We start from the raw sequence: 115,343 nt of genomic DNA, 5'->3' as shown, positions 1-115,343 counted from the left end.
GGGCGAGCTGCGCGCGAGGTCAATAAAGGGCTCGCGCTGGACGATCGGGGCATAATCCTGGCGCGGCCCGTCGGGGTGAATCGAGTAGCCTGGAATGCCACCCTGGCGCATGTCCGCTATATGGGCCGCTTTACGCGCCGCCGGCACCCATTCGATCACACCAACGCTATGAACGCCGGAAAAGTTCGCGTCAAGATTGAGCGCGCTTACATAGCGCCGGAACCGGTCGCGATCAATGGTTCCGTTCGCGGCGAACAGGCTCTGCACGCCTCGCAACATCAGTTCGTAGGTTCCCATGCGCTGCTCGACGCGGCTCACCGCGTCACCCATGGTGTAATCGAACTGGGTGCGAAGCTCTTTGCGAGTCGCCTGCCGTTCGTGATTCCAGACTATCCAGGTCACGCAGAGCGACGCGGATAAAACCAGTAACGGCAGCAGGACGGAGCGTAACCGGATCACGGTGACGCCTTGAAGTTGACCATGGAATCGGCCAGATCCGGTCTGAAGTACTTTTCGAAGATGCGGCGCACGGTTCCGTCAGCGCGCATTTCATCGACCAGTGCCCGCCATTTCTCCCGTTCGGTAGCCGAAAGCGCCTTCTTCGACATGATCAGACCGTGCGGCACCGAAGGATCGTTGAACTCAACGATCGTCGTCACGTCGCGGATTCTTTTCTCCTCGAGCGCGGGGTAGTCGAAGGGCTCGATAATCATGCCCTGGATTTGCCGAAGAATAAGCGCCTGATAGAGAGGCTCGAGCCCACCCGCCAGGCTTACGCGGTTTTCCGAGGTCAGCCTGTCGACCAGTTCGTTGGCCGATGCGCTGTAGCGAAAACTGCGGATTACGCCGAGCTGCGCGTGCTCATTGTGGTCGAAGTCGGCGACGTTATGGATGCCGGCGTCCTTGCGCACGAGCAGATAGTATTTATTGCTGAAGTACCACGCAAACGAGGCATATTGATTGCGTTCGTCGTTCGCAATGCCAGAAAGACTGAAGTCGAGTGCGCCCGACTCGATCAGTTTCCAGATACGTGCGCGCGACATGAGGCTGACCTTTATCTGACAACCGCTACGCCGGATCAGCTCGTCTGCAAAGTCTTTGTCGATACCGCTGTCGGTATCGAGCGAATAGAGCAGGCCGTGGTCGTGCAATCCAAGCGTAAACGGCCGGGAACAATCCGGGCCGCCCGCAAAGGCATTGCTTACGAAACACGCTGCCAACAACACCCCGCCAAGCCAGTTTCGAATCACAACGCCTCCGTAGCGCAATGACGCCCGGTTGAATGCTCATCCGCGATCACAATCCGACGGTATGTTCAGTCAGGCTTTTTATTAGCCCCTGACTTTTATCACACATTGCGGGATATTTTTCTGACTCAATGCGTTGCCGATGTGCGCGAGCACACAGGATATTCTTTCGCAATCTCTCTGTATGCAAGAGCGACAATATTTTGTCGCTCCTGGGGGCCCTGACGACTTCTTGCCGTCAGCCGATATCCGCTAAACGCGAAGTCGGGCGCCACTCCAATCAGACTCGCGAGCGAGTGCGACGAATGCCGCCAGATAATCGAGTGCCTCATCCGCATCGCGGGTGCCGAGATAGATCTGCTTGGCGATCCCTTTCTTTCCAAGCTTGAGCGGCACGAGCGGCATCGAGTCCGCGTATTCCTCTGCCAGCCATCGCGGCAGAGCGGCGACACCACGCCCGCTCGCCACCATCTGGAGCATGATGTCGGTCGTTTCGATCACCTTGTGGCGTCGCGGCACGACGTTGGCCGGCGTCAGGAACTGATTGTAGATATCCAGCCGATCGGTTTCGACGGGATAGGTGATCAGCACCTCGCTTGCCAGTTGTTCGGGCGTGACGTACGCCGCATCCGCCAGCGGATGTTCTTCGCTAACCACCAGAACCTGCTCGTAGTCGAATACCGGCTCAAAGCGCAATCCAGGCCGCTTCAACGGGTCCGGGGTGACGAGCACGTCAATGTCGTATCCGAACAGCGCACCGATTCCGCCAAACTGAAATCTTTGTTTGACGTCGACGTCCACGTCGGGCCAGCGCGTCAAATAAGGCGACACGACTTTGAGCAGCCACTGATAGCACGGGTGGCATTCCATGCCGATACGCAGCGTGCCTCTTTGGCCCTGCGCGTACTGCTTCATCCGGTCTTCCGCGTGTTCCATCTGCGGCAGCACTCGGTTCGCCAGCGCGAGCAGATACTGGCCGGCCTGGGTCAGCCGCAAGTTGCGGCCTTCGCGATCCCATACCGGGGTGCCAAGCTGTTGCTCCATTTTCTTGACGGTATGGCTCAGCGCCGACTGCGTCAGGCACAGGACATTGGCGGCGGCCGTCAGCGAGCCCTGACGGTCCACTTCCCGAATGATCGCCAGATGGCTTCGCTCCAGCATCGCGGACCCATGAAGAAAGTTAATCGAACAATGAAATAATGCCATTATATTTCATGAACTGTTCCCCCTATGATCGACCCGTTCATCCATTCAGGATCAGGAGCGGTTCATCATCATGGCGACAACACATAACCTGGGCTTCCCCCGTATCGGCGCAAAGCGCGAACTCAAATTTGCCCAGGAAGGCTACTGGAAGGGTCAATCGTCACGCGACGAATTGCAGGCGCTGGGCGCGCAACTGCGTCACCGCCATTGGGAAAACCAGGCAGGACTCGATCAGGTGCCGGTCGGCGACTTCTCGTTCTACGACCAGGTCCTCGACATGAGCTTCACGCTGGGCAACGTTCCGGAGCGTGTCCGCGGCTTCGAGGGCGATCCGCTGGACAACTATTTCCGCGTCGCGCGCGGCCGCTCCGCCCATGATTCAGCGTGCTCCTGCGGCGTGCAGGCGGGCGAGATGACCAAATGGTTCGATACGAACTATCACTACATCGTGCCGGAGTTCAGTGCGGCGACGGAATTCTCGCTGGATGCGTCGCGTCTCATCGATCAGCTCGCGCAAGCGCGCGCGCTCGGCATCAAGGCGAAACCGGTCGTGATCGGCCCGGTCACGTATCTGTGGCTCGGCAAAGCGAAGGACGATTCAGACAAGCTCGCGCTACTGCCGCGCCTGTTGCCGGTCTATGCGGCCTTGATCGAGCAGTTGGCAGCACAAGGCGTGGAGTGGATCCAGATCGACGAGCCGGCGCTTGTCACGGAACTGGATGCGAACTGGCAGCAGGCCTTCGTCGCGGCCTACGCGGCGTTGAAGACTGACAAGGTCAAACTGCTGCTCGCCACTTACTTCGGGCAACTACAGGACAATCTCGCGCTTGCCTGCAATTTGCCGGTTCAGGGTTTGCACATCGACGCGATCAATGCACGAGCGGAAGTCGAGCAAGCCGTTGCGCTTCTGTCGGCCGACAAGGTGTTGTCGCTCGGCGTGATCAATGGGCGCAACATCTGGAAAACCGACCTGAACGCCGTGCTCGAATGGCTTGAGCCGATTCATCGCGCGTTGCATTCGCGGCTCTGGATCGCGCCGACGTGCTCGTTGCTGCACGTACCCGTCGACCTGACCAGCGAACAGAAACTCGATCAGGAAACAAAAACGTGGCTCGCCTTCGCGCTGCAAAAGCTCGACGAACTGAAGACGCTCGCTCAGGCGTTGAATGGCGGCCGGGAATCCGTGCAAGCCGCGCTCGCCGCCAATCGAACTGCTATTGAGAGCCGCAGCCAGTCCCCCCGCGTGCACAATCCGTCGGTCAAGGCCGCGCTCGCAAAGATCGACGCGGCGCTGGGCCGTCGCGACAGCGCGTATCCGCAACGCGCGGCGAAGCAGTCCGCCTTGTTGAAGCTGCCGCCCTACCCGACCACCACCATCGGCTCGTTCCCGCAGACCGCCGAAATCCGCCAGGCACGCAGCCAGTTCAAGAGCGGCGAACTGGACGAAGCCAGCTACACGACGGTGATGCAGCGCGAAATCGCCCGCAGCGTGCATGAACAGGAAGCGTTGGGACTCGACGTACTCGTGCACGGCGAAGCGGAACGTAACGACATGGTCGAGTATTTCGGCGAGCAACTCGACGGTTACGCGTTCAGCCAATTCGGCTGGGTGCAGTCCTACGGTTCCCGTTGTGTCAAACCGCCCATTCTGTTCGGCGATATCAGCCGCCCGAAAGCCATGACCGTCGAGTGGATCAAGTACGCGCAATCGCAGACGGCCAAGCCGATGAAAGGCATGCTGACCGGCCCCGTCACGATCCTGAACTGGTCGTTCGTGCGTGATGACCAGCCGCGCTCGGTGTCGTGCTACCAGTTGGCACTCGCCATCCGCGAAGAAGTACTGGATCTGGAGAAAGCCGGCGTACGCGTGATTCAGATCGATGAAGCCGCGCTGCGTGAGGGTCTGCCGCTGCGTAAGTCACAGTGGAACGACTATCTGCAGTGGGCTGTGGAGTCTTTCCGCATCACGGCCAACGGTGTTCAGGACGAGACGCAGATTCACACGCATATGTGCTATTCGGAGTTCAACGACATCATCGCGTCGATCGCCGATATGGACGCGGACGTGATCACCATCGAGACGTCGCGCTCGGATATGGAGTTGCTCGACGCGTTCGACAACTTCAACTATCCGAACGAAATCGGACCGGGCGTGTACGACATCCACTCGCCGAACATTCCTGACCAGGAGCACATCGTGCAACTGATGAAGAAGGCGGCCGAACGTATTCCGGCAGAGCGCCTGTGGGTCAATCCGGATTGCGGCCTGAAAACGCGTGCATGGGAAGAGGTAATTCCCGCGCTGAAGAATATGGTCGCGGCGGCGCAAACGCTGCGCGCAACGGCGTAATACGTCAGGACTGGATTAGCACTGTTTATGGCACGCACTCACATCTCTGGTTTTCCGCGCATCGGCGCACAGCGCGAATTCAAGTTCGCACAGGAATCGTTCTGGCGCGGCGAATCCGGCGATGCCGATCTGAAGGGCATCGCGAAGGAATTGCGCAGCCGGCATTGGGAATTGCAGCGTGCGGCGAAGCTCGACTTCGTCGCGGTTGGTGACTTCGCTTACTACGATCAGATGCTGAACCTGAGCGCGCTGCTCGGCGCGTTGCCGGAGCGCTTCGGATTCGAGCCGGCGACGCTTTCGCTGACGCAGTACTACGAACTCGCGCGGGGCAACGCAGCACAGCCGGCCATGGACATGACCAAGTGGTTCGACACCAACTACCACTACCTGGTGCCGGAGCTCGGACCCGCTACGACCTTCAATGGCGGCGTCGACTGGTTCTTTGATGAAATCGACGAGGCGCTCGCGTTGAATCTGCGGGTCAAACCCGTGTTGATCGGGCCGATCACCTACTTGTGGCTGTCCAGGAGTCCGGTTCCCGGCTTTGACCGTTTGTCGCTTTTGCCGAAGCTGGTGATCCGCTACCTGCGCATTCTCGACACACTCAAGGCGCGCGGTATCGAATGGGTTCAGCTCGACGAGCCGGCCTTGTGTCTCGACCTCGACGCGGAATGGCTCGGGGCACTCTCGGCAGCGTACGACGTGTTGGGCGTCTCGGGCGTCAAGGTGTTGCTGGGGACCTATTTCGACACGGCGGCCGATCACGCTGCGATGGTTTCGCAACTTCCCGTGCACGGCGTCCATCTCGATCTGATCAGGGCACCGCAACAGCTCGACGTATGGCAAACCGCTCTGCCCGCCGACAAGGTGCTGTCGGCGGGCGTGGTCGACGGCCGGAACATCTGGCGCGCGGATCTGGGTGAAATTTCCGGCTCGCTCGATGCGCTGCACGCGCAACGCGGTGAGCACCTCTGGATCGCACCGTCATGCTCGCTCATTCATGTGCCGGTTACGCTCGCCGACGAAACGAAACTCGGCGCCGAACTCAAGTCATGGCTCGCCTTCGCGACCGAGAAACTCGATGAACTGAGCACGATCGCACTCGCGCTGCGCGACCCGGTTGCCGCTGAACCGGCGCTCGCCGCCGCGGATGCCGCGCTCGACGCACGACGTGCCTCGGGCGCGGTCATGAACGTGCTCGTTCAGAGAAAGGTGGCGAGCATCACCGATGCGATGGCCGGCCGCAAGAGCCCATTTGCCGTCCGCAGCCGCGTGCAGCGGCACTCACTGAAACTGCCCCTGCTGCCGACCACCACGATCGGTTCGTTTCCGCAAACGCCGGCAATCCGGCAGGCTCGCGCGGCATACAAGCGGGGCGAGATGCGGGCACTCGACTACCTTGAACGGATGCGAGCCGAAACGGCAAGCGTGGTTCGCAAGCAGGAAGAACTCGGACTCGATGTGCTCGTGCATGGTGAAGTGGAGCGCAACGACATGGTCGAATTCTTTGCCGATAAGCTCTGGGGCTTCGCGTTCACGGAAAACGGCTGGGTCCAGAACTACGGCTCGCAGTGCGTCAAACCGCCGATCATCTACGGTGACGTCTACCGCCCCGAACCCATGATGGTGGACGCCGCCTGCCATGCGCAATCGCTGACCGACCGTCTGGTGAAAGGTGTACTGACCGGACCGGTGACCATGCTTGAGTGGTCGTTTGTTCGCAATGACCAGCCCCGCGCCACCACTGCGCAGCAGTTGGCGCTCGTGATTCGCGACGAGGTGATCGACCTGGAAAAAGCCGGCATCCGGATCATCCAGATCGACGAACCGGCCTTCCGCGAAGGCTTGCCGCTACGCCAGGAAGACTGGCCGGCGTATCTGGAATGGGCGACGCGCGCGTTCAGGATTGCCGCGGGCGGCGTGTCCGACGCCACGCAGATTCATACGCACATGTGCTATTCCGAGTTCAACGACATCCTTCCTGCGATCGCCGATCTGGATGCGGATGTCATCACGATAGAAACCTCCCGCTCCTCCATGGAACTGCTCGACGGTTTTGTCGAGTTCGCCTATCCAAACGGTATTGGACCGGGTGTGTATGACACCCATTCGCCGCGCGTGCCGAGTGCCGATGCGATGCAGCAGCTGCTCGAGCGGGCGTGCAAAGTGGTGCCGGTCGAACGGCTCTGGGTCAACCCCGACTGCGGGCTGAAAACACGCGGCTGGCCCGAGACGGAAGCCGCGTTGAGCAATATGGTTCAGGCCGCGAAGACGTTGCGGCGGAAGCTCACTGAAAGCATCCGGTAATTTATTCGGTACATTTCACGAATTCCGACCGGCGTGGCGCATCCACCCGACTACCCGTTCGGGTGGTGTGCGTCCGCTGCCGTCCTGTCATTCTGAATGCACTCGCCCGCACCTTGCTGGCGAAGCATCGCGCCTCTATGTGCGCGAAGCACGAGCGAATTGCATTCCAACTGGCAGGAGAAATGGCATGGAAACGTCAACATCCAGCGGAAATCCATTGCAGGACCTTTCCGACAATCTGGCGGACATCGTCGAGCGCGTGGGACAGCGCGTCGTCGCGGTGCACGGTCGGCATCACCTTCCTTCAACTGGCGTAATCTGGCGGCATGGCGTTGTCGTCACGGCGGCGCACACGCTCCGACGCCAGGACGGAATCAATGTCACGCTGGCCGATGGCCGGACCGTCGCCGCGGTTCTCGCGGGGCAGGACACGGGCACCGACCTCGCCGTGCTCAAACTGGACGGTCTGGACCTCGACCCGGTCGAGTCCGGCGATGCCCGCTCGCTCAAGTCAGGCCATCTGGTGCTCGCGGTCGCCCGGGCTGACGGACTCGGCGCCAGCGCGGATTTCGGCGTGGTCGGGGCCGTCGGCGGTCCTTGGCGCACATGGCGGGGCGGGCAGCTGGATGCGTTCGTGCGGCTCGACGGCGGCCTGCGCGCGGGTTTCTCGGGCGCGGCCCTCACGGATATGCGCGGACAGGTCATGGGTATCTGCACATCGGCGCTTGCACGTGGCGCCGGCATCCTGATTCCCACGGCGACCGTGGCGCGCATCACCGACGAACTGCTGGCCAAAGGACACGTCTCGCGCGGCTACCTCGGCGTTGGCACGCAGACAGTGAATCTGTCGGAAGCATGGATGAAGAAAATGACCCTGTCGTCCGATCGCGGCTTGCTGATCGTTTCGCTCGCGGCGAACGGTCCTGCAGAAAAGGCAGGTGTGCTCATCGGCGACGTGCTGGTCGAACTGGATGGCGAGCCGTGCAAGGACATCGACGACCTGCACGCCGCGCTCAGTGCCGAGCGCATCGGACAGCCGTTGAAAATCGGGCTGATTCGCGGCGGGGAGCGTCACGAATGTACCGTTATCCTCGGCGAACGCCCGCAACGGAATTCGTGCCGGTGAGGTTAAGGCAAGCAGTCAAGCGTCGGGTGGACAGATGGCACAGATGAGCCCGGTCCGGGTCGCCGTTATCGCCGATGCGCCGCGGGTGCGCGCGTACCTGCAAGCGCTTGTCGAAGCGACTCCTGCATTCGAGTTCGTGGGCAGTGCAGCCGACGGTGAAACGCTCGCCGACCGCTTTGCCGGTTCGTTGCCGGACGTGATCGTAATCGACGTGGAGCCGGAGGCGAGCGACGCGTTCAGGCCCGGACTCGACGCAGATCACACGCCGCCGGCGCTCGTCCTGTTGACCGACGAGGCGGACAGCGACTGGATCAATGAGGCGTTGCCAGGCACCGTCATGGCGATCCTGTCGCGAGACGCGAGGCCAGGCGAAATCGTCGCCGCGATCGAAGCTTCGGCCGCGGGTCTTTGCGTGCTGCCGCCGGAGATCCTCGCGCGGCTGCTAACCGGGCGCAAGCCGCCTCGCCCTATGACGTCCGCAGTGCGCGTCGAAGCGCTGACCCCGCGCGAAATCGAAGTGCTGGCCATGCTCGCCGAAGGGCTCGGCAACAAGGAGATCGCGCGCCAACTCGCCATCTCGGACAACACCGTGAAATTCCACCTCTCGTCCATTTTCGGCAAGCTGGGCGCAACCAGCCGCACCGAAGCGGTGATGCTGGGCATGCGGCACGGATTCATCATGGTGTAGCGGTTGTAGCAGTTGCAGCGGGTCGGCGCAACGTCGATGCCGCAGGTCGAAAGTTGTTCTGAAAGGTAGGGCCGGTAGCATACGAGGCGATCTCAGGAATCCTCCTTTCACGTTTCTGTCATCAATACGCCGCGCGTCTGCGGAAATATCCCTAGACCGTGCGTCCGCGGAAACACTCAACTTAGATTCCCTATGTCCTCCACTGCTCTCAGCACGGCCTCTCCCGCAAAACAAGCTGCGCCCGGCCTTGTGCTCGGCGCCATCGGGGTTGTGTTCGGCGATATCGGAACCAGCCCGCTCTATACGCTGCGCGAATGCCTGAAGGCGGCAGGCGGTATCACGCAAATCAATGTGTTCGGCATTGTGTCGCTGATTCTTTGGTCGATCATCATTGTCGTCACGCTGAAGTACGTCAGTTTCGTGATGCGTGCGGACAACGAGGGCGAGGGCGGCATTCTGGCGCTCACCGCACTTGCGTCCGGCGTCGCACCCGTGCGATTGCGTGGCGTTCTATTGACGCTCGGGGTATTCGGCGCGGCCATGTTCTACGGCGATTCGATGATCACACCGGCCATTTCGGTGATATCCGCAGTGGAAGGCGTGACACTCGTGGACCCGCATCTGACCGAATGGATTGTCCCCATCTCGCTCGTCATTCTCACCGGCCTCTTCAAACTTCAGAAACGCGGCACGGGTGCGGTCGGGCAGGTTTTCGGGCCGGTAATGATCGTCTGGTTCGTGACCCTGGCGGCGCTCGGCATATCCCATATCGTCACGCATACCGCCATTGTGCAGGCCGTGTCGCCGCTCTACGCCGTCAAATTCGTCGCACACGCGCCGGCCACCGCGTTCGTCGTGCTGGGCTCGGTCTTTCTGGCGCTGACCGGCGGCGAGGCCCTCTACGCCGACATGGGCCACTTCGGCAAAAAGCCGATCCGGTTCGCGTGGCTGCTTCTCGTGCTACCCAGCCTGGTGCTGAACTATTTCGGTCAGGCGGCGCTGGTTCTGGAAAAGCCTTCGGCGATTGCCCAACCGTTTTTTCAGTCCGCGCCTGACTGGGCACTCATACCGCTAGTTGTACTCGCCACGTCCGCCACCATCATCGCGTCGCAGGCCGTCATCTCGGGCGCCTTTTCGATGACCAAGCAGGCCGTGCAACTCGGCTTTCTGCCGCGCATTCCGGTCGTGCACACGTCGACGCACGAGATGGGACAGGTGTATGTCCCGTTCATCAATGTCACCCTTTACGCGGCCGTCGTTTTTCTCGTGGTGTTCTTCAAGTCCTCTGACAATCTGGCGGCGGCTTACGGTATCGCAGTGGCATCGACCATGCTGCTGACCACCTTGCTGATGTACTTCATCACCCACTGCCTGTGGCACTGGAAACCGCTTGCAACCGCGCTTGTCATCGGGCCCCTCGCGCTGGTCGACGCGGTGTTCGTATCAAGCAACGTTAGCAAGGTACTTGAAGGCGGCTGGTTTCCGCTGCTCGCCGGGGGCGTGCTATTTACCGTGATGACAACCTGGCATAAGGGACGTGAAACGCTTGTCGACAGAATGAAAACCGACAATATGCCACTGGTGGCGTTGATTCACTCCCTGTGCGACGGCGAGCATTCGCCGCCGCGCGTGAACGGCACGGCAGTTTTTCCGGGCGGGGTGGTGGACATGGCGCCATCAGCGTTTCTGCATAACCTGAAGCACAACGGCGTCATGCATCAGACCAACATCTTCCTTGCCGGTACGACGGACAACGTGCCGCACGTTCCCGACGAGCGCAAAGCGGTTGTCGTCGACCTCGGGCACGGATGCTACTCCGTCACCGTTCGCCACGGCTTCATGGAGATTCCGAACGTTCCCGCCATACTCGAACTGGCGCAGAAACAGATGCCGAACTGGACATACGAACCGGCGGATACGTCGTTCTTCCTCGCGCGCGACACCGTCATGGCGACCGGGGAAAGCAAATCGATGCCGCTCTGGCGCGAAAAGCTGTTCGCGTTTCTTGCAAGAAACGGGGCGCAGGCGGCCGAGTATTACAGTCTGCCCGCTAACCGCGTGGTGGAAATGGGCGGCCAGATCAACATCTGAGCGCCGGGAATCACGCCCGCTTCAGGAAACGACCCCGAAACCGGCGCCGGCAATGCCCGCGGCACAGACGACCACGGCAATCCCGGCGACGATCCACAAATAAGGTCCGCGAGGCCATGCCGCTGCGCTAATGCGCTGACTCGCGCACCCACCCTATCTTAAGGACTCGAAATGGATACCTACATCTTGTTAGGTTGTGGCTTTGGCGCGGCTCTGCTGATTGCAATCTGGGGACTCTGGCATCTCAGGTAACCCGCAAAACGGGCACTCGAAGAACACGCAACGATGACCAGTCCTACAGCGCCGGTCGTCGAATCATCCCGTGACCCGCATCGGGTGTGGCGCACGCACGGCGCCACCGAAAAACTTAGCAAGTCATTCCGGAACACACGGCCTTGCCTTCCTGTCAATTTTGAAAGGAAACGATGCCGGAAATTTATATTTACTCTGCTGAACGAATGATGTTGACTTCAGATTCGCCCGCCACCTAAAATTTAAGAATCTTCACAAACGGGGCTGATGCCTTGGACACCTGCAGTAGTCGACCTTCGAATGGTTTCGCTGCCTGACCGGCAGGACGTCCGCGCTCTCTTCATCCAGCCGCCGTCTTGCCTTCAGGCAGACGGTGCGCGCCGTAGTTACCCTCTCCGTGCACCTTAATTAGCGCCATACAGCCGCAGCGTTTTTGCGTCCGTATGGCATCGCGTCGCGATGCATCAACTCGCGGCTGCGTCCGTTCGCGCCTTGTCGATTTTCAATGGCGCAGCCGGACGCGTGGATAAACACGCGCTTCGCAAGCGTGCATTGCGAACATGCAGCGAGCGCGCACATACGCCCATAAGGAGCCGCCATGCCGGACAGTGACAGTTATCCCTTATGCCACTCACCTCGATCTTTGCCTGAGGAAAGCGAGTAGTCGTTCGACGATACGTGCTCCTACGTATGCCGGAGATGCGCAATTTCCTTTCAATAACCAGAATCCAGGAAAAAGCAAAATGGCCACTCCAGCGACTAACGTCTCACCGCCACGCAGCGCCGTGCTTGACTCCGCGCACATTGGCGACATTAAGGGGGCATTGGGCACCATCGCCCACCACGACACAGCGCCGCGCACCAACTGGTGGGCGCGCGTCCGAACGCTGCTCGCGATTCTCGGCCCCGGCCTTATCGTGATGGTCGGCGACAACGACGCAGGCGCCTTCGGCACCTACACCCAGGCCGGGCAGAACTATGGCACCACCTTGCTGTGGACCATGCTGCTGCTCGTGCCCGTTCTCTTCGTCAATCAGGAAATGGTGCTGCGTCTTGGCGCCGTGACCGGTGTCGGCCACGCGCGCCTCATCTTCGAACGCTTCGGTAAATTCTGGGGGGCGTTCAGCGTCGTCGACCTGTTCATATTGAACGCGCTCACCATCGTGACCGAATTCATCGGCATCACGTTCGTCTTCGACTTCTTCGGCATCTCCAAAGTTCTCGGGGTCTGCATTGCAGCGGCACTGACAATGGCTGCCGTCAGTACGGGCAATTTCAGGCGGTTCGAACGCTTCGCCGTCGTACTGTGCCTGCTGAGTCTGTTGCTGGTGCCGGTGCTGGTGTCGATTCACCCGCCGGTTGGCCAGATGACGCGCGACTTCTTCATTCCGAACTGGCCCGCCCATTCGAAGCTGAGCGACGTGATGCTGCTCGTCATCGGCATCGTCGGCACAACGGTCGCGCCGTGGCAACTGTTCTTCCAACAGAGCTACGTGGTCGACAAACGCATCACACCGCGCTTCATGAAGTATGAAAAAGCCGACCTGTGGATTGGCATTGTGTTCGTGCTGATCGGGGCAGTGGCGATGATTTCATTCTGCGCTGCGATGTATGCCGGCAAGCCTGAGTTCGGCAATTTCACCGATGCCGGTGGCGTGATTGCAGACCTGGAAAAATATGCGGGCCGCACCTCGGCTACCCTCTTCGCCGTGGCACTCCTTGACGCCTGCATCATCGGTGCAGCCGCGGTGTCGCTGTCGACCGCGTACGCCATCGGCGATGTGTTCAAGATCCGTCACTCGCTGCATCGTCCCGTGTCGGACGCCAAAGGCTTCTATCTCGTCTACTTCGGCATTGTTGCCGCCGCGGCAGCGCTGGTGCTGATTCCCGGCAGCCCGCTCGGTCTGTTGACTGAAGCTGTGCAAACGCTCGCGGGCGTATTGCTGCCCAGCGCTACGGTGTTTTTGCTGCTGCTGTGCAACGACCGCGCTGTTCTGGGTCCGTGGGTCAACTCGAAGAAGCTCAATCTGTTCACGGGCGCCGTTATCTGGGTGCTGGTGATGCTGTCCATCATCCTGACCGCCTCGGTCGTCTACCCGGACATCACGGGTGCAACGATTCTGGAAACGCTCGCGGGCGGGACCATGCTGGCCATCTTCGGCTATGCCGCCACGCTCGGAATTCGCAGACTCCGTCGCGAAGCCGCGGATGGCCAGGTGCAGCAGTATCCGAAGAACGCCCGGGATACGTGGCGCATGCCGCCGCTGGAAGACCTGCCGCCGCCGAATCTCACGCTCGCCAAGCGTGTCTGGATGGGTGTGTTGCGCGGCTATCTGCTGCTGGCCGTCGGCCTTGTTGTTCTGAAGGTCGTGCAGATGACGCTCCTGAAATAAAACCAACGCCAACGCTGCCGGGTCCATCCGTCCCGGCAGCGTGGGTGTTGTTTCCGCAGACGACCCACCGAACAACGCAAAGGCACGCAATATGCCGCCGCATTGTCTCGTCTACGGGAAATACTGCCTTGGCGAGGCGCTCCACGGCAGATAAGCGCCGAACGTCTGTGAAACGCTCAATAAGCGGCTGTCAACAGACGTCATATATCGAATGGCATTCCCCTGCGGTGCCCGCGTGCACTGCCTTTTTCCCGCCAAAATCGTCGGGAATAGTTCTGAATAAGGGAAAACCCGTATAATTGAGAACAAGAGGTCAGACAACTATAGGACACAATAGGAGTCGAGACCCTGGCCCGTGGCGCTGCCGCGCGGCGCCTGCCCTGAAAAGCCCTCTTCTCCCAGACCCGTGAACCCGACCGCGACTGCCCTGCCTTTCCGAAACGCCCTGCTAGCAATGCTCGGCATCGGCCTCGTCAACATGCTGGTCGCACTCGACCAGACCGTCGTCAGCACCGCCCTGCCTTCGATCGTCGCCGAGCTGCACGGCTTCGAGTACTACGCATGGATTGCCAGCGCGTACCTGTTGGCGTCGGTGGTGACCGTCCCCGTGTTCGGCCGTCTCGGCGACTACTTCGGCCGCAAGCGTTTCGTGATTGCCGCGGTCATCACGTTCACGGTGGCATCGGTGCTTTGCGGCGTCGCGAACGACATGCTGTTCCTCGTGATCGCGCGCGGCTTGCAAGGCGTCGGCGGCGGGATGATGGTGGGCACGGCGTTCGCGTCGATACCGGACCTTTTCCCCGATCCGCGTGCACGGGTGCGCTGGCAGGTGGTGATGGCAGCCGCGTACGGAATCGGCACCGCGGCGGGCCCGTCGCTGGGTGGCTGGATGAGCGAGCATTGGGGCTGGCGCTCCACCTTCCTGATCAACCTGCCGGTCGGCGCCGCGGCACTCTATTTCATCTGGGCGCATCTGCCCAACTTCCGGCGTCCGCACGAGGGCGAGGTGAGGATCGACTGGCTCGGCGCCGCCTTGGTCGCCGCCGTGTTGGCCGGCCTGCAGGCGCTCATTGAAGCCGTGCCCAAACACGGTCTGACGGCCGGCAACCTGGCGTTGGCGGCCTTCGTGATCGTGGGCGCCATTGCGTTGCTGGTGTGCGAGAAACGCGCCACGCATCCGATCATTCCGCTCGACCTGTTCAAGGACGCGCGACTCGTCACGCTGTTCACACTCGGCTTCCTGTCCGGCTTCGTGATGTTTTCGCTGATCTTCTTCGCGCCGCTGCTATTGCAAGGCGGATTCGGCCTGTCGCCGCAGCAAGCCGGCCTGCTTGCTACGCCGATCGCCGCTTGTATCGCGCTCGGCAGCCTGCTGAATACGCGCATCGTCATTCACATGAAGAAGCCCACGCGGATTCTGTCGATCGGTTTCGCGCCGCTGCTGTTCGCCTCGATCGCGTTGGCGTTTGCCAATCCGGAGACACCGCACGTGTGGATCGAATTGCCGATGGCGGCCATCGGCATCGGCCTGGGTTTCATTCTGAACAATCTGAATGTGTTCGGCCAGGAGATTGCCGGGCGTGAACGCTTCGGCATCACAACGGCATTGCTGCAGTCCACGCGGATGGTGGGCGGGATGCTGGGCACGAGCATTTTGGCCACCGTGGTGCAGCATCACTACCGCGACGTGGTCACGCGCACGATGAGCGTGCTCGGCGAGCCGGCCGCATCGCAATGGCAGCCGCGCTTCGTCGATCTGCGCATCCTGATCGATGAAGCGTTGCGCCTGAAACTGATTGCGGATATGAAGCCGTCGGGACTCAATACGCTGGCGTTAATCGACACGGCACGCGATGCCATGGTGCAGTCGATTCATATCGGTGTGTGGCTGACGGCGGTGGCGGCACTGGCGGCCGCGCTGCTCGTGCAGCGCATCTCGCACGTTGTGTTTCGCCGGAGTTGAGCGTGGCAGGCCAGCGGCGGCCGTGACGAACGCGAGGTGTTCGCCACGACGTGGTAGCTGCGGATTCGAGCGGGGCGCCGGATTGACCGCTTACTTTGCCACGCGCTGCGCCGCTTATTGCGCGCCGAGCTTCCTGATCAGCACGTCGAGTTGCGCCATCTCTTCTTCGGTCAGGTCGGTCAGCGGTGCACGCACCGGACCTGCGCTGTGGCCGACCAGCTTCGCACCGGCCTTCACAATACTCACCGCGTAACCTTGGCGGCGGTTACGAATCGCCAGATACGGCAAAAAGAATTCGTCGATCAGCTTGCCGACGGTCGCGTGGTCGTCCGCGGCAATTGCGCGGTAGAAGTCCATCGCGGTCTTCGGGATGAAGTTGAACACCGCTGACGAGTACACCGGCACGCCCAGCGCCTTATAAGCTGCGGCGTAGACTTCCGCGGTCGGCAGACCGCCGAGATACGAGAAACGATCGCCAAGGCGGCGGCGAATCGTCACCATCGCCTCGATTTCACCCACACCGTCCTTGAAGCCGATCAGGTTCGGGCAGCTGTCCGCGAGGCGTTCGAGCATGTCCGCATTCAGCTTTGAATTCGCGCGGTTATAGACGATCACACCGATGTTCTTCACCGCCTTGCACACCTGTTCGACGTGCGCGGCAATCCCTTCCTGCGATGCCTCGGTCAGATAGTGCGGCATCAACAGCACGCCGCTTGCGCCGAGACGTTCGGCTTCCTGCGCGTAGTCGATCGCCACGCGGGTCGGGCCGCCCGCGCCGGCAAGAATCGGCACCTTGCCTCTGCAAGTCTCGGTCGCAGTGCGAATCACGTTCGTGTAGTCGCTTTTAGTCAGCGAAAAAAATTCCCCCGTGCCACCGGCGGCAAACAGCGCGGTCGCGCCGTAAGGCGCGAGCCATTCGAGGCGCTCGGCATAGGTATCGGCGCGGAAATCGCCTTGTTCGTCGAAGTCGGTCACCGGAAAAGACAACAGGCCTTCCGAAACGATCGCTTTGAGTTCTTGAGGTGAGGTCATAGCTTGAATAGCGTAATAGCGTGAAGTGTGAGTGAGCGCGAGCGGCCGCACAGACCGCCGCTCAGATCATGAGCGGTTCAGCGCACCAGACACGGGCGCTTGTTATCGAATGTCCAGTTCGGAATCAGGTACTGCATCGCCACGCCGTCGTCGCGTGCGCCGAGGCCATGTTGCTGATAAAGCGCGTGCGCCTTCTCGATCTCGTCCATATCCAGCTCGACACCGAGGCCGGCAGCCTGAGGCACCTTGACCTTGCCGCCGACGATCTGCAGCGGCTCACGCGTCAGACGCTGACCGTCCTGCCAGATCCAGTGCGTGTCGATCGCCGTGATCTTGCCGGGTGCCGCCGCCGCGACATGCGTGAACATCGCGAGCGAAATGTCGAAGTGATTGTTCGAGTGCGAGCCCCAGGTGAGACCCCACTCGTTGCACATCTGCGCCACCCGTACCGAGCCCTGCATGGTCCAGAAGTGCGGATCGGCAAGCGGAATATCCACGGACTGCAACTGAATCGCGTGACCCATCTGGCGCCAGTCGGTGGCAATCATGTTGGTTGCCGTCGGCAAACCGGTTGCGCGGCGGAATTCGGCCATCACCTCGCGTCCCGAGTAGCCGTTTTCCGCGCCGCACGGATCTTCCGCATAAGCCAGCACGTCGTGCTGGTCGCGGCACAGGCGCACCGCTTCCGCGAGCGACCATGCGCCATTCGGGTCGAGCGTGACGCGGGCGTTGGGGAAGCGTTCAGCGAGCGCCGTGACCGCTTCGATTTCGGCGTCGCCAGGCAACACGCCGCCCTTGAGCTTGAAATCGTTGAAGCCATAGCGCGCTTGCGCGGCTTCGGCAAGCCGCACCACCGCCTCGGGCGTCATCGCTTCTTCGGTACGCACGCGCTCCCAATCGTCGCGCCCTTCCGCGCCGCCGGCATAGGGTAGATCGGTTTTGTTGCGGTCGCCGATATAGAACAGGTAGCCGAGCATTTCCACTTCGTCGCGTTGCTGGCCTTCGCCGAGCAGTGCAGCGACGGGTACGCCCAGATGCTGACCGAGCAGATCGAGCAAGGCGGCTTCGAGCGCGGTCACCGCGTGAATGGTGGTGCGCAGATCGAATGTCTGCAGACCGCGGCCACCGGCGTCACGGTCTGCGAATTGCGTACGCGCTTTGTTCAGGATAGCTTGAAGATTACCGATCGACTGACCGACCACCAGCGCACGCGCATCGTCGATGGTCTTGCGGATGCTCTCACCACCCGGCACTTCGCCGACGCCGGTATGGCCGGCACTGTCGCGCAGAATGACGATGTTGCGCGTGAAGAACGGGCCATGCGCGCCGCTCAGATTCATCAGCATGCTGTCACGGCCGGCGACGGGCACGACGCGCAGCTCGGTCACGATCGGCGTAGCGTTCGATTGGGATGAGTTTGTGGACATGAGAATGGGCCCGGTTGAGTTAGCGAGCCAGCAAGTGGGCGTCCGCGCGCTGGATAAGCGCGTTCTGGACCCGTGCCGGAGAGAAAGTGGGAAATGCGTTATTCATGGTCGACGATGTTCGCCAGTCAGTGGGCTTTGCTATGCAAAGACTCCGGCAGCGCGTCGCGGTTCACGCGGCGATTGCGTGCCAGGAAGCCGGCCGCCGCCGCGATCAACGAAGCCACGCCCAGGGCGTACAGACCGCCGGTAATCGAGCCCGTGTGCTGCTGCAGATAGCCGAACGCGGCGGGCGCAAAAAATCCGCCGAGGTTGCCCACTGAATTGATCAGCGCGATAACCGCAGCTGCAACGCGCGCATCCAGATAACCCTGCGGAATCGGCCAGAAAAGCGAAGACGCCGCTTTGAAACCGATCGCCGAGAAGCAGATTGCCACGAACGACAGCACCGGATTACCCGACGTCGAAGCGAACAGCCCACACGCCGCGATAACGAGCGCCACGGCCAGCCACGCCTGCTGAAAACGCCATTTCGCCGACAACACCGCGAAGCAGTACATCGCGACCATGGCGATAAGCCACGGGATGGCGTTGTACATGCCGACCTGAAAATCCGACAGGCCGCCCATCTTGCGGATGATCGTCGGCAGCCAGAACGTAGCCGCGTAAATGGTCAATTGAATCGCAAAGTACAGGAAGCAGAACAGCAGAATCTGCGGGTCCTTCAACAGCTTCATCGTGGGCAGATGCGCGCCGCCGTGCGCCTCGCGCTCGGCCTGCTCCGCGGCGATCGCACTTTCGAGCACAGTCCGCTCTTCAGGCGTCATCCATGAGGCATCGCTAATGCGAGACTTCAGCAGCAGCCAGCTGACACCACACAGCACGATCGAGAACGCGCCCTCAATGAGAAACATCCATTGCCAGCCGTGCAGGCCGAATCCGCGAATGGACAGCAGGCTGCCGGTGATAGGACCGGACAGCACCGACGCCAGCGCGGAGCCCGAGAGAAAAACCGCTATGGCTTTGCCCCGCTCTTTCTGCGGCAGCCATTGGGTGAAATAAAACACCACGCCCGGGAAAAAGCCGGCCTCGGCGACGCCGAGCAGGAATCGCAGCACGTAGAAGGACGTATCGTTCCAGACGAACGCCATCGCGGCCGCGACCAGCCCCCAGGTGCCCATGATGCGGGTCAGCCAGGCGCGCGCACCGTACTTCTGCATCAATACGTTCGAGGGCACTTCGAACAGCGCGTAACCAATAAAGAACAAACCGCTCCCCAGCCCGTATGCGGCGGCACCGATGCCGAGGTCCGTCTGCATGTGGGCATTGACGAAGCCGATGTTCACGCGGTCGATGTAGTTCGCGATGAACATGATCAGAAAGAGCGGCAACACGTGCCGCTTGACCTTCGAGACCGCGGACTCGAGCGGGTCGGCGGCGGTAGCGAGAGCAGATGTCAAGGGTGTCTCCAGTTTCGGCCACTCGGGCGGCCTGCCTGAGCGCACCGCGGCGCATTCGAGCAGGCCTGTGATCCTGATTCGAAACGCGTGATACGTTGTCTGACGACAGTCTACCCTCTTCCTTCAAACGATTCCAACAAGGTGTTTACCCTGTCACTCACGCCATATAGACTGGGAAGCAGTGGCCAAGGTGCCGTTTCCTCACTAGAAGCAACAAATAAAAATAAGACGTCCGACAACATAAAATAGAATATTGACTGCACTGTCGGCGACAGGTCAACGCACCGCCCCGATCAGCACCCGGCGCGCGAGAATCGAGCCGTGATTTTTCGGACAAACGCTATGATGGCTATGTCGAACCGTCGCATGACGTCACTCGCACACGCAACGTGTGTATTTCCAGCCGATTAGTCAACACGCCACAGAAATGAGCAGCCTAACTGAGAAAGTGGTGGCCACCCTTTCCGATGAAATCCGCCGCGGCACCCTGAGACCGGGAGACCGGATCCCCACAGAAGTCGCGATGATGAAGCAGCTCTCGGTGAGCCGCTCCGTGGTTCGCGAGGCGATTTCGCGCCTGCAGGCGGCTAAAGTGGTCGAGACACGGCACGGCATCGGCACGTTCGTTCTGGAGCCGGTCACGGAACAGTCGATGCAACTGCCCGCCGCCGACCTCTCCAGCATGCTGGACGTGATGGCAATCATCGAATTTCGCATCGACGTAGAGGCCGCCTCGGCCGCGCTCGCCGCGGCGCGGCGAACCGAGCAGAATCTCAAGCAGATTCGTGCGGCGCTGGAACGTTTCGAGTCCGAACTCGAGCGGGGGAGTACGGACACGCTCGCGCACGACATCGAGTTTCATCTGCAGATCGCGCGAGCGAGCGGCAACCGCTACTTCTTCGATGTGCTAAGCCAGCTCGGTCGCGCAGTGAGCCCGCGCACGCGGCTCGGCTCAGCCGAAATTGCGGAGCTCGACCACATCGAACACCTGCGCAACGTGCTGAGCGAGCATCAGATGATTTATCGGGCAATCGAACGTCAGGACGCGGACGATGCACGCGCCGCGATGCGAATGCATTTAAGCAATAGCCGCGAGCGGCTTCGGCGCGCACACGAGTTGAGCAAGGCGGGGAGCTAAGCCGGCGCCTCCACTTCCAACCCCATCAAAGCCGAACTCAACGATTTGCCGTGTGCATCGAGCGCGAGCGAGCGCGTCACGCCTCCGCCGAGCGCATGGCCGAGTACGAAGTTGAACGCGGCGATGCCAGGCAGTTCATAACGCACAACTTCGCCGCGCACCACCTCGCCCAGATGCGTCTTGACCCGCTCCGATGTCAACACCGCCCGCAGATGCTCATAGTGCTTCGCGTCATAACAGATGACGGAGATATTCAGCGTATTGCCTTTATCACCGGTCCGCGAATGAGCAAGCTCTCGTAATTTCATGTCACCCCTCCACGAGCGAGAATGTCGGCCTGGCATGCTCGCGCGGCAGCAACACCGATTGCACCGCGACGACTTCGCGCGCTGACTTGGTCACGCCACCACCGCCCGCCGGGCCGTTCGTGTAAAGCGTCTCCACCTCGTTGCCGATCTGCACTGCCTGTGCGAATGACTCGGTGCGCCCGGCGACCCGCGCTCGCACCTCATATGGCTCGGCGCAAGCGCCAGCCAGCGTGTCGCCGTGCAATGCGTTCACGCCGATCAGATCGAAGCGCAATTCACGCGTCTCGACACCGGTCAGGGCAAGCCTTTCCCGCACGATATCGAGTGCAAGGCGGGCACGCGCCAACGCGCCGGGACCCCCGTATGAAATCTGCCCTTCGCCGATATAGCCGTCGAAGTAAGCGACCGACACCTTCAACATATCAGTACGCGGCGTACCACGCCCGCCGCTCACGCGAATCCGATCCGGCGCTTCCTGCGCGACACGCACCTGCGTGAAATCGGCGACCACGTCCGGTTGTAGATAGCGCTGCGGATCGTGAATCTCGTACAGCAGTTGCTCTTTGCAGGTGGCTTCGGTCACCCGTCCGCCGGCCTGCGCGAGCTTGGTGATGACCACCGAACCGTCCGGCGCGACTTCGGCGATAGGAAAGCCGAGCCTTGCGAGATTCGGGACATCCTTGAAACCCGGATCCGCAAAATAGCCACCGGTGATTTGTCCCGCGCATTCGAGCAGGTGGCCGATCACGGTCGCCTGCCCGAGCGTCTGCCAGTCGTCCATCTGCCAGCCGAATTCGTGGATCAACGGCGCGACGAACAGCGACGGATCGGCGACACGTCCGGTCAGAACGATTTGCGCGCCGGCCGCCAGCGCCTCGACAATCGCCGCCGCGCCGAGATACGCATTCGCGGACACCAGCCGATCCGCGTACGAAGCGACGCTTTCGCCGGACTCTTCGAAGCGGAAATTGCCCTGCCGCACGACCTCGAGCACATCGTCGCCGGTGACGGCGGCAATCTTCACATCGCCGAGACCGAGCGAGCGCGCAACCTCGGCAGTCTTGCGCGCCGCCGCGAGCGGATTGGCCGCGCCCATGTTCGAAATGATCCGCACGCCGTTGCCCGACTCACGGATAGCGGCGGGGAGCACCGCCCTCATGCGCGTTTCGAGCAACGGGTCGTAGCCCAATTCAGGATCTTTGGAGCGTGCCTGCTGCGCGATCGCAATCGTGCGTTCGGCGAGGCACTCGAATACGAGGTAGTCGAGCGCGCCGTGTTCCGCCAGTTCGACCGCGGGTTCGATGCGGTCGCCGGAATACCCCGCGCCCGCGCCGATTCGCACCGTCCGACTATGTGGAGTGGCTGTCATGGTGGTCACATCCGTTCAGTAAAGCCGTGCAATTCACAGCGAAAATATCCCCAGCACGACGCAGGCAATCGTCATGACGATCGAGGCGCCGAACAGCAAGGGGAACGTGAATTTCTGATGGTCGGCGAGATCGATACCGCACAGGCCGACCACGAGGAACGTCGCCGGCGTGAGCGGGCTAACCGGAAAGCCGGTGGTCATCTGGCCGAGCAGCGCAGCCTGGCCCACATGCACGGCGGGCACGCCGAGTTGGCCGGCCACTTCGGCAATCACCGGCAGCACGCCGAAGTAAAAAGAGTCCGGATCGAACAACATGCTCAGCGGCATCGACAGCAATCCGAGCGCAACGGGAATGTGGCCCGCCATCGCGGGCGGCACGAAGCCGACTGCCGCCTGTGCCATCGCTTTCAGCATGCCACTGCCCTGCATTACACCGGTGAATACGCCGGCCGCAAGCAGAATGCCGGCCATCATCAACGCGGCACGTGCGTGAGCGTCGATCCGCTTACGCTGCATGTCGACGTTCGGATAGTTCACCATCAACGCGATACAAAGCCCGACCATGAACATGATCGCCGGCGGAATCTTCTCGCCCATTACGACCATCGTGCCGAGTACGACCAGCGTCAAGACGATGTTGAACCAGAAGTTTTTCGGCCGGCGCAAGGCTTGCTCCTCAGGCGTCAGCTCGCGTTTTGGCATCGGTACGGAAGCGCTCGCGGCAGTGAGGCCGAGCCGCTTTTCCTCGCGCCGCCCGAGCCAGAAGGCCATGCCGAAGACGAACACCAGGCCGATCAACTGCACGGGGATCAGCGGGTTGAACAAGGCCGAAATCGGCAGATGCAGCGACGCCGACGCGCGGATCATCGGCCCCGTCCACGGCAGAAAGTTGATGCCGGCGGCCATCGAAACGGCCGCGGCCAACACGCGCCTGTCCATCTTCAGACGATCATAAAGCGGCAGCATCGCGGGAATCGTGACGAGAAAGCAGACCGCGCCGGAACCGTCCAGGTGAATCAGCAGCGCCAGCAGCGTGGTGCCCATCACGATGCGCGTGGGCCGCGTGCCGACGGCCCGCAGAATACGGTCGATGATCGGATCGAGCGTGCCGGCGTCGGTGATGGTGCCGAAGTAAAGAATCGCGAACACGAACATCCCGACCACCGGCGCGAGACTCTTGAGCCCGTCGATCACGAACTTGCTTGTCTGAAAGCCGAAACCGCCGATGAGCGACGCCGCAATCGGCACGATGATGAGCGCCACCAGTGGCGACATCCGTTTCGACAGAATCGCGCCGAGCAGCACGGCGATGGTAGCCAGCCCCAGCAATGGCAGCATGTGCTTGTCTCCAGTGTTGTTTTTTACTGTGATCCAGCGTAAGTTCGAGGCAACAATAAATCAATTGAAATGAATTGATCGCAGCCATTACAAACCATTATGGATTTGAATCTTCGCGACATCCGCGCGTTCATTGCCGTCGCGCAAACGGGCAGCTTCACGCGTGCGGCGACACGCTTGCACCTTTCCCAACCGGCCTTGACGGTGCAGATTCGCCGCCTCGAGGAAACGGTGGGCATGCGGCTGTTCGATCGCAACAGCCGGAATGTCGCGCTGACGCCGACCGGCCGCGAGCTGCTGCCGCTGCTGCAGAAATCGCTGCACGATATGGAACATGTGCTGATCGACGCGCGGGCACTCGGCGAGGGAACCAGCGGCACGGTGCGGATCGCGTGCCTGCCGACATTCGCGGCCAGCGTCTTGCCCGAACTCGTGCAGGAGACGAAGAAGGCCGTGCCGCGCGTGAGCTTCCATGTGCGCGACGTGGTCGCCAGCATGGTCAACGCACTGGTACGCAGCGAAGAGGTCGATATCGGGCTGACCGGCGGAGAACTGGACGATACGGGCTTCGAGGTGCTGCACGCGGGCATCGATCGCCTCGTGGCGGTTTTTCCAAAGCGCCATGCGCTGGCACGGCGGCGGCGCATCGCGCTGGCCGACCTCGCCGCGGTGCCGCTCGTGCTGACGGCACAAGGCACGAGTGTGCGAGCCGTGGTCGATAGCGCCTTTGCAAACGCCCGCTGCGCGCCGGAGATCGCCTGCGAGCCGACCTACATGATGAGCGCCGTCGCGATGGTGCGCGCCGGGCTCGGCGTGACCATCCTGCCGGCGTCGGCTCGCGAGGTCCGAGCGGAACCTGAACTGGTGGTCCGCCCCATCGACGATCCCGCGTTCACCCGCCCTATCGCCCTCATCAAGAAGCGCGGCAGGACCCTGCCGCCCGTCACGGAAACTTTCGTTGCGGTGCTGATCGACAAGCTCGGCAAGATTTCGACGTCTGGGCAGACGTGAGATCGAGGAAAAGCCCAGACTCGCCAGTTCACACGCTGGAGTGGCACAGGGCCTGACATAGCGTGGCGCCTAATAAATCCCCATCGCCCCCTCGATACTGCGCACCATCGAAACCAGCCGCGGCCCGATATCCCCTTCCAGTTGATTTTCCTTCAGCAGATAGGAAGGCACCCCGCAGTTGAACACCAGAATCTCGCCGTCGGCCGAAGGTTTCATCGGCACGGCGACCGCATGCACTTCCCGTCGCAAGTCTCCATACGAGACACAAAACCCGCGCTCATAGAAGTGGTCGATGCTGCTCCTCACGCGCTCGCGAAACGTATTCCATTCATTCGGCGCCTTCACCGCGATCTCGTTGCAGAGCGCCTCGCGCCGCTCGGCCGGTAGCGCGGCGAGCAGCGCACGGCCCATTGCGGTTCGCACGATCGGATAGCTCAGGCCGATATCCGCCGGCAACCCCAAAGGCGTCGTGCTGCGGCTGCTTTCCAGATACACGACATTGAGCCGGTCGCGCATGCCGAGTGAGACCGAACCGCGAATCTGATCCGCCAGTTCCTTCATCGAAGGCCGCGCGATCTGCCGCACACTCAAACTCGCCAGCAACGGATAGCCCAGCGACAGCACGGCCGAGCCGAGCTGAAACTTGTTGTTCATACGATTGACGCGCAGATAGCCGAGGCGCGTGAGCGTGTAGGTGAAGCGCGAAATGGTGGCCTTCGTCATGCCGGTGCGCGCCGCCAGTTCCGCATTGCCGAGTTGCGGTTCGCGCGGCGTAAAGCAATGCAGGATGTCGAGCCCACGCGCCAAGGTGGTGGCGAACTGCCGGTCGCCGTCGAATTCGTCGGGCACGTAGCGCGCCTTCGAATCCAGATAGTCGCTTGCCAGCGCCGCCGCCTCGGAAGGCTTGTTGTTGGCTGCCATGATCGTCTCCCTTCAGATAGCCAATTTTGCGCCCGCTGTTCAGCATATTCAAACTCTGTTCTGCAGAGTCGAACAAATCGCACAGACCGGCTGTAAACCTTCGATAGTGAAGTCATAAATCGACTCACATGACGGAGACAAGCATGACCAGCAACCCCTCGCATTTCGACTCGATGCTCGCCGATGTCGCGCGTTTCGTTCGTGAAGAAGCGATTCCGCGCGAAAACGAGATCGAGAACGCGGATGCCGTGCCCGCGGATCTCGTCGCGCGCATGCGCGAACTCGGCTATTTCGGCTGGAGCATTCCACGCGATTTCGGCGGCGCGGGACTTTCGACGGAGCAACTGGTCCGCGGCGCATTCGAGCTTTCGCAAGCCTCAGTGGCGTTCCGGGCGCGGGTCGGCACCAACACCGGCATCGGCTCGGAAGCGCTCGTCGCCGACGGCACCGACGCGCAGAAGCAACGCTATCTGCCGCGTCTCGCGTCGGGCGAATTGACCGGCGCTTTCGCGTTGACCGAAGCAGAAGCCGGCTCTGACGCCACCGCGTTGCGCACCACCGCGCGACGCGACGGCGATCACTACCTCCTCGACGGCAGCAAGTGCTTCATCACCAACGCGCCGATCGCGGACCTGTTCACGGTCATGGCCCGCACGGACCCTGCCACGCCAGGCGCCGGCGGTATTTCCGCATTTCTCGTCGAACGCGGCATGCCAGGTCTCTCCACCAGCGCGCCTTACAGCAAGATGGGCCAGGCGGGCTCGCCGGTCGGTGACGTCGTGTTCAACGCGTGCCGGGTGCCTGCGGCCAATCTGATCGGCGGCGTCGAAGGTCAAGGCTTCCGTACCGCGATGAAGGTATTGAACAAGCAGCGCATTCACCTGGCCGCGCTGTGCACCGGTCCCGCCATGCGGATGCTTGAAGAAGCCGTTGCGTACACATCGAAACGAGAGCAGTTCGGCAAGCCGGTCGCCGAGTTCCAGCTCGTGCAGGCGCTAATCGCCGAATGTCAGACTGAAATTTTCGCCGCGCGCTCGATGATTCTCGAAACCGCTCGCAAACGCGATGCGGGCGAGGACGTGGCGCTGGAGGCGTCGATGTGCAAGATGTTCGCTTCCGAGATGTGCGGACGCGTGGCGGATCGCGCGGTCCAGATGCTCGGCGGACGCGGCTATCTTGCGGGCAATGCGGTCGAGCGGTTCTACCGCGACGTGCGCGCGTTCCGCATTTACGAAGGCACCACCCAGATTCATCAGCTCAATATCGCGAAGATCACGCTGCGGCGCGCGGCCGAACGGGACCTGGCGAAACAGAAGGACAGCGTTCAAGCCGACGCTGCGCGTGCCGCATGAGCGCCGCGATGAACACGGACACGAGCACAGCCACGCACGCCGCAAACACGCTCGACATTCAACGGCTCGTCGATCCGCGCTCGATTGCGATCATCGGCGCTTCAAACGATCCGACGTCGATCAGCGGCCAGCCGATGCGCTTTCTCATTCAGCACGGGTACCAAGGCACGCTGTATCCGGTCAATCCGAAATATACGGAACTTGCCGGCGTGGCGTGCCATGCCAGCATCGCCGCATTGCCCGCTACACCCGATCTCGCGCTGATCCTCGTCGCGGCGCGCCGGGTTCCCGACATGCTGCGCCAATGCGGCGAAAAAGGTATCGGCTTCGCGATCATCTACAGCTCCGGGTTCGCCGAAGCAGGCGAAGCCGGCGCCGCGTTGCAACATGAATGCGCGGAAGTCGCGAAGGCGTTCGGCATCCGCGTGATCGGCCCGAACTGCCAGGGATTCGCCAGCACAGGCGCTGGCGTCTACGCCGGATTCGGCGCACCGTTCGGCGTCGATTACCGGCGCGGCGGGTTGTCGCTGATTTCGCAAAGCGGCGGGTTCGGCTGCGCGCTGCTGCTGATGGCCGACGAACTCGGCATCGGCTTGCGGCATTTCATCACCACCGGCAATGAGGCCGACGTCAGCCTGCTCGATCTCGTCGACGCCTGTATCGCGGACCCGCAAACGTCGCTGATCGCCGCCTATATCGAAGGCTTGAAGGATGCGCGGCGCCTCGTCGATGTCGCCAACCGCGCGCTCGACGCCGGCAAACCGCTGCTCGCGTGGAAGGTGGGCAACACGGCCGACGGCGCCAAAGCCGCCGCGTCGCACACGGCGAATCTGGGCGGCGCATCCGCACTCTATCGCACGGCTTTCCGCCAGACCGGCGTGATCGAAGTCACCGATGTCGCGGATCTCGGCGACTACGCCAAGGCGTTCGAAGCCCAACGCCTGCCGCACGGCAAGCGGATCGCGGTCGTCACGCTTTCGGGCGGCGCCGGCATTCTGATCACCGACGCCTGTGCTGAACGTGGCATGTCCGTACCCGCGTTGTCGGCGGCCACGCTCGAGCGGCTCAAGCCGATCGTGCCCGCGTTTGCCTCGCTGAACAATCCGATCGATCTCACCGCGGGTATCCTCGCCGAGCCGAAGATTTTTGCCGACGCCCTGCAGATCATTGCGGACGATCCGAACATCGACGCCATCGCGATCATGGCAGCCGCCGCGAGCGGAGACGTGGCGCGCGCGATGGCCGAGGCCATCGTGCGTGTCTACGACGCCACGACCAAGCCGATGATGCTCGCCTGGAATGCGCGCCGCGACATGGCGCGCGAAGCCTACGAGATGATCGAAACACGCGGCGTGCCGCTGTATGCAACGCCCGTGCGTTGCGGACGCGCGTTCGCGGCGTTGTCGGACTATGCCCAGGCGCGACGGGCACGTGCCGCGGCGCGCGGTGCCGATCCGCTTGCAGGTGCGCAATACGATGTCGAGCACGCTCGCGCATTGCTGGCTGTCAGCCACGGCGATCTGACCGAACATGCTTCGCAAGCGTTGCTGCGCGATTACGGCATCGAAACACCCAGGAGCGAGCTGGCGCACGACCGCGACGAAGCATGCGCCATCGCGCGATCGATCGGCTTTCCGCTCGTGATCAAAGTGCAATCGCCCGACATTCCGCACAAAACGGAAGCCGGTGCCGTGCGGGTCGGCATCCGCGATGAAGCCACGCTTGCCGACGCCTTCGACGAAATCGTCGCGAATGCGCGCCGCCACGTGCCTCACGCGCGAATCGAAGGCGTGCTCGTGCAGGAAGAGATCCGCGACGCGCTCGAGCTGATCGTCGGCATCGAAAACGATGCGTCGTTCGGACCTGCGGTGATGTGCGGCCTCGGCGGGATCTATGCCGAAGTGCTGAAGGATGTGACGTTCCGGCTCGCCCCGGTCACCCACGCCGACGCCCACGCAATGATCCGCGAACTGCGCGCCTTCGCGATGCTCAACGGTGCGCGCGGCAAGCCGCCGGGCGATATCGAGGCGCTCGTCGAAACGATCGTCGCGCTCTCCGCCATGGCGCTCGACCAGCAGGCGTGCCTGAAGGAACTGGATATCAACCCGCTTTTTGTGCTGCCCGCGGGCAAGGGCGTGCGGGCCGGCGACGCGTTGGCGCGCTGCATGCCACGCGCGGCCACGGCAGTTGACGCCGCCGACGCCATGCACGAAAGCGAGCATTGCGCGCCGGCTGTCGTGGACGGATAGTACAGCGGTGCCAGGCCGCTTTGAGATCGGACGTCGCTGATTTGCCGCGCTAAAACCGCATCACGCGCAGCGACGCTCACCGCAGTTGGCATTCTTCGCGAGACCATCATGCACGGCTATTCGCATTCAGGCATAACGACCCCAGACGACATGACACCCGTCGGAGTCGAACGCACTTACCGCAAGATTTTTTTCCGGCTGATTCCGTTGCTATTTCTCTGCTACGTGATCAGCTATATCGACCGCGTCAACATTGCCTTCGCCAAGCTGCAGTTCATGCACGACCTCGGCTTTTCGGAGTCGACTTACGGCCTGGGCGCGGGGCTTTTCTTCATCGGCTACGTATTGTTCGAAGTCCCGAGCAATCTGTGGATGCAGCGCGTCGGCGCACGCCGCACCCTGTTGCGCATCATGTTCGCGTGGGGGCTGGTGTCGAGTCTGATGATGTTCGTGCGCACTCCGACGCAGTTCTACGCGATGCGCCTCCTGCTCGGCGTGACCGAAGCCGGCTTCTTTCCCGGCATCATCTACTATCTGAGCTGCTGGTTTCCCGGCGCGCGGCGCGCTCGCGTGACCGCGTTTCTGATGATGGCGACGGCGGTGGCGGGCATTATCGGCGGGCCGATGTCCGGGTTCATCATGACGCGGTTGGCGGGCGTCGGCGGCTTGCCGGGCTGGCAGTGGCTGTTCCTTCTGGAAGGCGTGCCGGCCGTGACGCTCGGCATCGTCGCGTTCCTCATGCTCGGCGACAAGCCGGAAGACGTGAACTGGCTCGACGCGCGTGAGAAAGCACTGGTGTCGCGAGAACTCGCCGCCGATGAGCAGACCAAGCAAACCGGTCATCTCGACGGACTGCGTGGCGCGCTCGCGAACCCACGCGTGTATTTCGCGGCGCTCGTCTATTTCGCGGTCATGATGCCGTTCAACGCGATCGGCTTCTGGGCGCCGACCGTCATCCGCGACATGGGCGTTGCCAACGTGCTGGACGTGGGACTGTTGTCGGCACTCGTTTTCATCGCGGCCGCGCTCGGCACCTACGTGGTGGGCGCCAGTTCCGACCGGACCATGGAGCGGCGCTGGCACATCGCCGCGAGCGCTTGCGTGACCGCGCTGGCGTTCGCGCTGCTGCCCGCCGCCGGTCATAACGTTGCGTTCGGCGTTGGGTTGCTGGCGCTGGCGGCGGCTGCGTCGTACGGCTCGTTTGTGGTGTTCTGGACGATTCCGCAAACTTTCCTGCCGCGCTCCTCGGCGGCCGGCGGCATCGCGATGATCACGAGCCTTGGCGGCACCGGCGGCTTCGTGAGTCCGGCGTTCGTCGGCTGGGTCAAGACGCAGACCGGCAGCGCGCAATATGGGTTGATTGGATTGGCCGTGGTGCTGCTCGCCGGGGTCGTGTTGATGCTGGTGGTCTTTCCGGCGCCGGGGAGAAGCGCGTCGAACGGCGCGGCCGGTGGCAATGCGAACGTGCCGGCGCAGCACGGGCTGGGTCAGACGAATCATTGAGAGGAGGCACCGGCGCCGAAACGCGCGTCCGGCCTCGGTATCGCCTGACTGGCTGAGATTCTGGTGCGTGCGGATCTCGCCACGGGCACGCTTGTTCGCGTGCTGCCGGGCGAGACGCCGCCTACCCGTCTTTTACATGTGTCGATGTTGCCCAACGCCGGGCGGGCGCGAAAATTCGTAGCTTTGTTCATTTTCTGGTGGCAGTGCGGGCAACCTGGCGGATCCTTGTGCTGTTGAGTTCACCAGCAGGGAGCCGCTCATGGAATTTCACGACGATGACCTCACCCATTTCGAAGCCTTTGGCGCGGCCCCACTGCCGGTCTCGAACGACCAGGGCTACGTCGGGCAGGAAGGGGCACGCATCTGGTACGCGTCATATGGGACCGGCGCGCCCGTGATTCTGCTGCATGGCGGCCTGGGGCACAGCGGCAACTGGGGCTATCAGGTGCCGGCGCTGCTCAGCTCGGGGCATCGCGTGGTTGCGATCGACAGCCGCGGCCACGGCCGCAGTACCCGCGATGCGCGCCCTTACACGTATGAGCTGATGGCCTCCGACGTTCTGGCCGTAATGGACACGCTACAGATCGACCGGGCCGCGATGGTGGGCTGGAGCGACGGGGCCTGCGTCGCGATGGTGCTCGGTCGCCAGGTCCCGGAGCGTGTTTCAGGCGTGTTTTTCTTTGGCTGCAACATGGACCCGAGCGGTGCGAAGGAATTCGTGCCGACACCGGTGATCAATCGGTGCTTCGCAAGGCATGCCAAAGACTATGCGCAACTCTCCGCGACGCCGGACGACTTTGACGCGTTTGTCGGCGCGGTCAGCGAAATGATGCGAACCCAGCCCAACTATTCCGCGCACGATCTGGCCGGGATCCCTGTGCCGGTTGCTGTCGTGCAAAGCGAGCACGACGAGTTCATCAAGCCGGAGCACGCCGACTATCTCGCCCGCAGCATTCCCGGCGCGGCGTTGATTGTCCTGCCGGGCGTGAGCCATTTCGCCCCGCTGCAAAGGCCCAAGGAATTCAACCGCGTGATGCTAGCGTTTCTCAATAAAGTTTTATTCCAATCTACTTGATCTAAGCCAAGGCTATCGCATGCAATAGCCTCTGCATCGACGGATGTATGCCAAGCTTGAACCTTTTTAGTTGAAGCTCCGCATGAACAACCGCCCCCCGATCGATTTACGCAGTGTGACGCTGTGTGCAGCAGATTCGCTGAACCCACACCTTGCGTTGCACGCCTTGCGGCGATCGGCCCGCTTGTGCACATTCGGCGACGTGATTCTTTTTACTCATGAAGAGATCCCGTCGGACATACGTAGTGTGCGAATTCCACGGCTTCAATCGAGGGATGACTATTCAGCCTTCATCTTCAGGGACCTTGTCCACCATATCTCGACGCCATGGGTGCTCATCGCCCAATGGGACGGATTTGTTGTAGATGAAACAGCCTGGAGTCAGTCGTTTCTCGACTACGACTATATCGGCGCAAAGTGGCCATTTCATTCTGACGGACTGACAGTAGGGAACGGCGGTTTCTCTTTGCGCTCTGCCCGACTGCTTCGCGCATGTGCAGAGGCGCGCTTCCCGTTCATTCCGGGCGTCAACGAAGACGAACTGATTTGCCGCGTCTACCGGTCAGCCCTCGAAGCCGAATGCGGGATCCGGTTTGCGCCGGAACCTATCGCCGAGCAGTTTTCCCATGAGCGCGGCGCACTCGACAATCCAACCTTTGGCTTTCACGCCGCGTTCAACATGTGGCGCCACGTGGACGATACGGAAATGATCGAAATCATCCGCGCCGTCGATCCGCGCACGATCGCCTCGGGTGAAATGGTCGAGTTGCTGCACACCTATTTCACGCTAAGGAAGTTTGCGTGCCTCATGGCGCTCTACGCCAGACTGCGCGACACCTGGACTCCAGTGGAGATCGCGCAGCAGATAGTCAACCGCGGCGCGACGAAGGAAGCTGCAGTCCAATGCGTCAACACATGCGAACGGATTGCCCAAGGCGGCTAAAGCGATGGGGAGACCTTCCGCTCCAACGGGCAACTTGCTCGCACCCTGCCCCAATGTCTGCTAACTCGCTGAAAATTTCACGATGTGGCATGAGCCCTTGCTTCGTAAAAAATCGTGGTGCGTGGCACAAATTCGCCATTTCGCAATGTCGCCCCACGTTGCACATCGTAAAATGACGGATGTAAGCCTTTATATTTAAACGATATTTTTTGATTGAACGAACCGTCTAACAACCCCTTGCGCCATGACTTGCTGACGTAGACTCTTTTACAAGAGCCGACGCTTCATAGGACGCAGCGAAAAGGGTGCAGCAAAAGACGGGACGCAAACGCAGTTGCAGCGAGTCCCCCGCCCTACCTGAAGCCGCCCCGGCATCGCGGTTTTTAATTGGCAATTGGGAGACTAAAAATGAAAGGCTTTCGCTTTGGATCGACCCAGGGAGCGTTCTACATTTTGCCGGGCCAGGATGGTTGGGAGGCAACCTACGGCAATGAGACGCTTGGCGAATTCTCCTGCCCGGAACAGGCAGCCGATGAAGTCGCACGCGGCCTGACCTGCGAGCAGCTGACCGAACTCGACACGTCGACGCTCGAGATTCCTGAAAAACTCAGCGATTGGGAAATCGTTCACGTGTGAGGGCCGGCATGACCGCCCACGTGCGCGTAGAAACGACGATGGCGCTCCTCAGGAGCGCCATCGTCTTGCTTACGGCTTATTTGCGTACTGGCTTTGGTACCTTGAGCGACAGCCTCAGCACCTCATTCAGCGCATTCAGCGCATCAAGCGACCGCGTCCACGATCTTGTTCAGCGTCGCGCTCGGGCGCATGGCCTTGCTCGTCAGGTCGACATTCGGACGGTAGTAACCACCGATATCCACCGGCTTGCCTTGCGCTGCACCCAGTTCTTCGATGATCTTCGCTTCGTTGTCGGCCAACGCCTTCGCCACGCCGGCGAACTGTGCCTGCAATGCAGCGTCTTCAGTTTGCGCAGCGAGTGCCTCGGCCCAGTACATGGCCAGGTAGAAGTGGCTGCCGCGGTTGTCGATACCGCCCACCTTGCGCGCCGGCGACTTGTCGTTGTCGAGGAACTTGCCGGTTGCCTGATCCAGCGTCTTCGCCAGAATCTGCGCCTTCGGGTTGTGATAAGCGCCGCTCAGGTGTTCGAGCGAAGCCGCCAACGCCAGAAATTCGCCGAGCGAATCCCAACGCAGGAAACCTTCTTCGACCAGTTGCTGAACGTGCTTCGGTGCCGAACCGCCCGCGCCGGTTTCGAACATGCCGCCACCCGCCATCAGCGGAACGATCGACAGCATCTTCGCGCTGGTGCCCAGTTCCATGATCGGGAACAGGTCGGTCAAATAGTCGCGCAGCACGTTGCCGGTAACCGAGATCGTGTCCTTGCCGGCACGGATGCGCTCGATCGAGAACTTCGTCGCTTCAACCGGCGTCATGACGCGGATATCCAGACCGCTGGTGTCGTGGTCCTTCAGGTATTGCTCGACCTTTTTGATGATCTGGGCGTCGTGTGCGCGCGCTGCGTCCAGCCAGAAAATAGCCGGCGTGCCGGTAGCGCGAGCGCGGTTGACCGCGAGCTTGACCCAGTCCTGGACCGGCGCGTCTTTGGTCTGGCACATGCGCCAGATGTCGCCAGCTTCAACCGCCTGCTCGATCAGCACCGTACCGGCTGCGTCGGTCACGCGTACCACGCCGTTTGCCGGAATCTGGAACGTCTTGTCGTGTGAACCGTATTCTTCAGCAGCTTGTGCCATCAGACCGACGTTGGGCACCGTGCCCATCGTGACCGGGTCGAATGCGCCGTTCTTCTTGCAATCTTCAATCACCGCCTGGTAGACACCGGCGTAGCAACGGTCCGGAATCACGGCCTTGGCGTCGTGCAGCGCGCCGTCCGCGCCCCACATCTTGCCCGACTCGCGAATCATGGCCGGCATGGAGGCGTCGACGATCACGTCGCTCGGCACGTGCAGGCTGGTGATGCCCTTGTCCGAGTTGACCATGGCCAGTTGCGGGCGTTGCGCGTATTGCGCCTTGATGTCGGCTTCGATCGCTTCACGCGTTTCAGCCGGCAGGTCCTTCAGGCGCGCGTACAGGTCGCCGATACCGTTGTTCGGGTTGAAGCCGGCTTGCGCCAGCGCGTCAGCGTGCTTGGTCAGCACGTCTTTGTAAAACACCGAAACCACGTGACCGAAGATGATCGGATCCGACACCTTCATCATGGTCGCTTTCAGGTGCACCGAGAACAGCACGCCCTTGCTCTTCGCATCGGCGATTTCCGCTTCGATGAAGCTGCGCAGCGCGTTCTTGGAGAGCACCGAAGCGTCGATGATCTCGCCCGCTTGCACGGCCGTCTTTTCTTTCAGGACCTTCGTCGAACCGTCAGCTGCCGTCAGTTCGATCTTCACGGCACCGGCTGCTGCGATCAGCGCCGATTTTTCGCTGCCGTAGAAATCGCCGCCGCTCATGTGCGCCACGTGCGACTTCGAGTCCGCGCTCCACGCGCCCATCTTGTGCGGGTGCTTGCGTGCGTAGTTCTTGACCGACAGCGGCGCGCGGCGATCCGAATTGCCTTCGCGCAGCACCGGGTTCACCGCGCTGCCCTTGATCTTGTCATAACGCGCCTTGACGTCTTTTTCAGCGTCGGTATTGGCGACGTCCGGGTAAGGCGGCAGCTTGAAGCCCTGATCGCGCAGTTCGGTAATCGCAGCCTTCAGTTGCGGCACCGAAGCGCTGATGTTCGGCAGCTTGACGATGTTCGCTTCCGGACGCGTGGTGAGTCCACCCAGTTCCGCCAGATCGTCGGAACCCTTCTGTTCCGCGGTCAGGTAGTCCGGAAATGCAGCGATGATCCGGCCGGCAAGCGAGATATCGCGCGTTTCAACGATCACGTCGGACGAGCGCGTGAACGCCTTGACGATCGGCAGCAGCGAATAAGTCGCCAGTGCAGGCGCTTCGTCGGTCAGGGTGTAGATGATCTTCGGCGATGTGGACATGTTTGATGCTTAGCTTGGTGAAGTGATAGACAGAGCGTTGGTGGCGCTGAGCCGCGAGATGACGGCAAAGCAGCAGGAACGCAGCGCGACCCACGGCACTACTTTTTACGGCCCGACCGTGAGTATATGCGCGTTTTCCAGTACTCGCTGCTAAACAAACATATCGCCGCAACATCATGAACGGGGCCGAGCCCCGCCAGATAAGGCTTACAGCCGATTACCCTATGCCTTAAGACAGATGTCTTATAGATGACTCGCGATTCGAAATAGATTGTGAATGCGAATCAGATGCATTACCATTCGTGCGAATTAGAAGTTTGAACCGTCTGTTTAACCACCACTCGCTCGAAGGCTGCCTTCCCGCACTTTTTTGGTGCGCGGCGGCGCCACCCAGCCCAACTCGAACAACATGCAGAATCTCTTTGTCGCCGGCCGCCCAGCGCGGCCAACGTTCATGCGCGGCCACCGCCGTACGCCGTCGCTACTCAGTGCGGGGCTGTTCGTCAGCGTCGGGCTATCGTTATCTACGCTGTCGTCATCGGGATGGGCGCAGGTCGCGGCAAGCGACGCCGCAGCCACGCTACCGGCCGTGAGCGTCTCGGCAACGAAAGACACAACCGCGGCTCAGGCCGACACCGTCAGCGCCGGCGCACTGGGTTCGCGCAAGCAGGTGGACACGCCATTCTCGACACACGTGGTGACGAGCGACGAAGCACAGGATCTGTTCGCGACAACCGCGAACGATGTGTTCAGGTACGACCCGGCGGTATCGGTCAGCAGCGAGAACTCGATCAGCGAGAATTCGATGTTCAACGTGCGCGGCATGCCGATCGATACGTTGAACAGCATCAAGGTGGACGGCCAGACGTTCCCCTCGTGGGACACCGATCTCTCGCTCGAACCGTTCGAGCAGGTCGAATTGCTCAAGGGCCTGTCCGGCTTTATGTACGGTTTCGGCTCGCCGGGCGGCATCGTCAACTACGTACTGAAACGCCCAACCGACACTCCGTACCGCAGCATCTCGATCGGCTACAAGTCGGCCGGTGTGTTCAGCGAGGCGGTCGATCTGGGTGGCCGTTTCGGCAACGACAACCGCTTCGGCTACCGCCTGAACCTCGTCAACGAAGACGGCAACACCGCTGAAGATCACGGTCATGTGCGCCGTCAGGTGGCCTCACTGGCGTTCGACTTCCGCATTACGCCGGACCTGACCTTTAGCGCCGACGCCTTCTATCAGAAGCGCAAAACCAACGGCACGGTATTCGGCCTGATGTTCGGCAGCGGCCTCGGCATTCCCGACGCGAGCACCGTCACCCATGCGCTGACGCAGCCACAGAACTACTATCAGACCGAGATGGCCTCGTTCGGCACGGGTCTCGATTACCGCCTTTCAGAGAACTGGCATGCGAGCGTGAAGTACCGCTTTGCGAAGGAGAATCGCACCAATTCGGACAGCTTCCTGTTCGTGACCGACAACGCGGGCAACTACACGAACACGCTCTATGCGGCCATGACGCGCTACTTCTATCAGAACGTCGACGCGATGGTGCAGGGCAAATTCAATACCGGCGGCATCAAGCACGATGTAGTGGTCGGCGCGGGCTTCGAGACGCAAACCAGCGAGTACAGCAACAGCGTGGGCTGGAATAGCGGCTACTTTCTCGGCAACGGCAATCTGTATGGCAGCACCTTGCTGACCAACGACGAAGTCAGCATCGGCTCCGACCTGTACCGCCAGCAGCGCACCACGCAGGCTGCCGTGTACGCGAGCGACACGGTGCAGTTCACGTCACGTCTGTCCGCGCTGGTTGGTGTGCGTTACACGCAATACCGCCAGCACGTGTACGCCCCGAGCGGCGCGGTATCGTCGCAATACAGCGCGGATCCGGTCACGCCGACCTTCGCGCTGATGTTCAAGACCGATCCATACTCCACGGCGTATGCGAGCTATGTCGAATCGCTGGAACAGGGCGGCTCGGCCTCGAACACCAACCTCAATTACCCTGCTACGTTCGGCCCGCTCAAAAGCAGGCAGTACGAAGTTGGCTTCAAGACGGACCACAGCAAGTGGGGCGCCAATCTTGCACTGTTCCGCGTCGATCAGGGCTACAACTATACAAACTCGGCCAATATCTTCGTGCAGGACGGCACGAAGCGCTATACCGGTGTCGATGCAAGCGGCTGGCTTGCGCTGACGAGCGAATGGCGCGTGATGGGCGGCGTGATGTGGCTTGATACGAAGGCTGTCGACGTGGACGACGTTACGGTCGAAGGTAAGCGGGTATATGGGGCCCCGCGGTTTACCGTAACGGGGCGTGTTGAATACAACCCTTCGTATCTGCGTCCGTTGACGTTGGCGTTTGGTGGGAAGTATGTCGGCAACCAGGCGGTCAATGCGGATAACTCGCAGTTTGTGCCGGCTTATGTCACTTACGATTTGAGCGGCAGGTATGAGACCAGAATCGCCGGGAAGGATGTGACGCTTCGGGCGGGTGTGAATAACCTGTTCAACCGCCGGTATTGGACCACTGCATGGGGATACTATGTGGCACCTTCGCCGACACGGACTTTTGTGGCCAGCGCGACCTTAGAGTTTTGATTCATCTGCTGCGGTGGTTTTTCTCTTTCTATCGGTCTATTCACGCCAAAGAAGCATGAACACGCGCCTCTCGTTCCCGACTAAATTCCTCAATGAGGAAACCAAGAAAGGCGCGGATTTTCGGAGCGACGTGTTGCCGCGACGAATAGACAGCATAGAGCGTGGTTTCCACAGTGCTCCAGTCCTCCAGTGCGGATTGCAGCCGCCCCTCCTTCAAGTCGTCTTCGACATAGGGATAAGGGATCAGGCTCAGGCCAAAGCCCGCGCGCAGCGCGTCACGGACCGCGAGGCTCGAGGTCACCGAATATCGGGCGTCGACGGCAATCCTTTCGGTGCGATCGCCTTGACTGAACTCCCATGTATCGGCATGTCCGGAGAGGCTGAATCGAATGCAATTGAGCGCCTTCAGGTCCGAAGGTGTCTCAGGCTTGCCATGCGCCTCGAAATAGGACGGCGCGGCGCACAGCACATGCGGCATCACCGTCAGCTTTCTGGCAATCAGGCTGGAGTCCTCAAGATTGTCGCTGCCGCGAATGGCAAGATCGACCCCCTCGCGAACGAGATCGACCCGCCGGTCATCCAGCAGTAGATCGAGCTTCAAATCCGGGTACTGCGATAGAAACCGGGGAATCGCAGCCGAGAGCCGCGTCAACGTGACGGTCATCGGTGCGGTGACCCGCAGCGTGCCGCTCGGCGCGGTTTTGACCGGACCCAACGCTTCGTCCGCTTCTGCCAGCGCATCGAGTCCGCGCGTGACATGCTCCAGATAGATTCTGCCCTCTTCGGTGAGCGCCATGCGCCGCGTCGTCCGGTTGATGAGCCGTGCGCCGACATACGCCTCCAACTCGGCGATGTTTTTGCTGATCGCCGCTGAAGATAGTCTGAGCCGCCGTCCGGCCTCGGCAAAACTGTTCAGTTCCGCCACATGGCGAAAGACCTGCAGGGCAACATAGCGATCCATTAACAATTCACCAATGGTAAACAATGTTCTTTCTAATCTAACATTATCATCTCACGGTGAATTCCCTATTCTGCTGAAAGATTATTTTCAGTTCGGGATGGAATCATGACCAAACCCACAATCGCGCTCATCGAGCAGCGTGTTTCCGCCAATCTGTTCGATGCCTCGCACGCGTTGGCGGATGCCGAGATCGAGGAGCTGGTGCGTCTTGCGACGCGGGCTCCAACCGCCTACAACCTTCAGAATTGGCGGTTCATCGCCATGCGCACGCCGGCATCAAAGGCCAGATTGCGCAGTCTCGCTCATGGCCAGGCGAAGGTGTCGGACGCGGCCGTCACCTTCATCATCTGCGGGCTGCTGCCCGATCCCACGACCATCCCCGAACGGTTGCAGCCCTTTGTCGAAGCGGGCTACATGCCGGCGGATTTACCTTCCGGCTGGCAAGCAGGCGCTCGAACGCAATACGCCGATCCCCAGACGGCGCGTGACGAAGCCGTGCGTTCGGCCACGCTCGGCGCTGCGACGCTGATCTATGCAGCCGAAGCGCTGGGCTTCGTCTCCAGTCCAATGATTGGATTCGATGCCGATGGCGTGGTGCGCGCGTTCGGGCTCAGGCGCAGCGAGGTGCCTGTGATGCTCGTTCCAGTCGGCCGCGCAGCGCCAGGCAACTGGCCGCAGAAACCCCGCCGTCCGCTCTCCGAGGTTCTGCAAATCCTATGAGAACAAACGCTTCCGACCTGCTGCTCACGGCAATCGCGCCTGCCGTCTGGGGCAGTACTTATATCGTCGCCACCGAATTTCTGCCGAATTTTTCGCCGATGACGGTCGCCATGCTACGTGCGTTGCCCGCCGGATTGCTGCTGCTCTCGATCGTGCGGCGATTTCCGACGGGTGTCTGGTGGCTACGCAGTTTCGTCCTCGGGGCGCTCAACATCTCGATCTTTTTGAGCATGCTGTTCGTAGCGGTCTACCGGCTTCCTGGCGGTGTCGCCGCGACAGTGGCGGCGGTCCAGCCGCTGTTTGCGGTTTTCCTCGCCTCCGTCCTGCTTGCCAGCCCGGTTCGCCCCTTGTCGATTCTCGCCGCTCTCGTCGGGATTGGAGGTGTTGCCTTGCTGGTGCTGACCCCGCATGCAGCGCTCGATACGGTTGGCGTTGCAGCCGGCCTCACTGGAGCGGTCTCTATGGCGGTCGGAAACATCTTGACACGCAAATGGCAACCGCCGGTGTCACTGCTCACCTTCACAGCCTGGCAACTGACGGCCGGCGGCATCCTTCTGGTTCCTGTGGTCCTCATGTTCGAACCGGCTATTCCAGCGCCGACGATAACCAATCTGTTTGGACTCGTGTGGCTCGGGCTGATCGGTTCGGCTTTGACTTATGTGCTGTGGTTTCGCGGTATTGCGCGACTGGAATCCGCCGTGGTGTCGCCGCTTCTTTTCCTCAGCCCGTTGATCGCCGTGCTGCTTGGATGGTTGATCCTGAATCAGACGCTGAGCTCGCTTCAGATCTTCGGTGTCGGTTTAGTCATTGGCAGCATCTGGCTAAGTCAACGGCCCGCTCGCTAGTTCGACGCGCCAATCGCCATGTCGATTCTTTATCCAAGCCACCGAAAAAATAGGTCCATGCGACTTGTGCGCCTCATTCTTGTCCTGCTCGCCATCTTCATCGCTTCGCCTGCTCCGGCGAAGATGATCGCCCGGTCCGTCGACTGGACTCTGGACGGCACCACGTTCAAGAGCATGCTGGTCTATGACGACGCCACGAACGCCAGGCGCCCCGGCCTCGTCATGGTGCCCAACTGGTACGGCATTAACAACATCGCCATCGACAAGGCCAGAAGGATAGCTGGCAAGGACTATGTCATCCTGCTTGTCGATATGTACGGCGAAGCGATACGCCCCAGAGGCGAGGCCGAGGCCAAGGCTGCAGTCGGGCCGCTCTATGACGATCGCCGCCTGATGCGCCGGCGCATCGGCCAGGCCTTCGAGCAACTCAAGGCGGAAGCCGCCAATGCACCGATCGATCTCTCGCGCCTTGCGGCCATCGGCTTCTGTTTCGGCGGCGGCGCCGTGCTCGATCTGGCGCGCAGCGGCTCGGACGTGAAGGCCGTGATTGCCTTTCATGGCGATCTCAGCACTGACGATCCCGCACTCGTCGGGAACATCAAGGCGCGCGTGCTCGCGATAAACGGCGCTGACGATACCAGCACCATGCCGGACGCGCCCGGGTTCACGGAGAACATGCGACACAGTAGCGCCGATTGGCAGTTCGTCGAGATTGGCCACGTCGTACATTGCTTCACCGAGACCGAGGCGACAGCGACGACAGGCAATTGCCGGTACGACGCCAGGGCCGCGGCGCGTTCCTATGGGCTAATGCGAGCCTGGCTCGCCGAGAGCTTTGCCTCTCACTGAACAGGTGCCTCGCGTGTGAGACTGGGAGTGTCCACTGCGGGTGACCTGACCATGGTGGGAATTTCCGCCACGAGCGCGTCGATCGCGCAGCGCGTTTTCAAGGCCAGATACCGGCTCTTCGGCCACACTACGTGGATCTCCTGCAAAGGCCGAAAGCAATTTTCCATCACCGCCACCAACTGGCCCGTTTGCACGTAACGGGCCAGCAACCAGCACGGCAGCCACGCCAGCCCAAACCCGGCTATCGCTGCATCGACAATCCCCTGCACATCGTCGAAGCCAAGTTGCGGCTCGACCTCCGCGCGCCGGATTTGCCCATCGACATCGAGCACGTCCCACGGTTCGGCCACGCCGGCCCGCGTGTAAGCAATGACGGTGTGCCCGCGCAATTCATCGACATTGCGAGGCGTGCCGTGCTGGGCAAGATACGACGGCGCGGCCCCGATACTCGCGTACTGCACACCCAGCCGCCGCGCCACGAGACTCCCGCTATCGGCCAGCGGTCCAATTCGCACGACCAGGTCGAAGCCCTCTTCCACAACATCCACCAAACGGTCCGTAATGGAAATATCGACCTTCAGTTGCGGATGTTTGCGCGCGAGTCCGAGCAGCACCGGCGCCACACAATGATGGCCGAAGGCTTGCGGCACGCTCACGCGCAGACGCCCTTTGGGTTCGCGCCGGCCCGAGTCCAGATCGGCTTCGGCGGCCTCGAGTTCGGCGAGCGCACGCACACAGCGGTCGTAATAGGCTTGCCCGTCCTCGGTGAGACTCTGGCTGCGCGTCGTGCGATTGATTAGGCGTACGCCGAGGCGCCTTTCAAGCCGCACGATCACCTTGCCGACGGCCGAGCGCGTGAGGTTCATCCGCTCCGCCGCCAACGCAAAACTGCCGGTTTCGACGACGCGCACGAAGGTCGTCACGCCATCAAGAATGTCGCTCATACCACACCTTATTGGTTCCTTTGAAGACGCATTACTGGGACTAAACAGCGTCAATAGGGACGGAATTTCCCTTATATAGTACACACTCTCTGGTGGCGAAGGCCATCGACAATCGAGGTGAATTCCTATGTCCAGATATCGGAACGTGTCGCCACAGCACGCCGAACGGCCGCACGCGGGCGCCGCTACCGTCACTACCGCCACTACCGCCACAACCGACCATGGCTCGACCGCGCGGCAGTCGGGCGCTGTCCGGGCCACATCTGGCGAGCCGGCGCAAACGACAACCCGCTTCTCCATCCGCAAAAACACCCTGGCGTTGGCCGCCGTGTGTCTCGCCTCGCTGATGTTCGCCCTCGAAATCTCCAGCGTGCCGGTGATCCTGCCTACCCTGGAGCGTGTTCTTCATGCCGACTTCAGGGGCATGCAATGGATCATGAATGCCTACACGCTTGCGGTAACCACGGTACTGATGGCGACCGGCACGCTGGCGGACCGATTCGGGCGCCGGCGGATTCTCGTCATCGGCATTGCGCTATTCGGTTTGACCTCGTTGATTTGCGGCCTCGCGCAGAGCGTGCCGACGCTGATCGTCGGGCGTCTGTTGCAAGGCGCGAGCGGCGGCGCAATGCTGATATGTCAGGTCGCCGTGCTCTCGCACCAGTTCAACGAGGGCCCCGAGCGCGCCCGGGCGTTCAGCGCGTGGGGCATCATTCTCGGCATCGGACTGGGCTTTGGGCCGATTATCGGCGGGATGATCGTTGCGGTATCGGGTTGGCAATGGGTCTTCTGGGTGCATGCACTGCTCGCCATCGTCACCTTGGCGTTGGTCTTCGGCGGTGTGCAGGAATCACGCGATCCGCACGCGCATACGCTCGACGTGGCCGGCATCGTCACACTTTCGCTGGCGGTTTTCGGTCTGGTGTATTTCATCACGCAGGGCTCGGACCTCGGCTTCACGAGCGCTCGCGCGATTTTGATCGTGCTGGCGACGGTGGCTGCCTTCGTGGCATTTCTCTGCGCTGAGAAATTCAGCGTACGGCCGATGTTCGACTTTTCAGTATTCAGGATTCCACAGTTTTCGGGTGCGCTGATGGGTTCCGCAGGTATGAATTTCAGTTTCTGGCCCTTCATGATCTACATACCGATCTACTTCCAGATCGGCCTCGGCTACGACAGCATGAGCGCGGGGCTGGCGTTACTTGCGTACACGCTGCCGACGCTGCTGTTTCCCCCGCTTGGCGAACGGCTCGTGTTGCGCTACGGCTCAGGAATCGCGATCCCTGGGGGCCTTTTCGTGATCGGCCTTGGCTTCATGTTGATGAAGTACGGCAGCAGTGTCGCGCATCCGGACGCGCTGACCATGTTGCCCGGTTGCATACTCGCCGGTGCCGGACTCGGCCTGACCAATACCCCCGTGACCAACACGACAACCGGTGCCGTTCCCGCGGAGCGAGCGGGCATGGCATCCGGCATCGACATGAGTGCGCGAATGATTACGCTTGCGATCAACATCGCATTGATGGGCACGATATTGATTGCCGGCATTCTGTTCCATCTGAAGGCAAGTCTGCCGGCGACGATCGACGCTGGCTTGCTCGCACGACTCGCCGAGAAAATTGCAGCGGGCGATGTCGAGGCCGTCAGAGCGGGAATTCCGGCATTGGCGCAGATCGATCCCTCTGGAGCCGCCGTTCACGCCGCGCTAATGGAAGGGTTTGGATGGGTGATGCTATACGGCGGCGTTGGGGTATGGTTGCTCGCGGTACTCAGTTTTGTGATTTCGGGCAGCGCATCGAGGCGGTTGAGAAATGGAGAAACCGCTCCAGCACCGCAAGTCGCTCGATGCGATTCGTGCTAATCACCTCGCCCGAATCGATCCCGTTTTCGACGTAGTGAAACGAGGCGCCGGTGAGATAAAGCGGCGCTACCGCCACAGTCTCCATCAAAGGGGGACTCCAGCGGACCGGCTGTTAACTATAGTATTCGGACTGCGCTGACGGTTGGTACCGGGCGACTGGAGCAAAGCGATCCGAATCTGGTACAACTGATGCCCGCGCCGATGCTCTCGCATCTGTCCGCGCAAGACCGCAAGGCTTTGCCGCCGATCGCCGTCTCGAGCCGCGCCTGCAACAACAGGGACGTGTTCGATACGAAGAAGAACGGCGCCGTCGCGGTATCCACCCGCGACAGCGAAGGGTGGATGCTGAATCCTGAACGTTGAAGGTCCGATTTTGTTGGAGTCGTTAATGGCTAGTGCTTATCTGCAGGTGACATGATGAACGCATTCCGGTTTCAAACCGTGCCGACCATGGTCGTCGAATTCGGCGCGGCGCGCCGTCTCGGCGCTTTGTTGCGCACGCAATTTCCGGCCCTCACGCGCCTGTGCGTGGTAACGGATGGTTTTCTACACAAGAGCGGGCTGCTGAATCCGGCGCTCGCGGATCTCGCGGCGCATGGCTGGAACGCCATTGTGATCGACGACGTCATCGCCGATCCGCCGGAACACATCGTGCTCGAAGCGACGTCGCGCGCACGCGAGGCCGGCGCGGAGATCGTGCTTGGACTCGGCGGCGGTTCGTCGATGGATGTGGCGAAGCTGATCGCCGTGCTGGCGCCGCAACAGGAGCAGGCACTCAGCGAGATGTACGGCGTGAACAAGGTCACGGTGTCACGTCTGCCGCTCGTGCAGATGCCGACCACCGCGGGCACCGGCTCCGAAGTCACCGCCGTGTCGATTGTGACGGTGGGCGAGGCGAAGAAAATGGGCGTGGTCGCGCCACAACTGATCGCCGATCTGGCCATTCTCGACGCGGAACTGACACTCGGGCTGCCTGCGGCCGCAACGGCGGCAACCGGCGTCGACGCGATGGTTCACGCGATCGAGGCGTACACGTCCGCGCATTTGAAGAACCCGGTGTCCGACATGCTGGCGCTCAAGGCACTCGACCTGCTGTCACGCCATCTGCTGCCCGCATGCGAGAACGGCCAGAATCGCGAGGCGCGTGAAGCGATGCTGCTCGGCGCGGCGTTGGCCGGCCAGGCATTCGCCAATTCGCCGGTGGCCGCCGTGCATGCGCTCGCCTATCCGATCGGAGGTATTTATCACGTCCCGCACGGCCTTTCGAATGCGCTTGTGCTGCCGCACGTGTTGCGGTTCAACGCCGAGGCTGCGGCCCATCTGTACGCGGAACTCGCGGACGTGATCGCGCCCGGTATGACTGGCAGCGCCGCGAGCAAGACGCAGGCGTTGATCGAACGGCTCGAGCAGATGATCGCTGCGACCGCGATTCCCGCCCGGTTGCGCGATGTCGGTATCGAACGGAGCGGGCTCGAACGGATGGCGAGCGACGCGATGTTGCAAACGCGGCTTCTGGTGAATAACCCCCGGCCCGTTACTGAGGCCGATGCGTTAGCGATTTATACCGCTGCGTTTTAATCGGCGTGGGGCGTCAGTGAGGCGCGCGGAAGTCGCTGCGGTAGCTGGCGGTGGCTCCGCGCTGTTACGTCTGCCGGACACGTTACGTAGCACGCATGCGGAACACGGCATAGCCACCTTAGACAAAACCGCGCTTTTGGCGCGATAAATTGTTCATATCATCATTTTTATGATTATATATGCGCTTAATTTTTGATAGGGAGTGATAACTCTCATTTGGCGCATAACTTGCAGTGTTGATCCCCGCCAATAGTCGTTCAACGGGGACATCATGCAAAAAATCATTGGTCGGACAGCCATTGCTGTCGCGACATCTACATTACTCGCACTCTTCGGTTGCGGAACCAGCAATATCGGTAACCACAGTAGCGGGCTTGGCGGGGGTGGGCTCGGCGCAACGTCGGGCAGTTCGGGTTCCAGCTCCGGCGCCAGCAGCTCAGGTACCTCCGGCTCCAGCAGCTCAGGCACCTCCAGTTCCAGCAGTTCGGGCACCTCCAGCTCCAGCAGTTCAGGCACCTCCAGTTCCAGCAGCTCAGGCACCTCCAGTTCCAGCAGCTCAGGCACCTCCAGTTCCAGCAGCTCAGGCACCTCCAGTTCCAGCAGTTCGGGCACCTCCAGTTCCAGCTCGAGCTCCAGCAGCTCCAGCTCCGGCACCTCTGGCGCCTCCTCCACCCCTATCGGCAATGTCGCCACACTAGGCGGCAACCTCATCACTGCCGTGGGCACGACCGTCGCCGATACGGGTTCCAAGATCACCGGCACCTCAGTCCCCGGCCTCAACGGCGCAACGACTGCGAGTCTCGGCACCGCAATCACCGACCTCGGCAACGGTGTCCAGGTACTCGGCAACGGCACGGCCGCGGGTCTCGGCACGCTGGGCAGTTCGGCCAATCCGCTTGGCCCGACCCTGACCTCCACATCGGGTCTCGTTGCCGATACCGGCGCGGCCGTTACGGCGGTCGGCGGCGTGGTGACGAGTCTCGGAACCGGACCTCTCGCGCCGCTCGCCCCCGTCACGTCGCCCCTGGGCGCGGTTGTCGGCGGTGTGGGTGACGGTGTCGTCAAAGTTGGCGCGGGATTGAACTCGGTGCTTGCCAGCGCGCCGGTTCAACAGCTCGAGACTCAACTGAGCACGGCTATCAACCCGATCACACTGATGGTCTCGAATACGACTCAGACCATCGGCAACACCACGGGTCTTGGCGCGCCGCTCAACAACTTGCTGAGCACCATTGGCAACGGACTCGATTCGGCCGGTCAGAAAGTATCGGGCGCCACCGGTGACCAGGTGGGCAAAGATATCGGCGGCGTAGTGAGCCAGCTGGGCAAGACGGTCACGAGCACGGGTGGACTGCTGACGGGCGCGACGACCAACCCGTTGGCACCGATCGCCGGCCTGCTGGGCCCGCTTGGCGGATCGACCGGATCGGGTGGCGGCATCGGCATCCCGCCGCTGACCGGCCTGATCGGCAACCTCGGTTCGCTCGGTGGGACCGGGAGTAGCGGCAACCCGCTTGCGCCGATCACCGGTCTTCTCGGCAGCCTGAGTTCGCTTGGCGGCACCTCCGGCGCCGGCAGTCCGCTCGCGCCGGTTACCGGACTTCTCGGCAGCCTGGGTTCGCTCGGCGGCACCTCCAGCGCCGGCAGTCCGCTCGCGCCGGTTACCGGACTTCTCGGCAGCCTGGGCTCGCTTGGCGGCACCTCCGGCGCCGGCAGTCCGCTCGCGCCGGTCACCGGTCTTGTCACGACGCTGACCTCGACGCTGGGCGGCGCCGCGGGTCAAAGCTCGCCACTCGCCCCCGTCACCGGTCTCGTTACAACGCTGACCTCGACCGCCAGCGGCGCGGCTGGCAAGACCTCGCCGCTCGCGCCGGTCACCGGCCTCGTGACCGGCCTGACCGGCGGTGCGGGTAGCGGTTCGACCAGCTCGAATCCGCTGGCGCCGGTGACGAACCTTGTCACCGGATTGCTTGGTGGCGCCGCCGGTAAATAAGCAGTAGTTCGACCAGCGGCCGGGGCTTAAAAAATCAGAAACCCGGCCGCTATCTATGTCATGAATACGAGGATGACATGAACTCCACTCTGGATAACGTAGCGCATGTGGAAGAGCAGCGGCCGCGTTCGGCGACGCCGTTTTCCGTCGGCCTGCTTGGCATCGTCGTCGGCCTTCTGACGCTCTGGCTGCTACGCGACAGTACGGCGCTGGATGGGGCGGTCCGCAGCACCGCCGCATGTCTCGCGATCATCGGAACGATCACCCTATACGAACTGCTTGTCGCACGCGTGTATCTACGCCCAAGCGCCGGACTTGCCGGCCAGGCGGTTCGGCCGCTCAGTCTTGCGCGTGTGGGTTTGCGCCTCGCCGCGCTGGCTTCCGTGTATGCCGGCATCGGTCTGCTGTACTGGCTGTTGCCCGAGTATCACGGCGCGTTCTATAACCCGTTCTGGTCCCTGATCCGTACGCTCGCACCGTATCTGACCGTAGCCGCGCCGTTTTATTTTGCGTGGATGGACCGGCGTCAGCGCGAAGTCGACGATGCCTATATGTTGTGGGGCCGCCTTATATTTCGCGGGCAGCGCCCGGGCAACTGGAAGCCCGTGCGTGAAATGCTGGCCGGATGGATGGTGAAAGCGTTCTTCCTGCCGCTGATGATCACCTATCTTTCCACCGATGCGGACCACATCGGCGCATCGCTTGCGAGCGCCATGAGCGCGCCGTTCTCGCTTGCGACGTTCAGGTTCATGTACGACCTGTCCTTCACGATGGACCTGATGCTCGGCACGGTAGGTTATCTGTGCACACTGCGCATTCTCGATACCCATGTGCGCAGCGCCGAACCGACCACGCTCGGCTGGCTGGTCGCGCTTATCTGTTACCAGCCGTTCTGGTCGCTGATCTCGAACCAGTACATCCATTACCAGGGCTCGATGTTCTGGGACAACTGGCTGATATCCGTGCCGATTGTCCGAATCATCTGGGGCACGACAATCATCGCCCTGGTCTTCTGCTACGCGCTTTCCACCATCGCGTTCGGATTACGGTTTTCGAACCTGACCAATCGCGGCATCATCACCTCGGGCCCTTATCGCTTCACGAAGCATCCCGCCTACATCACCAAGAATCTTTCGTTCTGGATGGTCTCGGTGCCGTTCGTCGAACCGTTGGGCTGGCGCGTCGCGCTCACGCACTGCGTCGCACTGGCGAGCGTGAATCTGGTGTATTTCCTACGCGCCAAAACCGAGGAACGGCATCTGATGAACGATCCCGACTATCGCGCTTACGCTGAATGGATCGCGAGGAATGGGCTGTTCGCCAGGATCGCACGTGCGTTTCAATAAGGTGTTTATTCTACAAACGCGGTAGAGCACGTTTGATGCAACGCAGCATTCATCACCGGCGTGATGAATGCGATCGGCATTTTTTACCACCAGCAATCCGTTGATGGCGGAAGCAGACGATAGCGCCAGCCGCCAATGTTCCTCGAGCAGGGGGTGCTCGTCTCAACGGTATTGCCCACAGAACGTTACGTAACGTCCTGTGCGGTGGTTACGGTTCGCGGCCGAGCGCCAGCACATTGGCTAGCCCCGCCTTCGGGCGTGAGAACAGGAAGCCTTGCGCCAATGCTTCCGGCCATGCGCTCAACCATTGCAACTGTGCCGTGGTCTCGACGCCGCTCACCACGACCTGCACGTCAAGCGCTTGAAGCATATCCAGTAACGCCGATACCACCACGCAGGCGCGAGGATCACGCGGAACCACGGCCATCAGTTCGGGCGCGATCGTGACGGTATCCACGTCGAGTGCGCCGAGCAGGGCAAGCGAAGATGCGCCGTTACCCCACTTGCCTAGCGAGATGCCGGCTCCCGCCGACCGAAGGCCGGCCGTCAGGGTACGCAAAGACAGGAGACGTACCGCGTCGGCGCTATCGGGCACTTCGATCTCGAGCAGGTTGGCCGGCACACCAAACGAGCGCGCGATGCGCGCGAGATCGCCGGCAAACGATTCGAGCACGGCCACTTGTGCCGGCACCGTGATCGCGACCGGCAGCAGCGCCATCTTCGAAGCGAGGCAGTCCCGCAGTTCACGACACACGCTTTCGATGACGAACAAGGCCATCTCCCACGCGACCTGCGGGTGCTCGAGCGGCATCATGAAAATGCCGGGAAGCAGCAGCCCATAGTCAGGGTGCGTCCATCGGACCTGCGCTTCGAGGCGCGTCAGCGCTCCGCTCGCCGCGCGATAGACACCTTGAAACACGAGATGAAATTCGTCCGCGCGCAGACCTTCGCGAACGCGGTTTTCGAGTTCGCTCAGCGCCATGGCTTCGTCGCGCGAGTCGTCCCAATCGGTCTGCTCAACGCAAGCGTTACGCGTGCCGAACGGTGTTGCGAGCGATACAGGCTTTTCATAGTCGAGCGTTAGCATGGCAAAGGCGCAATTTTTTAACCTGGCTAACGCATGCACATGTCGTGCCAACTGGCACGCTCGTTGTGCGATCAAACGGCAACGATGACCGACAAACCTTACGTGGCAACGGTTTACGGCGATACGATCAAACCCGCTGTGACGCAATTTTCATCGCCAAACGTTTGGATGAACGCGAATGTTACGTCGCGTTTCGCCTCGACGTTACGGTACGTCGCACAGGAAACCGGGCGCGGCGACTACCACAGGTCCGGCTCTTCACAGCGGGAAACCGTGTCATGCATCACGAATAAGATTGCAATACAACGCGAGGTGAATTGAGGTTCCGCACTGCACCAATACTATTTGACCGATAAAAAAAGATTTACTAGTATCGGCACAAACGCAGCATGCAACGACTGCGCATTCCTCATACAGTCATTCAAGGCGGCCGATGCTTCAGATCCCCCTCACCGACGCCGATTGGGCGAGCGTCCAGAGTCTCTTTCCGACGGTTTCGTCCGGCCGCGGGCGCCCCCGTCGCAGCGATCGCGAGATCCTCAACGCGATACTCTGGGTGCTGCAAACGAAAGAAAAATGGCACAGGCTTCCGGCAACATTTCCGCCGCAGCAAACTTGCTATCTTCGGTATATGACCTGGAAAAAAACGGGCGTTTTAGACCAGGTCAATGAGCGTCTTCCGCTCTGCGATTCGAGATTGTCGACGTGCTGAACTAGCCGCATATATTGCTTCGCAGGCCATATCGATCCAGAAGCAATCCGCTGTCTCACGGACCGCTTCTGTCATCGCTCACGCCCGACAACGTGTCAGGCTTTGCCGTTCATTCGATCCATCACCGCCAGTAGATCGGCGAGCGACTGCTTACAGTCGGCTGCGTTCGGCGAACTGGCGCGCAATGCGCTCAGCGCGCGGTCGATTGCTTTGTCTACGGTGTGCCAGTCGGCCGCGGCACGCGGCTTCAGCGAAGGCTCGGCGTCGTCCCACGCAAGTTCCAGATCTTTGATGCGCGCCTTACCGCCCGCGAGATTGCCATTGCCGACAAGTACCGCCGTGTCGGCCGCGATCTTGCGAAACGGCGAGAGGTCGCCGAGCTTCGACGCCTTGACGGATTCTGCCGCCTCGGCTGACGAAAAACCGATTCCGCCCGCTTCGCGATGCCCGAAGCTGATAGCCGAGATGGCGATGAAAGAAGCGATGATGGCTTTGCTGAGGGTGCGTTGATTCATGATTGTTCTCTTCCGTTTGATCCAAAAGACGATTGAAAATAGACAACGTGGTCGACGTTTCGAGCGAAGCGCGCTCAAGGTTCACGTGCAGCGACAGCACGCACGGACCGCTGTTCGACTGCACTCGCGAAGATGACCAGCACGACAATGGCGCTCAGGAACAGGACGCTCGTATTGATCGTGCCGAGCCCGATACCGCCGTATGCCCGTGACTGCGAAAGCAGGTCGCCGAACGAGGCGCCCAACGGCCGCGTCAGAATGTAGGCAAGCCAGAACGTCAGCACCGGATTGCCGCCGACGTAATAGGCGACGCAGACCAAAGCGATGAGCGCGCTGAATGCCACGACACCGATCATGAAGCCGAGCCCCAACGCTTCTGTTGCGAGATCGCCGGCCGCGGTGCCCAGTGCGAACGTGAACAACACGGCAGCCCAGTAGAAAAGCTCCCGCCGCGTGGTGTAGATAGTGTGAATCGACAGCGTCCGCTCGCTGCTGTACCAGAGTGCGAACACCACGGCCAGCGCGAGCGCAAACGCAATCGTGCTGACATAGAGGCTGACACCCAGCTTGTCGGTCAGCGCATCGGTGATCTGCGTGCCGACCACACTGACCAGCACCACGGTCAGCCAGTAAATCCATGGCACGTACTTGCGCATGCGAAGCTGCGCGGCCAATGCGGCAATCAGCACCGTGAGCATGATCCCGCCGGTGAGCGCGGTACCCAGCCCGACGTGCACGGCCAGATAGTCCGCGCCGGTTTCGCCGACGGTGGTCGCCATGATCTTGATCGCCCAGAAGACAAGTGTTGCTTCGGGCACTTTGTTGCGCATGTCGGCAACACGGTAAGTCGAGGTCTCTCGCAAGCTGGTTCTCCCATTAATAGGCACTTAATTCGACGTTGCGAGCAAGCGCGCGTGCGCCGACTCAATGCGACGCATAGTGCAATGGCGAACCTTATGAAAACCTTACGGAAGAGGCCGGCGAAACCACCGAATCGAGGCGGGAGAATGAGTGGATAGAGGCGCCTTGAACGCCCCTTAAGAGAGGCTTAAGGACTTCGAAAAAATCAAAAAATATACAGCTCAAGCACTCCGAATCGAGGCCGATAGACAGAACGCAGTACACACGTTTTCTCTATCGGGAGATTGGGATGTCCATTCAGGCAATCGGTCAAAGTACCGTACAAGCATCGGCCTCATCCGCCGCGTCGACATCGGGTACAACGTCGAGCGCGCCGGCATCGAGCACGAGCGCTTCTTCGGCTGCAGGGTCGAGCACCAGCACCTCCGCTTCGTCGTATACGGTCAACATTAGCAGTGCCGCACGTGCTCTATTGGCTGAAGCAGGCGAGACGTCGGTTCAAACCGCACAGGAAGCAGGAAAGGGCGATCAGCAGGCGCAACGCCTGCTCGCCAAGGAGGTCGCAGCCAAAGCGCATTGACGCACGCGCTAACGCAGTAGCGCGCTCAGGACAAACGAATAACGCCGTGTGCATGCTCGATGCACACGGCGTTCTGAGCGCAGGTTTTCGGGCGAACGCTTCAGAAGCGCGCCAAGGCGTTACAGCGCCTCGGCAAACGCCTCGCACGGCACTTCTTCGCGCAGGATGTAGCCGAGCCCGCGCAAGGTCATGATCTTCGCGCTGGAGTGAGCAAGATGCTTGCGCAAGCGATGAATGTATATGTCGATAGCATCGGCGCTGGGTTCGTCGTCGAGCGTGAAGACCTTGTCCATCAAGGTGGACTTCGAGACCGTCTTGCCCTGCTTCAGCATCAGCGTTTCGAGGATGGCATGTTCGCGCCGCCGCAACGGCATGGGCTCGTTTTGCAGTACGAATTCGCGGGAATCGAACAGATAGCGCAGATCGCCGCAGTCGATCGACTGGCCCTTGTCGCCGGCCGCCTGGCGGCGGATCAGCGCCTTGATGCGCGCGACCAGTTCGCGTGCGTCGAAGGGTTTGACGACGTAGTCGTCCGCACCGGCGGAGAAGCAGGCTACCTTGTCGTCGGTCGAGCCGTTGGCGGTGAGCATCAGCACCGGCACGTTGTCGCGTTTGCGGCGCAGACGCGCCAGCACGTCCTTGCCGCCAATGCCCGGCAACCGCAGATCGAGCAGCACAGCGTCGTAGCACTGCAGGTCGAGCAGTGTCTCCGCCCGCTCGCCGTCCTGCGCCCAGTCAATCGCGAAATTTTCGACCTGCATCAGGTTCATCACCCAGCGCGCGAGGTCAGCGTCGTCTTCAACGAGCAGCAGTTTCATAGAGTTCCCCTGATATGGCAGCGCATCAAACTGCTGCCGACCATAGTCGCATCTCGACGGTGGCGACCAGGCCGACCCCGCCCTCCCCCGGTTCGAGCGTGACGGTGCCGCCTTGCCGATGAGCGATCTCGCGCACGATCGGCAAGCCGAGTCCGGTTCCGTCTGCGTGACTCGACGCGCGATAGAAACGCTCGAACACGCGCGCCCTCGCTTCGATTTTGATACCCGGCCCATTGTCGATCACGCGCACGATCGCGCGGTCATTGCTGCGCCGCGTGTGCACGGTGACGCGGCCGCCGGGTTGCGTGTAGCGCAGCGCGTTGTCGACGAGATTGGTCACGAGCGCAGCGGTCAATGCCTCGTCGCCGGTCACGTATAAACCGTCTTCCAGTTCAGCACCCAGATCGATTGCACGCGACTGCGCGAATGCAATCAACTCCTCCAGCACGCCCGCGATCGACGCGCTCAGATCGACCCGTTCGCGCGTATTGGCGGGCGCCTCGGACTCAGCCTGAGCGAGCAGCAACAATTTATTGGTCAAGGTGGTCAGCTTGCGGCTGCTTTTATGCATGCCGGCCAGCGCTTCGTTGAGCGGCACGTCGCGATTCTCACGTTGCCGCGCGTACTGGATCTGCGCAACCAGCAACGCGAGCGGCGTGCGCAATTGATGCGCGGCATCGGAGATGAATTGCCGTTGCGTTGCGGCCTGCTGACCCATGCGCGCAATGCACTGGTTGATCGCTTCGACGATAGGCCTTAATTCGACATGCAAGCGCGCCACGCGTATCGGTTCAAGCTGCGACGCGTGGCGATCGGAGACGTCGTCCTTCACCTTCATCAACGGCCGCAATTCGAAAGTCAGGCCGAGATAGACGAACACCATGGCAAGCACCAGCGTGAGCACCTCGCCGAACAGTTGCGGACGCAACAAACGCCACACCATTGCGTCGCGCGAGCCTTCCGTCTTCGCGACTGCCACGACAACTTCTTCGGTGCGGCCCGAATCGTATAGCTGCCGCACGTAAGCAACCGCCCGCACGGCGCGACCGTCGTCGAGATGCGTGGAGTACAGCATGGGGACGTCGCCCACGCCGCGCGGCACCGGCAGATCGAGACTGCCGGCCAGCAGCCGGTGGCCGCTCGCTTCGACGCGATAGAACACACTGTCCTGTTCCGGCGACTCGAACAACTCGAGCGCGGCCGGCGGAATCTGGATCGAAACGTTGCCGTTATCCCAGTCGATGTCCTCGCCAATGATGCGCATCGACGATAGCAAGGCGTTGTCCTGAACCAGGTCGGCCGTGGTCTGCGCGTTGCGATACGAAATCACGCCGGAAATGGAAACGAACGCCGCCAGCGGCAGCAAGAGCCACCACAGCAAACGTCCGCGCAAACTGCCTGAAAACACGATTCGTCGTTCCTCTCTTCTGGATGAAGCGGCTGATTTAACCGGGCTGAATCCCGTCCGCCGGCGCACGCGGAAACGTGACCGTCATGTGCACGCCTTTGCCGCCTTCGCCCGGCTTGAGCACGATCTCCCCGTGGTGCGCGTCCGCGATCTCGCGCACGATAGCGAGGCCCAGCCCCGTTCCTTCCGTATCCGCCGATGCCCGGAAAAACGGCTCGAACACCCGGCTGCGCGACTCGGCCGGAATACCGGGGCCATCGTCCAGCACCGACACGGCGACCGAATCGGCGTGGGCGCTGACCGCCACCGTGACGTGGCCGCCACTGCCCGTGTAACGGATCGCGTTCTCCGCGAGATTGGCGATCAACGCCTGAAGCAGACCCCGATGTCCGGCGACCGGCGCGGGGCCGCTCAGTTCCGCCCCCAGATCGATGTCCCGGGCCTGAGCGAGCAGCGCCAGATCCTCCACCACTTCCATGGCCAACGGCACGAGATCCACGGTTTCCACCGCCAGTTGCGTGTTGTCCGCGGCCTCGGCCTGCGCGAGCAACAGCAGCTTGTTGGTGAGTCCGACCATTGAACGATTGCTGCGATGCATTGCGGCGAGCGCTTCATCGAGCGCGGGATTCAGGCCGTCCTGCTGGCGCGCGAACTGCAACTGTGTGCCGAGCAGCGTGAGCGGCGTTCGCAACTGGTGCGCGGCATCCGCGATAAACCGCCGTTGTGCCGCCACCTGCACGCCGAGCCGCGCGATACATTGATTGATCGCTTCGACGATGGGCCGCAACTCGGTATGCAGACGCTCGACGCGAATCGGCTCGAGCTGCATGGGGTCGCGGTCGGCGACTTCTTCCTTCACTTTCATCAGCGGCCGCAACTCGAACGTGAGGCCGATGCAGGCCAACGCGACCGCCAGCACGATCATTTCGATTTGCCGCACGAGTTGCGGCTGCCACAATTCCTGCGCCATCGCGTCACGCGAGCGCACCGTCTTGCCCACCGTGACCCGCACGCGGCGCGTCGCGCCGTTGTCGTACATCAGGCGCACGATCCCGACCGCGCGCACGGGCTGGCCATGCAGATCGGCGTCGTAGTGATCGGGCGTGTCGGGGGCCTGTGCCGCGCGCGGCGGGAAATCAGGTGTGCCCGCCAGCAGGCGGCCATCGTCGACCCGCACGCTGTAGAACACCTGATCGCGATACGGCGACACGAACACTTCGAGCGCGGCCGGCGGCACGTCCACGCGCAGAAAACCGTCCACCCATTCCACCTCACCGGCGATCATGCGCGCCGACGAGATAAGCTGGTTGTCCTGCACCAGATCCGCCGTGCGCCGCGCGTTGTCGTACTCGGCCTTGCCGGTCACGAACACGTACAACGCGAGCGGCACCAGCAGCCACCAGAGCAGGCGCATGCGCAGACTATTGGTCATCTTCTTTCTTGCGCAGCAGATAACCCAGCCCACGCAACGTGACAATCGCTGCCGAACTGCCGTCGAGCTTTTTGCGCAACCGCGAAATATAGATCTCGACCGCGTCCTCGCTCGGCTCGTCTGCGAGTGTGAAGATTGCGTCGACCAGTGCCGGCTTTGTCACCGTCTTGCCCAGCCGCAGGATCAGCGTTTCGAGCACCGAGCGCTCGCGCGGCGTGACATTCAGCGGCGCGCCCTTCAGCGTGAACTGCCGCGTGTCGATGTCGAACGCGAGATCGCCGCACAGCACCTCGCTGGCCTTTGACGGCGACTGACGCCGGATCGCCACCTTGATCCGCGCAATCAGCTCGCGCACTTCGAACGGCTTCACCAGATAGTCGTCTGCGCCGGCGCCGAGCAGTTCCACTTTTTCGTCGATCGAACCGCTCGCGGTCAGGATCAGCACCGGCGTGGCGTCCCCGCGCTGGCGCAAACGGCGCAGCACGTTCTTGCCGGACAGCTTCGGCAGATTCAGGTCGAGCAGGATCACGTCGTAGTGATTGGTACGCAGCAAGCGGTCCGCCGCGTCGCCGTCCTGCACGGCGTCGAGCGCGAACGCTTCCTGCTCGAGCATCTTTGCGAGCCAGTGTGCCAGCGTGGGGTTGTCTTCGATGAGCAGCAGCTTCATGGCGGGAACGGCGAAATAGGGAACGCAATGCGCGGCGAAAGTCAGGACGCCGATTGTGCCGCAAAACAAGGGCTTTGCGCGCGGCTTGCACGGTTTGTGGCACCCGTAGTGGGGTTTGTCTGGAGGTAGCGGCACGGTTGTGGCGAATTCTCGGGTTAACACCCATGATTTGCCCACAGCACCGAAAGCTGCCAGAAGGTTTCCAATTTCTATAATCCTCGTCATTCACCCAGAAAGCGCCGCCTGAGCACCTAGCGGCGACTAAACCTAAGGAGACTGCTCCATGCGTACCTTGCGCCAGATTGCCGCCGTGTCAGGTGTTGCATTCACCCTTGCCGCCGCATCGGCCGCGGCTCACGCCGAGAAACTGACGATCATGGTTGGCGGCGCCACCAAGATCATCTATTTGCCGGCCAAGCTCACGGAGCAGCTCGGCTACTTCAAGGACGAAGGCCTCGACGTCGAAATCCTCTCGCAACCGGCCGGCGTGGACGCGGAAAACGAACTGCTCGCAGGCGCGGTGCAAGGCGTGGTGGGCTTCTACGATCACACCATCGACCTGCAGAGCAAGGGCAAGGAAGTTCAGGCGCTGGTGATTTTCGGCCAGGTGCCGGGTGAAGTCGAAATGGTCTCCACCAAGGCCTCCGAAACACTCAAGAGCATGGCCGACGTGAAGGGCAAGACGCTGGGCGTGACCGGCCTCGGCTCGTCGACCAGCTTCCTCACGCAATACCTCGCGCAACGCGCGGGCGTGCCGTCCACCCAATACACGCTGCTGCCGGTTGGCGCGGACAACAGCTTTATCGCCGCCATCAAGCAGAACCGCATCGACGCGGGCATGACCACCGAGCCGACCGTCTCGCAGTTGCTGAAGACCGGCGACGCCAAGGTACTGGTCGATATGCGCACGCTGGAAGGCACGCGCGCCGCGCTAGGCGGCACGTATCCGGCTTCGAGCTTCTACGTGCAGCGCGCATGGGCCGAATCGCACAAGGACGACGCCACGAAACTCGCGCACGCGTTCGCGAAGACGCTGAACTTCATCGCGACACATAGCGCGGAAGATATCGCCGCGAAGATGCCGAAGGACTACTACGGCAATAACAAGGACCTGTACGTCGGCGCGCTGAAGGCGTCGCTGCCGATGTTCACGAAGGACGGCAAGATGCCCGCCGACGGCCCGGACACGGTCCTGAAGGTGTTGTCGGCGTTCAATCCTTCGGTGAAGGGTAAGCATATCGACCTCGCCAAGACCTACACCAACGACTACGTGTCGACAGCGGTCAAGACCGCGGCGAAGTAACGCCCTCAAGTTGACGCCCTTTCAAATATCACGAGAACGACGAGGCACCACCCGATGAATCAACCAATGTCACGCGATACGCCCGCCATCGAGTTCCGCAACGTATCGTGCCGTTTCATTTCTCCCGACGGCAAAGCGACGATCGCGTTGCGCGAGTTCAGCATGTCGGTGGCACGCGGCGAGTTTGTCGCGATTGTCGGCCCGACGGGCTGCGGCAAGTCCACCACGCTCAGCATGATCACCGGCTTGCTCAAGCCGACCACCGGTGAAGTGCGCGTCATGGGCGCACCGGTGGACGGCATCGATCCGCGTATCGGCTTCGTGTTTCAGGCGGATGCCGTGTTTCCGTGGCGCTCGGTGATCGACAACGTCGCGGCCGGTCCGCTGTATCGCGGCCGCTCGAAATCCGCCGCGTACGACGAAGCCAACGAATGGCTGCGCCGCGTAGGCCTCGACAAGTTCGGCAAGCACTATCCGCACCAACTGTCCGGCGGCATGAGAAAGCGCGTGGCGCTCGCGCAAACCTTCATCAACAAGCCGGAAATCCTGCTGATGGATGAGCCCTTCTCTGCGCTCGACATGCAGACCCGCACGCTGATGCAGGACGAATTGCTGCAACTGTGGGGCGGCGCCGGCTCGGTGGTGTTCGTGACGCACGATCTGGAAGAAGCGATTGCGCTCGCCGACCGTGTGTTCGTGCTGACGGCGCGCCCGGCCACGCTGAAGAAAGTGTACGAAATCGATCTGCCGCGTCCGCGCGTCACGTCGGAAATTCGCTACGAACCGCGTTTCATCGAAATCTCGCGCGACATCTGGCATGACCTGCGCGAAGAAGTGCAGATCGGCTAATCAAGGAACGTCAAACATGTCTACTACCCCTCAACAGACGATACCTTCGGGCATCGATCCCGCGACGCTCGCCCAGGTCGAGCGTGTCGCGCAAAAACGCATCCGGCAACGTCATGCGCTGGTGGTCACGCTGCGCATTGTCGTGCTCGTGGTCGTACTCGGCGGGTGGGAATTGTCCGCGCGCCTGAAGTGGATCGATCCGTTCTTCTTCTCGATGCCGACCGCGATCTTCGATCAGATCGTCGACTGGTTCGTGAACGGTACGTCGCAAGGCCCGCTCCTGACGCAGGTGTGGGTCACGCTTGAAGAAACCGGGCTCGGCTTCATTATCGGTTCGGTGGCGGGCATCTTCTGCGGCATCGTGCTCGGCCGCAACAAGCTGCTCTCCGACGTGTTCAGCCTCTACATCAAGATCGCCAACTCGATTCCGCGCGTCGTGCTCGGTTCGGTGTTCGTGATTGCACTCGGTCTCGGCATGGCTTCGAAGGTGGCGCTGGCGGTGGTGATGGTGTTCTTCGTCGTGTTCGCCAATGCGTTTCAGGGCGTGCGTGAAGCGGACCGTTACATGATCGCGAATGCGCAGATTCTGGGTGCGTCGCGCCGTCAGGTGACGACCTCGGTGGTGATCCCGTCGGCGTTGAGCTGGATTCTTGCCAGCCTGCACGTGAGCTTCGGCTTCGCGCTGGTCGGTGCGGTGGTGGGCGAATTCCTCGGCTCGAAGCAAGGTATCGGTCTGCTGATCTCCACGGCGCAAGGGGCGTTCAATGCAAGCGGGGTGTTTGCGGCAATGATCGTGCTGGCCGTGGTCGCACTGGCTGCGGACTATCTGTTGACCGCGGTCGAACAGCGGCTGTTGAAGTGGCGGCCTGCAGCGGTTTGAGTTGACTGCAAGGTGGTATAGCGAGAAAGGGCGCCGTCGGCGCCCTTTTTTTATGCCTGTTTTGTTTCGCCTCGCATTCATTTTGCATAACGGATCGAAGTGCAACACGCTTTCGCTACGGCGCGTTTTGCGCTACGTTTGCAACGCTGACATTATCTGATCGAGCTGACACGGTAGTACGCACGAAAAATCCATCCAATCCCCTGCTGGAGCGATGAATATGAGTGACGTCCACGACGGCGAAGCGGCTGCAAGCGAGGCACACACGTCGAATGCGGCAAGTGCTGCGAACATACAGAAAGACCGGATCGAACATGTCGTCCTGCTGCTGATGGAAAATCATTCCTTCGATCAGATGCTCGGCTGTCTCGACGCAGTGCACGCCGGTCTGGATGGAATACGTAACGCCGCGTCCAAATCCAATGAGGACGGCCAAGGCCATGCATTTTTCCCTCAGGCGACGCAAGAGCGGCAGATGCGGCACGATCCGGATCACGGACACAAAGCTGTGCTGGCTCAGATCGCGGGAGACAACGGCGGCTTCGTTCGATCGTTCGCGAGTGACTACCCGAAGAGCACCCTCGCCGCGCGGCAAGACATCATGGGCTATTACCCGCACGGTTTTCTCCCGGCGTTACACGTGCTGGGCGAGCAATTCACCGTGTGTGACAAGTGGTTTTCGTCGTTACCGGGCCCAACCTGGCCGAACCGTTATTTCGCGCTAACGGGTACGTCGATGGGTGAAGTGGAGATGCCGGTTGGACTCGATGCCCTGAATCCAAGGTGGTACATCGAGCAGAACCAGGACACGATTTTCGACCGTTTGAATGACCGGGAGAAAACGTGGAAGATCTACTTCTACGATTTTCCCGCATCGCTGCTATTGAAAAACCAGCGCCAGGCGAAAAACCTCGCCAATTACCGGCTGTTCGACACTTTCTTCGACGATGCGGCCGGTCCCGCGAACGCGTTTCCGGAGTTCGTTCTCATCGAACCGAAATACTTCGGCGAAGCACAGAACGACGATCATCCGCCGCACAACATCATGAAGGCGGAGAAGCTGATCGCCGACACCTACAATGCGCTGCGTTCCAATCAGGCATTGTGGGAAAGCACACTGTTAGTCATCCTGTACGACGAGCACGGCGGTTTCTTCGACCATGTGCCTCCGCCATCGAACGCCGTAGCGCCCGACGAACACACAAACAGCTTCGACTTCACCCAACTGGGCGTGCGTGTCCCCGCCATTCTCGTCTCTCCCTGGTGCGATGCCGGCGTGTGCCATACGCAATTCGATCATTGCAGCTTGCTGAAGTATCTCTGTGACAAGTGGGAGCTTGCACCGCTCGGTAATCGCACCCAGGCCGCGGCAAGCCTCGGACCGGCGATCCGCTCGACGGGTATTGCCCGGACCGATACGGTGCCTTTTATCCGCGTGACCAATCAATCGCTGATTGCGGAGCACGTAGAGCTGGAGCGGAAGTCGTCAAACGGCAATCAGCACGGACTCCATCATTTCGCGGACCACTTGCACGCAGAGCTGGATACATTGGCCGCGGGCCTGGTGGATTCGGCTTCGCAACTCGCGCTGATGGAAACAGGATGGGTTCGGTTAAAAAGCGCGCTCGGCTCCGCGATGATGCGTTTCGGACAGTGGCTCAGCGAGGACTTCTATCAAGCCCGGGATGATCGTGAAGCGCGCACCGGCCAGGCGTTCACCCGGCTCATGCAGTCCACCAAAGTCCCCGCGAAGGCACCGCAAGACAGCGCCCCGGTCACGGCAGCGCGCTCTTAGCAAGCCGCCGTGAGTCCAAGCGTTCATCAGCCGAAGCTCCCTTTTTTATCTCAAATCTCGCAACAAACCTTACCTGAATTGATGATTACTCCGGCCAGATCGCAAAACTACAATGCAATCACTGACTACGAACAAGATCGCTCGTAGCAAGATAAAAACCGAACTGGAGGTAGTTCATCATGAAATCGCTCATTCAAGCTGTTGTTATCGCTGCTGTACTGTCCACTCCTGTCGCCTCGTTTGCGCAGTCCAACCAGCCCGTGACCCGTGCCCAGGTGCGCGCAGAACTGATTCAACTCGAAAAGGCCGGCTACCAGCCGGGCCGTGCCGACCCGTACTACCCGGCTGACATTCAGGCTGCACAGAGCCGTGTCGCCGTGCAAAACGGTACCGCACAATCCGCGGAAAGCGGCTACGGCGGTGCGGTGAGCGGCTCGTCGCAGTCGAGCCTTCCGGTTCCGGCGAACGGCCCGAAGTCGGTGTATTTCGGCAACTAAGCGGGCAACCTGGCTGTGAAGCGGCACGACCCGCAGAGGCTCCGCCCTTTGCCCTGATCGGCCGCCAAGCGCGCAAAACAGCCGCGCGCCCTGATTCAAACGAACTGGCCCGCGACCGGGGATCCCCGGTCGCGGGCCAGTTCTGTATTCGTTACCTCCGTCATCGGGCTCCCGATGACTTCGCCTGGACCTTCACGGTCTGGGCGCTTTTTCCTGTTGTGCTGCTACGCCTTGAAGGAGCTTCACGGGCAACAGGCTGCTTGCGTCATTCACGGGCGATCAGATCGCCCACCTGGCCACGCCCCGTGACGAGACAGCTCGACAGGAAATTTTCACCCTGGCTGCTGGCCCCGGCGTCACCGAAACCCTTTTTCAACGCATTCGACTTGACCAGCTCCGCCCCCTGGTGACAAGTAATTGTCCCCATCTCTCCTGCTTGTGCACGCATCAGCGCTCTATCCGCCATCAGATAGCCAAGCAACAACACCACGGCAATATTGAACGCTTGTCTCATCGATCGTCTCCTCTTTTGAAGAGACTAACGCGAACCATCGATGCAGGATGCTAGGGGTTTCCCGGTTGGTGGCTATTCAATGATGCAGATTAAATCAAGCGATACCACGCCGCACGCCAACACGCTATCCGTTGGGATACTGCTGGGCGATCAGGTTCGTCCGCAACGTAGCGAACTGGTTCATCATGTCGCTCAACAGATAGAGATCGCGACGGCGGTTCGCAGGCTGGGACGCCTGGGTATCGTAATCGACCGGCAACGTCGCGCCTTGAGCCGCGTAAGCGTTCATGCCGTGCGCGCGCGACGTCTGAATGGCGCGCTTCGCCTGATCGCGGTGCGTGACGACCGCCACGGTGCCGAGCGCCGCAGCAGTGCCGTGAAGCGCGACGATCGCAGCCGCAACATCGTCAAGCGACGGATAGCTGATCGCGCCATTGCTTGCGACAACAGGCGGTTTGACCGATTGAAGGTTCGCGCTGCTCATCTGGTATTTCGACGTGAGCACGCTGGCCACTTCCCATTGCGCGACCACCATCACCGGCTTCGACTGATACAGCTGATGCACGGCATCCGCGATCTCTTCATTGATCGGACCGGGCTGCGGCAGTTGCGATTGACCGGTTCCGCTGCTGGAACTAGCGCCGCTTGAAGAAGCAGGCCGGTCACCGAAGCTGTACGCGACGATAGCGCCGATCTGAGCGACGGGAATCGAGGGAAGATCCCAGCTAAAAAAGATGTCCTGGAGATACGGCGCTTCGGTGTTAGCGGTCGCGGAATCGTTCAGTTCCGCATTGAGCTTTCCGAGCATTTGACGCTGGAGTTCGGCGTCGGAAATGAGCGCGTCGCTAGCCCACGCGTTACGGCTTACGCCGAGCATGGCGGTTGCAGCCGGTAGCACGGCGGCGGCCGATGTCGAGATCAGAAAATTACGGCGGGATGACATGAGTTGCCTTGCTGTTCTGTGATGACGTTACGTGTTTTAGCCGTGCGGATAGGCTTGGGCGATCGCGGTCAGGGCCTTGCCCGCGAACTGGGCGAACATGTCATGCACCAGATAGAGCCCGCGATTGCGCGTCCACGGCTGTCCCGACAAAAGATCGTAATTGACCGGCAACGTCACCTCCTTCACCGCATACGCTTTCATGCCGCGGCCCACGGACGTCAGAATGCAGCGCTTCGCATGATCGCGATGGCCGACCACGGCCACGTTCCCCATTGCTGCGGCACCGCCTTCGAGCGCGACGATAGCGGCCGCCACACCGTCGGTGCTGAGGTAAGTGATCGAACCGTCGCTGGCAACGACCGGTTCGATGGAATGCAGATTCGTGCTGTCCATCTGGTACTTGGACACGAGAAAGCGTGCGATCTCCCACTGCGCGAAGACCTTCACCGGCTTCAACTGATAGATCTGATGCACTGCATCCGCGAGCTCTTCATTGATCGGTCCGGGATCGGGAAGCGCCGCCTGATTGGTGCCATTGCTCGACGTGTTGCCACTCGCCGCGTTCGGCCGGTTGCCGAAGCTATATGCAACGATGGTGTTGACCTGTGCTGCAGGAATCAGCGGAAGATCCCACGTGAAGCCCACATCCATCAGATACGGTTCGATGGCGTTGCCCGTTGTGGTGTCGTTGAGTTGCGCGTTCAGCTTGCCGATCATCTGCGCCTGAAGTTCGGCGTCAGAGATAGGCGTATTGCTGGAAAGGCTATTGCCGCCGCATGCGCCAAGCGCGGATGCCAGGATCGGCAGCGTCGCCGCTTTGGATGCGGAAGCAAGGAAGGTCCGTCGGGTTTGCATGGCGTCCTGATAACCTGGAGCTGATCGGATTGACTGGTATCGCCTGAGCGAACTGATAAGGCCGGTGATTCACGTCAGGCGTGAATCACCGGCCTTGTACCGAGCAGCACTTTAATTACCAAATATGACAGCACCATTAAGGTGCAAGGGGCTTTCCAGGCAGCATGCATTACGCGCCGCAATTAATACGGATAACCAACTATATATAAAACCGGACCAACGCTCAGAGTCGCGCTTCGATTTTCTTGATCCGTGTTTCGACCGCCGCCCGCACCAGGCCATTCGAAGGCACCAGCAGCAATGAAGACGCGATGATCCGGTACACCCGATTGCGCCGCACCTTGGAGACCTTGGCCGGGTCGAGCCAGGCATCGTTATCGACCAGCAACAGCAGCGTTTCCAGGCCGATCAGGATCGGCCACAAACACGCGAGGCGCAGGCGCACCGACAACGCGGGAATCGCCAGCGTGTAGTTCAGCGCTTCGCGGAAGTGATCCAGTGCCTTGCGCACGAGGTCGACCATCAGAGGCCGGGCGCGAACGGAGTTGACTGGCTGCAAGAGATCGTCCGCGCCAAGGCCGTATTGATCGAGCATCGTCTGCGGGAGGTAGCAGCGGCCGATCCGCAAATCCTTGCCGCAATCGCGCAGCACGTTGGTCATTTGCAGCGCCTTGCCGAAACGCACGCCGCGGCGCGCCATGGTCCCGGGCTGTTCTTTCAGCGTGCCGGGCATGTGCGCGTAGGTCATGGTGGTCCAGAATTCGCCAACGCAACCCGCCACCAGGTAGGTATAGCGGTCGAGTTCCTCGTACTCGCGCAGCGCGGCGATCAGGCCGGAACGTTCGTCGGGGAACGTGCGAAGGTCGAATTCCATGCCCTCGGTCAGCGTCGACACGATCTCGCGTACGGCCTTGCGGTCGGACTCGCCTAGTTGCGACAGCACCTCGAGCGCCGGACCGAGCGATTCGAGCAGGACCTTTTCATCGGACTGGACCTGCTGGACTGCCACTTCGGCAGCCATGCGCTGGAACAGCGCCCCGTCGTCCGGTGCGCCGTTGACCTGGTCGCGCAGCGACAGCAACAGCGCAAGGCGTTGCTCGGGCGAGATCAGCGAGGTATCCGCGATGGTATCGGCCGCGCGCGCCAGCAGGTACGCGAGGCCGATTGGATCGCGCATCTCGACGGGCAGCACGCGCAGGGTGAGGTAGAAGGAGCGTGAAACGCCTTTCAGGAGCGGGCCGAGAAGAAAGGCCCGGGTCGGATTCGGCATGAGTGGGATCAGGTCGGGATTGGGCAAAAATCAGGCGTTGCCGAATTGTATACGGCGAAGCGCCTTTGCCGTGCGACGATGAACCCGGCGTGCGCGAACCACGCGTGCTTTAGGTCGTGACTTAGGTCGCGCCGCAAGCGCCCGCGTAAATCACGGCGGGATCGCGCTGCGCCGGATCGTAGATCGCTTCGACGAGCCCGGCCCGATGTGTTAGCACCGCGCGCTGATTGATCGACCCTTTGTCGGTGATCTCGCCGAGGTCGAGCGAGGGCGCGACGTCCATGAGCCGGAGACGGGCGATCGTGGTCGCGCCGCCGGTCGCATTGCGATTGAGCGCCTCCAGTAGCGCCGCAAAATGCGCGCGCACGACAGGCGCTTCGATCACCTCACGCGCGCTTGCCGACGAAGGCAAACCGGCCAGCCGCCGGCAATCGTCAAGCCGCGGAAACACTAGCACACTCACGTCGTCGCGATTCACACCTGCGACCACCACGTCCTGTACATACGGCGCACCTTCGGAAATCACGCGAGCCCGCATCGGGCCAACGCTGACGAACGTACCCGAACTCAGCTTGAAGTCTTCCGCGATACGTCCGTCGAACAGCAGCCCAAGTTCCGGCCGGTCGACATCGACAAAGCACAACGCGTCGCCGCTGCAAAAATAGCCTTCTTCGTCGAAGGCGTTAGTCAACTCGGCAGAATTCGCGCGCCAGTAGCCGGCCATCACATGCGGTCCACGATAGCGCGCTTCGAGTTTGCCGCCGACCGGCGCGAGTTTGACTTCGCAGCCAGGCGCCGGCGAGCCGACATAGCCGGCGCGCATGACCGGGCCCGTGGTGAACAGGCAGGACGGTGCGGTCTCGGTCATGCCGAGTCCGGCCATGATGCGAATGCGCTCGCCACAATACTTCTCGGTGACGCGTTCGAGCCGGTCCCACGCGGCTTGCGAAAGTCCCGCACCGCCGAAGAAATACACCTTCACGCGCGAGAAAAACGTCTCACGCAATTGGGCGTCCTGCTCCAGCGCGATAGCCAGTTCTTCCCAGCCTTTCGGCACGTTGAAGTAGATCGTCGGCGCGATTTCGCGCAGGTTGCGCAGGGTTTCCTGAAACTTGCCGTTGACCGGTTTGCCGTCGTCGATATAGAGCGTGCCGCCGTTGTAAAGCGCAATGCCCGCGTTATGGCTGCCGCCGAAGGTGTGGTTCCACGGCAACCAGTCGACCAGCACCGGCGCCTCGTTCGCGAACTCGGGAAACGTTTCGCGCAGCATCTGCTGGTTGCTGCACAGCATGCGGTGCGTCGTCGGCACGGCCTTGGGCAGCCGGGTCGAACCCGACGTGAACAGGAACTTGGCGATGGCGTCCGGGCTCACGGCCGCGTGGACGGAATCGACCGTGCCCGGCGAGGTATCCAGCAGGTCGCCGAACGACGTCACGCTGCGCACCGCCTGCGGCTTACCAGGTCCAATAGCGGCGACGACTTCGACGTCGGCCGGCACCACGGCATCGATCGCCTTGGCGAACAGGTCGTAGTCGCTTGCGAAGACCAGGCCCGGCGTCAGCAGATCGATCGTATGGCGCAGCTTGCCGTAATCGCCGGAAGCGAGTGCATACGCCGGGGAAATTGCCGCATACGGAATGCCGGCCCACATCGCGCCGAGTGCCAGTTGCAGGTGGTCGAGATCGTTGCCCGAGAGAATCACAACCGGACGCTCGACGGAAAGATCGCGCGCCAGCAGCGCTTGTCCGATCGCACGAGCACGCTGCAGCGCTGTTGCATAGCTCAGGCCGATCCATTGACCGTCACTGCCGCGTCGCGCCGCCAGCCATCGCTCGGGGTGCTCTCGCGCGCCGCTCGCGAGCCGGTCGGTCAATCGTTGCGGGTACGCGCCAAGCGCCTCGTTAGCGCGCAAATACCAGGTATCGCCGTGAAGTTGCGTGTGCAACGATGGTGCGCCAATCGTCGTCGCGCGGTAATGCACTGGCGCCTCGGCGTGCGCACCGGGGGTGTTCGGTTGTCTCGGCTCGGAATGCAAAGCTTGTCTCCTGTCGACCAGAGTTAGCGCTTTAGCTGTCGACCAGAGTTAGCGCTTTAGCACTTACTCCGGTCCCATGCAAAATGATCGCGGCAATACTGTCTGCCCGTCGAATCGCGATGGCATCGAGTGCTCCGCTCTTCACGGCGGAGCACCCTTCCTCGAAGTTTCGATGTCGTTCATCGACCGCGGGCGATCAGATCGGATAGTGGCGCGGCCCGGTTTGAATCGTGATCCAGCGCAGGTCCGTGAACTCGGCGATCGACGCCTTGCTGCCAAAACGACCGTAGCCGCTCTTCTTCACGCCGCCGAACGGCATCTGCGCTTCATCGTGCACGGTCGGCCCGTTGATATGGCAGATGCCCGATTCGATGCGCTTCGCCACCCTCAACGCGCGCGATATATCGCGGCTGAACACCGCCGCGGAGAGACCGTATTCGCTATCGTTGGCAACCTGAATTGCTTCCTCGTCACCGTCCACACGCTGCACCGTCACCACCGGTCCGAAGGACTCCTCGGCATAGAGCAACATGTCACGCGTCACGCCGTCGACAATCGCCGGTTGCATCACGGCGCCATCAACCGAGCAGCCGATCGGCAGCTTCGCGCCCTTCTCATGGGCATCTTCAACGAGCGTCTTGATACGCCGTGCAGCCGCCACACTTTCGAGCACGCCGAGCACAGAATCGGCCGCGGCCGGATCGCCCGCCTTCAGGGTTCGCGCTTTGGCCGCGAGTTTTTCGACCAACGCATCGGCGATCTTGTGGTCGACGATCAGCCGCTCCGTCGACATGCAAATCTGCCCTTGGTTGAAGAACGCGCCGAACGCGATACCGGCTACCGCCGCATCCAGATCGGCGTCGTCGAGCACCACCACGGGCGCCTTGCCGCCGAGCTCGAGCAAGGCCGGTTTCAGATGCTGCGCGGCATGTTGCGCGACGATGCGCCCAACCCGCGTCGAGCCGGTGAAATTGACCCGCCGCACCGCCGGATGAGCGATCAACCGCTCGACAATTGCCGGCGCGTCTTCAGCGGAATGCGTGACGACGTTCACCACCCCGTCGCCGAGACCGGCTTCCTGCAACACACTGCCAATCAGCCGGTGCACGCCCGGACAGCCCTCGGAAGCCTTCAGCACGACCGTGTTGCCGCAAGCGAGCGGCATGGCAATCGCCCGCGTGCCGAGGATCACCGGCGCATTCCACGGCGCCATGCCGAGCACCACGCCGCAGGGCTGGCGTACTGCCATGGCGAGACTGCCCGGCACGTCCGAGGGAATCACGTCGCCGTCGATTTGCGTGGTCATCGCGGCGGCTTCGCGCAGGATGTTGGCGGCCAGCATCACATTGAAGCCGTACCAGTTCGGCATGGCGCCCGTTTCGGCCATGCCGGTTTCGATGAATTGCGCCGTGCGGGCATCCATCAGATCCGCCGCGGCCAATAGACGTTTGCGCCTTTCCGTCGGCGCCAGTGCCGACCATACGGGGAACGCGCGCGCGGCGGCAACGACAGCCGCGTCCGCGTCGGCCAACGTGGCGGCAGCCGCACGCGAAGCCGCCACGCCGCTCACGGGATTGATCCGCTCGAAGGTTCTGCCGTCCGATGCGTCGCGGCTCTCGCCGCCGATCAACAATGTCACTTCATGCATATCCGATGTCTCCTCGCTGTGTCACTCGCTCAGCCAGTTTTCACACGCTGCGCTTCATGGGCGTGTATCTGCCTGAATCCACCTTGGCGCATGCGATCGCTCAGCGCTTGTAGGTTTGCAGACCCGGCTTGATCGCCTTCTCGTCGAGGAACTGTTTCAGGCCCTGCTCGCGGCCGCCTTCGGGATCGCGCAGTTGCGCCTGATCCAGCTTGGCGTACAGGTAATCCTCGTTCTGATCCCATGTCAGTTCGCGGCAGCGCTTGAAACCGTGCTTGGCCGCGCGCAACACGACCGGATTCTTCTGCAACAGCTTCCCCGCGAGAACGCGTGTGGCGTCGCGCAGTTCGGCACGCGGCACGCTCCGGTTGACGAGGCCCATCTGCGCTGCCTCCTGACCCGTGAACGTCTCACCGGTCATGATGTAGTAAAGCGCCTGACGATGCCCGACGGTATCCGCCATTGCCTTACTCACCAGGTTGCCTGGCGGAATGCCCCAGTTGATTTCGGAGAGGCCGAACACCGCTTCGTCAGCGGCGATCGCGAGATCGCACGCCACCAGCGGCGAGAAGCCCCCGCCGAAACACCAGCCGTTGACCATCGCGATAGTCGGCTTCGCGTACATGCGCAGCAACTGCCATTGCCAGCGGCATGCATCGCGGCGGATTTTTTCCTGCAGGATTTCCGGGCCGGCGTCGACTTCACGGAAATATTCCTTCAGGTCCATGCCCGCGGTCCATGCATCGCCCTCGCCCGTCAGCACGAGAACCTGTGCTTCGGCGTCCAGTTCGACCGCTTCGAGAACCTCGATCATTTCCTTGTTCAGCGTCGGACTCATCGCGTTGCGCTTCTCGGGGCGATTGAACGTGACCCATGCGATTCCCTCCGCAACATCGACCTTGACGGTTTCCCAACGACCTTCGTAATTCATCTGCTTTCTCCGTGAACGTCGGCCGCGACCGCGGCCTGATGGACACATTTAATATCAGGTTACCTGATATGTAAAGCGGAATTTCGTGGGCTCGGTGCAAACCCCTATCGGGCGCATCGACGGTGAGGCGCGCTAAGATGCGGGCTAGACCGGACCTCCTGCCCACCATGAGCAAAAATCAGAATTCATCCGTCGAACCCACCGCCACGCGCACTCGCCGCTCCAACCTGCGGCTGGCCTATGTGATCGGCAGTCTCGACCGCATCCTGCGGCGCCGCATGACCGAGGCACTCGCCCCGCTCGGTTTGACGCTGGCGCAATTCACCGCGCTTTCGGTGCTCGATGCAAAGGGGCAGGCCTCCAATGCGCAAGTTGCCGAGCGCTCCTTCATCACGCCGCAGTCCGCCAATGAAGTGATGAACGCCATGGCAAGCCGGAGCTGGGTCAGCCGTGAGCCGGACCCGACGCACGGCCGCATCGTGCTGCTGCAACTGACCGATGAAGGGCGAGCCGTGTTGCGCGAATGCGAGCAGGCCGTCAAGGCAATCGAAAAGCAGATGATGGAAGGTACCGAGCTCGAAGCGGCCAGCGCGGTACAAGCCCACCTCGAAACTTTCGTGCGTAACCTGCGCGGCTAACATTCCCGCCGCTACACCTTGCCAGGTGTTTTCACTGAAGCGCGGGCACTTGCTTTATCAGCCTACCTGATATTAAATTCAGTCCACGATGCAGCGTATGGAGACGCGGTGCATCGCTTCGAAGCAAACGGACAATATGGACAATACGGACAGTAGCGCAGGCATCGAATCGATGTGCCGCGCGCTACGCCTTTTGGCAGACGGTTCCTAAGCATCCCATCGTGACCTCGATGGCGGTCTGAATCCCGCCTGATCGAGGCTGCCCGGCACACCAGACCATCCCGGCGCAGAAAAAGCGAATCCGCTTGTGCGTCGAGCCGGCACACCGGACGGCGACTCCGCACCTGTCGTTCGCCATCGACACCGGAAAACCACGCATTTTAATAAGGATCACTAACGTGAAAAGAGCCGGAACATTGCCCTCGACAGAAAGCCTTGCCGGACCGGCGACATCCGCCCGGACGAGCGCCCTCGTCACACTCGGTTTGTGTTTTGCCGTGGCCCTGCTCGAGGGGCTGGACCTGCAGTCGGTCGGCGTCGCCGCACCGCGGATGGCACGCGAGTTCGGCCTGTCGGTCGGGCAGATGGGGCTCGCGTTCAGTGCCGGGACTTTCGGCTTGCTGCCGGGCGCGATGGTCGGCGGACGGCTTGCGGACAGGATCGGCCGCAAGCGCGTGCTGGTGATTTCCGCCTGCCTGTTCGGCTTGCTGTCGATCGCGACCGCGCTGGTGAGCGACTTTCACACTTTGGTGATCGTCCGTGTGCTCACGGGGATCGGCCTGGGCGGCGCGCTTCCGAATCTGATTGCCTTGTCGTCGGAAGCGGTCGAACCGCGCTCGCGCAGCACCGCGGTGAGTGTGATGTATTGCGGCATTCCGTTTGGCGGCGTAATCGCTTCGGTGATCGGCGTACTGAGCGCGGGTGACACCGGGTGGCGGCACATTTTCTACGTCGGCGGCGCGGGGCCGCTGGTCCTGGTGCCACTGTTGCTCATATTTCTCGCGGATTCGAAGGCATTCGCCACAGCCTCGCGAGACGGTCGTGCGAAACCCGCGCCGGTCGGCGAGATCCTGTTCGGCGGCACACGCGGCCTCTCGACCGTGCAAATCTGGGTCAGCTATTTCTGCACGCTGATCGTCCTCTATTTCCTGCTCAACTGGTTGCCTTCGCTGATGGCGGCAAGCGGCCTGTCGCGCGCACAAGTGGGCTACGTGCAGATTTTCTTCAACGTCGGTGGCGGTATCGGCGCGTTGTGCATCGGCATGCTAATGGACCGGATGCGCTCAGGCGTCGTGGTGGCCGGCATGTACCTGGGGATCATCGCGTCGCTCGCGGCGCTCTCGATGGCGCCCGGCTTCAGCGCGCTCGCCATCTCGGCTTTCTTCGCGGGGATGTTCGTGATCGGTGGGCAATCGGTGCTGTACGCACTCTCGGCGGCGTTTTATCCGACTGCCATGCGCGGTACCGGTGTCGGCGCGGCCGTGGCGGTGGGCCGTATCGGATCGGTGGTCGGACCGCTTGCCGCGGGTCAATTGCTGGCGATGGGCCGCAGTTCGTCGACGGTCATCGGTGCGAGCATTCCCGTCACGCTGATCGCCGCTGCGGCCGCGCTGTTGTTGCTGCGCCGCCCGCGCGCCGACGATTGACCCGCCGCACAGAAAGAACCCGCAAGTCCTAATAACAACATACTCGATCATTGGTTTGGAGACACTCTGCATGCAAGCATCCACACGCTTTCTTCTTTGCGGCGCATTGTGCGCCGTCAGCGGCACCGCATCGGCTCAATCGAGCGTAACGCTCTACGGGATCATCGACACCGGTATCGAATACGTATCGCACGCGAACGCCGCGGGCAAAAGCGTTTTTCGCATGCCGTCCGTCACGGGCGAACTGCCTTCGCGTTGGGGCCTGCGCGGCAATGAGGACCTGGGTGGCGGCTATAGCGCGGTATTCACACTGGAAAGCGGCTTCAACGTGCGCGGCGGCGATCTCGGCCAGGGCGGCCGGCTGTTCGGACGTCAGGCGTTCGTGGGCATCAGGAGTCCGTACGGAACCGTCTCGTTCGGGCGCCAGTACACCATGACGTATCTCGCGCTGATGGGTGCGGACCTGATCGGCCCGGACATCTACGGTCTGGGTTCGCTCGACGCCTACGTGCCCAACGCCCGCGCCGACAATTCGGTGAGTTACCTTGGCACCTATGCGGGTGTGACGCTCGGCGCGAACTATTCGTTCGGCCGAGACTCGGCGGGCACCGGCAACTCGCCGGGCCAGGGGACCTGCACCGGCTCGGTCGCCGGGCATGCAACGGAATGCCGCGAGTGGTCGGTCATGCTGAAGTACGATGCGCCGCTGTTTGGCGTCGCGGCGTCGTATGAAGAACAGCGCGGCGGCCGTACCGCGGCCGCCAACTTCTTCGACGGCGTTGCGCCCATTGCACTCACCAACGCCGCCGACAAGGACATCCGCACCCACGTCAGCGCCTACGCGAATATCGGCAAAGCGAAGATCGGCGCGGGCTGGCTCAATCGCCGCGTCGAACCCGCCGCCGTCACAATTGCGAGCGTGCGCTCGAATCTGTTCTTCGTCGGCGCCTCTTACTTCGTGACGCCGGCCTTCATCGTCGACGGCGAGGTCTATCACATCACCAATAGCGAGCACGACACGCGCGCCATGATGGGCACGCTGCGCACCACCTATTTGCTGTCGAAGCGCACGGCCGTCTATGCGCAAGGCTCGTATCTCGCCAACAGCGCTAAAGCACGCTACTCGGTTAGCGCCGGCGGCGGTGGCACGACCCCCACGGCGGGCACCGGCCAGACCGGCGTGATGCTCGGCATTCGTCATTCGTTCTAGCCCGGCAGACGCCGCATCAATCACGCATCAATCACGCATCAATCACGCAACAATCACGCAACAATCACCCCGGCCGTGGCTGCGGCCCTCACCCTCGCGCATGCCGGGTAGTTTGCATGCGCGAGGGAATGCACCTTCCCTCTCTTGCCATCCCTCCTTCGTTGCGTCGATTTGAAGAAAATCAATGCACGCCCTCTGCACCCTCCTGTAAGCAGCCCGTCCCCTTACGCAAGCCGCTTTCATTCGGCACCTTCTCGCGATACTGGAACGGATGACAGTCTGACGGCTAGGTAAAACCCCGAATTCCTCGTAAGCACCACACAGACTACCCTCGGCACATTCATTAAATAGAACGTTGTTCTATCTAACAGAACGACACGCACAAGCGATACTCAATGGAGGATTCCATGGCAAGCCTGCCGATCGACGCACCCGGCGCGTCGCCTGATTCGAGCACCGGTGGGCTCACGCCCGGCGTCAACGCGCGTATCGACCGCCTGCCCGCGACGCGCGCGATATGGATGCTGGTGTTCCTGCTTTCGATCGGCGGCTGGTTCGAGTTCTACGATCTGTTTTTCACGGCCTATGTCGGACCCGGCCTCGTCAAAAGCGGGCTCTATGCGACGACAACCGCGTCGTTCTTCGGCGTGTCAGGGCTGGGCGCCTTCGTGGCGGCATCGTTCGCCGGGCTCTTCATCGGCACATTCTTTCTCGCGGGTATGGCGGATCGCTATGGCCGCAAAACCGTGTTTACCGTTTCGCTGCTGTGGTACTCCGCGGCCACGTTGATCATGGCGCTGCAAACCACCGCACCGGCCATCAACCTGTGGCGCCTGATCGCGGGCATCGGCGTGGGCGTCGAACTGGTGACGATCGACACGTATGTCAGCGAACTCGTGCCGAAGCACCTGCGTGGCCGCGCTTTCGCTTTCGTTCACCTGGTGCAGTACACCGCCGTGCCGTCGGTCGCCTTGCTGGCGTGGTGGCTGGTACCGCAAACACCGTTCGGTATCGACGGCTGGCGCTGGGTCGTGATCATCGGCGCGCTCGGCGCGGTGGTGGTGTGGGCAATCCGCCGGCGCGTGCCGGAAAGCCCGCGTTGGCTCGCGCAGCAAGGCCGCGCCGCCGAGGCGGAAAAGGTCATGCAGGCGATCGAAGCGAAGGTCGCGAAGCAATACGGCAAACCATTGCCCGCACCTGTACCGGCTGTCGAACCGGCCACCACCAAGGCTGCCTTCCGCGAAGTCTGGCAGCCGCCGTATCGCAAACGCGCGATCACCATGCTCGTGTTCAACTTCTTCCAGGCGATCGGCTTCTACGGTTTCGCGTCATGGGTGCCGACGCTGCTGGTCTCCAAAGGCATAACGATCACGCACAGCCTGATGTACTCGTTCGTTATCGCAGCCTCGAATCCGTTCGGACCGCTGATCGGCATGGCGATCGCGGACCGCATCGAGCGCAAGACGTTGATCGTGTTGTCGGCACTCGGTATCGCCGTATTCGGCAGCCTGTTCGCGACGCAAACCTCGCCTGCCATGCTGATGACGCTCGGTGTCCTGATCACGCTTTCCGGCACGCTGCTCTCGGTCGGCTATCACGCGTACCAGACCGAACTGTTCCCCACGCGTTTGCGGGCACGCGCCGTCGGTTTCGTGTACTCGATGTCGCGTTTGTCCGCGATGTTTTCCGGCTTCATGATCGCCTTCGCGCTGCGCCATTTCCAGGTGCCGGGCGTGTTCGCGCTGATCACGGTGTCGATGGTGATGGTGATGGGCGCGATCGGCTTCTTCGGACCGCGTACCAACAATCGCAATCTCGACGAAATTTCGCATTGAACAAAAGGCTTCAAAGATGACGCTGCCATTGGCCGGAGTACGGGTACTGGATTTATCGAATGTATTGGCGGGACCGTTTTGCGCGTATCAACTCGCCCTGCTCGGCGCGGAGGTGATCAAGGTCGAGCATCCCGAAGGCGGCGATCTTGCACGGCGTCTGGGCGCCGACAAGGAAGCGTCGATGCGTAACATGGGGGCCTCATTCGTTGCGGTGAATGCAGGCAAGCAGTCGATCACGCTCAATCTGAAAGACCCGCGCGGCAAGACCATTTTGCGCGACCTCGTCAAATCCGCAGACGTGCTGGTCGAAAATTTCCGGCCCGGCGTGATGACGCGGCTCGGCCTCGATTTCGACGCATTGCGCGAGGTGAATCCGAAGCTCGTGTACTGCGCGATCTCCGGCTTCGGTATGGACGGGGAGTTTTCGAAACGCCCTGCCTACGACCAGATCATCCAGGGCATCTCAGGCGTCATGAGTGTGACCGGCGACGCCGCCAGCGCGCCGTTGCGCGTCGGCTACCCGGTGTCGGATACCGTAGGCGGCCTAACCGCCGCATTCGGCATCTGCGCCGCGTTGGTCGATGCCCGCGCGAGCGGGCAAGGCCGCATGCTCGACGTCTCGATGCTGGAAGCCACGCTGGCGACAATGGGCTGGGTCGTGTCGAACTATCTGAACGCCGGTGTCACGCCCGAGCCGATGGGTAACGAAAACTTCACCGCCGCGCCTTCGGGCACTTTCAAAACCGGCGACGGGCCGCTCAATATCGCCGCGAACGAGAACAAGCAGTTCGCTAGCCTATGCCATCTGATCGGCCGCGCCGATCTGCTTGACGACGCGCGCTTTGCCGAGCGCAACGCGCGCAAGGTGAATCGCGCGGCATTGAAGGCCGCAATCGAAGCGGCGCTGGCAAACGACAGCGCGACGAACTGGGAAGCCAAATTCTTCGAAGCAGGCGTGCCGGCCGGGCGCGTGATGTCGGTGCCGGAGATTCTCGCGCATCCGCATCTTGAATCGCGCGAGTTCATCCGCGAATTCGCCGGCGACGGTACTAGTGAGCGGCAACGCGTCACCCGCGCGGGCTTTCGTCTCTCCGATGCCGACACGGCGCCGACCACACCCGCGCCGGCCCTATCGGCTCACACGCGCGAGCATCTCGCCTCGCTCGGTTACGACGACGCACAAATCGACCACCTACGCTCCGAAGGAGTGATCTGAACATGACGCAAGCATTCGACGCCGCCAAGCTCGCCGCCGAGTACTGGAGCACCTCGATCATCGATATTCATCCGGGCTCGATCAAGGTGCGTGGATTCCCGATTCAGGAGTTGATCGGCAACGTCAGTTTTCCGCAGATGATCTGGCTGATGCTGCGCGGCGAACTGCCTGACGCCGCGCAAGCGCGTTTGTTCGAGGCGGCGCTGGTGGCATCGGTGGATCATGGCCCGCATGCACCGTCGATTGCAATCTCGCGGATGGCGACCAGTTGCGGATTGCCGTTGAACGGCGCGATGGCCTCGGCGATCAATGCGCTGGATGACGTACATGGCGGCGCGGGTCAACAGGCGGTCGAACTGTACGATTCCATCGCCGAACGCATGAAAGCAGGCGCTGCGTTGGAAGAAGCCGTCGAGCAAGGTGTCGATGCTTTTACCGCCGAACATGGCAAGTATTTGCCTGGCTTCGGGCATCGCTTTCATCCGATCGATCCGCGGGCAATCCGGCTTCTTTCGCTCGTGGACGAAAGCGTCGAACAGAAAAGTATCAGCGGACGATACGCCGCCATCGCGCGTGGCATTGAAGCCTTGCTCAAGCAGCGCAAGAACAAACCCGTGCCGATGAATATCGACGGTGCAACCGCCGTGATCTACGCCGAGCTCGGCTTTGCGCCGGAGCTGGCGCGCGGGGTATTCTGCCTGTCACGCGCGGTCGGCATTCTCTCGCATGCCTGGGAGCAACGCCGACGCAACGAGCGCAACAAAGGCCCGATCCCGCGGCAGATGAGCTACACCTACACAGGCAAGCCCGAGCGTCACCTGTCCTGAACTTCGGCCGCGCGCCGCTGGGCATGGCGCATGGCGCGCGAGTCGCCGCCTAACGCATCCGTAGCGCGCGCGGCGCAATCGAACAGCGCACCGAGATTGCGTTCGAGGAACGCCTGATCGATACGCGAGCTTGGGCCCGCGAGCGTCAGCACGCCACGCAGACTCTGGCGCACACCGAATACCGGCATCGAGATGCCGGCCGTCTCCCGATCGCGCTCGCCGATCGACACACAGTAGAAGTCCTCGCGAATCTTCTCGTACGGCTCGCCCGGCATGCCGCCGAACGCCAGCAATGCATGGCCGCCCGAGCCGCTTTCCAGCGGCAGCACGTCGCCTTCACGCACATGAAAACGCACCGCATGCGTCGAGTCCACCCGGTGCAGACACACACGCACCGCCTCGTCGCGCACGTAAAAGGACACGCTTTCGCCACTCGTTTCCGCGAGTTCGCGCATCAGCGGCACCAGAATATCGCCGACGTTCAGACTGCGCTGGTACAGCGCGCCGAGCATGAAGGTCGCCGAGCCGAGTTGATAACGGCCGTCGTCCAGACGCAGTAGCAGGCGATGCTGGATCAGCGAGCCCGCGAGCCGGAGCAGCGTGCTCTTGTAGAGCCCCGTGCGCGCCGCGAGTTCGGCGAGCGTGAGCGCAACGTCGTCCGGCCTGAAGGCGAACAGAATCGCGCAAGCACGATCGATGACGGCAACGCCTTCGGTTTCCTTTGAGTTTGATTTGTCGGCAGGCGTTGGCATGAGTGAGCGTGGGTAAGCATTGCTTCGTATCGAAGTGGAAATTTTACGCCATGACGCAGGGTTCGTCATGTGCGCCGATCATCAACGAATCGAAGATTTCTCAAAAAATAATAAAAACCGTCAGAAGTGCGAATATTTGTCAAATTTGGATTTTTCTCATGTTTGTCTCATAGACGTTCACTAATCGCGGCAGGTAACCTCCCCCAGTCGAATCGCATGGGTCTGCACATTCGCTCATGTGCGCGCACCGTGCCATCCAAAAAAACGGGGACTTCACCGCCGCATGAAAAGAACCATCAACGATGTTCTACAGCATCCGAGCGCCAGGCTTAGCCAACATCTCGGTTTCTCGATCCCCACACTGGATCGGTTTCTCGATGTCCTCGAGTTTCGTCTTGTAGAAGAATTTAACGAGATCTATTCGGCCGACATTACCGTCACGTCGGTCGACAAAGAGATCGACGGCGCCGCCTGCGTAGGCCGCCGGGCAAGCTTCACGATCGATGAACGCGCCGCGATCCCGTCGTTGCCGGGTCTGGTCGATCCCGTGGTCGAACCCGCGCGTACCGTCAACGGCATCGTGACGCAGTGGGAACGGGTCATGACTAGCCGCGACGAGGCCACCTACAAGCTGCGCATTGAGCCGCGCGTCGCGCTGTACAGGGAGGTCTACGACTCCGGCATATTCAAGGACAAGACGCTCAAGGAAATGATCTCCCAGTCGATCATCGACAGGAAGCTGATCGACTCGTTCGACGTCGAGTTTCAGCTGGAAGGCGCCGAGGAACGTTTCGAGCAGGCGGTCATGTACGAGGAGACGGTCTGGAATTTCGTGGACCGTCACTGCCGTCGCGCGGGCATCTTCTGGTACTTCAAGCAGGGCCGCAAGGGAGACGGACCGCAACGCGACACGATCGTGTTCGGCAACAATCCGCGCGCTTACGCGCGCGCGCTGGAGGTGCCGCTGATGCCGGTGTCGGGTCTCTCGGGCAACTGGCATGAGGCGGTGCTGTCGATCAGTCCGATCCGCAAGTTGGTCCCGGCCGTGATCGAATTGTGGGAGCACAACTACCGGACGCCCGCGAATGAACTGAAGGCCGAGTCGTACGTCGCGCGTGACGACCGCTCCGTGTACGGCAGCGTGAACCGCAGCACCGAGCACCACCATACGGCGGAGATCGGACAGATGCTCGCCGACGCGCGGCGTGACGAACTGGTTGCGCGGCAGACCACGTTCAAGGGCACAAGCGATGTAATCGGCATGATGCCCGGCATGGTGATGCGCCTGACCAACCATACATTGCCCGAGGCCAAGTACGGCGTAGTGATCACGAAGCTCGTCACGACCGGTAGCCGCACCCAGCCAGTCTTCAACGAGTTCGAGGCGATGCCCTCGCACCTGACGTATCGCCCCGAATACATCCCCCAGAAGCACTGGCGCTGGCTTACTGGCCCGCTGGTTGCCACCGTCGTCGGCGACGACCTGCCCTACGCAGCGCTGGACGAGCATGGTCGCTACCAAGTGCTACCGCATTTCCAGAATCGTACCGGCAAGCGCGGCACGAACACGATGCCGCTGCGCCTCCTGCGTCCCAGCGCGTCGTATCTGGGTGGTTTCCATTCGCCGTTGCTGAAGGACACGGAGGTTCGACTTGACGGCACGTACGGGGACGTTGACCGGCTTTTTATCAGCGGTGCGCTTCATGACTATGCCAACCCAGATGTTGTTCATGGGCTGAGGGGCTGGAACAGCCGGGCGGTATGGCGCTCGCCGCTCAACGGCGCGAAAGTCCGCTTCGAGGACCTGAAGGGCCGCGAAGGGGCCAAGTTCGCGACCGTCTACATGAAGACGTCGCTCAGCCTCGGCAATCTGGTGGACAGCCAGAAGCAGCATCGCGGTGATGGCTTCGAGATCTATACGCAGGGCTGGGGCACGATGCACGCGCCCAAGGGACTGTTTCTTTCAGCCGATGCGCTGTCCAGTCCTAACGCGCCACACCTGGAAATGCAGGCGGCGCTCAAGGAACTGCAATTGGCCTTGAGCCGCGTTACTGCGCTGGTAGATGCGACCACGCAGGCGAAGGCAACGCCGGGCGACAAGGCAACGCAGTCCAGTCTGATGGACGCGCTCGACCAGCTCAAGAGCGCGGGATTGGTTGCGAGTGCTCCGGGCGGCATTGCGCTGGTGACGCCGCGCTCGATCCAGCAGGCCGCAAGCGAAAACGTGATGGTGACGGCGGGCAAACATGTCGATGTCAGCGCGGTCAAGCGCTTCACGCTGGCTGCGGGCGACCTCATTTCGCTGTGCGCGCACAAGCTTGGACTGAAGATCTTTGCGGCGAAGGGCAAGGTCGAGATTCAGGCACAGAGCGATGCGATGGATCTGTTTGCCGACAAACAACTGCACGTGGCAAGCGCCAGCGAGGACGTGCTGGTGAGCGGGAAGACGAAGGCGGTCATCGCCAGCGGCGGTGCCGCGCTCACGATTGAGAACGGCAGCGTTGTGTTCCATTGTCAGGGCGAGTTCCGGATTAAGGCTGCTTCGTTTACGTTCGAGGGGCCTGCGAATGTCGAAAATGCCCTGCCCAATCTGCCGCAAAGCGAATTGACGGTTACGAACCTCTACAACATGTCGCGCTAAGACGATGATCATCAGCCCTCCTTTCCTGCCCGTTGCGGGCATGACGTCCACCAACCTCGCGCTGACCGACCCGATGATGAGTGTCGTGGACGAGTTCGAACTGGCACATGGTGTCTATCCGATCGCATTCGACCGCCGGTGGCACACCGGCGTACATCTCTACCCTGCCACGCAAAACGAGAAAGTACGCGCGATTGCTGATGGCGAAGTCGTCGCGTATCGGGTGTGCCAGCACGCCATAGATGGCGGCACCCCGGACGACAGCAACGCGGGTTTCGTCCTGCTCAAACATACCAGCGAGACGGGCGACGGCCGGACCCTGACGTTTTATTCGCTATACATGCATCTGCTGGCGTTGAGCGCTTACAGCAGCGTTGGCGTTGATGGCAATGTGTTGCCGGAATTTCTGCGCCTGCCTTCGCCTGGAGGAAGTCTGAATCCGCCAGTCGCGCCTCCCGCACAAGCCGGCGGCGGGAAAAAGGTATCGCGCAAAGATGTACTCGGACTCCCGGGTGGTTGCCACGGGCAGCGGCATATCCACTTCGAGATCTTCATGCTGCCCGAAGATTTCGATCGCTATTTCGGCGCGACGCAACTCGGGAACACGCAACCCCATACGCCGGCGGGCACCGACTACTGGGGTCATAGCTACTACATTATTCCGGCGGGTCAAACGTTTGTGGCGCAGCCGCCGGGAACGGTCAATGGCAAGTTGCACGGGATCACATTCGATCCGCTGCATGGCGGCCAGAACACGCTGCCTCTGCATGTCGAGTCGTACTTTCATAGAGGCAGCAAGTACACGAGTGTCTGGAGTGTCGCGGCAGACGGTTCGCGGACCCCGCTCGTGACAGACAAGCCGGAGTCTGAGTACGAATACAAGCTGTACGAGCGGGCGACGAAACTTTATCCGACCTGTCCGAGCGACGGGTATGAACTGCTGCGCTTCGGCCGAATCCTGTCAGGCTCACCTTCCCTTCCCGCCGGGGCGGCAAAAACAACTTGGATACGTGCAGCGTTCGCGGCTGGTCAGGAGGGTTATATCGACCTCAACAACGAAAAGATAGTGAAGCTGTCCGATGCAGATTTTCCGTTCCTCGCGAACTGGCAAAAGGTTAGTGAAGGCAATAGCCCGTTTGCGAGTGACGGGCTGTGTGACATCGATCGATTGAAAGCGATCCTGGGAACTGCGAAAGAACATCAGACGCAGCAGGAGCAAGGCGAGCACGAGGAATATCAGAAGGAAGAAGCGCTTGTTCGGTACGTCCGGAATACGGCTGGTGTGCGTGATCTGTTCAAAGGGTTTGTCTGTCAGGCGCCGAGCGAGTGGGATGGAGCGAATAACGATGCGCGCTATGGAAAGCTGCTGAGCCAGCAGGGCGAATTTTATTATGGTGATAGCGCGGGGTACGGGAAGTTTATGGCGTTGCTGAAGCAGTTTCAGTTCTGGGATGCGACGCACTTGCAACCGGGTGTGAAGCTTTGGTTCTTTCATCCGCTCCAGTTCATTCGGTATTTCAGGAGGTGCGGATGGTTGAGTTTGCGGGAGCAGACTCAGTTGTTGCCTCGAAGATCAATGCCAACGGCCGGTGGATCCATTTCATGGAACAAGAGCGCAAAGCGATTTACCAACGGCACCCTCGATGAAGGTGGAACTGCCCCTCATGGCCTTAGCGCAGCATTCAATCACATATTCCGCAAATACGGGTTCTGCGGGGGTCTTCGAAAGGCACACTTCTTGGCCCAAATTTTCAAAGAGACAGGTGCCTTGCAATTCACAAGTGAGTACGGTGACGCCGCTTACTTCACCAAAATGTACGAGAACTACACTACACAGGACGCGGCCTATGACTTTGATCATAAACATGCTTGGCTTGCGACCAATGGGTTTCTTAAGAACCGCGATCGTCCGACGTATATCGCCGTGCGCCCGGGTGAAATTCACGACAAAGCTGTATCTAATGGAAACGTGCAGCCCGGCGACGGTCCCCGGTTTCGAGGACGCGGTCTGATCCACCTCACTTGGCGCGACGGCTACCGTAACTACGGCCTTTACCGAGCAAAAGACTATACGACCGATCCCGCACCGGACCTTTTGCAATCCGACGCGGAAGTGGCAGCGGATTCAGCGGGCTATTTCTGGGTCAAGACTCGCATCAGTGTGAAAGCGGATCACGGCGCCAGCAACCAGGACGTCCAGGCATGTTTTCGCCTAGTTGGAGGCGCAGGTGGCTTGCCGGAACGACAGCAGTTTTTTCGCTACGCCTATTTCATTCTTGGCGACACATGCAACATGCCCGCCGAAGTTGGACTGGAGCGCCAAATGGATAGTACGCAATGATTCGCCCCGGTATTGTGACGTGCTGCCTGCTGCTAACTTCGACGACCTATGCGCAGTCGGCAGCCGATGCCGCTCACATCCGAAGCATCGGAACCAATCCTATTGATCCGAACGCGGAGGAGCGCTGTGGCATATCAATGCGGACACCAAACCTCACACGTGTCGATGGACAACCGATTAATTTTGCATGTTCTGGCACATATAAAAGCGGCGCTTACACGTTCATGAATATGGATTTTCAGTACGATCCGAACCTCGAACTCAGCGGTGGCTCCCACATAAGCTTCGTAGTGGACAGCTTGAGCATTGAGAAAAAAATAGCGGCTGGGGGAAACAGCATATTCCGCTTGAGACTCGGCGATAAGTTGCCGACCCTGGCACCAGACTCCGCATATAAAGAGTCGAACTGCGGTGACCCCGTCATCAAAACTGACATCACACCCATCCAAGGAACCAACTGGCACGGCTGGATTGCCGAGGAAACGTTCGCGAGAGCTCATAGCCGTTGCAAGCCGGCGAAGGAATACACGTCACGTTATCGCTGCGTTCATGTCATGGTTGGCAACGACAAAATGACGGCCCAATTAGATGACGTGTGTCTGCTACGCAAGCGCGAGCTTAGCTTGGAAAATGGCTTCAGTTATGACCTCTTTATGGACATGCTCAAGACGCTTCGTTTTAAGGAGGGTTAATTTCATCAAGGCCGAACTCCTTCACTCAATCAGCAACGAGTTCTATCGATAAATATTCCGCTCCTAAGTAAACATACCTTCAAAGGAAACGGCCATGAAGTCTCCCATCCGCAAAGGCGACAAACTGGTGATGTCAGCGGCATGGGAAGTAAAGGTCACCGGCCGCCTTCTCACGTGCCCCGACGAACGGCGCGGAAAGTGGACTTAACGGCAGGGTCAAGTGTACGAAAATTATAAAAGAGGCTTTTTTGTGAAATTTTTTCAACATGTTCTTTTTTATTTTATGACGTTGTCGTACGGGATTGCGCGTGTTGAATCGATCGCAGACGAGAAGGTTAGTGTTGAGGGAGTCTCTGGTCCAGAAATTTCAATAAAGAAATCTGGATCTGAACATCGCTGCACAATTGACCAGAAGCCCATTAATCTCAAGCTGAGTTCCGATGGTCAGTCAGCAATTGTATCGGGAACTTCGTTTATTCCAGTTAGCGATTTGATGCAATGCGATCCTACAAAAATTGTTTACGCAACGCTTGCTGCTCCTCATGTTGGATTTTTATCGGACGTAAATCTACGAATGGGCTTGTACGCATCCCTCGTACCCGTCACCGTGAATCCAATGAGTTATTTGGCTGTTGTAGCAAAAATTGGTAGCGACAAAAATATTGTTAATTTGCCAGGGTTTTATCGAGTTGGGGTGCGCGCACCAAAAAATCTGCCGGAAGCGTCCTCCAATATATCCCCAGTTATTTCACTCGACGGTCACTATATTTCCCTGGATTTATATAGTTGTGATTTTGATGGATATATGGATGTTTTTGACATTGAATTGAACAAGAAAACTCGGATTGATCGCGAATTATGCGAGAAATTATTTAATTTTCGATGACAGCTGTGAATTCCCCATTCGTGTCGGTGATTTTTTGAAAATTACGGCAAGGCGACAACAGACTTAACTGAAATAAAATTCGCATACAGGGTCCTGATAACTTATATCTGCGCATCATTTTGCATGTTTTCAAGCGCTGCGATTGCCCATGAAAATTCACCTGAATTTTCGAATTCAGTTGGTCCTCGCATGTTTCAGCGCAGCGAGATAGGTGCTAATCGCCTTGCGGAGATTGAAAGAAAAATGAAACATCTTCCGGACTTAGACGTCCATCATCACCGAATCTTAAGCATTGTGGAATGGGGAAGTGGCACAGCGAGAGGCACTGTAGTGGCGGCCAGTGAAGGTGTTGAACGAACATCAAGCTGCTCGATTTTGGAACAGATAGGTAATGGAGAGTTCGAAGTAGTAACTGGCGGCCCGTTCTGCCATTTTGTCAAAGGGCCGGTAGGCCATATGACGAACGGCTCTGGCAGAGTGAAGTTTAATGCTTCGATCCGGCAATGGTATGACGGCCCACCAACTCCGATAACTTTCGAGCTCATCTTTGATGCGGGCAGAAATATTTTTTGCGAACCGACGAGTCAGTCTGAAACATTCAAATGCCGCACCGATAAGGCGCCCTCGAAGTGAAGGCTACGAGTGTGATCGCCCAATTCTTTCCCGTCGCACTACGTTCGGCTGAGTCACTCTGTCCGCAGCGCAACGTCAGTCAGCGTGAGCGCGCCAACATTTATGCTCCGATTGAAATACTGAGATATCCACCACTAGCGCCGCCCGGAAATCCAACGCTTTGTAGGACCTTTCCCCCAGCAACAATTCCGTTCTCTCAAAGCGTAACGATCAGCTATGTTGCACAAGTTCCTTAATCCTCTCTACGCTTTCATCGTGAGTCCAGCGTTCGCCGGCGAGGTTTCAGGATTGCCTGATGCATGGGTCGGCACACGCTATGGAGCATGCTACACCTCGGTTGCAGAAGGAATGTCTGATGTTTATGGACCCGACTACAGTTCAGACGACAATATCGGCGCAAGGCATGTGAGCTATGGTGTAGACGAAATGATCGTCTCGGTTGATCGCACATCGGGCACTAACGCATCTCAAACCATCTTTGAAAAACGTGCGAACGGCAACTGGTGTGTAGTCCTGACATCTCCGCCGGTTTCGAACCTTGCTCCGATCATGCAAGACGGCATTTCTTCAAGGCCATTGCAATGGGTAACGCTTACCCAAGCTTCTCCCGGATATCCAGAGACGAAAATTATTTATACGTGGAACAAGCATAAATCTATTTATTTTCCGAGTCATTGTTATCACGTTTATAAAAATAAGATGAAAAAGTTTGAATGCAGAAATGCATATGAGGAGTAACTGTGCAATCCAACTTTCACCTGAGCGGCTCAGCCATCAGCATGAGTGCGTCAACATGACTAGCCGTGGTCTGAAACTATATTAACGTTAGCAATGCGAAGCCACATTCGAGTAGATAACAAACTGGAAAACGGCGGTGAGGTGACGGCAGCCTCATCGAAAATGACATTCACGGGCAAGCCCCAGGCATGCCAGGGTGACGAGTCGCTCTGCGCGCTCGGCGATAGTCCGAGCGTCCCAGCAGAAGTGGGATTGGTGCGCCAATTGGAGAGTACGCGATGATTCGTCTCGCCACCCTGACATATGGCCTGCTGCTAACTTCGACGACCTATGCACAATCGGCAGCCGATGCCGCTCATGTCCGAAGCATCGGAACCAATCCTATTGATCCAAACGTGGAGGAACGCTGTGGCATATCAATGCGGATACCGAACCTCAAACGTGTCGATAAACAATCAATTAGTTTCGCATGTTCTGGCACATATAAAAACGGCGCTTACACGTTCATGAATATGGATTTTCAGTACGACCCGAACTTCGAACTCAGCGGTGGCTCCCATGTAAGCTTCGTAGTAGATGGTTTGAGCATTGAGAAAAAAATAGCGGCTGGGGGAAACAGCATATTCCGCTCGAGACTCGGCGATAAGTTGCCAACCCTGGCACCAGACTCCGCATACAAAGAGTCGAACTGCGGTGACCTCGTCATCAAAACTGACAGCACACCCATCCAAGGCACCAACTGGCACGGCTGGATTGCCGAGGAAACATTCGCCAGAGCTCATAGTCGTTGCAAGCCGGCGAAGGAATACACGTCTAGTTACCGCTGCATTCATGTCATGGTGGGCAACGACAAAATGACGGCCCAATTAGATGACGTGTGCCTGCTACGCAAGCGCGAACTTAGCTTGGAAAATGGCTTCAGTTATGACCTCTTTATGGACATGCTCAAGACACTTCGTTTTAAGGAGGATTAATTTCATCGAGCCCGAACTCTTTCTCTCAATCAGCAACGAGTTCTATCGATAAATATTCCCCTCCTAATTAAACACACCTGCATAGATGATTGCCTAGCAAACAACCGTGAGGTGATGGCCTCTCCGTGGAGCATGGGGCTGGCGAGCACAGGCGGAAAATCCGAAAGACAAGTTACACATTTCCATGAGAAAACATCTAAATATGCGAATTAAGTCCCTTGTGTTTGTGCCGTCTGTGCTTATGGCGTTCGGTTGCGCCTCAGCGTCGGCGGAGGACGTCCCGCAAACGATGCAAACCAAAGTTTTCTCTGAGAAATGTGGCCTCACGCTTACATTTCCAGCCCAACTGCTCGCTGACGGCCAAGGAACGCAAATATCGTGCGTTGGATCATATGAAGCGATCGGCGGCACTTTGCTTTCCCTCGCCCCTATAGATTCAGGTGTCCACGATTCAAACTGGCTGGAGAGGATCCCAATGCTCCATATTCGCCGCGTAAGTATTGATGAAATAATTAAAAATAATAAAGAAAACATTTTTCATGCTTCACCAGCTGGCAAGATGGTCGTAGCAGCAAGCGCTCCAACGGAATGCAAATTAAAATCAACGACAAAAATAGCAAAGATTTATGGCGTAAATTGGCACGGGCGGCTCGCCGAGGATAGTTACAAACCCAATAACAAAGATGGGGCAACTCCGGAGTACTGCGAGCAATATTCCGAAGCCAATCGTCGCGTACGAATGGTAATTGGTAACTCAAAGTTCAGTGCCACCATGGCGCAGTATTGCCTCACCAAGGATCCAGAGAATTTCGATTTGGATATAGGCCTAAGTTATGATCTTTTCTTGCAGATTATCAAAGCAATCCGATTTTCTGATCAATAGCGGATGTACCCGATGATAATTAAATCAAAAATTATGTGCTTGAGCCGACTGCTCACGTGGTTCTGCATTAGCATCGTTGCGTCATTGGCTACCGGCGCCGTTGCAGGGAACACATCTCCAGTTGTACGAGCACATGCATCAACAACCATACCGGAATACGCCGTGGGCGCCTGCAGATTTCGAATTGAGAACATGTTCGGCGGTATTTTTTATGCAGTACAAAATAGCTCTCCATCACAGGGCATATACGACATTCCCGATACAGGCCCGAACGCATCGCCGGTGCTAAATGGCGGATTTAGCTTAAATTGTGTGAAGGCAAACGATCAGCAAATAGGTACTTCGCTAGGGGCAAAATTAGTTAACGGTCAATGGATGCGATATGACCCGTGGACTGATGGCTCTGAATTGACATTTTTTGAAAAGATGGCAAATGTCAAAACCGTGCCGATAAAGGGAAAAAACTGGATAGGCACGGGAATTACCGTCGACGATACGACGGGCGATGAGGAGCGCCGAGGTCGATTTTTCAGTTTTTGTCTTGTTCACAACACACAGGCGTTGTGTGGAACGACGCCTGTCGAATGGCTGGCGAATCCAAAAGTCAACCAACTGTGGAAGATCAAAGCGATCCTTGAGTCTGTCGAATTTGTCGACACTCCGACACCGGCCGGTGCTAGCGCTAGTGCTGCATCCAACTCAGCAACACTTGACAAATAAAACGAGGATCACGATGCGTAACCCTGCTCGCGTAGACGACAAATGGGAAAACGGTGACGAGGCGCTCTGCGCGCTCCGCAATAGTCCGAGGGGCCTAACAGAGGTGGGATTGCTGCGCCAAATGGAGAGTACACGATGACTCGTCTCGTCATCGTGACATGTGGCCTGCTGCTAACTTCGACGGTCTATGCGCAATCGGCAGCCGATGCTACTCACATCCATAGCATCGGAACCAATCGTACCGTCCCAAAAGTGGCGGAGCAATGTGGCATGTCATTGATTACTCCAGCGTTGAAAAGCGTCTCTGATAAAACGATTGGGTTCGGCTGCACGAGCTCGTATAAAGACGGTGGCCAGGCCGTAATGGAAATGGATTTTCAATACGACCCGAACTTCGATCCCCGTGGTGGCGACAACATTAGTTTCGTTGTCGAAGATATCGGAATCGACAGAAAGTTGGCTGCTGGGGGCGACAGCGTGTTCCACCTGAAACCTGGGGAGAAATTGGCGACCCTGACACCGGACTCGGCATACAAAGAGTCAAACTGTGGCGACCCGGTGACCAAAACTGACATCACACCCATCCACGGCAGCAACTGGCATGGCTGGATTGCCGAAGAAACATTCGCTAAACCACATGGCCGTTGCAAGCCAGCGAAGGAGTACACGTCACGCTACCGCTGCATTCACGTCATGGTTGGCAACAACAAAATGACGGCCCAATTAGACGGCGTGTGCCTGCAACGCAAGCGCGAACTTAGCCTGGAGAATGGGTTCAGTTACGACCTCTTTATGGACATGCTCAGCACGCTTCGTCTCAGGGAAGAATGAGTTCACCAATCCCAAGCTCCTTCGCTCTATCACCGATGATCGCCTCGTTAACGGAAGGCAAGTGCATACAGTCTTCGTGCTCATCCTGTTTACAGATGATGTATCGAACGCTTACGGATAGCCCCTCCGGATGCCAAAGTATCCGGCCTGATATGACAACCACTGTGTGATGAATATGGGTATTTTCGTCCGAATATTTTTCGCCTCCATCGCATTAATTTATGGCGATGCTTTTGCGTCCAATTCTGCAATAACATTCTCGCCAACCGCGACAACAAGAGCCACCTTAAGCATCAACGGCCATTCAGTAACGTTTGATGTTGTAGCCCCCAAGACGGAGGGGCATCATGGAAATATTGATATCGACACTGAAAATCCGATTCACCTTGTTGTGGACAACTATGGCTTTGACGACCGAAAAGGATTTTCGATCTGGTCTATAGATGAAGGGATGGGTATTTATACCATTCATAGGATATTTTTATACTCGGAGACTCTGGCTACGTTTGTAGAAGTGCATCCAGCATGCGGGAACCAATTTATCAACCTAGAGGTTGATAAAAAAAGAAGGCGATTTATCAGCACGTACTATGAAAACAATGTTCCCAAGCCTTGCATCACGCGACTACCGAAAGTCGACGATATCGCTAGATGATCTTTTTTATGAATTCAGTTGAATGATCTGGAGAAGGAAATGCGAAACCCCATTCGAGTCGGCGATCAATTAGAAAACGGCGGTGAAGTAACAACCGCCTCATCGGAAATGATGTTCTTGGACAAGCTCCTGGCATGCCAGGGCGACGAGGCACTCTGCACGCCGCATGGAAAGACAACAATCGCCGAGGGCAACCCGTCGTTTCCCGGCAAGGGCGGCAAGCCAATCGCAATGCACTACCACCGCTGCGCATGCGGATGCCGACTACTGTCGTCGCTGCAAAACGTGAATATCGCCTGACGATGCCGGTCGATCTGTCACCTGCAGGACCACCACGTGCCTACCCGACGAACCAACCGCGTCTTGTACCGTGGCTCATCGGATGGGCACTGTACGACGGCATTGGCTCAGCAGTGGCGCTGCTGCTATGGCCGGCTGGCACGCCCGCGAGCGGGCCGTGGTTCTGGTTCTGCGTCGTGGGTATCCCCAACGGCCTGTTTTTCATCACGCTGGGCATCGCGCGCGCCGGATACGAAGCATTGTGGTTCCGGGCGCACTACTGGAACATGCACCGGCGCAAATGGCTCACTAGCCGCGTGCGCTATGCGCAGCAGCCGCTGCAAGTACTCGGCGTGGGATATTGCCTGCCGCTTGATGGCAAAGAACTGGCGAAAGCGCTTGCCGGGACAACATCTGTAATGAAGCCGCAGGCACCGCGCAGCGGATCCGGAACGGTCGTGCATGGCCGGTTTGCCGATGACGATCCGCTCCTCGCGGAACCGTCCGAAACCGCGCCGCCGTCAGCAGATGAAGAGGCCATGTCGGACGTTGCCACACAGGAACCGACAGATGCGCCCGCCCTCACTCACGAGGAGGTTCCGCCCGTCGTGCGGATGCTTGCCCAGACTCTCGACACGCTCGGCCCAAGCCTGCACGCCTTGTCGCAGTACGGCCCGACGTATGCGCCCACCGTGCGGATACTAGCTTCTGCGGAAACGGCCAACACCCGCGTAGAGCAAGTCCGCCACGCCCTGCAGGTTGCCGGACTACCTGCACTTGAGTGCCTGGCCGCGCCAGCCAGCGACGGCCTGATGGTGGCCGACGCGTGGCTCGACGCGGGCGAGAAACGCTCGCTGCTGGTGATCGCCGCCGAATGGCATGAAGCGTTACCGTCCGTTGGCAGCACCGAAGGCAGCATCGCAGTGCTGCTCGGTCCCGGCGTGTTCGTCCTGCCCGAGCCGGTCAAGGTCGTGGCTACCCTGCATCGCCCCGTGGCAGGAGAACTGACTGTCCTCGCCGACATACTCGCGAACGCCGTGCTGTGGGGCAAAGCCGACGCGCCCGCCATCCACCCCGCCTGGATCAGCGGACTCGAAGACGCGCACGAAACAGATCTACTTGCCGCACTCAAGAATGCGTCGCTTACCGGCGTCACGGAGCTCGAATCGCAGCGCCGCGCCGATAGTCTCATCGGTCGCGCGGGCGCGGCAGGCGGCTGGCTCTCGATCGCAGCAGCGGTCGAAGCGGCGACTACCGGCCCGCACCTGATCCTTCACACACCCCAGCACACGCAGACCGCGCAGGCCGCGATCCTTTACGTGAGCCCCGCAATGGACCTTACTCCACCGCATGACGAATCCAGCGAATAACATCAAGACACTCGCATTGGGCGACGAGTCCCCCGGCGCACCGGGAGGCACCCTTGCCATCTGGGGGCTAATCGTAGTCGCCGTCGTGCTTACCGTGCTCGCGCTCGGACTGGTCTGGCTCAAGGGTGATCTGCTTAACCTCACGACGCTGGACGCTCGAAAGAGCGCGACGATCTGGATTCTGTTCTTGCTGCCAGCGGTCGTGATCCTGCATCTGGCCGCGCTGGGACTGGGCGCGTACAGCATGGTGGGCCGGCTGTTTCGCCAGGACACCGGCGATCATTCAAAAGCCGCCGAGCCGAGCGCGACACTCAAACGCGATGCGCGCCTGCAATACCTGTCTGAAGAACTGCGGACCTCGCACGGCTGGTTTTGGCGCTATCGCCTGCCATGGCTGCTGGTGAGCGGCAGCGACAAGCTGGTCGAAACAGTCGCCCCCGGCCTCAAGCAGGCCGGCGTGCTACATGTCGCCGACGCGATCCTCGTGCATGCGGCACCCGACGGCATTGACGCCGGACTGTGGCGCAGACAGCTCAGGCAGTTGCGACGCAGGCGTCCTGTTGACAGCGTGGTGCAGGTCGCCCAGGTCGACAGCGCGACCCGGCCCGACGCGGAACTGCCACGCTCGCTTGCAACGATCGCGACGGATCTCGGCTGGGCTGCGCCCATCACGTTCCTGCATGCCGTGCCGACGACCGGTGGCCAGCCCGAGACGTTCCAGGCGATCGGCGCGTTGATCCCGGGTTCGCCTCTCCGCACGGACAAGGATTCGGCTCGTCAACTCGAAGCCCAGCTCGCCACAATCGAACTGCAGACGGCAATGATTGGTGTGCAGTTGTGCTGCGAGTCGCCTCGCATGCCATACCTCGCACAGGTGTCGAAATACATCGGCGAACAGCGTGAGCGGATCGTGACAGGCTGGGAGGCGCTGATCGTATCGAAGTGGCTGCGCGCCCCACTCGTCAGCGTGATGTTCGCGCCGGTATTCAAGGTGACAGGCGCCGCACCCGTCGTCACGCCGGCGATCGCAGCTTCGACCCGGGCTATGACGACCCAGGCCACGCCGAGCGGCACGACCGGTGCAGCCAACGCCAGCACCAGCGTCACCGACATGACACTGCGAATCCAACCGGCCTCCCTGCTACCCACTTGGCAGGAGATCGCCCGTGACGTGCGTCGTCAGCACGGCAAACGCGTCGGCTTCTACTGGCCCAACGCGCTGGCCGCGCTCGTCATGGCGCTCGCGATCGGCTGGTGCATGGCGATGACGATCTCGTTCATCGGCAACCGCCAACTCATTCAGGATGCGCGGGCAAGCGCCGATGCCGCCCTCGCGGCCGCCCCTGGCACCCCGGCAGCACTGCGTGCGCAACTCGTCTTGCAGCGGCAGATCGACACGCTCGAGTACCGGCGACAGCACGGTGCGCCGTGGTACCTGCGCGCCGGCCTGAGCCGCAACGACGCGGTGCTCGATGCGCTGTGGCAGTCGTACCGGACCGTTGCGAACCGCAACCTGCAACGCCCGGTCGTGCGGGCGTTGCAGGCTGAACTCGCCCAACTTTCCCAGGTGCGCGCCGATGCGCTGCAAAGCCACGACGCGCAGCGGCACGGCTATAACGCGCTCAAGACGTACCTGATGCTGACCGAACCCCGCCGCACCGATCCAGCGTTTCTGAAGGACCAGATCCTCGCCTCGTGGCCTGCGTCCCCTGCGATGTCGACCGGCGAGTGGCTCGACACATCGCAGCGGCTCGCCGGCTTCTATGCGAACCACCTGAAGGCGCACCCCGAATGGCGCATCAATGCATCGGAGTCCATCGTGACCGCCGCGCGCAATACGCTCGTCAACCAGATCGGTCTTGCGAACGCCGACGACACGGTCTACCAGAGCATCATTGACGACGCCAAGGGCAAGTACGCGGATGCTTCGCTCACGACCTTGCTGAACGGCGCCGATGCGCGCGGGCTTTTCACCAGCGCGCGGACCGTGCCGGGTATCTACACGCGTGCGGCGTGGGACGGCATGATCGCGGAGGAGATCGACAAGGCCTCGCGCGAGAGGCGTGTGAACGGCGACTGGGTACTATCCGGCACCCCCAAGGAAGTCGCCTCGGGGGATGGCGGACCCGTGCAATCCGTCAACACGGTAGTCGTGCAGAAGACTCTCACGACGACAACGCCCATCGACGAGAAACGCGCGAGCGACGATCTGAAGCAGCGTCTCTCTGCACGCTATTTCGCGGAATACGCCGCTGCATGGCAGGGCATGCTCAACAGCATCCAGTGGCAACCGGCAGCGAATCTGAACGGGGCGATCGACCAGCTTACCCGCCTGGCAGACGCGCAGACCTCGCCGCTGATTGCACTGATGAAGTCCGTGCAGTACGAGGCGCAGGCGGGCCGTCCGTCGCAGGCGCTGAGCGATACGCTGGTGCGCAAGGCCAAGAGCCTGATCCCCCAAGGGGATTTCCTGCGGGGCGTCGGCAGCGACGACAAAACCCAGGCGACGGTCGTGAACCCGCTCGACAAACCGTTCGGCCCCCTGCTCGCGCTGATGGGTGACACCGGCACAGACAGTGGCACAAGCAGTGGCACGGGCGCGAACAACGGAAGCAACGCGTCGAAGGCACCCGCGACGCTCAATGGTGTGAGCCTCGCGCACTACCTGACGGTCGCGACCACGATGCGCCTGAAGCTCCAGCAGATCGCGGCCAGCCCCGATGCGCAGGCGATGGCGCGCTCGCTCGCCCAAGCCGTGTTCCAGGGCAAGCTCTCGGAACTCGCCCTGGCACGCGACGACGCAGCGCTCACAGCCGCAAGCCTCGGCACAGCGTGGGCCGGCTTCGGCGACGCGCTGTTTGCACGTCCACTCGACACCGCATGGCAAACCATTCTGCAGCCAGCCGCCGCGAGCCTTAACGAAGCATGGCGCGCCAGCGTCACAGCACCATTCAACGCGGCCATGAATGGACGGTATCCGTTCTTCGACACGAATGCCGACGCGTCCTTCGCCGAACTCGGACGCTATGTGCGTCCCGACACCGGCCTCATTGCCCGCTTCATGACGACACAACTGGCGGGCGTGTTAAAGCAGCAAGGCGACCAGTGGGTACCGGACGAACTGCGCCCCCAGGCGCTGCAATTCGATCCGGCGTTTATCGCGGCAATCCGGCTACTTTCGACGCTCGGCGCGCGGCTATACGCGCAGGGTGACGCAGGCTATCGCTTCGAGATCATGGCGCTGCCATCGGTCAACGTGACGCGCACCGAACTCATCGTCGACGGCACGCCGCTCTCCTACTTCAACCAGCGGGAATCGTGGACCGCGCTCACGTGGCCGGGCAATGGTCTGAACGGACACACAGGCCTGATGTGGGAGATGGTCAACGCCGGCCTGCGCCAGGCATTCGACGCCACCGGTGACTGGGCGTTCCTCCGGCTGCTCGCGAAAGCTCAGGTCAAGCCGCTCGACAGCACCCGTTACCAACTGACGTGGGATCAGCCGGATGCCGCCCCCCTGCGCTACGTGCTGCGCACGCAGGTCGGTGCCGGACCGCTCGACCTGCTGAAGCTGCGCGGCTTCAGGATGCCTGAGCGGATTTTTGTCCCACAGGGGCTTGCTTCAGGCGTCGTCGGTAAAGCTGGATCGGTGCCGGCGCTTCCACCGTTGCCGCCGGAGATGATGCAATGAGTGACGAGGACACACTGAGCAGGCCCTACACCATCAGACGGACGCCACCACCAGCGCGCCGACATTAGCAATCGCCGCATTGCAGCGCGCCGCATCGCCGCTCGTCTCCGTGAGGTAGACCGCCACGAGAATCGGCCCGCGTCCCGGCGGCCACAGAATCGCGACGTCGTTTGCCGTACCGTGATCCCCGGTGCCGGTTTTATCGCCGACACCCCAATCCTTGGGCAGCTTCGCGCGAATCCGTTCGCCGCCGGTCTGGTTGGCGGCGAGCCAGGCCAGCCATTGCGCACGCGACGACGCGGACAAGCGCTCGCCCAGCAGCAGCTCGCGCAGATTGCCGAGCATCGCGTTGGGCGTGGTGGTGTCGCGCGGATCGCCGGGTGTCGCTTCGTTCAGCGTCGGCTCGTTGCGGTCCAGACGCGTGATGCCATCGCCGAGACTACGCGCGAACGCGGTCAAAGCGGCGGGGCCGCCAAAGCTCGCCAGCAGCAGATTGGCCGCGGTGTTGTCGCTGAGCGTAATGGCCGCCTTGCACAAGTCGGCGACGCTCATCCCCGCCTCACCGGTACGCTCGCGGGTGTGCTGGCTGGTAGCCGGCGAGTACGGCACAAGATCGCTGTTGGAAAACACGACGCGCCGCTCCAGATTCTCCTGCCCGTGATCCACGCGCGTCAGCACAAAACCCGCCGCCAGCAGCTTGAATGTGCTGCACATCGGAAAACGCTCGTCCGTCCGTAGACCGGCATGCAATCCGGACGTCGTATCGACGATCGAAACGCCGAGCCGCCCGCCGCTTTCCGCTTCGATCTGCGCGAGCCGCTGACGGATCGCGTCCGCTTTGGCCACGCCGCCGCCCTGCTTTGCAGCGCCCGCCTTCACCACTTTCCCCAACGCGCCGCCGCTCCCAACCGCAACTCCAGCTATCGAAACGCCGAGCATCGCGCCCGCGAACTTCCGTCTTGTGACCATCGCCGCTCCTTATATGAAGCCGAAACTATCGGTTTTTCGGCGCCCGCTGGCAAACGATGATAAGTTAGTCGATCCCCTAGAAAATCTTATGCTTCCGCCATGAGACCGTATCTCCCGTTGAATGCGCTGCGCGCCTTCGAGTCTTCCGCGCGACATCTGAGCTTTACGCGCGCCGCGCTCGAATTGAACGTCACCCAGGCGGCCGTGAGCCAGCAGGTCAGGACGCTGGAGGAACGGCTGGGCACCGCCCTCTTCAAACGTCTGCCGCGCGGATTGGCCATGACGGACGAAGGCCTGGCGCTACGGCCCGTTCTCACCGATGCATTCGATCGCATCGAAGCCGTGCTCAAGCAGTTCGAAGGCGGTCACTTTCACGAGGTGTTGACGGTCGGCGTGGTGGGCACCTTCGCGGTAGGCTGGTTGATGCCGAGGCTCAAGTCGTTTCGCGACGCGCATCCGTTTGTCGAACTGCGTTTGCTGACGAACAACAATCTGGTCGATCTCGCCACCGAAGGACTCGACTTCGCGATTCGTTTCGGCGACGGGACCTGGCCAGGCTCGCTCGCCACCCGCCTGCTCGACGCGCCCCTTGCGATCCTGTGCGCGCCTGAGATCGCGAGGCGTCTGTCCGACCCTGCGGATCTCGCCAACGAAACCTTGCTGCGTTCCTATCGCGTCGACGACTGGGCGACCTGGTTCAGGGCGGCCGGCATCCCGCCGCGACCCATTCGCGGACCGGTGTTCGATTCTTCGCGGCTCATGGTGGAAGCGGCCATGCAGGGTGCAGGTATCGCGCTGGCGCCGGCGCTGATGTTCGATCACGAGATCAACACGGGCCGGCTGGTGCGCCCATTCGAGGTGGAAGTGCATGCCGGCAACTACTGGCTGACGTGGTTGAAGGGCAAACCGAAGACGCCGGCAATGCTGCTGTTCAGTCAGTGGATCGTCAAGGAAGCGGCCTCACACGCGCAAAGCACACAAAGCTAGCACGCTGCCGCGCGGCGATGACCGTTCATGGCGGGACGCTCGGCTTGCGGCGGGAATACGTTCCACGAGCCGTCGTCATGACGGAAAAAGAAGATCGACAGCAAGCCGCCTGGCCGCAGTGCTTCCACGCAAACGTAGCGCCGATGCTGCGACGCGCTGTGGCAAAACCGCACGACACGCGCGGGCATCGACGGTGTCGGCGCAAGCCATTTGTCGACGGCCCAGTGCAAGGTTTTTTCTACGGCAACCATGATGCGCTCCTTGAATCCTTGAATGCCTCAACGCGTTCCTGCCCGCTCATGCGAGTTGGGCTGCAATCTGACCATCGTTCGCGGCGCGTTCGACAAACGCCTTCACCAGACACACCAGCGTGTGCATGCCGGCACGGGGATGCCTTAAGCAGCAATGCACCTGTTCGCTGCGGCTTTCGCCAAGCAGGCACCATGCGCAGAAGTGTTCGCAGTTATTCGTCAGCAGGCGGTAATGGTTTTCGCCGAGGCGGGAGCGCGCACGGCGCACGGCTTCATCGCCGACGTAGCGAGCGCTCGGGGTCGAGCGGATCGTCAATGGATGACCGGCGGCGAAGCGGTTTAATTCCACCTCCTCCACCGGACCGCGATGCGCGGAACTCGCAAAGCCCGCGTAATGGACCACGCGGCCGTTGCCGACGTAAATGCCGTGATGTTCGTAGCCGCGCCGTTGCGTGACGAGATGCGCGCCGATCGGCAGGTCGATGGTCGACGTTTCGCTGCTGCCTACGTCGCGGCCTTCGCTGCTCGTCGGGAGAGAAATCGTGTTCATGGCCAGCCTCGCTTCGATATCCAACACTGTTGCGAGATCTTTTGCATCATCCGGGCCATGCACGGAAAAGCCTTTATTTAAAGGGCTGGCAGGCATTGCGAGGGGCCTTTAACGCAGCAGGTGTCCGCTGTGAGCCGACAGAAATCAAGCCGATGTGTTGGCCTGTGTCGATCATTTTGGGGCGTCGATAAACCGGTCTCAAGGGTGTCCGCGAGCGTGCGGTCGTCAGCTCAATGTGTTGGGTCCTGCACCGGTGCATGCGCTCGAATGTTGGCTGCGTCCCGACCTCTCCCCCGTCGCATGAACCGGCGTTGTCTGCACAAGCGCCCGGAAGCGCCGCGCAATCAACGCGTTACGAGAAAGCGCGCTCGCGAGCCGCACATTGGCATAGCACTTGCACTATCTCGTCCAGATCCTTTTTAACCGCGCGCCCGACGCACGCGGCCAACCGGAGAACGACATGGCTTCCATCACTGTGAACGACCTCTCGCTCAACCTCGCACTCGACCGTAAAGCGATGGCGGCGATTCGCGGCGGCGGCGGTGCGCCGTGGGTGTACGGCTGGATTCAGCCCTATGTGCGGGAAACGCCGAGCATCGGTCCGGTCGTGAACCTGTACGACATTTCGAACAACTTCTATGCTAACCAGATGATCAACACGTTCCAGTCGGTGGATGTGCGCAACACCGGCGCGAACTCGAATATCAACGTCGCCCCGGACGCACGCAGCAGAAACGATACGGTGTAGCCCTTGTGACCTGTCCGAGCCAATTTCGATGGACGTCGTCCGCGCGTTCCGACGTCGGACGCGTCCGTGAAATCAACGAAGATGCCTGCCTCGCCCAGCCCGAACCCGGGCGCTGGGCCGTTGCCGATGGCATGGGCGGGCATGCGGTCGGCGATCTGGCGAGCCGCCTGGTGATCGATGCGCTGAGCCGGCTCACGCCGCCGCTCGCCATGAAAACCTGCATTGCCGACGCACGCGCAGGGCTGCAAATGGCCAACCGCGAGTTGCGGGACGAAGCCGCACGCCGCCAGGTGCAGCGGATCGGCAGCACGGTCATCGTCCTGCTCGCGTGCGATCGCTTCTGCGGCTATCTATGGGCCGGCGACAGCCGCCTCTATCTGTACCGCAAAGGACAATTGCGGCAACTCACGCGCGATCATAGTCAGGTGGAGGAACTCAAATCGCTCGGCGTCATTACCGAAGAAGAGGCACGGCACCACCCCGCGCAGCACATGATCACGCGCGCCGTGGGCGCCACGGACGTGCTTGAACTCGATGACGATGCAATCGAGGTCGCGGATGGCGACGTCTTCCTGCTATGCAGCGACGGCCTGAGCAACGAAGTCAGCGATGCGGAAATACTGGCGGTGTTGACCAACGTGGCCTGTGAGCGCGCGTCCGATGAACTGGTCGAACTGGCCATTGCGCACGGCGGACGTGACAACGTCACCGCGGTGGTGGTGCAAGCTGAGGATCCATACGCATCTGACAAAACCCTGCTGAACCCCGCGGCTTGAGGGCGCAGGTTCGATTGCAGGCGCGCTTGCATAGGTAGGGCGGTGTCCGAATCGCCGATGGAGCTTCAACGCCACGTCACGCGATCTTCTGAACCCATTGACTCCGCCAGGACGGTGCTTCGAAAGGGTCCGAAAAATACTGGGTCTCGTGAACGACTTTGCCGTTGCGGAACACCATAATGCTGACCGTATAAGCCGCTCGCCCCTCATACGTGATGGTGTATTCCGTGATCCAAAGGTCACCTTCTCCCTGAATTCGCCTGACATCGAAACCTGATGGCTTGCCTGGATGATGACTCCGCAACGCCTGCAAATTCATTCGCCCGAGGATGCGTTCACCTGATTGGGGATAGTCACAGATGGCATCGTCGTCGTAAATATCGTGTTCTGCGTCGAGATCGCCGGCCGCCGACGCCTGCCAGTGCGCATTCAAGGTTTCACGTATTCTTTCTTCATGCATGGAGTGCCTCCGGATACGGTTCGCGCCTATCCATTGCGTACGCCGCAGAATACACCCGGGGCTGGCCATCGCAAGTTCCAAGCTGATTGACCAGCGACATCAAGCACTCGGCATCAGGTATCGCCGTCTTCCTCGTCGAGCTCGTCAGCGCCGTTTTTGCTCACAGGCGGCGCATGGCGATTGCGAAAATCCTTTGAATGCAGGCCATGCTTCTTCAGAAGCATTTGCAGATGCGAACGGTTCATATCAATGCGCCGGGCCAGTTCCGCAACCGTGCCGCTCACTTCACGCAGGCCCCGCTCCAGGAAGGCTTTTTCCGCGTCGTCGCTCGCGGCGCGCTTGGCGTCGCTTAGCGACATCAGATTCGCCACGCTGATGGGCTCCTGTCCCGTCGTTGTGGCTGCACTGAACGAAGCCGTGGCTGAACCGGTCGCGGCCGGCCGCATATCCACCGGCAGATGGTCGATATCCGCCATCTCCCCCGCCAGGCATGACACGCGATACATCACGTTGCGCAGTTCGCGGATATTGCCCGGGTACGCATAGTTCAGCAGAAAGTCCCGCAGACGCGGCGTCAATCTGACGGGCCTGCGTTTTAGCGTACCGGCGGCCTCATCGCCGAACCACGCAATCAGCAGCGGTATCTCATCGCGCCTCTCGCGCAGCGGCGGCAAGGTGACGTGAATCACGCTCAGACGGTAGAACAAATCCTCGCGGAACTTGCCCTCCTCGCTGAGTTGCCGCAGATTGCGATTGGTCGCCGCGACAATGCGTGTATCGACGGCAATCGTTTCGTCTGAGCCCACACGCTGAATCTCGTGCGCTTCCAGCACACGCAGCAGCTTCACCTGACCGGCCAGCGGCAACTCGCCGATTTCATCGAGAAAGATCGTGCCGGTATGCGCGCTTTCAAATTTGCCTTTGCGGTCATTCGAGGCCCCGGTGAACGCGCCCTTGCGATGACCGAATAATTCCGATTCCAGCAGATTGTCCGGAATCGCACCGCAATTCACGGAGATAAATGGTTTGTCCGAGCGCGAACCATTCGCGTGAATCACCTTCGCCATCAGTTCCTTGCCGGTGCCGCTCTCGCCGTCGATCAACACCGGCAAATCGGTCGGCGCCGCCTTCTCGGCGATTTCGAGCGATTCGAGCAAACGCGGATTGTCGCCGAAGGTGCCTTCGAAAATGAAACTGCGCTCGATCAACGCCTTTCTACGCGCGCCCCGCGATTGATCGGCAGACGCGGCAGGCTCCGCAGCCGTCGCGGCCTGGACGAAGCGCTCCTTGTGCGAAAGCTGCATGACCTCGTCGCGCAACGAGGTGGCTTGCCGGAGCAGCTTGTCGATATCGGCGCGCTCGAGCCGGGACGACCAGCGCAGCGTGGAACGCAAAATCTCGATACGCTCGATCAAACCCGCGTACGAAATCGCGGGGCTGAGCTCTTCTACCTGGTCGAGTATCTTCATCACGCACTCAACTGTTTCTGGACCAACTGGTAGTACATGCCGCCGCGCTGGATCAGTTCATCGTGACGGCCCTGTTCGACGATCGCCCCTTCGTACAGCACCAGAATCTTGTCTGCACGCATGATGGTGCTGAGCCGATGCGCAATGATCACCGCCGTTCGGCCTTTCAGAATATCGTGCATGTTGCCGAGGATATTGCTTTCCGATTGCGAGTCCAGCGCCGAGGTCGCTTCGTCGAAAACCAGCAGACGCGGGTCGTGATACAGCGCCCGCGCAATGCACAGCCGCTGGATCTGCCCGCCGGATAAGCCAATGCCGCGTTCGCCGACAATCTGCTCGTAGCCGAGCGGCATCTTGCTGATGAATGCGTGCGCGTCGGCCATCTTTGCGACTTCTTCAATGCGGCGCCGTTCGGGCGCGTCGTCGCCGCTTGCAATGTTCTCGGCAATCGTGCCGGAAAACAGCAGATTGCTCTGCATGACATAGCCGATCTGCGCGCGGTAATAGGCTTTATCGACTACACCGAGGTCGTAGCCGTCGATCGTCATCTTGCCCTCAGTCGGCGCGTAAAAGCCAACCAGCAGCTTGGCGAGCGTCGTCTTGCCGGAACCGCTGCGGCCCACAATCGCCACCAGTTCGCCGGGCTTGATGTCGAAGCTGATATTTTCCAGCACATAGGCCGAATCGTTCTCGCCGTAGCGGAAATAGACCCCGTTGAGGCTGATCTCGCCTTGCAGTTCGGGCAGCATCACGCGCGACGGCAAATCCTGCGGTTTCTGTTCCGGCTCGATATCGAGCACGTCACCGAGGCGTTCCATCGCCACGCCCGCGTCGTTCAACATGCTCCATAGGCCGACTAGTCCCATTAGCGGGCCCAACACGCTGCCCATGAACGCATTGAACGCGATCAGTTGACCAATGGTCATCTCGCGCGCCAGCACCAGATTCGCGCCGACCCAAAGGATAGCGATCGTGGTCGCCGCGTTCAGCAATTGGCTGCCCAGCCCAACGAGAATGCTGAAGGCGTGTGCCCGGTATTGCACTTCGAGCGCCTTCGCGTATTTCTTCTCCCATCTCAACCGTACCGGCCGCTCGATGCCCATGCCCTTGATGGTCTCGACACCGGCAAGCGCTTCCATCAGAAACGACTTCGATTCGGTCGATGCGGTGAATACCTCACGCGCGTAGTTCTTGATTTTCGGTGTGGCGAGCGCGGTCAAAGCCATGATCGGTATCACGAACGCGATCAGCACGAGCGTCATCTTCACGTTGTAGACAAACATGATCGTGAAGTAGATGAAGACCATCAGCAGATTCAGCGCGGTGGTGACGGTGGATTCGGTAAGAAAGGCGCGGATCGTCTGGTTCTCCTGGAAGCGCGCGAAGATGTCGCCAGTTTTCCGTTTGGCGAAAAACGAAAACGGCAGCGACATGGTGTGCTTGAAGAATTGCGACATCATCGCGAAGTCCATATTGCGCACCATGAAGTTCGCGAGATACGCGCGAATCGACGACATCAATTGCGAAAATACGTTGGCGATGATCAAGCCGCCGATCAGCAGATGCAGCAGGCTGACGTTCTGATGCACGATCACGCCGTCGAGAATGTTCTGGATAATCAGCGGCGGAATCACGCCGAGCACCTGAATGACGAAGGTGGCAAGGAACAGGTGGCCGAGAATCTTCCTGTACGGTCTGAGATAGCCAACAAAGCGTATCCAGGGCGAACGTGCAGCCGACATCTGCAAGAGATTCGGACCGCCGGTAAAGAGCAGACACGTGCCGCTCCAGCCACGCTCGAAATCTTCAACCGACATTTTCCTGAAGCCGAGTGCGGGGTCGGCAACCCACACGTATTCCTTTGAAAGCCCGTACACCACCACATAGTGGTATCCCTCCCAATGCACAATGAAGGGCAGATCGAAACCGCGCAAGGAATCGAAGGTGCACTGCACGCCGCGCGCGGTGAAGCCGAGCGATTCACCCGCGCGCGCGAGGCTGTCGAGCGTCGCGCCTTGCGTCGTGACGTTGGCGAGTTCGCGCAGCTTGCCGAGCGTCATCGGGATGTTGTAGTGGCGGCACACCATGGCGAGACACGCGGCGCCGCAATCCATTTCTTCAGCCTGTTCGACCAGCGCAAAGCGCTTGATGACCTTTTCACCGAACTCGGGCTTTGTCTGTAAGTCGAGCATCAACGGCAACTTGCGCCGCTGTTCGAGGCGCTTTTGCCGTTGCAATTCGCGGTCGCCGTAACGAATCCGCTCATCCAGGACTTCGCGCAGCTTCGGATTGCGCTCCAGAATGAAATGGACGGTGCGCTCCGGGATCACCAGCAGCCGTGTATCGGTCGTCGCCACCACCGACGCCATCTGCTCCTGCCGCATCAAGCACGCTTTTTCGCCGAAGATTTCGCCTTCGCCTAGCGTCGCGAGAGTGTAGTCGTGGCCTTCCTCGTGACGGACTATGCGCACTTCACCTTGCCGCACCACATAGAGCCGCCGGTCGTCGCGCCCGTCCTGCTTGAGAATCTCCTTGCCTGCGGCCACCCTTTTCACGCCAACGCTACGCACATATTCTTCGAGTTCCGTCTTGTTGAGCTTGCCGCGCAAATCGAACAACTGCGCGACGAAACCGCCGGCCGAGCTGATCGCCACGTAGCTCGCGATAAATGCCAGCGCGGCCTGATTGCCGGCGAGCACCGGTTCGATCGCGGCGCGAGGAATGAACAGCAACTCAGTTTTCGCCGACGAGCGCACCGAGGCCTCATGCACATAGGCGCGCAACATCGCAATGTCGGCGAAAATCTCACCGGTCTTGCGCACGCCGATGCTGGTTTCCTTACCATGCTCCTCGGTGAAAATACGTACCGAGCCCGAACGGACCACGTAAAGGCCGTCGGCCGTGTCGCCTGCCGAGCACACCGCTTCGCCGAACGAATAGAAGCGGGCCTGCGCGTATTCGGCAAGACGCTCGATCTCGTCGCGCGAAAACGGCGAAAGGATTTCCACCGAGGTGAGAAACTCGGCAGCGGAAGGCGCGGTCTGAGGTGCATCCATGTGCTTGCGGATCCCGGTTCGGTTTTACCTTGCTTTACGTTACGAAATTCGCAGTCAGCGCGCTTCGATCACATGCTCCTGCGCGCGCGCAATCAGCCAACTCTCACGCAGCAGACGCCTGACTTCGGCGGCCACGTCCGCATCGAGCGTCGCCGGATATTTCGCCGTCACGGCAAAAATCTCGAAGCAGGAGCGATCCGCGGAAGGAAACGGCCCAAGCAGATCGCCCACCGCCGCATTGAAAATCTTCGCTTCGATATCCGGCTTCAACGATCCGCGCAGCACCTTGCCGATTACGCCGCCCGCTTCGCGGGTATCCGCAATCGAATGTTCGCGCGCCATGTCGGCGAAACTGTCGGGATCGTCGTGCAGGTACGAGATCATTTCCTTCGCCTTGCCCTCGCTGTCGAGCACGATATGACTCACCTCGATCGCGTCGAACTTCGGCGAATTCAGCGCGAAGTAATCCTTGATCGCCGCCTCGTTGCCGACCACGTCGAGCATCTTCTCCTGATACAGCCCGTCCGTAATGAACGCCTCGAACTCGTCGAGACTCACGCCGAGCGCATCGAGGTACTGATTCATATCGGTCGCGCGATGCAAGCCGCGCACGCGGCGGAACTGGTCGGCACGCTGCTGGATTTCGTCCGCGGTGACGGCAATGCCCTGCTTTTTTGCCGCGTGCACCGTGAGCTTGTCGCGCACAATCTGCTCGATCAGGCTCTCGAACTGCCCGGTCAATTTCAGAAGACGAATGAACTCGGCAACGTCCACGACTTCGTCATCGATTCGCACTATCGCGGTCATGTCATCCGCTCCTTTCATTGACGTGTAATCGGCGCACTCAACCCGCCACCTGCCTGAACGGATCGAGACCCAGATCGATCAGGCGCCGTTCGCGCACCACGATTTCCGCGTTCGCCGTCATGCCGTAGCGCAGCGGATAGCGGGTGTCGGCGATCTGGTAGTAGTTCTTCTCGAGCGTGACGCGTCCTTCATACACCGGCTGCTTGTCCTGCAAGGACGGCTTGGTGGCCGGCGAAATATAGGCAAGCGTGCCGTTGATCAGCCCATAGCGCTGGTACGGAAACGCGTTGAATTTCAGCTTCACCGGCTGGCCCTCGTGCAGAAAAGCACGATCGTGTTCAGCGATTTCGATCTTTAGCACCGGCTTCGCATCTTTCGGTGCGATGCCGCCGAGCGGTGCGTTCGCCTGGATCTTGTCACCGCGCTGCGTGGAGGTCACGTCGGTGATGACGCCGGAGACGGGCGCGAGGATCAGCAGGAAATTGTCTTTGTCGATGTTCTCGAAACGGATCCGCGCGGCGGCTTCGGCCACGAGGCGCGCGGTCTGCAATTGCAGGCGCAGCTTGTCTTCCGCGTCGGTGATATCGCGGACTGCCGAGTCGTACTGGAGTTGCAGGTCCGTGGTCTGCTGCCCGCTGGCTTCGAGTTGCGCATTAGCCTGCGCGTATTCGTGACTCAGGCGGAAATCCAGTTCCGCGAGTTTCGATTGCGCGACACGGTAGGCGTTATCCGCCTCCATCGCGGCGGTTCGTTTCTGCTCCACCTGCAACTCAGCGATGCCGCCGCCACCCGGTTGCGCGAAAAGCTGCGAGTAGCGGTCCAGTTCCTGACGCGCCGCCTCGCGCACGCGGCGCGCGTTGTCGAGCGCGCTGCGGGCTTCGTCGAGTTCGGCCTTCTGGCCTTCGGCGAGTTTGGTGGTGCCTTCGGAAATGCGATTTTCGTGTAGATGAGTTTCCACTTCCAACTGCGCCTTTAGCGCGGCCGCCTTGCGCTCCATCAGCGCCTTCTTCGCCGGGAACTGCTTCCAGTCGCGCTCGGCATCTTCGAGTTTGAGTTGCGCCTGCAGCGCGTTGCTCGCTGCCTCGATCGCACCGCGCGCATTCAGCCGCGCCAGCACGTCGCCCTTCGATACCGGCTGCCCTTCGGCGATGTACAGATCGGCGAGCTCGCCGTCGATCGGCGCATAAATGCGGCGCACCTCCGATTCCGGCGAGAGCGTGCCTTGCGCGCTGACGATCACATCCGCGCGCCCCACGAACGACCACAACAGGCCGGCCACCACCAGCGCGACCATCGCCCAGATCAACGCACGGGCGAGCCGCACCGGTTCCGTGGTCAGAATCGCGATGCCTTCGACGCTGTGGTCCTCCAGCGCCTCCGATAAGGGCTTAAGGTGACTGTCGCGTTTCACTCTGCTCGCCTCCGATCAATGCCAGCTTCGCCTTCAACAGTCCAGGGTCCAGCACCATGCGCAACTCTGTCAGCGAGCGGCGCTGCAAATCCGCTTCGGCATCGATATCGGCGAGCAGGCGGTCGAAGTCGGCGGGATGATCCGCCTTCAGTTGCGTGTAGATGCGCATGCCCTGTTGCGCGGCGGACTGTGCATCGGAAAGCAGACGCGCCTCGCTGCGAAAGCCGGGCGAAATTCCCCCTTCCAGCCGTTGCGTGCCGCCGATCGGACCGCTCGCCCGATACTGCTTCCAGAGGCTCTGCGCGCGCAGCAGCAGGTCTTGCGCCCGCGCCAGCGCCTTGTCGTGCAAAGCGGCGACGTCTTTCTGGATCGATTGCACGAACCACACATCCGCCGCCGGATCGAGACTGGCGTAGAACGACAGCAGGCGTTCGTCGTAATCCTTGCCGCCGCGGGTCTTCTGCAGGTCGGCGAACTGGTCGAGCAACGCTTTCTTGTGCGCCAGTTCCGCTGCGATCACATCGGACCACGGCCCCGCAGGCATGGCCTGCAAGTCGCCCAGCGCCTGCTGGGTATCGCCGCGCTGCCACGCCGCGCTCGCCGCGTCATGTCGCTGGATGACGTCCGGCGACGGCAGGCGGCTTGCGGCCAGTTGTTGAAACTGCGCCTGAAATGGGGGCGTGCTGAAACGCACCGTTTTCAGCAAGGCGAGCAACGGTGTCAATTGCCGGCCGAGCGCGGCGTTCAGCACGTCCGCGTAGTGGCGCAAATCTTCCCGGACACGATCGAGCCCGGCGAGACGCGGATAGCGCTGCGCGTAATCGTCGAGGACGGCCGGCAGCGCATCAGGCTTGTCGCGCGCCAGTTCGGTGCGAATGGTGCCGTTCAGGCGGTCGATGGCGGCCAGGTACACTGAATCGTCGCTTTCCAGTTTCCGCAAATGGCTCAGCGCCTGCGCGTACGGCTCAGCAAAAATGGGCACATACGAGGCGATGCGGTCGAGTGCGCGCTGATGGCTTCTCGCGTCGTCGTCCCAGCGTTGCAGCAGGCCGTTGATGGTGGCCTCGTCGGCGTACATGCGGATCGGCGCGTCCGCCCCGCCGCGCCCCATCACGAAGCGCTCCAGGTCGCCCACCCATTGCAGTTCGCCAACCAGAGAGGCGGCGTCCGCGTTAGTCGCGCTCAACGATCTCATTTCCTTCAGCAGCGCGTCCGCCTGGTCGAACTGCGCCTTTTGCAGCGCAATCAGCCAGCTGGGGAGCTTCGCCTTCAGAAGCGCTTCGCTCGCCAATGCGCTGACTTTTGTGTCGGCGGGATGGTTCGCCAGATAGCCGTTTGCCGCCGTCACCGCGCTGGTGTAATCGCCGCTCGCCAGCATATTTCTCAAGTCGCGCTCAGACGAGCCGCGCATATACAGGATCAGCGCGGTGACCACCAGAACCGCGAAGGCTGCGCCACTCCACCAGACGGCGCGACGCTCCATGATGGGATCGCCACTTGCAAAGGCCTTGCTGAGTTCGCCCGCGAGCAGACGCCAGCGCCGCGGCCGGCCCTTTACGGGGTTCATGCCATGTGAGCCGTTTGCGGCATGCGTGCCATTTGCTCTGCCGGTTCCGTTCGTGCCATTCGTGCCATTCGTGCCGTTCGTGCGGTTCGTGCCATCCGCACCGCCTGCCGGCGTGTCGCGCTTCGCATGCGCCGATGCGGTCTGCGCCGCCTCGTTGATTTCGTCTTCACGTTGCAGCCCCGGGTCGACGCAGAAGATATCGAGGAACGAATGCGCGGCGGCAACGAAGGTGGTCTTGTCGGTATCGGCGGCTTCGTCGGCAGCGGGATTGAGGCATAGCTGGGTCACGGTCGGCTCGACTTCGGGAGGTTTTGGCAACGTCACCCTGTAGACGAAGTGGTCACCGCCAAATGCAAGGAGGTCCCCTTCCACAAGCGGCAGCGCGGTTTCGTCAAGCCGCTTTCCACCGACGAATGTGCCGTTGGTGCTGCCAAGATCTTCGAGGTAGAGTTCGCCGCCCTTCAGGAAGATGTGCGCGTGCCGCCGCGAGATGTAATTGACCTGGTGCGGATAGCGATCCTTGTAGCGCGAGAAGATTTCATCCGCTTTGCTGACGAGAAACGGGAACGCCAGCACCTCGATCGGCTGAAGCCCGAGGTCGTCGCGCTGCGGCACCAGCACCAGATCCGGTGCGGGTGCCGCACCTGAAGCGGCGACAATCCGCGCGCGCGGCTCGATACTCACGCGATAGCAGAGTTCGCCGCCGAAGCACACTTCGTCCCCGGCACGCACCCGCGCGGGGGCTTGCCGCACCGCAACGCCATTGAGTGTCGTGCCGTTCTTGCTACCGAGGTCGGCGACATAGACGGCGCCGTGCTCCGTAAAAATCCGCGCATGACGGCGCGACAGGCGGGTGATCCGCTCGGCGGGGTAGTCGGTAAACGGCACCTCGCTGCGGCCGATCGCGAACAGGTTGTCGACGATCCGGATCGTGTCGAGCGCGGGGCGCTGCGCGGACGCGACCGGCGACAGCACCACGTCGAACGTGGCGTCCAGTGTCGCGCGCATCTCAGCAATAGGAGCTTCGCCGATGGTCATTTTATCTGGATCACTAATCGTTTACCCGTTGCGCCGAGCGCGCAACAGGTACGGCATGAAGAACTACGGCGAATAGCGGATGTTCTGGTGAGCCGTCACGAACCGGGCTCCTTACAAATTTTAAGTCACGCATGGCAAGTGTCAATTTGCAGATCGCGGGTTGTAAGGGCCATTCATACGTCATATGCAGCCGAAATACGCCACGCGCCCGCCACGTCTGCGATTAGCTCAGTGTTCCTTTACTTCCGCCTGCACATCCACACTCGGCCAGCCACCGCCCAGCGCCTTGTAGAGCAACACCGTGTCGGACAGAATCAGTTGATGGTTGGCAAGCAGTTCCTGCTGCGCTTCCAGCAAGGTCCGTTCAGTTTCGAAAACTTCCAGCTGCGACACCACGCCGAGGCGCAGCTGCGACTGGATCTGATCGGCGACGATCTGCAGGCGCGATACTTCCTGCTGCAATTCCAGCCGCTGCGCCTTGTGCGAATTCAGATTGACCAGCGCGTTCTCCACTTCCTCGAACGCGCCCATGACGGCTACGCGGTACTGTTGCTCGGCGACCGTCGATTGAGCTTGCGTCACCTTCACGTGGGCCCGCACGCCTGGATCGAGCAGCGGAATGTTGATGCTGGGCATGAATCCGTAGGTGAACGACTTCAGCAAATCGGTCAGCGCGAAACTCGCGGTGCCGCCGTGCCCGGTGAGGTTGATGGTGGGCAGTTGCGCGAGCTTGGCCTGACCGACCAGGTTGTAGGCCTCCAGCACCCGGAATTCGGCGGCCACCACGTCGGGGCGCCGCGCAAGAAGTTGCGCGGGCAAACCGTCGGGCACCACGGGCAGTTGCACGCGTTGCTGCAAATGCCCTTTCGGCAACTGGAACTCGCCCGCCGGCACGCCGAGCAGCGTGCATAGCGCGTTGTTCGCGAGATCGCGCGAGCGGCGCAGTTCCAGCAACTGGTTCGTCAAGCGGTTGATCTCGGCCTGCTGGCGCAAAACCTGAGTTTGCGGCACAAGACCGCTGCGGCGTTGGCCGTCGTAGATGGTGAGAATCTGCCGGTTCGTGACGAGCGTCTGTTGCTGCTGCTCGATCTGGTCGTCGAATTGCAGGATCTGAAAGTAGGTACTCGAGACGTTTGCCACCAGTTCCAGATAACCGGCGCGCCAATCTGCTTCGCTCGCGTGGAATTCGGCCTTTTGCGCCTGCACGCCCTTCTCAACTTTGCCCCAGATGTCGATGTCCCAGCTCACCTGCGTCGCGACGTTGTACTGTTTGGAAAACGTCTGCCCCGTACTCTTTTCGAAATCGGCGCCGCCGCCGAGATCCATGGTCGGCAACGCGCCTGCTTTGGCCTCGCCGATCTGCGTGCTGGCCACGTCGATACGCGCGGCCAGCACCTTGATATCGAAATTGCCTGCGATCGCTTTGGCGACCAGCGTGTCCAGATACGGATCGTGGAAGCCTTTCCACCAGTCCGGTTCGATGGTCGCGGCCGCCGATACCGGCGAGCCTTTCTGATCCGACCAAGCGGTCTTGGCGGGCGTATCGGGGCGCTTGTAGGCGGGCATGCTGACGTCGATACACGCGCCCAGCGAAAGCGCGCAGGCCGTTGCGGCGCAGAGTCCACGTAACGCCGCGGCAATGCGGCTCGCACTCGCCGGCCGACGGTCAGCGCAGCGGTGCGCCGAAGCGTTGAAAAAGCGCTGACCGACCACTGAATCAAGCAACGCTGACACGATTGTCTCCGATGACGCCGGCTACGCTGCACGAGAAGAACGCGCTATTTAAGTAAAGCATGTCCTGCCCGGCTTCACCATCGAAGCGGGTCAGGAAGGTTGGCGCGGGGATCGGGCGGTGACGCTGGGGTCGTGTGGAAAGAACGAATGGATGCGAAATCTTTTTGACGCGTTGTGGGTCCGCGTCCCGCGGAGGCCTGAGAGCCTCCGCGGCGGCCTGCGCCGTTCAATACACGTTGATGTTGTTGCTCGAGCTCACATGCGGGTCGATTGTGGTGGTCACGCCGGCGACGAACGCTGCGTTGTTGCCGTTGGCGTTCTGAATGTTCATCGTCGTGCTGATCAGTTGGGTGGCGTCGACGGTCTTGCTGTTGTTCGGCGCATACACGGGGGTGAAGTTGAAGTACGACGTGGACGGGTAGCCCCAGCCGCCGCGCACGGCGCTCATGGCCTTGCTGTCGAGTTGTTCGGTAAGGGACAGGTCTTTGATCATCAGCGTGTTCATGGTAAATCTCCTGGAAGGGGCTATCGCAGTCTTGCGGTTGGGTTCGAGCATCTTGTCTGCTCGAGTGTTACTAACGCATGGGCTGTGCCAGCTTTGATTTCCGATCCTAAGAAATCTTCCGGACGGCTGTCAGTAAAGGACTTCGGGGAGGGTATGCCGCTGGGCGCAGCACGACGGCGACGAGACGACAGGTTGGAGCTGGTGGATCGCAACCAACAACGCGCGCGACGATGTTGGTTGCGACGTGACACTGAAACGAGAAAGCCGCCTTGTATCGATACCCCGTCAACGCGCAATGACCGTGATCTTCTTCGAGTACACCGGCGGATTGTGCGGTATATGCATGTCGTCGCCCAACAGCAGTTGCAACGTGTGCTTGCCGGGCGGCAGTTGAATCATCGTTTCCGTCTCGCCCGCACCGAAATGCAGATGGTTGCGATCCGAAGGAATTTCCTGGTCCATCGAAGGCAGGTCGGTATCGATCAGCAGATGGTGGTGCCCCGTGTTCGGATACTTGACGCCTTTCGGCGCCACGCCCATATAGCGCAAGCCGAACCATACCCGGAACGGTTTATTGGCCGGCACGACCTGCCCATCGTTCGGATAACCGATATAGAGGTGCGCGCCGGGAGGCGAGGGTGTCGTGCCGGCCATGGCGAGATTCGGCAAGGCCAGCGACGCCAATGTCACAAGTGCCGCGAGCGCGATGATCCTGTACATGGTGGTCTCTCCGTCCTGGCGGACCCGTTTTGAAGGAACGGGACAGCTAGTCTTTTAGTACGGTGATGGTGATCTTCTTCGAATATACCGGCGGCACGTGCGGCACGTGGTTGTGGTCGCCGAGAATGAGCTGCAAGGTGTGCTTGCCCGGCGGCAACTCGATGCGCGCGTCGGTTTCACCCGCACCGAAATGCAAATGATTGCGGTCAGACGGAATTTCCTGGTCGAGCGGCGGCAGGTCGGTGTCGATCAGCAGATGGTGATGCCCGGTGTTCGGAATCGCCACGCCCTTCGGGCACACGCCCATGTTGCGCAGCCCCATGCGCACCCACAGCTTGCCGCCGTGAATCACCGCGCCGTCCGACGGCCAGATGATGTATTCCTCGGCGCCCGGCGGCGAAGGCGTTTGTTCGGCAAGCGCGGAGCCAGACAGTGACGCGATACCGAGCAGAAGGAAAAGGGTGACGCGCCAGGCCATGAAAAACGCGGCACGCATCGCCATCGGTCTGTGACGTATATCGAGCACGCGGGGTGTGGAGGTTCTTCGCATTGCGCACTCTCCCGAAGAATGTTCATAGCCGCCTCGGCTGCGCCAGGCGCAGGCCGGACGCTCCGGCTGGATGTCGCGGGCACTCGCATCGTTTCACGTGAGTTCACGTGGATTCACGTGGCGGGTTTTCGTCGCGGGTTAACGTCAATGAGCGGCAGCATTATTAAAACGGTCGTACAGCCCTACTTTGTGAATTAGCTTAGGTCGTAACTTGCCAAAAAGATACGCCACACTCGTTAACCGTATAACGCATTGACGATGTGCGGATCATTGTGACGCGCAAACTGCGTGCTATCGTTATTCATAGGTTGTCGATGGAAAGTCGATAGCGGCATGCATGCCGCGCCCGATCCACTCCAACGGCCGATGCGGGCGTCGCGGTCGTCGAAACCCTATGTTCTGTCCGGGACAAACAGGATACGAATATGTGGCGAACATTCCTGCTGGTGTGCATGGCCGGGGCGATTCAGGCGCATTGGGGCAGTGTTTATGCCGCGGCGCAGCGTGACAGCGTGGCGCCTGGTGTCGCCGCTGCGCATACGACGGCCGCGTTCATTGCGCCGCTCACACTGCAAAAGGACAATCCGCAGCCTAGGCGCATCGCACTGGTAATCGGCAATGGCGCGTACGGCCATCACGCAGGCGCGATTAGCGAAAATGCGCCGCGTGACGCTGTAGCCATGCGCGATACGCTGCGTGCGCGCGGCTTCGACGTCATCATGCGCACCGATGCGACGCCGCAGCAAATGCGGCAAGCCATTAGCGAATTCGGCCAACGTCTGCAAGGCGGCGGCACTGGCCTCTTCTATTTCGCGGGACACGGCTTGCAAATCGGCCGGCAGACGCTGCTTGTGCCAGCCGGCCTCGATGCGGGCGCGCCGGCACGGCTGGTCAGCGAGGGCGTCGATTTGAATACCGTATTGCAGGCGATGCGCGTGCCGCGTGCCGACGCACTCAATCTCGTGATTCTCGATACATGCCTGAACAATCCGTTCTCCCGCGACGTATCGCTCGAAAAAACCGCATTGCCCGCTAATACCGTGATTGCCTATGCCACGGCGCCGGGAGGGTTTGCGGCGGACGGCACCCATCATGGCGTCTATACGAACGCACTGTTGCGCGTACTCAACGACGCTTCTTCGTCGCCCAGTCTTGAGGGATTGCTTCAACGCGTCGCAACGCGGGTTAGCGAGGTGACTGGCGGTGAGCAGACGCCGTGGAGCGCGTCATCGCTTGCTGG

At 60.7% G+C, this 115,343-nt stretch carries 95 protein-coding genes and 3 pseudogenes (1 of these 98 running past the window's edge); 55 read left to right on the top strand and 43 right to left on the bottom strand.

Annotated elements, in window-relative coordinates:
- The 3 genes from KHO23_RS13030 to KHO23_RS13020 all read right to left on the bottom strand — a co-directional run.
- Positions 1-459, bottom strand: partial view of a bifunctional diguanylate cyclase/phosphodiesterase gene (locus tag KHO23_RS13030; protein ID WP_211611627.1) — the 5' portion only. The gene continues 2,349 nt to the left of window position 1, outside the view; only the first 459 of its 2,808 coding nucleotides appear in the window; its start codon is at positions 457-459; the stop codon falls past the left edge of the window.
- Positions 456-1,250 carry a substrate-binding periplasmic protein gene (locus KHO23_RS13025; protein WP_211611626.1) on the bottom strand — a complete coding sequence of 265 codons (795 nt, stop codon included), beginning with the start codon at positions 1,248-1,250 and terminating at the stop codon, positions 456-458. The genes KHO23_RS13030 and KHO23_RS13025 overlap by 4 nt, the downstream gene beginning before the upstream one ends.
- 249 nt (positions 1,251-1,499) lie before the next feature.
- Entirely contained in the window at positions 1,500-2,408 is a 909-nt protein-coding gene (locus KHO23_RS13020) for a LysR family transcriptional regulator (RefSeq protein WP_211611625.1), read from the bottom strand.
- A 115-nt stretch (positions 2,409-2,523) separates the two neighbouring features.
- Here KHO23_RS13020 and metE (KHO23_RS13015) point away from each other — a divergent pair, with 115 nt between their 5' ends.
- The 7 genes from metE (KHO23_RS13015) to KHO23_RS12985 all read left to right on the top strand — a co-directional run bounded on the left by metE (KHO23_RS13015) (position 2,524) and on the right by KHO23_RS12985 (position 15,623).
- Positions 2,524-4,803 (top strand): 5-methyltetrahydropteroyltriglutamate--homocysteine S-methyltransferase, encoded by a 2,280-nt coding sequence (gene metE, locus KHO23_RS13015; protein ID WP_211611624.1) that lies wholly within the window; start codon positions 2,524-2,526, stop codon positions 4,801-4,803.
- Positions 4,804-4,830: 27 nt separating this feature from the next.
- On the top strand, positions 4,831-7,110 hold the full coding sequence (gene metE / locus KHO23_RS13010; RefSeq protein WP_211611623.1) for a 5-methyltetrahydropteroyltriglutamate--homocysteine S-methyltransferase: 2,280 nt from the start codon (positions 4,831-4,833) through the stop codon (positions 7,108-7,110).
- A gap of 187 nt (positions 7,111-7,297) precedes the next feature.
- Positions 7,298-8,236 carry a S1C family serine protease gene (locus KHO23_RS13005; RefSeq protein ID WP_211611622.1) on the top strand — a complete coding sequence of 313 codons (939 nt, stop codon included), beginning with the start codon at positions 7,298-7,300 and terminating at the stop codon, positions 8,234-8,236.
- Positions 8,237-8,270: 34 nt separating this feature from the next.
- The gene (locus KHO23_RS13000; RefSeq protein WP_236066819.1) at positions 8,271-8,924 is read left to right on the top strand and encodes a response regulator transcription factor; all 654 of its coding nucleotides are present in this window, start codon (positions 8,271-8,273) and stop codon (positions 8,922-8,924) included.
- Between the two features lie 192 nt (positions 8,925-9,116).
- On the top strand, positions 9,117-11,015 hold the full coding sequence (locus KHO23_RS12995; RefSeq protein ID WP_211611621.1) for a potassium transporter Kup: 1,899 nt from the start codon (positions 9,117-9,119) through the stop codon (positions 11,013-11,015).
- A gap of 995 nt (positions 11,016-12,010) precedes the next feature.
- Positions 12,011-13,660, top strand: a complete 1,650-nt coding sequence (locus KHO23_RS12990) for an Nramp family divalent metal transporter (protein WP_211611620.1) — start codon at positions 12,011-12,013, stop codon at positions 13,658-13,660.
- 454 nt (positions 13,661-14,114) lie between these two features.
- Positions 14,115-15,623, top strand: coding sequence for an MFS transporter (locus KHO23_RS12985; protein WP_211611619.1), 1,509 nt, complete (start codon positions 14,115-14,117; stop codon positions 15,621-15,623).
- Between the two features lie 114 nt (positions 15,624-15,737).
- Here KHO23_RS12985 and kdgD read toward each other — a convergent pair whose 3' ends face one another.
- The 3 genes from kdgD to KHO23_RS12970 all read right to left on the bottom strand — a co-directional run bounded on the left by kdgD (position 15,738) and on the right by KHO23_RS12970 (position 19,539).
- Complete coding sequence (gene kdgD, locus KHO23_RS12980; RefSeq protein ID WP_211611618.1) at positions 15,738-16,655, bottom strand: 5-dehydro-4-deoxyglucarate dehydratase; 918 nt, start codon at positions 16,653-16,655, stop codon at positions 15,738-15,740.
- Positions 16,656-16,732: 77 nt separating this feature from the next.
- Positions 16,733-18,082, bottom strand: coding sequence for a glucarate dehydratase (gudD, locus tag KHO23_RS12975; RefSeq protein WP_211611617.1), 1,350 nt, complete (start codon positions 18,080-18,082; stop codon positions 16,733-16,735).
- A 125-nt stretch (positions 18,083-18,207) separates the two neighbouring features.
- Complete coding sequence (locus KHO23_RS12970) at positions 18,208-19,539, bottom strand: MFS transporter (protein ID WP_211611616.1); 1,332 nt, start codon at positions 19,537-19,539, stop codon at positions 18,208-18,210.
- A 427-nt stretch (positions 19,540-19,966) separates the two neighbouring features.
- Between KHO23_RS12970 and KHO23_RS12965 the strand changes: the two genes are divergently transcribed.
- Complete coding sequence (locus tag KHO23_RS12965; protein WP_211611615.1) at positions 19,967-20,677, top strand: FadR/GntR family transcriptional regulator; 711 nt, start codon at positions 19,967-19,969, stop codon at positions 20,675-20,677.
- Here the strand turns inward: KHO23_RS12965 and KHO23_RS12960 are convergent.
- The 3 genes from KHO23_RS12960 to KHO23_RS12950 are packed head-to-tail and all read right to left on the bottom strand — an operon-like array spanning position 20,674 to position 23,692.
- Complete coding sequence (locus KHO23_RS12960) at positions 20,674-20,985, bottom strand: AtuA-related protein (protein ID WP_211611614.1); 312 nt, start codon at positions 20,983-20,985, stop codon at positions 20,674-20,676. The two genes, KHO23_RS12965 and KHO23_RS12960, sit on opposite strands and share 4 nt — an antisense overlap.
- 1 nt (position 20,986) lies before the next feature.
- Positions 20,987-22,354, bottom strand: a complete 1,368-nt coding sequence (locus tag KHO23_RS12955; RefSeq protein ID WP_211611613.1) for an acyclic terpene utilization AtuA family protein — start codon at positions 22,352-22,354, stop codon at positions 20,987-20,989.
- A gap of 33 nt (positions 22,355-22,387) precedes the next feature.
- Positions 22,388-23,692 (bottom strand): CitMHS family transporter, encoded by a 1,305-nt coding sequence (locus tag KHO23_RS12950; RefSeq protein ID WP_211611612.1) that lies wholly within the window; start codon positions 23,690-23,692, stop codon positions 22,388-22,390.
- A gap of 99 nt (positions 23,693-23,791) precedes the next feature.
- On the opposite strand from KHO23_RS12950, the gene KHO23_RS12945 reads away from it, so the two are divergent.
- Positions 23,792-24,703, top strand: a complete 912-nt coding sequence (locus KHO23_RS12945; RefSeq protein ID WP_211611611.1) for a LysR family transcriptional regulator — start codon at positions 23,792-23,794, stop codon at positions 24,701-24,703.
- A gap of 69 nt (positions 24,704-24,772) precedes the next feature.
- Here the strand turns inward: KHO23_RS12945 and KHO23_RS12940 are convergent, their stop codons facing one another.
- Positions 24,773-25,624 carry an IclR family transcriptional regulator gene (locus KHO23_RS12940; RefSeq protein ID WP_211611610.1) on the bottom strand — a complete coding sequence of 284 codons (852 nt, stop codon included), beginning with the start codon at positions 25,622-25,624 and terminating at the stop codon, positions 24,773-24,775.
- A 143-nt stretch (positions 25,625-25,767) separates the two neighbouring features.
- Here KHO23_RS12940 and KHO23_RS12935 point away from each other — a divergent pair, with 143 nt between their 5' ends.
- The 6 genes from KHO23_RS12935 (at position 25,768) to KHO23_RS12910 (ending at position 33,382) form a co-directional block, all read left to right on the top strand.
- Positions 25,768-26,976 carry an acyl-CoA dehydrogenase family protein gene (locus KHO23_RS12935; protein ID WP_211611609.1) on the top strand — a complete coding sequence of 403 codons (1,209 nt, stop codon included), beginning with the start codon at positions 25,768-25,770 and terminating at the stop codon, positions 26,974-26,976.
- An 8-nt stretch (positions 26,977-26,984) separates the two neighbouring features.
- Entirely contained in the window at positions 26,985-29,225 is a 2,241-nt protein-coding gene (locus tag KHO23_RS12930) for an acetate--CoA ligase family protein (RefSeq protein WP_211611608.1), read from the top strand.
- Between the two features lie 150 nt (positions 29,226-29,375).
- On the top strand, positions 29,376-30,728 hold the full coding sequence (locus KHO23_RS12925) for an MFS transporter (protein WP_236066818.1): 1,353 nt from the start codon (positions 29,376-29,378) through the stop codon (positions 30,726-30,728).
- A gap of 259 nt (positions 30,729-30,987) precedes the next feature.
- Positions 30,988-31,803, top strand: a complete 816-nt coding sequence (locus tag KHO23_RS12920; protein WP_211611606.1) for an alpha/beta fold hydrolase — start codon at positions 30,988-30,990, stop codon at positions 31,801-31,803.
- A gap of 82 nt (positions 31,804-31,885) precedes the next feature.
- Positions 31,886-32,746, top strand: coding sequence for a DUF5672 family protein (locus tag KHO23_RS12915; RefSeq protein ID WP_211611605.1), 861 nt, complete (start codon positions 31,886-31,888; stop codon positions 32,744-32,746).
- Positions 32,747-33,154: 408 nt separating this feature from the next.
- On the top strand, positions 33,155-33,382 hold the full coding sequence (locus tag KHO23_RS12910) for a hypothetical protein (protein ID WP_211611604.1): 228 nt from the start codon (positions 33,155-33,157) through the stop codon (positions 33,380-33,382).
- A 143-nt stretch (positions 33,383-33,525) separates the two neighbouring features.
- Here the strand turns inward: KHO23_RS12910 and KHO23_RS12905 are convergent, their stop codons facing one another.
- Positions 33,526-35,754 carry an NADP-dependent isocitrate dehydrogenase gene (locus KHO23_RS12905; protein ID WP_211611603.1) on the bottom strand — a complete coding sequence of 743 codons (2,229 nt, stop codon included), beginning with the start codon at positions 35,752-35,754 and terminating at the stop codon, positions 33,526-33,528.
- Between the two features lie 409 nt (positions 35,755-36,163).
- On the opposite strand from KHO23_RS12905, the gene KHO23_RS12900 reads away from it, so the two are divergent.
- Positions 36,164-38,353, top strand: coding sequence for a TonB-dependent siderophore receptor (locus tag KHO23_RS12900; RefSeq protein ID WP_211611602.1), 2,190 nt, complete (start codon positions 36,164-36,166; stop codon positions 38,351-38,353).
- 40 nt (positions 38,354-38,393) lie between these two features.
- Here the strand turns inward: KHO23_RS12900 and KHO23_RS12895 are convergent, their stop codons facing one another.
- Positions 38,394-39,314 carry a LysR family transcriptional regulator gene (locus tag KHO23_RS12895; protein ID WP_211611601.1) on the bottom strand — a complete coding sequence of 307 codons (921 nt, stop codon included), beginning with the start codon at positions 39,312-39,314 and terminating at the stop codon, positions 38,394-38,396.
- A gap of 105 nt (positions 39,315-39,419) precedes the next feature.
- On the opposite strand from KHO23_RS12895, the gene KHO23_RS12890 reads away from it, so the two are divergent.
- Genes KHO23_RS12890 through KHO23_RS12880 form a run of 3 tightly spaced genes read left to right on the top strand, consistent with a single transcriptional unit; the run spans position 39,420 to position 41,728 of the window.
- A complete protein-coding gene (locus KHO23_RS12890; RefSeq protein WP_211611600.1) occupies positions 39,420-40,034 on the top strand; it encodes a nitroreductase family protein in 615 nt (204 codons plus the stop codon).
- Positions 40,031-40,879 carry an EamA family transporter gene (locus KHO23_RS12885; RefSeq protein WP_211611599.1) on the top strand — a complete coding sequence of 283 codons (849 nt, stop codon included), beginning with the start codon at positions 40,031-40,033 and terminating at the stop codon, positions 40,877-40,879. Before KHO23_RS12890 ends, KHO23_RS12885 begins: the two co-directional genes overlap by 4 nt.
- Positions 40,880-40,936: 57 nt before the next feature.
- Positions 40,937-41,728, top strand: coding sequence for a dienelactone hydrolase family protein (locus tag KHO23_RS12880; protein WP_211611598.1), 792 nt, complete (start codon positions 40,937-40,939; stop codon positions 41,726-41,728).
- On the opposite strand, the gene KHO23_RS12875 is transcribed toward KHO23_RS12880, so the two are convergent.
- The gene (locus tag KHO23_RS12875; RefSeq protein WP_211611597.1) at positions 41,722-42,672 is read right to left on the bottom strand and encodes a LysR family transcriptional regulator; all 951 of its coding nucleotides are present in this window, start codon (positions 42,670-42,672) and stop codon (positions 41,722-41,724) included. The genes KHO23_RS12880 and KHO23_RS12875 overlap by 7 nt on opposite strands.
- Before the next feature lie 127 nt (positions 42,673-42,799).
- Here KHO23_RS12875 and KHO23_RS12870 point away from each other — a divergent pair, with 127 nt between their 5' ends.
- Entirely contained in the window at positions 42,800-44,533 is a 1,734-nt protein-coding gene (locus tag KHO23_RS12870) for an MFS transporter (RefSeq protein WP_211611596.1), read from the top strand.
- 1 nt (position 44,534) lies between these two features.
- Here KHO23_RS12870 and KHO23_RS35650 read toward each other — a convergent pair.
- Positions 44,535-44,618: pseudogene (locus KHO23_RS35650) on the bottom strand (N(5)-hydroxyornithine transformylase PvdF); the annotation flags it as partial.
- A gap of 71 nt (positions 44,619-44,689) precedes the next feature.
- Here KHO23_RS35650 and KHO23_RS12865 point away from each other — a divergent pair.
- From KHO23_RS12865 to KHO23_RS12850, 4 genes and pseudogenes are all read left to right on the top strand, one after another.
- A pseudogene (locus tag KHO23_RS12865) lies at positions 44,690-44,896 on the top strand (glycerol-3-phosphate responsive antiterminator); the annotation flags it as partial.
- 54 nt (positions 44,897-44,950) lie between these two features.
- A complete protein-coding gene (locus tag KHO23_RS12860; RefSeq protein ID WP_211611682.1) occupies positions 44,951-46,111 on the top strand; it encodes an iron-containing alcohol dehydrogenase in 1,161 nt (386 codons plus the stop codon).
- A gap of 271 nt (positions 46,112-46,382) precedes the next feature.
- Entirely contained in the window at positions 46,383-48,104 is a 1,722-nt protein-coding gene (locus tag KHO23_RS12855) for a collagen-like triple helix repeat-containing protein (RefSeq protein ID WP_211611595.1), read from the top strand.
- Between the two features lie 77 nt (positions 48,105-48,181).
- A complete protein-coding gene (locus KHO23_RS12850; protein ID WP_211611594.1) occupies positions 48,182-49,450 on the top strand; it encodes an isoprenylcysteine carboxylmethyltransferase family protein in 1,269 nt (422 codons plus the stop codon).
- Between the two features lie 208 nt (positions 49,451-49,658).
- Here the strand turns inward: KHO23_RS12850 and KHO23_RS12845 are convergent, their stop codons facing one another.
- Positions 49,659-50,537 carry an EAL domain-containing protein gene (locus KHO23_RS12845; RefSeq protein WP_211611593.1) on the bottom strand — a complete coding sequence of 293 codons (879 nt, stop codon included), beginning with the start codon at positions 50,535-50,537 and terminating at the stop codon, positions 49,659-49,661.
- A 433-nt stretch (positions 50,538-50,970) separates the two neighbouring features.
- Here KHO23_RS12845 and KHO23_RS35645 point away from each other — a divergent pair, with 433 nt between their 5' ends.
- Positions 50,971-51,249 carry a transposase gene (locus tag KHO23_RS35645; RefSeq protein ID WP_211611592.1) on the top strand — a complete coding sequence of 93 codons (279 nt, stop codon included), beginning with the start codon at positions 50,971-50,973 and terminating at the stop codon, positions 51,247-51,249.
- 95 nt (positions 51,250-51,344) lie between these two features.
- Here the strand turns inward: KHO23_RS35645 and KHO23_RS12835 are convergent, their stop codons facing one another.
- The 7 genes from KHO23_RS12835 to KHO23_RS12805 all read right to left on the bottom strand — a co-directional run bounded on the left by KHO23_RS12835 (position 51,345) and on the right by KHO23_RS12805 (position 57,530).
- Positions 51,345-51,764 carry a histidine kinase gene (locus tag KHO23_RS12835; RefSeq protein WP_211611591.1) on the bottom strand — a complete coding sequence of 140 codons (420 nt, stop codon included), beginning with the start codon at positions 51,762-51,764 and terminating at the stop codon, positions 51,345-51,347.
- A 74-nt stretch (positions 51,765-51,838) separates the two neighbouring features.
- Positions 51,839-52,594 carry a COG4705 family protein gene (locus KHO23_RS12830; RefSeq protein ID WP_211611681.1) on the bottom strand — a complete coding sequence of 252 codons (756 nt, stop codon included), beginning with the start codon at positions 52,592-52,594 and terminating at the stop codon, positions 51,839-51,841.
- Positions 52,595-52,934: 340 nt separating this feature from the next.
- On the bottom strand, positions 52,935-53,075 hold the full coding sequence (locus KHO23_RS12825) for a hypothetical protein (protein ID WP_211611590.1): 141 nt from the start codon (positions 53,073-53,075) through the stop codon (positions 52,935-52,937).
- A gap of 249 nt (positions 53,076-53,324) precedes the next feature.
- Positions 53,325-54,023 carry a response regulator gene (locus tag KHO23_RS12820; RefSeq protein ID WP_211611589.1) on the bottom strand — a complete coding sequence of 233 codons (699 nt, stop codon included), beginning with the start codon at positions 54,021-54,023 and terminating at the stop codon, positions 53,325-53,327.
- A gap of 25 nt (positions 54,024-54,048) precedes the next feature.
- Positions 54,049-55,431, bottom strand: coding sequence for a sensor histidine kinase (locus KHO23_RS12815; protein ID WP_211611588.1), 1,383 nt, complete (start codon positions 55,429-55,431; stop codon positions 54,049-54,051).
- A 37-nt stretch (positions 55,432-55,468) separates the two neighbouring features.
- Positions 55,469-56,863 (bottom strand): sensor histidine kinase, encoded by a 1,395-nt coding sequence (locus tag KHO23_RS12810; protein ID WP_211611587.1) that lies wholly within the window; start codon positions 56,861-56,863, stop codon positions 55,469-55,471.
- The gene (locus KHO23_RS12805; RefSeq protein ID WP_211611586.1) at positions 56,853-57,530 is read right to left on the bottom strand and encodes a response regulator; all 678 of its coding nucleotides are present in this window, start codon (positions 57,528-57,530) and stop codon (positions 56,853-56,855) included. The genes KHO23_RS12810 and KHO23_RS12805 overlap by 11 nt, the downstream gene beginning before the upstream one ends.
- Positions 57,531-57,813: 283 nt before the next feature.
- On the opposite strand from KHO23_RS12805, the gene KHO23_RS12800 reads away from it, so the two are divergent.
- The 5 genes from KHO23_RS12800 (at position 57,814) to KHO23_RS12780 (ending at position 62,854) form a co-directional block, all read left to right on the top strand.
- Positions 57,814-58,833: an ABC transporter substrate-binding protein gene (locus KHO23_RS12800; protein ID WP_211611585.1), complete on the top strand. Its 1,020-nt coding sequence runs from the start codon at positions 57,814-57,816 to the stop codon at positions 58,831-58,833.
- 54 nt (positions 58,834-58,887) lie between these two features.
- Positions 58,888-59,682, top strand: a complete 795-nt coding sequence (locus KHO23_RS12795; protein ID WP_211611584.1) for an ABC transporter ATP-binding protein — start codon at positions 58,888-58,890, stop codon at positions 59,680-59,682.
- A gap of 16 nt (positions 59,683-59,698) precedes the next feature.
- The gene (locus tag KHO23_RS12790) at positions 59,699-60,562 is read left to right on the top strand and encodes an ABC transporter permease (RefSeq protein WP_211611583.1); all 864 of its coding nucleotides are present in this window, start codon (positions 59,699-59,701) and stop codon (positions 60,560-60,562) included.
- A 220-nt stretch (positions 60,563-60,782) separates the two neighbouring features.
- Positions 60,783-62,357: an alkaline phosphatase family protein gene (locus KHO23_RS12785; RefSeq protein WP_211611582.1), complete on the top strand. Its 1,575-nt coding sequence runs from the start codon at positions 60,783-60,785 to the stop codon at positions 62,355-62,357.
- A gap of 179 nt (positions 62,358-62,536) precedes the next feature.
- Positions 62,537-62,854 carry a DUF4148 domain-containing protein gene (locus tag KHO23_RS12780; RefSeq protein ID WP_211611581.1) on the top strand — a complete coding sequence of 106 codons (318 nt, stop codon included), beginning with the start codon at positions 62,537-62,539 and terminating at the stop codon, positions 62,852-62,854.
- A 265-nt stretch (positions 62,855-63,119) separates the two neighbouring features.
- Here KHO23_RS12780 and KHO23_RS12775 read toward each other — a convergent pair whose 3' ends face one another.
- The 7 genes from KHO23_RS12775 to KHO23_RS12745 all read right to left on the bottom strand — a co-directional run bounded on the left by KHO23_RS12775 (position 63,120) and on the right by KHO23_RS12745 (position 71,047).
- Complete coding sequence (locus tag KHO23_RS12775) at positions 63,120-63,368, bottom strand: hypothetical protein (RefSeq protein ID WP_054035535.1); 249 nt, start codon at positions 63,366-63,368, stop codon at positions 63,120-63,122.
- A 124-nt stretch (positions 63,369-63,492) separates the two neighbouring features.
- Complete coding sequence (locus KHO23_RS12770; protein WP_211611580.1) at positions 63,493-64,311, bottom strand: hypothetical protein; 819 nt, start codon at positions 64,309-64,311, stop codon at positions 63,493-63,495.
- A gap of 36 nt (positions 64,312-64,347) precedes the next feature.
- A complete protein-coding gene (locus tag KHO23_RS12765; protein WP_211611579.1) occupies positions 64,348-65,166 on the bottom strand; it encodes a hypothetical protein in 819 nt (272 codons plus the stop codon).
- A 223-nt stretch (positions 65,167-65,389) separates the two neighbouring features.
- The gene (locus tag KHO23_RS12760; RefSeq protein WP_211611578.1) at positions 65,390-66,436 is read right to left on the bottom strand and encodes a phytoene/squalene synthase family protein; all 1,047 of its coding nucleotides are present in this window, start codon (positions 66,434-66,436) and stop codon (positions 65,390-65,392) included.
- A gap of 121 nt (positions 66,437-66,557) precedes the next feature.
- Positions 66,558-68,471 (bottom strand): feruloyl-CoA synthase, encoded by a 1,914-nt coding sequence (locus KHO23_RS12755; RefSeq protein WP_211611577.1) that lies wholly within the window; start codon positions 68,469-68,471, stop codon positions 66,558-66,560.
- A 196-nt stretch (positions 68,472-68,667) separates the two neighbouring features.
- The gene (locus KHO23_RS12750) at positions 68,668-70,119 is read right to left on the bottom strand and encodes an aldehyde dehydrogenase (protein WP_211611576.1); all 1,452 of its coding nucleotides are present in this window, start codon (positions 70,117-70,119) and stop codon (positions 68,668-68,670) included.
- Between the two features lie 100 nt (positions 70,120-70,219).
- Complete coding sequence (locus KHO23_RS12745; protein ID WP_211611575.1) at positions 70,220-71,047, bottom strand: p-hydroxycinnamoyl CoA hydratase/lyase; 828 nt, start codon at positions 71,045-71,047, stop codon at positions 70,220-70,222.
- Between the two features lie 167 nt (positions 71,048-71,214).
- Here KHO23_RS12745 and KHO23_RS12740 point away from each other — a divergent pair, with 167 nt between their 5' ends.
- From KHO23_RS12740 to KHO23_RS12715, 6 genes are all read left to right on the top strand, one after another.
- On the top strand, positions 71,215-71,685 hold the full coding sequence (locus KHO23_RS12740; RefSeq protein ID WP_407946050.1) for a MarR family winged helix-turn-helix transcriptional regulator: 471 nt from the start codon (positions 71,215-71,217) through the stop codon (positions 71,683-71,685).
- A gap of 416 nt (positions 71,686-72,101) precedes the next feature.
- On the top strand, positions 72,102-73,331 hold the full coding sequence (mhpT, locus tag KHO23_RS12735) for a 3-(3-hydroxy-phenyl)propionate transporter MhpT (protein WP_211611680.1): 1,230 nt from the start codon (positions 72,102-72,104) through the stop codon (positions 73,329-73,331).
- Positions 73,332-73,401: 70 nt separating this feature from the next.
- Positions 73,402-74,541 carry a porin gene (locus KHO23_RS12730; RefSeq protein ID WP_211611573.1) on the top strand — a complete coding sequence of 380 codons (1,140 nt, stop codon included), beginning with the start codon at positions 73,402-73,404 and terminating at the stop codon, positions 74,539-74,541.
- Between the two features lie 407 nt (positions 74,542-74,948).
- Positions 74,949-76,376 carry an MFS transporter gene (locus KHO23_RS12725; RefSeq protein WP_211611572.1) on the top strand — a complete coding sequence of 476 codons (1,428 nt, stop codon included), beginning with the start codon at positions 74,949-74,951 and terminating at the stop codon, positions 76,374-76,376.
- A gap of 16 nt (positions 76,377-76,392) precedes the next feature.
- Positions 76,393-77,592, top strand: coding sequence for a CaiB/BaiF CoA transferase family protein (locus tag KHO23_RS12720; RefSeq protein WP_211611571.1), 1,200 nt, complete (start codon positions 76,393-76,395; stop codon positions 77,590-77,592).
- A 2-nt stretch (positions 77,593-77,594) separates the two neighbouring features.
- Positions 77,595-78,419, top strand: a complete 825-nt coding sequence (locus KHO23_RS12715) for a citryl-CoA lyase (protein ID WP_211611570.1) — start codon at positions 77,595-77,597, stop codon at positions 78,417-78,419.
- Here the strand turns inward: KHO23_RS12715 and KHO23_RS12710 are convergent.
- Complete coding sequence (locus KHO23_RS12710; RefSeq protein ID WP_211611569.1) at positions 78,407-79,171, bottom strand: IclR family transcriptional regulator; 765 nt, start codon at positions 79,169-79,171, stop codon at positions 78,407-78,409. The genes KHO23_RS12715 and KHO23_RS12710 overlap by 13 nt on opposite strands.
- A 283-nt stretch (positions 79,172-79,454) precedes the next feature.
- Between KHO23_RS12710 and KHO23_RS12705 the strand changes: the two genes are divergently transcribed.
- The 15 genes from KHO23_RS12705 to KHO23_RS12640 all read left to right on the top strand — a co-directional run bounded on the left by KHO23_RS12705 (position 79,455) and on the right by KHO23_RS12640 (position 96,505).
- Positions 79,455-81,812 carry a type VI secretion system Vgr family protein gene (locus KHO23_RS12705; RefSeq protein WP_211611568.1) on the top strand — a complete coding sequence of 786 codons (2,358 nt, stop codon included), beginning with the start codon at positions 79,455-79,457 and terminating at the stop codon, positions 81,810-81,812.
- 4 nt (positions 81,813-81,816) lie between these two features.
- Positions 81,817-84,153 carry a M23 family metallopeptidase gene (locus tag KHO23_RS35045; protein WP_236066817.1) on the top strand — a complete coding sequence of 779 codons (2,337 nt, stop codon included), beginning with the start codon at positions 81,817-81,819 and terminating at the stop codon, positions 84,151-84,153.
- On the top strand, positions 84,150-84,845 hold the full coding sequence (locus KHO23_RS12695) for a hypothetical protein (RefSeq protein WP_211611567.1): 696 nt from the start codon (positions 84,150-84,152) through the stop codon (positions 84,843-84,845). Before KHO23_RS35045 ends, KHO23_RS12695 begins: the two co-directional genes overlap by 4 nt.
- Positions 84,846-85,095: 250 nt before the next feature.
- Positions 85,096-85,731: a hypothetical protein gene (locus KHO23_RS12690; protein WP_211611566.1), complete on the top strand. Its 636-nt coding sequence runs from the start codon at positions 85,096-85,098 to the stop codon at positions 85,729-85,731.
- Positions 85,732-85,854: 123 nt separating this feature from the next.
- Entirely contained in the window at positions 85,855-86,364 is a 510-nt protein-coding gene (locus KHO23_RS12685) for a hypothetical protein (RefSeq protein WP_211611565.1), read from the top strand.
- A 216-nt stretch (positions 86,365-86,580) separates the two neighbouring features.
- Complete coding sequence (locus tag KHO23_RS12680; RefSeq protein WP_201107814.1) at positions 86,581-87,102, top strand: hypothetical protein; 522 nt, start codon at positions 86,581-86,583, stop codon at positions 87,100-87,102.
- Positions 87,103-87,195: 93 nt separating this feature from the next.
- Entirely contained in the window at positions 87,196-87,384 is a 189-nt protein-coding gene (locus KHO23_RS35640; RefSeq protein WP_407946049.1) for a PAAR domain-containing protein, read from the top strand.
- The gene (locus tag KHO23_RS12675) at positions 87,381-88,076 is read left to right on the top strand and encodes a hypothetical protein (protein WP_211611564.1); all 696 of its coding nucleotides are present in this window, start codon (positions 87,381-87,383) and stop codon (positions 88,074-88,076) included. The genes KHO23_RS35640 and KHO23_RS12675 overlap by 4 nt, the downstream gene beginning before the upstream one ends.
- A 289-nt stretch (positions 88,077-88,365) precedes the next feature.
- The gene (locus tag KHO23_RS12670; RefSeq protein ID WP_211611563.1) at positions 88,366-88,959 is read left to right on the top strand and encodes a hypothetical protein; all 594 of its coding nucleotides are present in this window, start codon (positions 88,366-88,368) and stop codon (positions 88,957-88,959) included.
- A gap of 192 nt (positions 88,960-89,151) precedes the next feature.
- Positions 89,152-89,679: a hypothetical protein gene (locus KHO23_RS12665; protein ID WP_201107817.1), complete on the top strand. Its 528-nt coding sequence runs from the start codon at positions 89,152-89,154 to the stop codon at positions 89,677-89,679.
- Positions 89,680-89,814: 135 nt separating this feature from the next.
- Entirely contained in the window at positions 89,815-90,510 is a 696-nt protein-coding gene (locus tag KHO23_RS12660; RefSeq protein WP_211611562.1) for a hypothetical protein, read from the top strand.
- A 169-nt stretch (positions 90,511-90,679) separates the two neighbouring features.
- Complete coding sequence (locus KHO23_RS12655; protein ID WP_201107819.1) at positions 90,680-91,165, top strand: hypothetical protein; 486 nt, start codon at positions 90,680-90,682, stop codon at positions 91,163-91,165.
- 18 nt (positions 91,166-91,183) lie between these two features.
- Positions 91,184-91,465 (top strand): PAAR domain-containing protein, encoded by a 282-nt coding sequence (locus KHO23_RS12650; protein ID WP_328821966.1) that lies wholly within the window; start codon positions 91,184-91,186, stop codon positions 91,463-91,465.
- Positions 91,423-92,814, top strand: coding sequence for a hypothetical protein (locus KHO23_RS12645; RefSeq protein ID WP_236066816.1), 1,392 nt, complete (start codon positions 91,423-91,425; stop codon positions 92,812-92,814). Before KHO23_RS12650 ends, KHO23_RS12645 begins: the two co-directional genes overlap by 43 nt.
- On the top strand, positions 92,795-96,505 hold the full coding sequence (locus tag KHO23_RS12640; protein WP_211611561.1) for an ImcF-related family protein: 3,711 nt from the start codon (positions 92,795-92,797) through the stop codon (positions 96,503-96,505). Before KHO23_RS12645 ends, KHO23_RS12640 begins: the two co-directional genes overlap by 20 nt.
- A 33-nt stretch (positions 96,506-96,538) precedes the next feature.
- Here the strand turns inward: KHO23_RS12640 and bla are convergent, their stop codons facing one another.
- Positions 96,539-97,474 carry a class A beta-lactamase gene (gene bla, locus KHO23_RS12635; RefSeq protein WP_211611560.1) on the bottom strand — a complete coding sequence of 312 codons (936 nt, stop codon included), beginning with the start codon at positions 97,472-97,474 and terminating at the stop codon, positions 96,539-96,541.
- 99 nt (positions 97,475-97,573) lie between these two features.
- Here bla and KHO23_RS12630 point away from each other — a divergent pair, with 99 nt between their 5' ends.
- The gene (locus tag KHO23_RS12630) at positions 97,574-98,461 is read left to right on the top strand and encodes a LysR family transcriptional regulator (RefSeq protein ID WP_211611559.1); all 888 of its coding nucleotides are present in this window, start codon (positions 97,574-97,576) and stop codon (positions 98,459-98,461) included.
- Here the strand turns inward: KHO23_RS12630 and KHO23_RS12625 are convergent.
- Positions 98,458-98,712, bottom strand: a complete 255-nt coding sequence (locus KHO23_RS12625; RefSeq protein WP_211611558.1) for a hypothetical protein — start codon at positions 98,710-98,712, stop codon at positions 98,458-98,460. The genes KHO23_RS12630 and KHO23_RS12625 overlap by 4 nt on opposite strands.
- A gap of 46 nt (positions 98,713-98,758) precedes the next feature.
- Positions 98,759-99,262 carry a lecithin retinol acyltransferase family protein gene (locus KHO23_RS12620; protein WP_211611557.1) on the bottom strand — a complete coding sequence of 168 codons (504 nt, stop codon included), beginning with the start codon at positions 99,260-99,262 and terminating at the stop codon, positions 98,759-98,761.
- 460 nt (positions 99,263-99,722) lie between these two features.
- Between KHO23_RS12620 and KHO23_RS12615 the strand changes: the two genes are divergently transcribed.
- Both KHO23_RS12615 and KHO23_RS12610 read left to right on the top strand, forming a co-directional pair.
- Positions 99,723-100,010 carry a hypothetical protein gene (locus KHO23_RS12615; RefSeq protein WP_120296566.1) on the top strand — a complete coding sequence of 96 codons (288 nt, stop codon included), beginning with the start codon at positions 99,723-99,725 and terminating at the stop codon, positions 100,008-100,010.
- A 5-nt stretch (positions 100,011-100,015) separates the two neighbouring features.
- Positions 100,016-100,786 (top strand): PP2C family protein-serine/threonine phosphatase, encoded by a 771-nt coding sequence (locus KHO23_RS12610; RefSeq protein ID WP_211611556.1) that lies wholly within the window; start codon positions 100,016-100,018, stop codon positions 100,784-100,786.
- 76 nt (positions 100,787-100,862) lie between these two features.
- Here the strand turns inward: KHO23_RS12610 and KHO23_RS12605 are convergent, their stop codons facing one another.
- From KHO23_RS12605 to KHO23_RS12560, 10 genes are all read right to left on the bottom strand, one after another.
- On the bottom strand, positions 100,863-101,246 hold the full coding sequence (locus KHO23_RS12605) for a nuclear transport factor 2 family protein (protein WP_211611555.1): 384 nt from the start codon (positions 101,244-101,246) through the stop codon (positions 100,863-100,865).
- A 113-nt stretch (positions 101,247-101,359) separates the two neighbouring features.
- Entirely contained in the window at positions 101,360-102,718 is a 1,359-nt protein-coding gene (locus tag KHO23_RS12600) for a sigma-54 interaction domain-containing protein (protein WP_211611554.1), read from the bottom strand.
- The gene (locus KHO23_RS12595) at positions 102,715-105,771 is read right to left on the bottom strand and encodes a peptidase domain-containing ABC transporter (protein ID WP_211611553.1); all 3,057 of its coding nucleotides are present in this window, start codon (positions 105,769-105,771) and stop codon (positions 102,715-102,717) included. Before KHO23_RS12595 ends, KHO23_RS12600 begins: the two co-directional genes overlap by 4 nt.
- Before the next feature lie 54 nt (positions 105,772-105,825).
- Positions 105,826-106,578: a peptidylprolyl isomerase gene (locus tag KHO23_RS12590; RefSeq protein ID WP_211611552.1), complete on the bottom strand. Its 753-nt coding sequence runs from the start codon at positions 106,576-106,578 to the stop codon at positions 105,826-105,828.
- A gap of 37 nt (positions 106,579-106,615) precedes the next feature.
- On the bottom strand, positions 106,616-107,989 hold the full coding sequence (locus KHO23_RS12585; RefSeq protein ID WP_211611551.1) for an HlyD family efflux transporter periplasmic adaptor subunit: 1,374 nt from the start codon (positions 107,987-107,989) through the stop codon (positions 106,616-106,618).
- Entirely contained in the window at positions 107,967-110,594 is a 2,628-nt protein-coding gene (locus KHO23_RS12580; RefSeq protein WP_211611550.1) for an FHA domain-containing protein, read from the bottom strand. The genes KHO23_RS12585 and KHO23_RS12580 overlap by 23 nt, the downstream gene beginning before the upstream one ends.
- Before the next feature lie 228 nt (positions 110,595-110,822).
- Complete coding sequence (locus tag KHO23_RS12575; protein WP_211611676.1) at positions 110,823-112,235, bottom strand: efflux transporter outer membrane subunit; 1,413 nt, start codon at positions 112,233-112,235, stop codon at positions 110,823-110,825.
- A gap of 319 nt (positions 112,236-112,554) precedes the next feature.
- Positions 112,555-112,833, bottom strand: a complete 279-nt coding sequence (locus KHO23_RS12570) for a hypothetical protein (protein WP_211611549.1) — start codon at positions 112,831-112,833, stop codon at positions 112,555-112,557.
- Between the two features lie 285 nt (positions 112,834-113,118).
- Positions 113,119-113,553 (bottom strand): DUF4399 domain-containing protein, encoded by a 435-nt coding sequence (locus tag KHO23_RS12565; protein ID WP_211611548.1) that lies wholly within the window; start codon positions 113,551-113,553, stop codon positions 113,119-113,121.
- Positions 113,554-113,599: 46 nt separating this feature from the next.
- Positions 113,600-114,103, bottom strand: a complete 504-nt coding sequence (locus tag KHO23_RS12560) for a DUF4399 domain-containing protein (RefSeq protein WP_211611547.1) — start codon at positions 114,101-114,103, stop codon at positions 113,600-113,602.
- A gap of 425 nt (positions 114,104-114,528) precedes the next feature.
- On the opposite strand from KHO23_RS12560, the pseudogene KHO23_RS35635 reads away from it, so the two are divergent.
- Positions 114,529-115,329 (top strand): annotated as a pseudogene (locus tag KHO23_RS35635) (caspase family protein); the annotation flags it as partial.
- Positions 115,330-115,343: the final 14 nt, after the last annotated feature.

The sequence above is a fragment of the Paraburkholderia haematera genome, assembly GCF_905220975.1.
In the GTDB taxonomy this organism is placed as follows: Bacteria; Pseudomonadota; Gammaproteobacteria; order Burkholderiales; family Burkholderiaceae; genus Paraburkholderia; species Paraburkholderia haematera.
Note: the sequence above shows the minus strand (reverse complement) of the source record. Positions and strands in the feature narration are given on the sequence as shown.

What these genes read in the sequence shown, in the direction of transcription:
- KHO23_RS13020 (WP_211611625.1), bottom strand. Translation starts at nt 2,408, where the DNA reads ATGCTGGAGCGAAGCCATCTGGCGATCATTCGGGAAGTGGACCGTCAG.
- metE (WP_211611624.1), top strand. Translation starts at nt 2,524, where the DNA reads ATGGCGACAACACATAACCTGGGCTTCCCCCGTATCGGCGCAAAGCGC.
- metE (WP_211611623.1), top strand. Translation starts at nt 4,831, where the DNA reads ATGGCACGCACTCACATCTCTGGTTTTCCGCGCATCGGCGCACAGCGC.
- KHO23_RS13005 (WP_211611622.1), top strand. Translation starts at nt 7,298, where the DNA reads ATGGAAACGTCAACATCCAGCGGAAATCCATTGCAGGACCTTTCCGAC.
- KHO23_RS13000 (WP_236066819.1), top strand. Translation starts at nt 8,271, where the DNA reads ATGGCACAGATGAGCCCGGTCCGGGTCGCCGTTATCGCCGATGCGCCG.
- KHO23_RS12995 (WP_211611621.1), top strand. Translation starts at nt 9,117, where the DNA reads ATGTCCTCCACTGCTCTCAGCACGGCCTCTCCCGCAAAACAAGCTGCG.
- KHO23_RS12990 (WP_211611620.1), top strand. Translation starts at nt 12,011, where the DNA reads ATGGCCACTCCAGCGACTAACGTCTCACCGCCACGCAGCGCCGTGCTT.
- KHO23_RS12985 (WP_211611619.1), top strand. Translation starts at nt 14,115, where the DNA reads ATGCTCGGCATCGGCCTCGTCAACATGCTGGTCGCACTCGACCAGACC.
- kdgD (WP_211611618.1), bottom strand. Translation starts at nt 16,655, where the DNA reads ATGACCTCACCTCAAGAACTCAAAGCGATCGTTTCGGAAGGCCTGTTG.
- gudD (WP_211611617.1), bottom strand. Translation starts at nt 18,082, where the DNA reads ATGTCCACAAACTCATCCCAATCGAACGCTACGCCGATCGTGACCGAG.
- KHO23_RS12965 (WP_211611615.1), top strand. Translation starts at nt 19,967, where the DNA reads ATGAGCAGCCTAACTGAGAAAGTGGTGGCCACCCTTTCCGATGAAATC.
- KHO23_RS12960 (WP_211611614.1), bottom strand. Translation starts at nt 20,985, where the DNA reads ATGAAATTACGAGAGCTTGCTCATTCGCGGACCGGTGATAAAGGCAAT.
- KHO23_RS12955 (WP_211611613.1), bottom strand. Translation starts at nt 22,354, where the DNA reads ATGACAGCCACTCCACATAGTCGGACGGTGCGAATCGGCGCGGGCGCG.
- KHO23_RS12950 (WP_211611612.1), bottom strand. Translation starts at nt 23,692, where the DNA reads ATGCTGCCATTGCTGGGGCTGGCTACCATCGCCGTGCTGCTCGGCGCG.
- KHO23_RS12945 (WP_211611611.1), top strand. Translation starts at nt 23,792, where the DNA reads ATGGATTTGAATCTTCGCGACATCCGCGCGTTCATTGCCGTCGCGCAA.
- KHO23_RS12940 (WP_211611610.1), bottom strand. Translation starts at nt 25,624, where the DNA reads ATGGCAGCCAACAACAAGCCTTCCGAGGCGGCGGCGCTGGCAAGCGAC.
- KHO23_RS12935 (WP_211611609.1), top strand. Translation starts at nt 25,768, where the DNA reads ATGACCAGCAACCCCTCGCATTTCGACTCGATGCTCGCCGATGTCGCG.
- KHO23_RS12930 (WP_211611608.1), top strand. Translation starts at nt 26,985, where the DNA reads ATGAACACGGACACGAGCACAGCCACGCACGCCGCAAACACGCTCGAC.
- KHO23_RS12925 (WP_236066818.1), top strand. Translation starts at nt 29,376, where the DNA reads ATGACACCCGTCGGAGTCGAACGCACTTACCGCAAGATTTTTTTCCGG.
- KHO23_RS12920 (WP_211611606.1), top strand. Translation starts at nt 30,988, where the DNA reads ATGGAATTTCACGACGATGACCTCACCCATTTCGAAGCCTTTGGCGCG.
- KHO23_RS12915 (WP_211611605.1), top strand. Translation starts at nt 31,886, where the DNA reads ATGAACAACCGCCCCCCGATCGATTTACGCAGTGTGACGCTGTGTGCA.
- KHO23_RS12910 (WP_211611604.1), top strand. Translation starts at nt 33,155, where the DNA reads ATGAAAGGCTTTCGCTTTGGATCGACCCAGGGAGCGTTCTACATTTTG.
- KHO23_RS12905 (WP_211611603.1), bottom strand. Translation starts at nt 35,754, where the DNA reads ATGTCCACATCGCCGAAGATCATCTACACCCTGACCGACGAAGCGCCT.
- KHO23_RS12900 (WP_211611602.1), top strand. Translation starts at nt 36,164, where the DNA reads ATGCAGAATCTCTTTGTCGCCGGCCGCCCAGCGCGGCCAACGTTCATG.
- KHO23_RS12895 (WP_211611601.1), bottom strand. Translation starts at nt 39,314, where the DNA reads ATGGATCGCTATGTTGCCCTGCAGGTCTTTCGCCATGTGGCGGAACTG.
- KHO23_RS12890 (WP_211611600.1), top strand. Translation starts at nt 39,420, where the DNA reads ATGACCAAACCCACAATCGCGCTCATCGAGCAGCGTGTTTCCGCCAAT.
- KHO23_RS12885 (WP_211611599.1), top strand. Translation starts at nt 40,031, where the DNA reads ATGAGAACAAACGCTTCCGACCTGCTGCTCACGGCAATCGCGCCTGCC.
- KHO23_RS12880 (WP_211611598.1), top strand. Translation starts at nt 40,937, where the DNA reads ATGCGACTTGTGCGCCTCATTCTTGTCCTGCTCGCCATCTTCATCGCT.
- KHO23_RS12875 (WP_211611597.1), bottom strand. Translation starts at nt 42,672, where the DNA reads ATGAGCGACATTCTTGATGGCGTGACGACCTTCGTGCGCGTCGTCGAA.
- KHO23_RS12870 (WP_211611596.1), top strand. Translation starts at nt 42,800, where the DNA reads ATGTCCAGATATCGGAACGTGTCGCCACAGCACGCCGAACGGCCGCAC.
- KHO23_RS12860 (WP_211611682.1), top strand. Translation starts at nt 44,951, where the DNA reads ATGAACGCATTCCGGTTTCAAACCGTGCCGACCATGGTCGTCGAATTC.
- KHO23_RS12855 (WP_211611595.1), top strand. Translation starts at nt 46,383, where the DNA reads ATGCAAAAAATCATTGGTCGGACAGCCATTGCTGTCGCGACATCTACA.
- KHO23_RS12850 (WP_211611594.1), top strand. Translation starts at nt 48,182, where the DNA reads ATGAACTCCACTCTGGATAACGTAGCGCATGTGGAAGAGCAGCGGCCG.
- KHO23_RS12845 (WP_211611593.1), bottom strand. Translation starts at nt 50,537, where the DNA reads ATGCTAACGCTCGACTATGAAAAGCCTGTATCGCTCGCAACACCGTTC.
- KHO23_RS35645 (WP_211611592.1), top strand. Translation starts at nt 50,971, where the DNA reads ATGCTTCAGATCCCCCTCACCGACGCCGATTGGGCGAGCGTCCAGAGT.
- KHO23_RS12835 (WP_211611591.1), bottom strand. Translation starts at nt 51,764, where the DNA reads ATGAATCAACGCACCCTCAGCAAAGCCATCATCGCTTCTTTCATCGCC.
- KHO23_RS12830 (WP_211611681.1), bottom strand. Translation starts at nt 52,594, where the DNA reads ATGCGCAACAAAGTGCCCGAAGCAACACTTGTCTTCTGGGCGATCAAG.
- KHO23_RS12825 (WP_211611590.1), bottom strand. Translation starts at nt 53,075, where the DNA reads ATGTTGACCGTATACGACGAAGCGGAGGTGCTGGTGCTCGACCCTGCA.
- KHO23_RS12820 (WP_211611589.1), bottom strand. Translation starts at nt 54,023, where the DNA reads ATGAAACTGCTGCTCGTTGAAGACGACGCTGACCTCGCGCGCTGGGTG.
- KHO23_RS12810 (WP_211611587.1), bottom strand. Translation starts at nt 56,863, where the DNA reads ATGACCAATAGTCTGCGCATGCGCCTGCTCTGGTGGCTGCTGGTGCCG.
- KHO23_RS12805 (WP_211611586.1), bottom strand. Translation starts at nt 57,530, where the DNA reads ATGAAGCTGCTGCTCATCGAAGACAACCCCACGCTGGCACACTGGCTC.
- KHO23_RS12800 (WP_211611585.1), top strand. Translation starts at nt 57,814, where the DNA reads ATGCGTACCTTGCGCCAGATTGCCGCCGTGTCAGGTGTTGCATTCACC.
- KHO23_RS12795 (WP_211611584.1), top strand. Translation starts at nt 58,888, where the DNA reads ATGAATCAACCAATGTCACGCGATACGCCCGCCATCGAGTTCCGCAAC.
- KHO23_RS12790 (WP_211611583.1), top strand. Translation starts at nt 59,699, where the DNA reads ATGTCTACTACCCCTCAACAGACGATACCTTCGGGCATCGATCCCGCG.
- KHO23_RS12785 (WP_211611582.1), top strand. Translation starts at nt 60,783, where the DNA reads ATGAGTGACGTCCACGACGGCGAAGCGGCTGCAAGCGAGGCACACACG.
- KHO23_RS12780 (WP_211611581.1), top strand. Translation starts at nt 62,537, where the DNA reads ATGAAATCGCTCATTCAAGCTGTTGTTATCGCTGCTGTACTGTCCACT.
- KHO23_RS12775 (WP_054035535.1), bottom strand. Translation starts at nt 63,368, where the DNA reads ATGAGACAAGCGTTCAATATTGCCGTGGTGTTGTTGCTTGGCTATCTG.
- KHO23_RS12770 (WP_211611580.1), bottom strand. Translation starts at nt 64,311, where the DNA reads ATGTCATCCCGCCGTAATTTTCTGATCTCGACATCGGCCGCCGCCGTG.
- KHO23_RS12765 (WP_211611579.1), bottom strand. Translation starts at nt 65,166, where the DNA reads ATGCAAACCCGACGGACCTTCCTTGCTTCCGCATCCAAAGCGGCGACG.
- KHO23_RS12760 (WP_211611578.1), bottom strand. Translation starts at nt 66,436, where the DNA reads ATGCCGAATCCGACCCGGGCCTTTCTTCTCGGCCCGCTCCTGAAAGGC.
- KHO23_RS12750 (WP_211611576.1), bottom strand. Translation starts at nt 70,119, where the DNA reads ATGCATGAAGTGACATTGTTGATCGGCGGCGAGAGCCGCGACGCATCG.
- KHO23_RS12745 (WP_211611575.1), bottom strand. Translation starts at nt 71,047, where the DNA reads ATGAATTACGAAGGTCGTTGGGAAACCGTCAAGGTCGATGTTGCGGAG.
- KHO23_RS12740 (WP_407946050.1), top strand. Translation starts at nt 71,215, where the DNA reads ATGAGCAAAAATCAGAATTCATCCGTCGAACCCACCGCCACGCGCACT.
- KHO23_RS12730 (WP_211611573.1), top strand. Translation starts at nt 73,402, where the DNA reads ATGCAAGCATCCACACGCTTTCTTCTTTGCGGCGCATTGTGCGCCGTC.
- KHO23_RS12725 (WP_211611572.1), top strand. Translation starts at nt 74,949, where the DNA reads ATGGCAAGCCTGCCGATCGACGCACCCGGCGCGTCGCCTGATTCGAGC.
- KHO23_RS12720 (WP_211611571.1), top strand. Translation starts at nt 76,393, where the DNA reads ATGACGCTGCCATTGGCCGGAGTACGGGTACTGGATTTATCGAATGTA.
- KHO23_RS12715 (WP_211611570.1), top strand. Translation starts at nt 77,595, where the DNA reads ATGACGCAAGCATTCGACGCCGCCAAGCTCGCCGCCGAGTACTGGAGC.
- KHO23_RS12710 (WP_211611569.1), bottom strand. Translation starts at nt 79,171, where the DNA reads ATGCCAACGCCTGCCGACAAATCAAACTCAAAGGAAACCGAAGGCGTT.
- KHO23_RS12705 (WP_211611568.1), top strand. Translation starts at nt 79,455, where the DNA reads ATGAAAAGAACCATCAACGATGTTCTACAGCATCCGAGCGCCAGGCTT.
- KHO23_RS35045 (WP_236066817.1), top strand. Translation starts at nt 81,817, where the DNA reads ATGATCATCAGCCCTCCTTTCCTGCCCGTTGCGGGCATGACGTCCACC.
- KHO23_RS12695 (WP_211611567.1), top strand. Translation starts at nt 84,150, where the DNA reads ATGATTCGCCCCGGTATTGTGACGTGCTGCCTGCTGCTAACTTCGACG.
- KHO23_RS12685 (WP_211611565.1), top strand. Translation starts at nt 85,855, where the DNA reads ATGTTTTCAAGCGCTGCGATTGCCCATGAAAATTCACCTGAATTTTCG.
- KHO23_RS12680 (WP_201107814.1), top strand. Translation starts at nt 86,581, where the DNA reads ATGTTGCACAAGTTCCTTAATCCTCTCTACGCTTTCATCGTGAGTCCA.
- KHO23_RS35640 (WP_407946049.1), top strand. Translation starts at nt 87,196, where the DNA reads ATGCGAAGCCACATTCGAGTAGATAACAAACTGGAAAACGGCGGTGAG.
- KHO23_RS12675 (WP_211611564.1), top strand. Translation starts at nt 87,381, where the DNA reads ATGATTCGTCTCGCCACCCTGACATATGGCCTGCTGCTAACTTCGACG.
- KHO23_RS12670 (WP_211611563.1), top strand. Translation starts at nt 88,366, where the DNA reads ATGCAAACCAAAGTTTTCTCTGAGAAATGTGGCCTCACGCTTACATTT.
- KHO23_RS12665 (WP_201107817.1), top strand. Translation starts at nt 89,152, where the DNA reads ATGTTCGGCGGTATTTTTTATGCAGTACAAAATAGCTCTCCATCACAG.
- KHO23_RS12660 (WP_211611562.1), top strand. Translation starts at nt 89,815, where the DNA reads ATGACTCGTCTCGTCATCGTGACATGTGGCCTGCTGCTAACTTCGACG.
- KHO23_RS12655 (WP_201107819.1), top strand. Translation starts at nt 90,680, where the DNA reads ATGAATATGGGTATTTTCGTCCGAATATTTTTCGCCTCCATCGCATTA.
- KHO23_RS12645 (WP_236066816.1), top strand. Translation starts at nt 91,423, where the DNA reads ATGCCGACTACTGTCGTCGCTGCAAAACGTGAATATCGCCTGACGATG.
- KHO23_RS12640 (WP_211611561.1), top strand. Translation starts at nt 92,795, where the DNA reads ATGACGAATCCAGCGAATAACATCAAGACACTCGCATTGGGCGACGAG.
- bla (WP_211611560.1), bottom strand. Translation starts at nt 97,474, where the DNA reads ATGGTCACAAGACGGAAGTTCGCGGGCGCGATGCTCGGCGTTTCGATA.
- KHO23_RS12630 (WP_211611559.1), top strand. Translation starts at nt 97,574, where the DNA reads ATGAGACCGTATCTCCCGTTGAATGCGCTGCGCGCCTTCGAGTCTTCC.
- KHO23_RS12625 (WP_211611558.1), bottom strand. Translation starts at nt 98,712, where the DNA reads ATGGTTGCCGTAGAAAAAACCTTGCACTGGGCCGTCGACAAATGGCTT.
- KHO23_RS12620 (WP_211611557.1), bottom strand. Translation starts at nt 99,262, where the DNA reads ATGAACACGATTTCTCTCCCGACGAGCAGCGAAGGCCGCGACGTAGGC.
- KHO23_RS12615 (WP_120296566.1), top strand. Translation starts at nt 99,723, where the DNA reads ATGGCTTCCATCACTGTGAACGACCTCTCGCTCAACCTCGCACTCGAC.
- KHO23_RS12605 (WP_211611555.1), bottom strand. Translation starts at nt 101,246, where the DNA reads ATGCATGAAGAAAGAATACGTGAAACCTTGAATGCGCACTGGCAGGCG.
- KHO23_RS12595 (WP_211611553.1), bottom strand. Translation starts at nt 105,771, where the DNA reads ATGGATGCACCTCAGACCGCGCCTTCCGCTGCCGAGTTTCTCACCTCG.
- KHO23_RS12590 (WP_211611552.1), bottom strand. Translation starts at nt 106,578, where the DNA reads ATGACCGCGATAGTGCGAATCGATGACGAAGTCGTGGACGTTGCCGAG.
- KHO23_RS12580 (WP_211611550.1), bottom strand. Translation starts at nt 110,594, where the DNA reads ATGACCATCGGCGAAGCTCCTATTGCTGAGATGCGCGCGACACTGGAC.
- KHO23_RS12570 (WP_211611549.1), bottom strand. Translation starts at nt 112,833, where the DNA reads ATGAACACGCTGATGATCAAAGACCTGTCCCTTACCGAACAACTCGAC.
- KHO23_RS12565 (WP_211611548.1), bottom strand. Translation starts at nt 113,553, where the DNA reads ATGTACAGGATCATCGCGCTCGCGGCACTTGTGACATTGGCGTCGCTG.
- KHO23_RS12560 (WP_211611547.1), bottom strand. Translation starts at nt 114,103, where the DNA reads ATGCGAAGAACCTCCACACCCCGCGTGCTCGATATACGTCACAGACCG.